The following is a 115,343-nucleotide window of genomic DNA, read 5'->3' on the forward strand; positions in this document are numbered from 1 at the left end:
TGATATGGATATTTATGATTTTACGCCGGTTTCTTATCCAGCCGATGATGTTAATGCGGCCTGGTTAATTACGCACTACGACTTCCATTCTATCCATGATAATATTTTAAAATTCGATATTTTAGGGCATGATGATCCAACGATGATTCGTCACCTGCAAGATCTATCGGGAATTGATCCATTAACTATTCCGCCAGATGATCCAGGGGTAATGTCACTTTTTTCAGGAACTAAGGCATTAGGCGTTACCCCTGAGCAAATTGGGTCGCAAACAGGAACCTTGGGGGTACCTGAGTTTGGTACTCGCTTTGTTCGTGGAATGCTTGAAGAAACGAAACCGACAACGTTTTCTGAATTATTGCAGATTTCCGGTTTGTCCCATGGTACCGATGTGTGGTTAGGAAATGCTGAAGACTTAGTCAATAATGGTACTTGTAAGTTAAAAGATGTAATTGGTTGTCGTGATAACATCATGATGGACTTAATTCACTGGGGCGTTAAGCCAGAAGTTTCATTTTCGACGATGGAGTCCGTTCGTCATGGTCGTGGAATTAGTGATGAAAATATGGCGATTTTGAAAAAGAATAAGAATATTCCTGACTGGTATATTCCATCATGCTTAAAGATTAAATACATGTTTCCTAAGGCTCATGCTACAGCATATATTTTAATGGCCTTACGAATTGCTTGGTTTAAAGTATATTATCCAGAAATCTATTACACTGCTTATTTCTCAGTTCGGGCTGATCTGTTTGATTTAGTTGCGATGAGCCATGGCAAAAATACTGTTAAGGCAGCGATAAAGGCAATTCAGGATAAAGGAAATGACGCTTCTGCTAAGGATAAGAGCTTGCTGACTGTTTTGGAAATCGCCAACGAATGTCTTGAACGTGGCATTAAAATTAAGATGGTTGATATTGATCAATCTGAAGCAACTGACTTCAAGATTTTGGATAAACATACTATTTTAGCGCCATTTAACGCGGTTCCGGGGTTAGGCGATAACGCTGCCAAGCAAATTGTAGCGGCTCGTGCTGAAAAGAAATTTTTATCCAAAGAAGATTTATCTAAGCGAGGCAAAGTATCTCAAACTATTATGAATTACTTTGAAGATAATGGTGTTTTAGATGGGATGCCGGATGAAAATCAGTTATCATTATTCTAACTATTTTACTTTTTAATTAAAAATATGTTATACTAATAGAGAAGTTTGAATAGGTAAATTCGAGTGAGCAGTGATGCTCACTCTTTTTATTACGGAGGAAAATTTTTGTCTAAAGTTATAGATCTTGTTCGTCCAGTTATTGAACCCCTTATTAATGAGCATGGCGACATGTTGGTTGATATGGAATACGTTACAGAAAAGGGCAAAAAGTATTTACGTATATATGTAGATCATGAGCCTGATAGAATTGATATTGATGAAATTGCAACGTTAAGCGAGTTGGTTTCTGAAAAACTCGATACGCTTAATCCTGATCCTTTCCCTGAACCATATGTTTTAGAATTATCTTCTCCAGGTGCTGAACGCCCAATTAAAACACCAGCAGATTGGAAGAGGGCTTTGAATGACTATGTTCATGTCGCTCTTTATCAAAAGATTAAAGATAAAAAAATGTATGAAGGTACTCTTAAGTCCTATAATGATGATGAGATTGTGTTAGAAATAAAGGATAAGACAAGGCGAAAAGCAATAACTGTTCCCCGTAAGTTAATTGCCAAGATTCGTTTTGCAATTGAATTTTAGAAAGGCTGATTAAAAACTTATGTCTAAAGAAATGCTAGAAGCGTTTGCTACCTTGGAAAAGACCAAGGGCATTAAACAAGATGTTATTGTTGATGCAATTAAGGCCGCTTTGGTAGCTGCATATAAAAGGAATTATAACCAGGCACAAAACGTTGAAGTTGATTTCGATGAAAGAAAAGGCAACTTTAAAGTAATGGCTGTTAAGACTGTTGTTGACGAAGTACAGGATGATCGTCTTGAAGTTAGTTTAGATGATGCTTTAGCAATTAATCGTGCTTATGAAGTTGGCGATGAAATTCGTTTTGAAGTAACACCTAAAAACTTTGGTCGAATTGCTGCACAAACTGCTAAGCAAGTTATTATGCAACGTCTTCGTGAGGCTGAAAGAAATCATATTATTGATGAATATTCTCAATATGAAGACGAATTAGTCACTGGCACAGTTGAAAGACGTGACAATAAATTTGTTTACGTTAAGATTGGTAATGTTGAAGCCGTGATGCCACATCGTGATCAAATGCCTAATGAAGTTTACAATCTACAAGATCAAGTTCGCGTATTAGTAACACATGTTGGCTCTGACTCTAATGGTGCACAAATTACTGTTTCGAGAACTGCTCCAGATATGATTAAGCGTTTATTTGAACAAGAAGTTCCAGAAATTTATGATGGAACTGTTGAAATCGTTTCAATTGCTCGTGAAGCTGGCGATCGTACTAAAATAGCAGTTAAGTCAAATGATCCTAATATTGATCCAGTTGGTACCTGCGTTGGACAAAAAGGTGCGCGTGTTCAAAACGTAGTTAATGAACTTGGTGGCGAAAATATTGATATCGTTAAATATGAAGAAGATCCTTCTGATTTTATTGCCAATGCTTTGAATCCAGCAGAAGTAATTGCAGTTCAATTTGGTGAAGATGAAGAAGAAAAGAGCGCATTAGTAATTGTGCCTGATTATCAATTGTCTCTTGCAATTGGTAAGAAGGGACAAAACGTTCGGTTGGCAGCTCGTTTAACAGGTTATAAGATTGATATTCGTCCTGAATCTGAAGTTGAATTTGTTGATGAAAAGCCAAAGGATTCTACGGATGATAGTGTTGAGGAAAACACTGAAGATTCAGTTGAAAACACTACTGATGATACTGCTACGGCAGATACTACTACTGATAATGGACCAGTAGATGAAACTGAAAATACAAATGAAGAAGATAATACTGAAGAATAGGTGATTTTTTGAAAAAAAGAAAAATCCCAATGCGGAAAGACTTATTGACTGATACCATGCAGCCTAAAAAAGAATTGGTTCGAATTGTAATTGACAAAGAAAAAAATGTCTCTGTTGATCCTACTGGCAAAAAAGCAGGGAGAGGGGCGTATGTGTCACTTGATCCAACTAAAATCGCGGTTGCTAAAGAAAAGCGAGTTTTAGATCGTAGTTTGGGCACAAAGATCCCTGATGGTTTTTATGATGAACTTTATTCTTATGTAGATCATCAAAAGGCTAGAAAAGAATTGTTTGGTGATAAATAAGATTGCAAGATAGACAAAAGGTAATTAATTTGTTAGGTTTAGCTCAGCGTGCTGGTAAATTAATCAGTGGAACTGAAACTATACTTGATGAACTTAAGCGAAAAAGAGTTAAGGCAGTTATTATGGCGAATGATATTCAAGATAATACTGCTGAAAAGGTAAACCTAGCTACTAAGAAAGATAATATTCCATTGATAACTGCGTTTTCTGCTGCAGAAATATCACATGCAATTGGTAAGAAACGTAAGGTTTTAGGATTAACTGATGTCGGTTTTGCTAAGACATTAATTAAAAGAGTAAATGAAGGAGTGTGATTGGATGGCAAAGAAAAGAATTTATGAAGTCGCAAAGGAAATTGGCGTCGATAATAAAGTTGTAGTCCAAAAAGCAAAGGATTTGGGCTTTGATGTGAAAAATCATATGTCATCGATAGATGATTCACAAGTTACAAAGTTAAAGGGTAGTTTCCAAAACTCCGCTCCCGCTAAAAAGAAAGCTGAAAAAACAACGTCTAAAAAGAATAATAAAATTAAGATCTCTGTTTCTTCTATTCGGAAAAATGAGAAGGGACAAGAAGAAAATTCAAATTCTAAAAAGTCTAGAAGACGTAATAGTAAACGTCGTCAGAATGATCATGGCCACCGGAACAGAAATGAAAATAATGGTCGTAATAGATCCGGTTCTGGTAAACCTAAAGCAGCAGCTTTGCTTGAGCAACTAAAGCATAAGCAACGTGCTGAAGAAGGACAACTTAATCGTGAGGCTAAGAAAGCCAAGAAAGAATATCACGAACAATTGAAGCATCCACAACCAGTGAAGAATAATAAGAAATCTGATAAAGATAATCACGGTACGAGTAAAAAATCCACTTCAATTGAAAAGAAAGTTATTGGCCCTAAAATTTTAAAACCATCTCCAGCTCGTTTGAAGAAAACCCAACCTTCTGCTAATGAAAGAGTGGCTGCTAAGATTAATATTCCTGAGGCTCCGAAGGAAAAAAAGAATAATAATCGTGGTAATGGACATGGCCGTAATATGGGGAAGCCAGGCCGTAAGGGTAGAAATCAAGTCTTTAATAATCATAATGAACATTCATATCGTTCAGAAAGAAATCGGCGTAAGAATAAGCGGCGTCAACAAGAGCAAAGACCAAAGAAGCAACCAACTAAGCGTAAGGAACGTCCATTACCAGATACTTTAGTTTATGAAGAGGGAATGAACGCTCAAGATATAGGTAAACTAATTCACCGTGAACCCGCTGAAATTGTTAAAAAATTATTTATGTTGGGTGTGATGACCAACCAAAACCAATCATTGGATAAAGATACTATTGAGCTTTTAGCCGCAGAATATGGTATAGATGCTAAACAAAAGGTTCATGAAGATATCTCTGATATTGATACTCTTTATAATAAGAGAATGAAGGCATCTAAGGAATCCAAGAATCAAGTTAAGCGCCCACCAGTAGTTACAATTATGGGTCACGTTGACCATGGTAAAACTACATTGCTTGACCGTTTACGTCATACTCATGTTTCAGCTCATGAAGCTGGTGGTATTACGCAAAAGATCGGTGCTTACCAAGTTAGATTAGATGATCGCTTGATCACTTTCTTAGATACTCCAGGACATGCAGCCTTTTCTAACATGCGTGCACGTGGTGCTGAAATTACTGATATTGTTGTTTTAGTTGTTGCTGCTGATGATGGTGTAATGCCACAGACAGTTGAAGCTATTGATCATGCCAGAAGTGCCAATGTTCCAATTATTGTTGCTATTAACAAGATGGATAAACCTGGTGCCAACCCACAACATGTAACTGAAGAATTGATGAAGTATAACTTAATTCCAGAAGATTACGGTGGTGACACTATTTTCGTTAATATTTCAGCTAAAACTGGTCAAAACGTTGAGGATTTATTGCAAATGATTTTGCTTCAAGCTGATGTGATGGAACTTAAGGCTAACCTAACTTCAATGGCTATTGGTACTGTTATTGAAGCACGTTTGTCTCGTGGTCGTGGCCCTGTTGCCGATGTTTTAATTCAACAAGGTACGCTTAATGTTGGTGATCCAATTGTTGTTGGTGATACCTTTGGCCGTGTACGTACGATGACTAACGATCGTGGTCGTCAAGTTAAGAGGGCAACACCATCAGAACCTGTTGAAATTACTGGATTAAATGATGTTCCTGAATCAGCTGATAAATTAGTTGAATTTAAAGACGAGAAGACAGCTAGAAGCGTTGGTGAATCTAGAGCACAACAAGCTTTGCAAAAATCTCGTGAAAACGTACAACATGTAACCCTTGATAACCTCTTCGATACTATGAAGAAGGAAAATATGAAGGAAGTAGACATCGTCTTAAAGGCCGACGTTCAAGGTTCAGTTGAAGCTTTACAACAATCACTTGAAAAGATTGAAGTTGAAGGTGTTCGAGTTAACATCATCCACTCAGGCGTAGGTGCTATTAATGAATCAGATGTTACTTTAGCAGGTGTCTCTAATGCATTCATTATTGGTTTCAATGTTCGTCCAACTGCAACTGCTAAGAGTCAAGCCGATACTGATGGTGTCGATATGCGCTTATATAGTGTTATTTATAAAGCAATTGATGATGTTACTGCCGCAATGAAGGGTATGTTGGAACCAACTTATGAAGAAAAAGTTATCGGTAACCTAACTGTTCGTGAAACTTGGAAGGTATCTAAAGTCGGTACTATTGCTGGTTCCTTTGTTGACAAAGGTATTGTTAAAAATGATTCTAAAATCAGAGTTATTCGTGATGGTATTGTAAAGTATGACGGTGAAATTGCATCACTTAAGAGATTTAAAGATGATATTAAAGAGGTTAAAGCCGGTAATGATTGTGGTTTGACTATTAAGGACTACAATGACATTAAAGTTGGCGACGAATTCGAAATTTATGAAATGCAGCAAGTTGAGCCTAAGTAATATTTTTAGGAGAGAAAAACATGAAGCATAGAATTGGTCGTGTTGAAGGAGAAATCCTTCGCGAATTAACCAAAATTTTGCAAAAAAAGATCCGCGATCCTCGTTTAAGCGAAGTAACAATTACTGCGGTTGAATGTACAAATGATCTTTCATATGCAACTGTTTATTACAGTCTTTTAACTGAAGATGCTGAGAAAGAAAAGGAAGTTAAAGAAGGCTTGGAGAAAGCAAAAGGCATGATGCGTCATTTGTTAGGGCAGACTTTAACGGTTTATAAGGTTCCTGAACTTATTTTTAAGAGAGACAATTCAGTTAAGTATGGTAGTAAAATTGACCGTTTAATTGCAGAAGTTAAAAAACAAGATGCAGAACGGACAAATAAGTAAAAAAGGCGCCGTTAAGGCGCTTTTTTTGTTAATTAGATTGGATTATATATGTTAAATGGAATTTTAGTAATTGATAAGGATGCAGGCATGACTAGTGCTGATGTCGTGTATCATTTGCGTAAGGCATTGCATATACGTAAGATTGGCCATGCGGGTACACTTGATCCTGAAGTAACTGGAGTCTTGCCAGTTGCTGTGGGTCAAGCTACAAAATTAATTGAAATGATGCATACTAGACCCAAGGAGTATGTTGGACAAGGTCTGTTTGGCTATTCGACGGATAGTTATGATGCTACAGGAAGCGTATTAGCACAACAGAAGTTAACCACTCCATTTTCAGTTGAAGAAATCAAACAAAAAATGGCTACTTTTAAAGGGCAGATTGAGCAAGTACCGCCAATTTATTCTGCAGTTAGAGTTAATGGAAAGCATCTTTATGAATATGCTCGTGAAGGAATCGCGGTAGAACGGCCTAAGCGTATGGTTGAGGTGTATGACTATGATTTAACCGAAAAGCCAGTTTTTGATCAGGAGAAGGGGCAAGAGAGCTTTAGTTTTAGAATTAAATGCAGTAAAGGTACTTATGTACGCTCCTTAGTTAATGATCTGGGCGAAAAGATGGCTTGCCCGGCAGTAATGACTTATTTAAGAAGAACCGCTAGTTCTGGCTTTGATATTTCGCAAGCTGTAAAATTAAGTAAAATAGAAGAAAATCCTGCAGAAGTTGATAAATTAATTCAACCAATTGATGCCTTTTTTAAAGATTATCCGCAGATTGATTTAGATGAGGGCAAGTGGTTAAAAGTAAAAAATGGTGCAGGTATTTCGTTAGAAATGGATGCTAAAAAAGTAGCTTTACGTTTCAATAAAAAAGTTAAAGCAATTTATGAAAGTAAAGGTAATTTATATCGTCCGAAATTAATGTTGCTGCAAAATGAATAATTGAAACGAAGGAATTAACTGTGAAAACCGTTCATTTAACTTATCCAGTTAAAGAAAATATTTTATCTTCAAAAGTTGTACTTGCATTAGGGTTCTTTGATGGAGTTCATCTAGGTCATCAGCGTTTAATTACGCGTGCTAAAAAAATAGCTCAGAAAAAGGACCTACCGCTAGTAGTACTTACTTTTAATCGTCATCCTAAAGAAATTTATGCTAATAAGAAAGATTTTAAATATTTAGAAACTTTAGAAGAACAAGCAGATAAAATGGCTGAATTAGGCGTAAACTATTTAGCTGTTTTGCCATTTACTAAAGACTTTAGTAAGATTAAACCACAAGATTTTGTAGATCAGGTAATTATTAAGCTAAATGCGGATACAGTGGTAGCAGGTTTTGACTATACATATGGTGATAAAAATATAGCTAATATGGCTACTTTGCCAAAATATGCTCAAGGTAGATTTGACATTGAAGTTATGCCTAAGCAAATTTTTGCGGGAAAAAAGATTGGTTCTACTGAAATTCGTCAAGCTATTAGAGATGGCAAGATGGAATTAGCTTACGAATTAATGGGGCATCATTATGTAATGAGCGGAATTATTGGACATGGTAAACGTAATGGACATAAGCTAGGCTTTCCAACTGCTAATTTAGTTTGGGCAGAGCACAAAGTGGTGCCTAAAATTGGAGTTTATGCAACTAAGACTATGGTTAATAATACTTGGTATGAGTCGATGACTAGTGTTGGTTATAACGTTACGATTAATCAAGCTAAAAAAATTTATATTGAGTCTAATATTTTTGATTTTGATGAAGATGTATATGGTAAACCAATGAAAATTGAGTGGTATAAATATACTCGCGGTGAAGTTAAATTTGCTAATTTGACTGAGTTAAAAAAGCAACTAGAAAAAGATCAAAGAGAAATAAAAGCTTATTTTGCTAAACAACATGATTAGATAGGAGAAAAGATCTGCATCAGATTAAGGGATGCAGATCTTTTTGTGCAAAATAACAGAAAAAATGAAAAATAATTAGCACTCTACTTGAAATGCTGCTAGTTTTTAGTATAATAGAATCTGTTAGCACCTGAGAGAAACGAGTGCTAAAAGTGAGGGCGATACTTATGTTGACCGAACGTCAAGAATTAATATTAAAAACAATTATTCAGGATTTTACTCATAAGCATGAGCCTGTTGGTTCTAAGACAGTGATGAAGCAACTTCCAATTAAGGTTTCAAGTGCTACTATTCGTAATGAGATGGCAGTACTTGAAGATCAAGGCTTAATTGAAAAGACACATTCTTCGAGTGGTCGTGTTCCTTCAAGTGAGGGATATCGTTATTACCTTGATAATTTGGTTGAGCCGCTTCAACTTCCTGAATCAGTTTATAATCAAATAGTTTATCAATTAGATCGACCATTTCATCAAGTTAATGAAATAGTTCAAGAAGCTGCCAAGATTCTTTCGGATTTAACTAATTATACAGCATTTGCGGAAGGACCTGAGAGTCATGATGTTACTGTAACTGGTTTTAGAATTGTTCCTTTGTCTAACAGACAAGTAATGGCAATTTTAGTAACGAGTGATGGAAACGTTAAGAATCAAGTCTATGCGTTACCACATAATATTCATGGGGATGAGATTGAAAAGGCAGTAAGGATGATTAATGATGAGCTAGTAGGCAAAAGCTTAAAAGATATTTCGCCAACTTTGCTCAAAAGTCTTACTTCACACCAGATTGGTGGAGAGCATTCAAGTGAACTGCTGGATTTAGTAGAAGATGTTTTAAAGGATGCAGCTAGTGAACAGATGTATGTTGATGGGCAAATTAATCTTTTAAACAATACTTCAGAAAAGGATATTAAAGATATTCGATCTCTCTATGAATTAGTTGATCAAAATGATCTAATCTCGGAATTAATGACAACTAGTCCAGTGACCAAGGATGCTAAGTTTCCGGTCAAGGTTACGTTGGGGTCGGAGTTGCCTAATGACTTACTGAAGAACTATAGCCTATTAACTGCAGAATATAGTGTTGGTAATCATGGAAAAGGAACAATTGCTTTACTTGGTCCAACTAACATGCCGTATTCACAAATGATCGGGCTACTTGAATATTTTAGAAACGAGCTAGCCAGGAAATTGCTCGATTATTATGGAAAATTTCAATAGATTAAAGGAGGTTAGCCGTGAGTAAAGAAGAATTTCCAAGTGAAAAGAATTTGGATGAAAAAGATGCTGCTCCTAAAAAGAAAAAGGCTAAGGCAAAAGCTAAAAAAGAAGAGACTAAAAAAGATGACAGTGCAAAGTTAACCACTGAAATCGAAAAGTTACAAAAGAATAATAAAGAACTAGAAGATAAGTATTTGCGTAGTGAAGCAGAAATTCAAAATATGCAAAACCGCTATTCGAAAGAGAGCGCGCAACTTATTAAGTATGAATCTCAAAGCTTAGCTAAAGATATTTTACCTGCAATGGATAATTTAGAAAGAGCTTTAAGCGTTAAGGCCGATGATGATGTATCCAAGCAATTAAAGAAGGGCGTACAAATGACCCTTGATTCACTTGTTAAGGCAATGAAAGATCACGGTGTAGTTGAGATTGATGCTGAAGGCGTTAAATTTGATCCGACATTGCATCAAGCAGTTCAAACTGTAGCTGCCAAAAATGATGATCAAAAAGACCACGTCGTTCAAGTTTTACAAAAAGGATATCAATATAAAGATCGTACATTAAGACCAGCAATGGTTGTTGTTGCTCAATAAGAGAGGAAGTTTATTATATGTCAAAAGTTATTGGGATTGACCTTGGGACTACTAACTCAGCAGTTGCGGTTCTTGAAGGTAAAGAACCAAAGATTATTACTAACCCAGAAGGTAATCGTACGACTCCATCAGTAGTTGCATTTAAAGATGGCGAAATTCAAGTAGGTGAAGTTGCTAAGCGTCAAGCTATTACTAACCCTAATACCATTGTTTCAATTAAGCGTCACATGGGTGAAGCTGATTACAAGGTAAAGGTTGGCGATAAGGAATACACACCACAAGAAATTTCAGCATTTATTTTGCAATACATCAAGAAGTTTTCAGAAGACTACTTGGGTGAAGAAGTTAAGGATGCAGTTATTACTGTTCCAGCTTACTTCAACGATGCTCAACGTCAAGCTACTAAGGATGCTGGTAAGATCGCTGGTCTTAATGTTCAAAGAATTATCAATGAACCAACTGCTTCTGCTTTAGCCTTTGGTTTAAACAAAGATCAAGACGAAAAGGTCTTAGTATACGACCTTGGTGGTGGTACTTTCGATGTTTCTGTTTTGCAATTAGGTGACGGTGTCTTCCAAGTATTATCAACTAACGGTGATACTCACCTTGGTGGTGATGACTTCGACAACCACATTATGGATTGGTTGATTAAGAACTTTAAAGAAGAAAATGGCGTTGACTTGTCTAAAGACAAGATGGCTATGCAACGTTTGAAGGATGCTTCAGAAAAGGCTAAGAAGGACTTATCTGGTGTATCATCAACTCACATTTCACTTCCATTCATTTCTGCTGGTGAATCAGGTCCATTACACCTTGAAGCTGACTTAACTCGTGCTAAATTTGATGAATTAACTAGTGACTTAGTTGAAAAGACTAAGGTACCATTTGATAACGCATTAAAGGATGCCGGTCTTACTGTTAATGATATTGACAAGGTTATCTTAAATGGTGGTTCAACTCGTATTCCTGCTGTTCAAAAAGCAGTTAAGGAATGGGCTGGCAAAGAACCTGATCACTCAATCAACCCTGATGAAGCTGTTGCCTTAGGTGCAGCTATTCAAGGTGGTGTTATTTCAGGGGATGTTAAAGATATCGTTTTGCTTGATGTTACCCCATTGTCACTTGGTATTGAAACCATGGGTGGTGTCTTCACTAAGCTAATCGACAGAAACACTACTATCCCAACTTCAAAGAGTCAAATCTTCTCAACTGCTGCAGATAACCAGCCAGCTGTAGATGTTCACGTCCTTCAAGGTGAACGTCCAATGGCTGCCGATGATAAGACTCTTGGTCGTTTTGAATTAACCGATATTCCACCAGCACCACGTGGTGTTCCTCAAATTCAAGTTACCTTTGATATCGACAAAAACGGTATTGTAAACGTATCTGCTAAGGATATGGGTACTGGCAAGGAACAAAAGATTACCATTAAGAGTTCATCCGGTTTGTCAGATGAAGAAATTAAGCGGATGCAAAAAGACGCTGAAGAACACGCTGAAGAAGACAAGAAGCGTAAAGAGGAAGTTGATCTTAGAAACGAAGTAGATCAATTAATATTCACTACTGAAAAGACCTTGAAGGAAACTAAGGGCAAGGTATCAGACGAAGATACTAAGAAGGTTCAAGCAGCTCTTGATGACTTAAAGAAGGCTCAAAAAGACAACAACTTGGACGAAATGAAGGAAAAGAAGGATGCTTTGTCTAAGGCAGCACAAGACTTAGCTGTTAAGCTTTACCAACAAAACGGTGGAGCAGCACAAGGTGCAGCTGGTCAAGCTGGCCCCCAAGCAGGTCCTCAAGGCCCACAAGGTGGCAACCCAAATAATGGTAACAACGGTGGTGCCCAAGATGGTGAATTCCATAAGGTAGATCCAAACAAGTAATGGGTTTATAATTAAACATAAAGAGAAGAGAACTACCCATTGAGTAGTTCTTTTCTTTTGAAAACTATAAGGAGTTCAATTGAATGGCACAAGAAGATTATTATAAAGTGCTTGGCGTGGATCGTAACGCCAGTGAACAAGAAATTAATAAAGCATATCGTAAGTTAGCCAAGAAGTATCACCCTGATTTAAATCATGCTCCAGGTGCAGAGGAAAAGTATAAGCAAGTTAATGAAGCTTATGAAGTTCTGCATGATAAGCAAAAACGAGCTCAATATGATCAATTTGGTTCAGCTGGCGTCAATGGTCAAGGTGGCTTTGGCGGTGGAGCTGGCCAAGGCTTTGGTGGTGCTGGTTTTGACACATCAGGTTTTGGTGACTTCAGTGATATTTTTGGCGATATCTTTGGCCAAGGAGCTCGCCAGCAGCGTGTAGATCCAACTGCACCTCAACGTGGGCAAGATTTAGATTATACTTTGACGATTGACTTCATGGATGCAGTTAAAGGCAAAAAGACTCAAGTCAGCTATACTCGCAGTGAAAAGTGTGAAACCTGTGGTGGTAATGGTTGTGAAAAGGGTACTCATCCAATTACATGTGATAAATGTCACGGTACTGGATATATGACTATTACTCAAAGATCAATGCTTGGTGTAATTCGTCGTCAGACAACTTGTGACAAGTGTAATGGTCGTGGTGTAATTATTGAACATCCATGTAAGAGTTGTGATGGTAAGGGTACCGTAGAGCGCAAGAATACAATTGAGGTTGATATTCCAGCAGGTATTGATAACGGTCAACAATTGCGCTATCAAGGACAAGGCGAAGCCGGTATCAATGGTGGTCCATATGGTGATTTATATATTAATTACCGAATTAAGCCATCTAAGATTTTCCAGCGTCGTGGACAAAATATTTATACTGATGTTCCAATTTCATTTGCTCAAGCCACATTAGGGGATGAGATTACTGTTAAAACTGTTCATGGTGATCAAAAGCTAAGTATTCCAGCAGGTACGCAACCTAATAAGAAATTTACTTTACGTGGTCAAGGTGTACCGTATCTTCGTGGCAATGGTAATGGTGATCAAATCGTTACAGTTAATATTGTGATTCCAAAACATATCAATGAAAAGCAAAAACAAGATTTGACTGATTTTGTTCATGATGGTGGCGGAGATATTACGCCAAAAGAAAAAGGCTTTTTCGAACGACTTAAGGATAAACTGAGCGGAGAATAGTTTATATAAAAGTAAAAATAGCAGATTGCTAAATTATGATGCAGTCCGCTATTTCTTTTGTATTAAGTAAATTAGATATTGTGATATTGTACTTTTTGCTTAGCATACAGGTCGTCTTGGTAACCCCAGAAGTGTTTCAAAACTCTTTTAACAATGCGATCTTCTTTTAAAATATCTGGGTTATCGTGAGCACGCATCTCTAAATAGTCAATTAATGGGCGTCCATCACCGTCTACGTATGCTTGAGCTACTTGACAAATGTGCTTCATGTGGTGAAGATCCTTTTCCATTTGATCAGGTAAAGCTTCTTCTTGGCGCCGTGTTCTAAGCAATTGCTCCATAAAGTAAAGATTTAATTGACGAGTCTTTTCAGCTACGCTCATAATTAAAACTGTTTGATCATTAGTGTTTGGCAGCCAGGAGTGACCAAAGTGAATATTCATTTCGTTTTCATCAAGATATTCACGTTTCCAATATTGCCAATAAACTTGCTGCATTGAACCACTCTCAGAAATGCTGAGGTAGTCATCAACTAGACTATCGGTTGAATTGCCTTGTAATTGCTCCGCAATTTTTTCTTTAATATTAGAGTCTAGTTCTTTTTGAAAATGGTACTCAGTGACTTCACCAATACCACAGTCAATTACCCGGTCTCCTCTTAATACAAAGATTGCCATGTGTTCTCTACCAAAAGGTAATGAATATTCTCTGGTTTGTAAGCTATGTTCTTCGTTCATTTTTATGCCTCTAGTTCTACAAACTAAATTTTTGCTTATGACATTAGAAGTTTAGATCTTCTATAAAACAGTATATACACTTTTTTAGCAAATAAGCAAGCGCTTACATAAAAATATAGTATTAGTTGTAAAATACTTAAAATATTTTTCTTGTTTTAGATATTTTATGAAATCTCCTGGCTTTGCTATAATAATTAAGATAGCAAAGGGTGAGAACAATTTTATGGATATAAATAAACTTAAAGATTATCAAAAACACATACGTAATTTTGCGATTGTAGCTCACATTGATCATGGTAAGTCTACGATTGCTGATAGAATTTTGGAATTAACCGATACAGTGAGTGAACGCCAACTCAAGAATCAAATGCTTGATGACATGCCGCTTGAGCGTCAGCGTGGGATCACCATTAAAATGAACTCGGTTGAAGTAAAATATCACGCTAAGAATGGTGAAGACTATATTTTTCACTTAATTGACACGCCGGGACACGTTGATTTTTCTTATGAAGTTTCACGTTCCTTAGCTGCCTGTGAAGGTGCATTAATGGTAGTAGATGCAACCCAGGGGGTACAAGCACAGACTTTAGCTAATACATACTTGGCAATTGATGATGATTTAGAGATTTTGCCCGTCATTAACAAGATTGACTTGGCTTCTGCTGATATTCCTAAGACTAAAGAAGAGATCGAAGAGATGCTGGGCTTAGATGCTTCTGAAGCTGCTGAAGTCTCTGGCAAAACTGGTGAAGGCATTCAGGATATGCTGGAAAAAGTCGTTACAGATATTCCAGCACCAACAGGAGATTTAACTGCTCCACTTAAGGCCTTGATCTTTGATTCAAAATACGATGATTACCGCGGAGTTGTCATGTCCGTAAAGATTGAAGACGGAACGGTTAAGGCTGGCGACAAGATAAAGATCATGAATACAGGTAAGGAATATGAAGTTACCGAAGTTGGTGTTTCAAGTCCACAGCCTGTTAAGAAAGATATTTTAGTCGCTGGGGATGTAGGCTATTTAACCGCCAATATTAAATCGGTTCGTGAAACTCGTGTAGGTGATACCATTACTTCTGCAGTCAATCCGACTGAAGCACCACTTTCAGGTTACCGTCAGATTCCACCAATGGTTTATTCTGGGATGTATCCAGTTGACAACCGTGATTATGACGATCTGAAAGAAGCTCTGCAAAAATTGCAGTTAAATGATGCAGCCTTGGAATTTGAACCTGAAACTTCGACTGCTTTAGGTTTTGGTTTCCGTTGTGGATTTTTAGGCTTATTACATATGGATGTCGTGCAAGAACGATTAGAGCAAGAGTTTGATCTTGATTTAATTATGACTGCTCCTTCTGTTGACTATCATGCGATTATGAATGATGGCTCTACTAAGGTTATTGATAACCCATCTGATTTGCCAGATGCTGGCGAATATAAAGAAGTACAAGAACCATATGTTAAAGCTGAAGTAATGGTTCCTAATGATTTTGTTGGACCAGTAATGGAACTCTGTCAGAAAAAGCGGGGCGAGTTTGTCACGATGGATTATCTTGATAAATATCGTGTAAATGTTATTTACAATATGCCATTAGCTGAAATTATTTTTGATTTCTTTGACGATTTAAAATCTTCAACTAAAGGCTATGCATCCCTTGATTATGAGATTACCGGTTATCGAGCAACTGATTTAGTTAAGATCGATATTTTGCTTAATAAAGAGCCAATCGATGCCCTGAGCTTCATCGCATATAGAAGTGAGGCACAAGACCGCGCTCGTCAAATGACTTCGATGCTTAAGAAATTAATTCCACGGCAAAACTTTGAAGTTGATATTCAGGGTGCTATTGGGGCAAAGATTATTTCTCGTGCAACCATCAAGCCATACCGTAAGGATGTTACCTGGAAGATCCATACCGGTGACCCTGATCGTCGGGCTAAGCTTTTGGAAAAGCAGAAGCGTGGTAAAAAACGGATGAAGGCTGTCGGCAAAGTTGATGTCCCTCAAGATGCCTTTATGGCTGTTCTTAAGATGAATGATGATGACATCAAGGGGAAATAGCTATGGCAACAAAAAAGAAGCAAAAGACTAGCCTTAGTACAATCCTCATCCGAGTTTTGGCCGTTATCTTGTTAATTGTGGGATTAGTACTCATCTTTAACAAGCAAATTAGCAATCAGATGATCAGCCATAACCAAAAATCAACGTTGACGACATTAACTAGAAAGAAAGTCGAACAGAATCAAAAGAAAAAAGGAATGTTTGATTTTAATAAGGTGAAGTCAATGGATGCCGCCCGAGCTACTAAGTCTCAGATTAGCAAGACTTCAGGTGCGATCGGAGCCTTGGCAATCCCTGATGTTAATATGCATTTACCAGTAATGTTGGGGATGTCCGATGATGCGATGTCCACTGGTGGTGGTACAATGCGAGCTGACCAGAAGATGGGACAAGGCAATTATCCTTTGGCTGGACACTATATGACGGCTAAAGGTATCCTGTTTTCACCGCTTGAGGATGTAAAAAAAGGTGAGTTAATTTATCTCACTAACCTGAAGAAAGTTTATACTTATCGGATTTACATGAAGAAAGTTGTTGATCCATCAGCAGTTTGGTTGGTTAACAATACAAAAAAGAAAATTGTAACTTTGATTACCTGTGCCGATGGTGGCGCTAACCGTTGGGCTATCCGTGGTAATTTGGTTAAAACCGAAAAGGCAACTAATCAAAATTTGAAAGTCTTTCAGCTAAAATAGCAGACATCAATCTTTTATGAAGATTCGATTTGCGTTAAAATGATAAATAGAATTTTTCAATTAAAGACACTCATTTGTGAGTGCCTTTTAATTTTTAGTAATGAATGCAGGGTGTTTTTTAGTAATGAAATGGCAACAAAGAACAGCAGAGCAATTGGCCCCAGACTTGATAGAGAAGTATCAATTAAGTCCATTGGCAGCTCAGCTTTTTGCATTGCGCGGGATCAATACGGATGAAAAGTTGGATTTTTGGTTTAACGCAACCGAAGAAAATTTAGCTGATCCTTTATTGATGCATGATATGGATAAAGCAACTGAGCGAATTAATCAGGCAATTGACAAGGGCGAAAAGATTACTATTTATGGTGATTACGATGCAGATGGTATCACTGCAACGACCATCATGACAGAGACGTTAGGGATCTTAGGTGCTGATGTTCATTACTTTATTCCTGATCGTTTTAGAGATGGCTATGGCCCTAACCTTGAACGCTACAAGGACATTATTGCAGACGGCACGAAGCTGATCATTACGGTTGATAATGGTGTAACTGGTATTGAAGAAGTTGAGTATGCCAAAAAACATGGTGTTGATGTGATTATAACTGATCACCATACTTTTCAAGAAAAAAAGCCAGCCGCAGCTGCAATCGTTCACTGTAATTATCCAGGACAGAAGTATCCGTTTGATGATTATTGTGGTGCAGGGGTTGCTTATACTATTTGTCGTAATTTAATGCAAGATACTATGCCAGAATTGCTTGATTTAGCGATGATTGGTACGATCGGCGACATGGTCAAAATTACTGGTGAAGGGCATATTATTGTTAAACGTGGTTTAGAAGTCTTGAATCAGACGTCACGACCTGGTTTACGAGCTTTAATCAAAAATGCTGGTTTAAGTTTAGGTTCAATTAATGAAACGGATGTTGGCTTCAATATTGCTCCACGCTTGAATGCAGTGGGGCGCCTAGCTAATGCTAACTTAGCAGTAGAATTATTGTTATCTGATGACGATATTGCCGCTCAAAAAATCGCGGATCAGATTGAGGAATTGAACAGTCAACGCAAAGAACTGACTGCGAAGGTTTATGATCAATGCATAAACCTGATTCGGGAAAATAGTTGGCAGCGGCAAAATACATTAGTTTTATATGATCCTGATTTTCATGAAGGCGTATTAGGATTAGTAGCTAATAAGATTGTTGAAAAGACGCATAAACCTACTATTGTGTTGACTAAAAATGAAGCAGGCGAAGTCAAGGGATCTGGACGTTCAATCATCGGTTTTAATTTGTTTGCTGCGCTTAATCCGCTAAAAGATAAACTGTTAACTAAATTTGGTGGACATGATTTTGCTTGTGGTTTGTCAATGAAAGAGGAGCAAATTAAGGCGTTGCGTAAACAGTTTGAAGAGAGTTTTCATGTTGAAAATGGATTAGAAACCAAAGATTATGACATGGAATTACCACTTAATGGATTGACGCTTCAGACGCTGGCACAGATTAATCAAGTTGGTCCATTTGGCACTGACGATCCGCAACCGATTTTTAGCATCTCGGATCCAACAATTACTCATTTCTTAAAAATTGGTAAAGACAAAAATCACGTTAAGCTAACAGTCAATAAAAAGGGCGGAAGTTTGTCGCTTATAGGTTTTGATAAAAGTTTTTTGAATAATAATTTATTGCCATTTATTAGTAAAATATTTATCCAATTATCCCTTAATACTTTTCGTAAACAGGTATCCTTACAAGGGATCATTGAAGGTGTCGATTTTGCTTCGCCTAAGCTGGCTGTACCAATACCAGTCATTGATTTGCGTCAAGAAAGATACGTGATGGGGTTTGCAGATAGATATTTATTGTTTGATAAGAAAAATATCCCGGTTGTCAAAAATAGATTACAGATTGATGATCATAAAATTAGCTTAGTTAAGGATTATGAGCAATCTGGTGAAACCGTAGCACTGCTTGACGTGCCGCGTAATCAAGTAGAATTTAATTCTGCACTTGAAAAGAATTATCAGCAAATTTATTTACGCTTTTTGCTTGATCAATTGCCAGTTGAACAGATTCCGGCTAAAAGCTACTTTGGCAAGGTATTAAAATATATTTATACTCATCCTTCTTTAGAGCCAGAGGACTATCGTACTGTAGCGCCATACTTAGGACTTGATTATGCCAATGTTTTATTTATTTTGCGAGTTTTCTTTGAACTAGGCTTTGTTAAAATGGATGGATCAAAGTTGGTAGGTGAAGCTAATCCACAAAAGCGGCCATTGACTGATTCCAAGTACTTGATGGCTACGGCCTCTCAAATTAAGTTTGTCAGACAGTTGAGAACCATGCCAACTCAGAAACTAATCACATATGTTAATAATATGGCAAATAATTAAGCCAAATATCAAGATTTCAGTGCTTTTGTTTTAAAAGTTTGGTAAAATAGACAGGTCAAAAGTGTTTGAATACAAACGCAAAGAGTTTTGGAGGTTTTTCTTCTTATGGCAGTTGATTTTAGTAAGTATATTGCAAGTGTTAAGGATTTTCCCAATAAGGGCATAGTTTTCCGTGACATTACGCCAATTCTGCAAGATGGTGAATTATATCGTCAAGCTACCCATGAATTAGCTGAATATGCTAAGAGTAGACATGCAGATGTAATTGTTGGGCCTGAAGCACGTGGTTTTATTGTAGGTTGCCCTGTAGCAATTGAGTTAGGCTTAGGTTTTGTACCTGCAAGAAAGCCTCATAAGTTACCACGAGAAGTTGAACGGGCTTCATATGATTTGGAATACGGTTCAAACAGCTTGGAAATGCATAAGGATGCAATTAAGCCAGGTCAACGAGTTGTTGTCTGTGATGACTTAATGGCTACTGCAGGTACTTTAAGAGCTTCTAAGGAATTAATTGAGAACTTAGGTGGTAAGCTGGTCGGTGCCGCATTTTATATTGAATTGCCTGATTTGAAGGGTAGAGAAAAGTTGCCAGATGTTGATATTTACTCACTTGTTCAATATCATGGTGCTTAATAAAGTAAATAGTTAAATTTAGCTAAATAAGTCAAAAGCTTTGGTGCAGTAAGCATTAAGGCTTTTTTATTTTGTTATCTTTTTTATCTATTAGTACTATTATTCTACTCAATCGAAAGAAAACGGACAAAAAATGAACAAAAAATAAATATTATTGTTTAATAAGCAGTATTTGTTGACATTAATTCAGAATTATACGATAGTAGGTGTGTAAAAAGAAAGCGCTTACTATAATTTTCAGAAAGTGTGAATTCTATGAAGGAAACTAATATTCCGAATATTGTTGTTAATGATGATGTTGGTCAGTTAACCGATGAAGATCGGAAGAAAGCATTTGTTCTGTGGTTTGATCAATTACGTCGTGAAGACGTTAACTTAGTAGGTGGCAAGTCATCTTCGTTAGGTGAATTAACTTCTGGTACGGATGTTCCAGTACCTTATGGTTATGCGACAACCTCAACCGCTTACCGCTACTTTATGAAAACTACGGGCTGTCGTGAAAAGGTTGATCAGCTTTTGGCTACTTTGAAAGATCCAGAAGATTCAGATGAATTACATCGTGTAGCATCAACAATCAGAAAAGTAATTAAGAGTGCTAAAATGCCAGAAATTTTGGCAACGATTATTGGTGATTCATATGATCAATTAGCTAAGAGAATGGGGCAAAATGAACCTTACGTAGCTGTTCGTTCTAGTGCGACTGCAGAAGATTTGCCAAATGCAAGTTTTGCCGGTGAACAAGATACTTACTTAAACGTTCATGGTCGGGACAATGTTATCCGTAAAGTGCAAGATTGTTATGCTTCACTGTATACTGATCGTGCAACTTATTATAGAATTAAGCAACACTTCCCTGAAGAAAAGGTTGCCTTATCTGCGGCTATTCAAATGATGGCCTTTTCAAAAGCTGCTGGTGTAATGTTCACAGTTAATGTAGCTACTGGTGATGACACTAAGGTAATGATCGAAGGTTCATGGGGCTTAGGTGAATATATTGTTCAAGGTACTGTAACGCCAGATAACTACGTTGTTGATAAAAAGACGATGACCATCTCAAGCAAGACAATTAACAATAAAAATATTGAGTTAATTCGCCTGCCAGGTGGTGGTGTCGAACAAAGAGATGTACCAGAAGATATTGCTAAGAAGCCAGCTTTAACTGATGAGCAAATAATTGAGCTTGCAGGCTATGCAGAGCAAATCGAAAAGCACTATGGCTGTTATATGGACATGGAGTGGTCACTAGATCAAAATGATAAGTTATGGTTAGTCCAAGCCCGTCCTGAGACTGTTTGGTCACAGCGTAAGAAGAATGAAAAAGATGAAAGCTCATCAACAAATGAAGTTGCTATTACTAAAGACCACAAAGTTTTATTAAAAGGTTTGCCAGCTAGCCCGGGTCTTGCTGCAGGCAAGGTTCACGTAATTGACGATCCAAAGGATATTAGCGAATTCAAGAAGGGCGAAATCTTAGTAACTCTGATGACTTCACCAGACTGGGTGCCTGCAATGAAGAAAGCCAGCGCAATCATTACTAATAATGGTGGCATGACTTGCCACGCTGCTATTGTATCTCGTGAAATGCAAATTCCTTGTTTGGTTGGTACTACAAGCCGTGGCACGGCAGCAACCAAAGCCTTGAAGACTGGTCAAATCGTAACTGTTGATGCTAAAGATGGTGTCGTTTATGAAGGCAAGACTGAAGAAGTGGCTAAGCCGAAGGCAACTACTCAAGCAGCACCACAAGTTGCAGAGTATTTTCCACCAACAGCAACCAAAGTTATGATGAATTTAGGTGATCCAGATTTAGCTGAAAAATACTCAAGCTTGCCAGCAGATGGTATTGGTTTGATGCGGGAAGAATTTTTATGGACTACTTATATTCACCAGCACCCACTATATTTAATTGAAACTGGACATCCAGAAAGAGTAGTAAATGAGTTAGCTAGTGGTATTAGCAAAGTCGCTCGTGCAATGGCACCGCGTCCAGTTGTTTTGAGATTTTCAGACTTTAAGTCAGGTGAATATCGCAACTTAAAGGGTGGAGAAAAGTATGAGCCACATGAACCAGCTGATCTATTAGGTTGGCGTGGAGCTTCACGTTATTATGATCCGAAGTACATTAATGCGTTCAAGCTAGAATTAGAAGCAGTTAAGAAGGTACGCAATGATTATGGTTTGAAGAACTTGAATGTCATGATTCCATTCTGCAGAACCGTTGATGAAGCACGTAAAGTTACTGATATTATGCGTGATCAAGGTTTGGTTAGAAATGCCGACTTTAAAGTCTACATGATGGCTGAAATTCCATCCAACATTATTTTGGCTGATCAATTTAACCAATATGTAGATGGATACTCAATTGGTTCAAATGACTTAACTATGTTGATCCTTGGCTGTGATCGTAATAATGATACGGTTTCTAGTTTATTTGATGAGCGTAATTTGGCAGTTAAGCGTGCAATTCGCCATTTGATTAAAGTTGCACACAAGGATGGCAAGACAGTTTCAATCTGTGGTCAAGCTCCATCAGAATATCCAGAATTTACTGAATTCTTAGTTAGAAGTGGGATCGACTATGTATCTGTCAACCCAGATATGGTGAAGGAAACCAAGTTGAATGTGGCCCATTATGAACAAAGAATTTTATTAGATCATGCAACTGGACTAGGTCGTCAAGATCCAACTGATTATGAATGGTAAAAGTAGTTGTCAATTATTTTAAGTTGGCTATTGATCTAATAATGAAAGATGGCTATACTAAAGGAAATATTATGTCACCGCTGGTGATATAAGATCAACAGAAATGAAAAAACTACCCCTAACAGGAATATCTTGCTAGGGGTAGTTATTTTTTTGCCATTTGCTAGTTAGTTTGAATTTGGTCCAAGGTTTGATAAAGTCAAGCAAGAATAATTCATCTGCTTGAATTGAACCAATTTTATTCTTTCTAGGTTCTTTATGTGGTTGAAGAATGATTTGCAGTTCATTTTTGTAAATGCCAAAATTATCATTGCCAATTACGATATCTCCACGCTGAAATTCTTCATTATTATCATGAGGAGTATTCGTGATATCCTTATAAGTTACTCGTGGAATGGTTGACCGGATAACAGCTTGGGTCATATCTCCGCGACGAAAATGCTGCGTTTCTTCTACAATCGTTTTTTCAATGTCAGAAATGTCTTTTACATAGTCAACATGTAGCATTAATTGGTAACGATTAACTTTTGCTAAGGCTTTAAGTTCAGTTTCACTTGCATAGGCATTACCAATAATTACGTCATCAATCATATTAGAAGCAAAAAGATGCATTGCTTGAACGTCGATAGGCAAATCTCGATCTTCTTCCAAGGTAGGTAATCCATCTTCCACATTCCAAGGTCCAATTTTTCCCGTTTGGCTAGAAACAAAGGCGGCAGTGTGAATACCGAATTTTTTAAAGCGCTGACTGCATTTTAGAAAAAAGTCATAGGGAAGAGCAGTACCTCGTTGAGGATAAAAATTATGGCAACCATAAATAAATGGGGTATTAGCTTGGTAAGAAATAATATTATTTAGGTAGTCAACATCATTACTCATATTAAGTTCAATGATTAAACCATATGGATTAAATGACAGCATTGCTTCAGTTGCACCGTCAAAAGCTTGATCCAAGCGAATTCCTGCTGCTCCAGTTTCTGCAAAAAATTTTAAGTCAGAATAGCTAATGTTTAACTGATCAAATAATTGTGGTGATACATCTAAAAAGGTTTGGTAGCCTAATTGATTACCGTATTTAATAATTTTTTTATATTTTGCTTGGGTCTCAGCAAGACTTCCTTGCACTTCTAGCATGCTCATAAAGATGCGACTAAAGCCATATTTGTGTCCTAATTCTAAGTAACGGGCATTGTCTTCAAAATTGCTGTGGTCTGGATAAATTGACAGACCTAAAGATCTCATTGTCATTAGGAATACCTCATTTCATATGTGTCTATACCAATTATAGCGAACATTTGAATAAAGGTCTAGTCCAATGGTCAAAAACAAAATGGATGAACTTAGCGTCCATCCATTTGCATTTACTTTTAAGCTTTGAATAAAGCAGTAGAAAGGTAACGATCTCCACCGTCAGGAACAACAGTAACCACGTTATGACCCTTACCCAATTCTTTAGCTAATTTGATTGCACCGTGAATATTTGCTCCAGCTGAAATGCCTGGTAAGAAGCCTTCATTTTTGGCAACTTCGCGTGCAGTATTCATTGCCTCATTTGTTGAGACTTCAATCACACCATCATAAACGTTTTTATCCAAATTCTGAGGAATAAAGCCAGCGGCAATACCTTGTATACCATGTTTGCCTGTTTTACCGTCTTTTAGAAGAGGCGATTCAGCGGGTTCTAAGGCGTAAACCTTGGTGTTAGCATCTTCACGTTTTAACGCACGACCAATGCCTGAGAGAGTACCACCAGTGCCTACTCCAGCTACAAAAGCATCAATAGGTTGCCCAATAGCATTCATTGCACTGATAATCTCAGGTCCAGTAGTTAATTCATGGATATTAGGATTTTCGGGATTATCAAATTGCATTGGCATGTAATAGCCTTTTTCTTTAACTAGTTCTTCTGCCTTAGCGATCGAGCCTTTCATGCCGTCACTACCAGGAGTTAGGATAAGTTCAGCACCATAGCCTTTCATTAATTTACGTCGTTCAACACTCATTGTCTCTGGCATAACGATAATGATATGATAGCCTTTAGCTGCGGCAACCATTGCTAAGCCAATACCAGTATTGCCTGAGGTTGGTTCAATGATCGTTTGATCTGGTTTTAAATTACCGTCACGTTCAGCTTTTTCAATCATAGCTAAGGCAATTCTGTCTTTGATAGAACCAGCAGGATTTTCAAATTCTAATTTAACATAAACATTAGCTGCGTCTTCTGGAACTACCTGGTTTAGTTTTAATAATGGCGTATTGCCCACTAACTCTGTAACTGAATTAAATACTGTATTCATAATTTTACCTCTTGTTTATTCTAAAACTAATTTGTTTTGTTTAACTTGTTTAAGCCCGTTAGTAAAAAATATTTGCTGTGTGTTCCGCCATTGAAAGAAGGGAGCAGCCATATTATAGTTTGCCGGCTTTTTGTAATTGCGCTCTGGGTGAGCAGCTACTTCTCGTTGATACTCATCTTTTAAGCCGTTTTGATCGTATTCGATATGAGAAAAAATAAAACTTTGCTCAGGCTTGTCAGGATTAGAAACCATAAACAAATGTCCATTATCGTCTACTGCATTGATTACTAAATGTGGATTTTGCAGGATTTGTTTTTTATCCATTTCTGCATAGCGTGCATGAGGAGCGATAAATCCTTGACTAAGTCTATCTAATAAAGGATGTGGTGCGATAATTAGATGTGGATAAATTCCAAAGATTTTTTCGGATAAGATTTGTTTTTGAATTCCATAAAAATGGTTAAGAGCAACCATTGCACCCCAACAGAAATACAACTGTGGGATTTTTAATTGATTAAGTTTATTAAGCAAACATCGAATTTCCTCGATATAGGTCACATCTTGAAATTTAATTTGATCGATAGGTGAACCTGTGATAATAAAACCATCTAGGGTATTAATTTGTTCTAAATTGAGTGGTTTGGAAGTTTGAGCAACTTCATTAGGTACTAATCGATTTAGATAATGCATGCGCGGATAGAAGAATATCAATTCGGTATTAGGTAAGACAGAAGCAAATCTTCTTTGCGTATCTAATTTATCATGCATTAGGTTCAAAATGCCTATTTTTAATTGCTTAGTCAAGTTTTAACCTCCTTACTTTTTATCAGTTATAAGTATTATATAGCTTATTTAAAATAAGTGAAGAAATTAAGCTTAAAAGAACTGGCAATTTTTGCCAGTCGGAAAAAGTTTTAGAAAATAGGTGAGAGCAAGCGAGAAAAGTATTGTTTGAACTTCAGCCACGATGATTGCTTGTCAAAATAGTCTGTGGTTAATAATGTACAATCAGCTAGATCTTTTTCAAAAATCTTCTTTAGTTGCACAGTTAATGCTTCATTATAATTAAATGAGTTAACTTCAAAATTAAGAGTATAGCTACGGAAGTTTTGATTAGCTGAACCAACTGAAGAAATATTAGAACCACTCACTACAGTCTTAGCATGGATAAAACCATTATTATATTTATAAATTTTTACACCGTGAGTTACTAAATACTTAGCATAGTATTCGGTTGCGCGGTAAACAAAGGGATGATCAGGCATGCAAGGGATCATGATTCTAACATCAACGCCACTATTGGCTGCAATGATTAAAGCCTCTAGCACTGAGTCTTCCGGAATTAAGTAAGGCGTTTGGATATAGACATATTTTTTTGCACTAGCGATAATTCCTTCATAGCCGCGCCGGATGCCATAATGTTCATTGTCTGGACCAGAAGATACGATTTGCATAGCGACATTGTTGTTTTGATTCATGCTATTACGATTGACTTTAAATTTTTCAATTCATCAAGTTTGAATTTAGGTAAATTTGTTCTTCTAGTAGAGGTGTTCCAGTCCATGGCGAAACGCACTTCCATTAAAATTGGAGCTTGACCAACAACCCGCAGATGTGTATCGCGCCAGTGTCCAAATTTTTCAGAACGATCAACATATTGATCTCCAATATTAAAACCACCAATGTAACCGACATTATGATCAATAATAACTAATTGCGGTGCAAGTGATAATTCATTCTAGGAGTAGTGAACCAATGCTTTTTAGAAGTAGATAAGAAAGGCTGAGCCTGTCCACCTAATTCTCTTAGATGATCAAAGAAAGCGGGCTTAGTGCCACGTGAGCCAGTACTATCATAAATTACTCTAACTTTGACACCATTTTTTGCGGCCTCTTCTAGCGCGGCTAATATTTGTTTACCTAATTGATCATCAAAAAAGGTATAAAATTCTAAGCTGATAGATTCTTTAGCATTCTTAATATCCTGAATCATGCGTTTGAACAATTCCGAGCCCTTGATAAAAACTTTTACTTGATTATCAAAGGTCATAATAGCATCGTCATTGTTTAAATTCAGTTCCGTTAGCATCCGAGCCCTTGTCATATGCTCTTCTTTAGGTAAAAGATCCTCGTCTTTAAGCATTTTTCGTTGCTGTCTTAAATAATGCTCGCGAACCTCTTTCTGTTCTGCTTGCAAAGCGAAGATTTCATCATGTGATAATTGTCTACCAAAGAAGAGATATAAGATAAATCCAACTCCTGGTAAGACACTTAACACCAACATCCACGCCCAGGTAGCCACAACACTGCGGCGACTTCTAAAGACTGTCCATACTGCAAAAAAGATGTTGATTAACCATAAAACTTCAATAGTGCGACGAATAACGTCCCAAGTTAAAACCATAATTACTCTTCCTTTCTTACTAAATAATTTTAGCAGATTTTGTATAGAAAATTTTATTAAAAAGTATCGCAAAAATAGGGTATTTTTTGTTAAAATAAAGCTGAAGACAGAATAAACATTGCGAGGGGGTAGATATTATGAAAAAGATTATCTATGTAGCAGGTGTAATGTTAGCTAGCATGACTTTGGCTAGCACAACAGCTCCAGTTGTTAGTGCTGTATCTTCCAATCCAATCAGACAGGGTAAAAAGTTAAACTTAACCCGCGGTGCCGGTGTTTATAACAGGAAAGGCATTAAGGTTGGTCATTTGAAAAAAGGCAAGGTTTATAAGGTTCGTGCCATTAAGATAATCAATGGTAATACCTATGTTAAAATTGCCAAGAATAGATTTGTGAAAAAAGAAGCTTTCTTACCATATTCTGAATCAACTATTAAGGTAATGAATAAAATTAAGAAACCATCATTTGTTTATGATGAAAAAGGTGAAAAAATTCCTGGTAAGTTTTTGAGAAGAGGTACTAAGGTTCATTACTTGGGACACAAAGAGATTGAAGAGAAGCCATTTGTAAAAATTGGTGCTGGTGAATATGTTAAGGCTATGAACGTTCTGACTACATTGATGAATTAAGTGTAAATAAATAACCTAGGATTGAGATTTTCCTAGGTTATTTTTCTGTATTTAGTTATCTATTTTTCATGATTGGTTGATAGACTAGATCGATCAATATAGCTGCAATTAAAGCAACAACAACAGTAATTAAAAGATTTTGCCAACTAATTTGCATCATTGCTAACCCGCAAAGAGCCAAAATAAAGGTTAGAATAACGTCAGCAATTTGAACGATACCAACTAACTTCGACGGATAATCCTGCCAGAAGAATTTACGAGTTCTAGTAATCAATACGATTAGCATGGCACTTAGGACTAAGTAAATATAAACCATTGTTGAAATGCTTCCATGACGCCAACTATTGGTATTTAAGTACCAAACGAAGGCAAAACCTATCAAGGTCCAGCCAGCTGCTAAAGAAAAGGCAATCTTAGCTAACTTAGCCATATTCCAATTCTCTGGTTTGTAGGTAATATGAGTTCGGTCGGTGCCGATCATCATTGTAACCATGTTGTTCATGATCGTGTAAATAACCATAGCATTGAGAGCCATTGGAATATAATTGAAAAATAAGTAGCCAAAGGTCAGTAACATAGTCAATTCGGCAGTTCTAGCTAGTTTAGTTAAAGACCAAGTAGTCATTCGTTGGTAGACGCGATGCCCAGCATCAAGAATCTTTACGATTGAGCTTAAGCCGTCATCCAGTAGAACCATCTTGCTGGAACGTTTAGCTACATCGGCTGCGTTAGAAACGGCGATTCCAACTTCAGCTTGTTTTAATGCAGGCGAGTCATTCACACCGTCACCAGTCATTCCTACAATGTAGCCTTTTTCTTGAAAGAACTTGACCATTTTGAGTTTATCTTCGGGTAAAACATCAGCGATTCCTGCTAATGAATCGATATCAGTATTTTCATTAAAGTCATGAATTGAGATGACTTCACCAGCTAATTCAACCTGTTTAGCTACTGCAGCAGCTGTACGCTGATTATCACCAGTTAACATGATTGGACGTACGCCACGTTTTTTGAGTTCTGCTAAGGCTGCTTTAGAATCATCTCTAACCTTATCTTGTAAAATAAAGACACCAGCTAGCCGATCATCGATTAATACGGCAACGGAACGACCGGCGCGGAAATTAATGCCCGCAATTTCATTATTGGCATTAGTATCAATGAGTGATAGCTGTTTAAATGAACCTAATTTGACATTGTGCCCATCTATTTCAGCCATTGAATAGCCTGTATCTGATGTAAATGGAGTAAATTTGGTGGCGTCGATCACAGGGATGCTATTTTGAGTTAAAAATCCAGTGATTGCAGTATCGATAATTCCTGGATTTCTCTTGTCAGTAGCTGCCCCTATTAAAGCTAGAACATCTTTGTCAGGCAGATTGCTTAAGTCGCTCCAGCTGGCCACTGCAGTTTTATTTTCGGTAATTGTTCCTGTTTTATCAAGTAAAAGCAGGTTTAGATTGGCTGCATCTTGAATTCCAGTTAAATCGGCTGTTAGAACGCCTTCTTTACTTAAGCGAGTTGCTTCAAATGAGTTAGATAAAGCAAATGTTGATGGCATGGCTACTGGAATCGAAGCGATAAACATCATTGCTAAAAATGGCAGCATATTGATCAAGGTATTGAAATTACCACCCTTGAAGAATGAAGCAATGATAATAATTAAAGTAAGCACACCGTCAAGCAAACAAAGATAGTAAATAATTTTGGTCAAAAGTTGCTGTAAATGACCAGGTGCAGCAGAATTATTGATCAAGTTAATGGTCTTACCACTTCTTGAATCTTTACCAGTGGCAGTAATAACAGCTAAACCATCGCCTTCGACAACTGTTGTACCTGCATAAGCAGTACTATCTATTTCTTTTTTGACGGGTTTGGATTCACCGGTAATTGAGCTTTCATCGCAAGCAATTTTACCATCAACTAGCTTAACATCAGCTGCAAGGACATCTCCACGTTGTAAAGAGACCAAGTCGCCTTTAACCAATTGCTTAGAATCGATTTTGATCCATTTGCCGTCACGCTCTACAGCGACTTTCGGCGTTAATTTATGCGAGATGCTGTTTAACACGCGTCGTGATTGTTTCTTCTTGGAAGCACCATTAAAGGCAGCGAAAAGCAGCATTAGTAAAACAAATAATGATTGAATCCATTTGCCTAAGATGCATTCGAGAATTAAGGCAGCCTCAAGGATCCAGGCAGATAGATTCCAAAGTTTTGATAAAAATTCCTTAAAGAAATTATATTCTGGCTCAGGGACTTCGTTTAAGCCATCTTCTTTAAGACGCTTGTCAGCCTCAGCTTGACTTAAGCCGTGAAATTTTTTAGACATATATTTCCCTCCAATTTCTACCTTATTAAAATAGCACATAAACCATTGAGATGAAAATACTAAATGTAAAAGATCGGAGACGCAGTTATACGTTCTTCAAAGAGAATGATTTCTTATAATCACATTGTAACTATTAGCTAATTGTTACATAATATATGTAAGCGATTGCATTAAGAAAGAAGTGATTAGATGGCTGATTTTATTCATGTTTATTCAGAAATTGGTAAATTAAAAACAGTGTTGCTTCATCGACCAGAAAAAGAATTGGAGAATTTATCTCCTGATATTTTGAATCGAATGTTAATTGATGATATTCCTTATTTAAAAATTGCTCAGGAAGAACATGATTATTTTGCCGATACTTTAAAAAAGCGGGGAATCCATGTAGTGTACTTAGAAGATTTATTGGCTGCTTCTTTAATTAATAAAGAAGTTCGAATAAAGTTCTTAGATCGATTACTTGAAGAATCAGGGATTAAGAATAATGATCCACTGCATCAACTGCTAATGGATTATTTGTTAGACTTGCCAGTCAAGCAAATGGTGAGCCAGATTATTGCAGGCGTTAAAAAAGCTGAAATTAAAAATGTTAGACCATCTTTAGCTGATTTAGCGGAAGATCCAAGTTATCCATTTTATCTTGATCCTATGCCTAATGTTTATTTTATGCGTGATCAGCAGGCCGCCATCGGCAATGGAATGACCATTAACCGGATGACTTTTAGAGCAAGAAGACGTGAATCATTATTTATGGAGAGCGTTTTGCAGAATCATCCTGATTTTAAAGATAAGCAAATTCCTGTTTGGCGTGATCGTTATACCCATGGTCGACTTGAAGGTGGCGATGAACTGGTATTAAATAAGCATGTTTTGGCTATTGGGATTTCACAACGAACATCGGCTGCCGCAATTACGGATTTAGCTCATAGCTTGTTCGGTCATTCTAGTTATGACACCATTTTAGCCATTAAAATTCCGCATAATCACGCGATGATGCATCTTGATACAGTGTTTACTATGATTAATTATGATCAGTTTACTGTTCATCCCTTTATTTTAGATAAAGCAGGAGAGATTGAGATCTATGTCTTACAATTAGGGAAAAATGGCAATATCACGATTACGCCAAGACATAATTTGGTCAAAACATTGAAGGAATATTTGAATTTATCGGAAATTGACTTAATTCCAACAGGTGGTGGTGATTCGATCGCTGCATCGCGAGAGCAGTGGAATGATGGCTCGAACACTTTAGCCATTGCTCCGGGTGAAGTAGTGACCTATGACCGTAATTATGTGTCTAATGATTTATTGAGAAAGCATGGCATTTTAGTTCATGAAATCCGTTCTAGTGAATTGTCGCGTGGGCGTGGTGGCCCAAGATGCATGTCCTGTCCTCTTGTTCGGGAAGATTTATGATAGAGGTATAAAAATGAAATATTTGCAAAACGTTTTTCAAGGCAGAAGTTTCTTAGATTGTAAAGATTATACTCCAACAGAGATCAATTACTTGATTGATTTTGCCTTACATTTAAAGGAATTAAAAAAGGAGCATATTCCGCATGAATATTTAAAGGGTAAGAATATTGCTCTACTATTTGAAAAATCATCGACTAGAACGCGTTCAGCTTTTGTAGTTGCCTGCAATGATTTAGGTGCTAATCCAGAGTATATGGGTGCAGGTGAGATTCATTTAGGAAAAAAGGAAAGCGTTAAGGATACAGCCAAGGTTTTAGGTAGCATGTTTGACGGAATTGAATATCGCGGTTTTGCTCAAAAAGATGTAGAAGATTTGGCTAAGTATTCCGGCGTTCCCGTTTGGAATGGATTAACAGATAAGTGGCATCCAACCCAAATGCTAGCAGACTTTATGACTATTAAAGAAAAGTTCGGACATTTAAAGGGACTTACCTTAGCCTATATAGGTGATGGTCGTGATAATGTTGCCGACAGCTTGCTGGTAGCAGGCAGCATGCTGGGCGTAAATATTCACATTGTTACTCCACAACCTTTATTTACTCATCCTGACGTTCAAGCAATTGCGGATAAATTTGCTAAAGATTCAAGTTCCAAAAATTTAATTACCGCAGATATTGAAGAAGGCGTTAAAGGCGCTAATATCATTTATACTGATGTTTGGGTATCAATGGGTGAAAATGACTGGAGTGAGCGAATTAAGCTTCTAAAGCCATACACGGTGACTATGGAAATAATGAGAAAAACGGGTACGCCGGATGATCAATTGATTTTCATGCACTGTCTGCCAGCCTTTCATGATCGTAGTACCAATGTTGGTGAACAAATTTATGAAAAATATGGCTTAAGTGAGATGGAAGTTACTGATGAAGTTTTTAATTCAAAGTATGCTTGGCAATTCACGGAGGCAGAAAATAGGTTGCATTCAATTAAGGCTATTATGGCTGCTACTTTAGGTAATTTGTTCATTCCATCAGTTGATGAAAGAAGTGAATAAAATGAAAAAGATAGTTGTAGCTTTGGGTGGTAACGCAATTCAAGCTAAAGATAATAGCGCAGCTGCCCAGCAAGAAGCTGTTAGCAAGACGACGAAAGTAATCGCGCAAATGATTGAAAACGGCGATCAAGTGGCAATTACTCATGGCAATGGTCCCCAAGTAGGCAATCTCTTGCTACAGCAATATCAAGACTCAAGCAAGTCTAATCCTGCTATGCCGCTGGATACGATTAGTGCCATGACCCAAGGCAGTATCGGCTATTGGATGCAGAAAGCTTTGGATGATCAATTGCACCATGATCATTTTCCTAGTCAAGCGGTCACGCTGATAACGCAGACAATTGTTGACGCTAATGATCCTGCTTTTGAGAATCCAACCAAGCCAATTGGCCCATTTTATAACTTTAATGAGATGCAAAAGCAAAAAATCTATCATCCTGATTATGTTTATAAGCAAGATGCTGGTCGCGGTTATCGCCAGGTCGTTGCTTCACCTGAGCCGCAGGAAATTGTAAATGCTCCAATTATTAAACATTTGCTGGAACAAGACTTTGTACCGATTGCAGCCGGCGGTGGTGGCATCCCTGTAATTGTGCGAGATAATCATTTGCAAGGCGTAAGCGGGGTGATTGATAAGGATTATAGTGCCACAAAGCTAGCTGAGGATATTGAAGCGGATCAGCTAGTCATTTTGACTACGGTAGATAATGCCTATTTGAACTATAATCAGAATAATCAAAAAGCAATTGGCAAAGTTAAAGTAGATGAGTTAAGAGAATATCTTGATCAAGGTCATTTTGCAGCCGGCAGTATGAAACCAAAAATTGAAGCTGCAATTGAATTTGTAGAAAAAACAGGCAATTCTGCGATTATCACTTCACTAAAAAATGCTGATGAATTAGATACTGGTGTAGGTACAATCGTTTATAATTAATTACGGTGATTAGATGAATATTTTTAATGAAGGTAATTCTCAAACTATTAATCAGGTTTTAGCTGCTAAGGATCAACGAGTAGCTTTGCAACAGGCAATTTTCAAAAAATATCCAGCAGATACGTTAGTAGATGTTAATTTAAATATTCCTGGACCAATTAAAAATAATCAGTATTTAGAAAAATTGTTTCAAACAGGGATTAAGCAATTAGAAAATGAATGGCAAGAATTAGGATATCCTTATAAACTGGTTTCAGCGCTAGATCAAGATACGGGCAGTGAGAATTTTTATATTCTTGCTTTACCAATTAAAAAAGTTAAATTGTCAACGGTTGAATTTGAAGATCAAACTCAATTGGGGCGTTTATTTGATGCAGATGTGTTAGTTAAAGATCAAGCAAGAGCAATTTCGCGCAAAGATTTGAGACGAAAAGCGCGGCAATGCTTTTTGTGTTCACGTCCGGCTAAAGAATGTGCACGTTCACGACGTCATTCAGTTAGCGAGATGCAAGAATATATTTCTAATTTATATACTAAATACGTAAAATGAAAATTAAATGATCAAAATTCTATAATTGGGATAAAATGATAATGAATGAATTAATAGATATATATATTTTTAATATAGGGAAAAGTATGAAATTAGAAAAGAATTCAGACAATCTTAAGCAAATTGCCGCATTAATTAAATATGCTTTTTTGAAAAAGAAAGATCTAACTAAAGATGCTAACTTCATGAGTCGTTATCAACATAGCGAGGGTTATGGCTATTTTGATCAAAAACTGACTAGCTACATTATGGTAAATAAGTTTAAGAGTGAGGTCTTTGGACATCATTTAAAGATGGCAGGAATTGGCTATGTTGCTTCTTATCCGGAATATCGCGGACAAGGTCACATTTCTCATTTAGTGCAAGAAGTACTGCAAGACCTGCATCAACAGCAGGTACCATTTGCTAATCTAGCACCGTTTTCTGAGAGCTTTTATCGTCATTATGGCTTTAGCAATAGTATTTATCAAAAAGAGTATCGTTTTGCAAGTAATGTTTTGCAAAGTTTCTGTTTACCTAAGACGGGAAGAATTATTCGGGGTAAATGGAATGATCTGAATGTGCAAAATGGTGTCATTCAGTTATATGAACGTCAACTTCATACTGATGATGAACGTAATACGGTAATCCGTGAAGCATGGTGGTGGAATCGACTTGATTCTTATTATGCTCATAGAAATTTTGCCGTTTATTTTGATGCTGATGGACGACCGATGAGTTATCTCATCTATCGAATTGAGAACGACCGCTTTTTAGCGGATGAACTTTATTCGATTACGCCAGCTGGAATTTTAAGTATGTTAGGGTTTATGGGTTCGCACGCCGGTTCAGTTAAAGAATATCGAATAATTTTACCAGAAGATTCTTTGTTAGCTGAGCTTTTTCCAGAGCAGCATCAATTAGATATTCGCTTGCATCCTTATATGATGAGTCGGATTATTGATTTTCAAAAAGTTCTGTCTTGTATGCGACCTATGCAAGAAGGGATATTTAACTTAGAAGTAATTGCTGATGATCTTTGTCCCTGGAATATTGGTGTTTGGCAGTTAAAGCGTAAAAATAAAGAAGTAACCGTGACTAGAAAAGAAGATGAATTGGTTGATTTTTCCGGTTCGATTACTGCTTGGACACAGGTGCTTTTAGGTCGCTTAAGTCTAAAAGAAGCGGTTAAATTAGGGTTAATAACTGATTATCGCATTAAGAAACTGGACTTTGTTAAAGGCAGAGTTTCGTTTTATGACTATTTCTAGAAAGGTAGGCATTAAGATGAGCAGACAAAAGAAACTGAACTTATTGAAAGCAATCAGTATCGTAATTAGTGGTATTAATGCAATTGTCTCTTTAATGATTATGCTTAATAAATATCAGATTAAAAAAGACAAAAAGAGAATAGCTGCCGAGGGTCACGCACCGCTAAATGAATAAGATGAATGAATTAAAGGTGGCTTATTTTAACCAGTTAGGTCAAATAGAATTGAAACAAGCCAAAAGAAAATTTGAACGGAAATATCCTGACTGTACAATAAAACTAATTGCAACAGGCTATGACGCAGTGTTTGAAAAATTGGCTGATCAAGAAGTAGATCTAGGGATTTGCGATTTGCGTGATGAACAAAATGACTATCACCAAACTAAGCTTGCTCGTTTAGGAATTAAAGCGGTTTTGCCTAAGGACAGTTTTCCTAATGGCATGCAGATGATTGATAAAGCTGAATTAGCTGATTTACCTTGCTTTATTGTTGCTAAACCAGAAGAAGAAGTTGTGGAACTGCATTTGTTCAAGGATTTATATCGTCTTCCTAGTCATTTTATTGCTGCTAATTCAGTAGCAGAAGCTGCACTGCTGGTAGCATCAGGATCAGGGTACTTTTTGCTGAATGAAAATACGGTCAAATCAATCCGTAGTGAAGACCTACAAAGTTTATTTTTGTTGGACCATCAGCAACAATTATGGCAGACAATTATGGCATTTTATCCAAAAGAAAGTACATTAATCTATAATTTTTTAGCCATTTTACAAAAAGAATATTAAGATTTGCCTTTGGTTGTGAAATTATTGTAAAATTAACCGTGAAAGCGAATACAATGACGCTATAATCTGGAGATGATTAAAATGCTGAAGAGAAAATTATTACCATTGACTTCTATGGTCTTTGTTCTTGGACTGAGCGGACTTCTTAGTCAGGCTGGCACGGTTCAAGCTGCGTATGGCAATGATGGGGTAGTTACTATTCCTAAGCAAATGCGTGGCGTTTGGTATTCATATGACCGTGACGCGCATAATGGACGTAAGCTTATTTTTACTGCACATAGTTTTAATGGCAAGCCAGTTTATTCTCAAAAAAGTAGTATAGTTAGTGATTACTTTAATGGAAAGGTTAAGAAACAACAAGCATTTGATCAAGTTACTAAGAACTGGATGTCGGGTAAGACTACGAAGCTTAAGGGCGATGTTTTCTATGAGATTGACCCATGGATTAGTTTTGAAAATTGGAGCCTGTATCAGGTGGTGTTCCAGATAATTAATGGCAAGAAGCATTATATCTTAATTTATTCTAGTAGATATGATGGTGGTAACTATTATAGAAGTAAAAAGCTAGCTAAAAAAATGAAAAATTATAAATTTGCAAAAGTAAATTATACGATGTAAAAAGATGCATTCGTCAGGGATGCATTTTTATTACTTTTAATATTATAAATTATGTTAAATAAATATTTTGATTTAAATTTTCAAAGAATCAATTATAATTAATGTAAAAATTATTCGTGAGGATTTGAAAATGAGATTAGAAAAAGTACCTATTTTACGTTTAGCTAAATTAGAAATTAATCCAGAAGACCATATTAAATTCGCTCAAGCAAGTGAACAGTATATGTCAGCCTCGGTTAAACAAGAAGAAAGTACTCTGTTTTTGCTGACTGGTCATGAAGATGAAGCGGGCTACAAGAATTATGCGATTTCTTGCTTCCAAGATAGAGCTGGATATAAGAAGCACAATGAATCTAATTCAACTAAAAAATTTAAGGATATAGCAATGCAATTATTGACTAATCATGTAGAAGTGGAGTTGCAACCAGAGTTTATCTCGACTAAGCCGGATAAGTTAATGGTCGGCAACCAAAACGATTATGTTGTTTACTTCACTGAAATTGGCGTACAGTTAGGCAAAGGCGATGAATTTGCTAACGGTGTGTTACGTGAAATGAAAACGGCTGTAGAAAAAGAAGAAGGTATTATAGCCATGATTGCGGGGACGATTCTGAATCAACCTAATGAATGGCTGTCGATTGAAGTTTATCAAAATGATGTTGCTTATCAGCAACACCTGAAGACTAAGCATTTTAAACGTTATCTGGAAGCAACTAAATACTGTGTAGAAAGCAAGGGGCTTCATTTGTTAAAACCAGATTGCATTGCAGATCAGAGCGAAATTTTTTATCGTCCATAAGAAAGAAAATCCAAACTATTCTAACTATTGAATAGCTTGGATTTTTTGTGCGAGAAAAGTTTTAAACGTCGTTATTAATTATGATAATTATGAGATCTTCTTATTTTTACAGGAATTGGCTTAATTGTAGGAAGCTTGCTTAAAGCTAAAGTAATGGCTACTAAGCCGGTAATTAGTAAAGCGATTAAGAGTAGAATGATCATCGATATACATATCCTTTCCATTGAATGTTTAAACTATAACAAGCAATTATTAAGAATTTTTAGATAAATGTTTAGGGATTGATTAAGAAAATAAAGCTAGGCAAAGTAGAATTAAGCAAGTAAAATATAGTTAGAGTCAAGTCTAATGTTGAAGACATTGGTTGATAGTAAATAATCAATAAATTAATTCAATCTAAAAAAGCTCATTTTTGAGCTTTTTTGTTTTATGTGCAATTGATTCATATAATAATTATTATGTTAAATTATGCTTATGCATTGAAATTATCATAGATAGTTTTAATCACTGCTTCTTCATCTTGGCGTCTTGTGCCGATCATAATTGAGATTTGTGATGCCCCTTGATTGATCATCTGAATGGAGATGTTCTTTTTACCCAAAGGGTAGAGGATACTAGCACAGAGCGTCAGTTTGTCCTTCATTCCTTCACCTACTACCATGGTAATAGCATAATCATCGATCCATTGCATTTGATCTGGATTAAGACTAGTTTGAATCTCATTACAGATTACATCAATTAGTTGATCACTTAAGGCATCTTTTTTGAAGATAATCGTTAAGTCGTCAATTCCAGAAGGCATATGTTCATATGAGACGTGATGCTTATTGAAGATTTCCATTAACTTTAATGTGAAACCAGATCCCTTGTTAAGCATGTATTTTCTCAAGTACAAGGCGGCAAAATTCTTTCCGCCAGCAATACCGGTAATTGTTCTTTGAGGAACAAAGTTATCTTCAGGGACAATTAAGGTACCAGGCTTTTCAGGAGCGTTCGTATTTTTAACATTAACTGGAATTTCACCTTGAATTGCAGGAATTAACGCCTCATCATGAAAAACGGAGAAGCCAGCATAAGATAATTCTCGCATTTCTTGATAGGTCATCTTTTTGATTGGTTTAGGGTGATCGATAATGCTGGGATTGGCGGAGAAGATCGCGTCAACATCCGTAAAATTTTCATATAAATCCACATTGAAGCCGCGAGCCAAAATTGCACCTGTAATATCAGATCCACCACGCGAGAAGGTAGCGATATGTCCGGATGGAGTGATACCGTAGAAGCCAGGGAAAATGATTCGCTCATCCGTTTGGAGCTGAATCCGCTTTAAATTAATATAAGTTTCTGGATTGACCTCTGCATTGTTAGGCGTGCCGGTGACGATTAAGCCAACATCTTTAGGCTCTAAAAAGCGCGCTTTGATTCCTTGATGTTGTAGAATCTTTGCTGTTAGCATTGCGTTAAGTCTTTCACCATGAGCTTTAAAGGTAGCCATGCGATAGTCCGCGTTAGGATAGTCAAGCTTAGGTAAAGCAAATAAAAGTCGCTTAATCTCCGCCAATTCTTTTTCGGGTAGATCGAAATATTGTGCGATTAATTCATAGCGCTTAAAAATTTTGTTAGCAATATTGTCATAGTTGTTGCTTCTTAAGCTAGTGTAGGCATAAGTAATTAATAAATCAGTTACCTTAATATCAGCGGCATTTCTTTTCCCAGGAGCGGAAACCACAATAATTTTACGGTCTGGATCACTTTTAATAATATTGAGTGCCTTATCAACATTATTGCCACTAGCTAAGGAAGATCCACCAAATTTTACAACTTTCATATTTATCCCCTTTTAAATTATTTCAAATTTAAAATAGTACTAATCATCTTTTCCATATCGGCTGGTTCGATTATCTTTTCCGCATGAGGTTCGCGGTCAGACAAAGCACGTACGCCGATTGCTAATTGACCCCCAAGTTTCTCATGTAATTTCTTAATAGCTGGGATGCCAGTTTGAGGACATTCACGACCAGTAATAGCCTCATAGACGGTTTCAGGAAACTTATAAGGACTAGCAGTAGAGATGATTATCATTTTAGTGGTGTCACTAGTTTGTTTTTGATATTGGTGAGCAACATAAGAGCCGACTGCGGTATGTGGATCGATGACATAGCGATCATAATTATAAATCCGTTTAATTTCTGCTTGGACTTGCTTTTGAGTGGCGAAGCCAGCAGAAAAGATATGCTTTAATTGGGTGAAGATCTGCTTATCTATTTGATAATGACCGCGCTGGGTTAATTGATTCATTAGACTAGCAATTTGCTGGTTGTTTTCATCATAAAGATCAAACAATAATCTTTCCAGGTTGCTGGAAACCAAAATATCCATTGCAGGTGCATTAGTCACATGGAATTTACGCCGCTTGTCATAAACGCCGTTCTCGAAGAAATCGGTTAGGACATTGTTTTCATTAGAGGCGCAAATTAGTTTTTTTATTGGCAAACCCAATTTTTTGGCATAGTAGCCAGCTAAAATATCACCAAAGTTGCCAGTGGGGACTGTAAAGTTTACCTCGTCGCCTAATTTAATTTCTTGCCGACGAACTAATTGCCCGTAAGTGTAGAGATAATAAGAGATTTGTGGCACTAAACGACCAATATTCATGGAATTGGCAGAAGAGAATTGAAAATCATTTTGAATAAGTCGCATTTTGAAGTGCTCATCATTAAAGATTTTTTTGACTTCGGTTTGAGCATCATCGAAGTTGCCTTTAATAGCAATAGCCTGCAAATTTTTGCCACGTTGGCTGAGCATTTGCTTTAATTGAACTGGACTAACACCGCCTTCAGGATAGAAGACAATCACATCTGTTCCTGCTTGGTTAGCAAAACCACGCATTGAAGCAGTTCCGGTGTCTCCAGAAGTAGCCGTCAAGATAATAATTTTATGATCAGTCTGTTCAATTTGGACAGCACGTGTCATTAACTGTGGCAGCATTTGCAAGGCGATGTCTTTAAAAGCTAATGTAGGACCATGAAAGAGCTCCATGTAGAAGTTATGGTCATGCTTTTCAATTGGCACAATACTACGATCATCCCATTGTTCACTGTAAGCATTAATAACTGCGGATTTAATTTGCTCTTTTGAAAAATCATCGAAAAATAAACTAATAATCATAGCGGCAATTTGTTTATAAGAAAGTTTAGGTAAGTCTTCTAATTTAAAATCAGCTTTTGGAAACTTTACCGGTACGTATAAACCGCCGTCTGGGGCCAATCCTTGAATAATTGCAGCGGGTGAATTTAAAGTCTGATTTTTGGAACCGCGAGTACTACGATATTGCATAAATAATCTTCCTATCTTATTTGAAATATAAATATATTAACTATTGTAACTTGTTTTGTCCCTGTGGTACAATCATAAAAATAAGAAAATCATTAAAAAGAGGAATAGTACAATGGCAATCAAAATCGCATTACTTGGTTTAGGAACCGTAGGCTCCGGTGTTTTAAAAATTATTAAAAATAATCAGAAAAAAATTAAACAAACAAGCGGAGAAGAGATTGTAATTAAGAAGGCCTTAGTACGTAATCCCGCTAAGCATCAGAATTTAGCTAATGAAGTTGAATTAACTACGAGTTTTGATGAGATTCTGCATGATTCTGAGATTAAGATTGTGGTTGAATTAATGGGTGGGTTGCATCCAGCTAAGGAATACATTACCGCAGCTCTGAAAGCTGGTAAGAATGTGGTTACAGCTAATAAGGATTTAATGGCAACTTTTGGTTCAGAATTAATTTCTTTAGCGGCTAACCAGCAGTGCGATTTAATGTATGATGCTAGTGTAGCTGGCGGGATCCCCATTTTACGTACGTTGAGCACCTCTTATGCTAGCGACATTATTTCCGAGATTCAGGGAATTATCAATGGTACGACTAACTATATTTTGTCGCAGATGAGTGAGAAAGGCTTAAGCTATGAGGCTGCATTGAAGATGGCACAGCAGTTAGGTTTTGCTGAAGCTGATCCCACTAATGATGTTACAGGTAAAGATGCAGCTTATAAGATTGTTATTTTAAGTAAATTTGCTTTTGGTACCAAGATCGGCATTAATGATTTTACTATTGAGGGTATCAATAACTTGCAAGATTTTGATATTAGACAAGCTAGCCGGATGGGCTACGTAATTAAGTTAATCGGTATCGCCAAGAATATTGCTGGTAAATTGTTTGTAGAAGTAGCTCCTTGTCTTTTACCTGAGAACGCCATTATGGCTCATATTAAAAATGAGCTTAATGCATTGCAGATTAAGAGTCAGAGCTTGGGAACAGCAATTTTTACTGGTCCAGGAGCAGGTAGTTCTGCTACTGCTAATTCAGTTATGAGCGATGTGATTGCCGAAACTAGCAATTTTGTCAAACAGATTAATGGTAGACCCTTTAGTAACTTCTCCAGAATAATGAAGCTCACTTCTTCAGAGGATGTAAAATATCCTTATTATTTATCTTTTGAGGCTGAAGAGACTTTATTCGCGCTGAGTAAGTTACTATCTAAGTTAGAAATTCCAATTAGAGAGATTAAGCGAATAGACAAGAAGACAGTAGTTGTAACGGAAGATATTAGTCGACGGCAATTACAGGATTTGGCTATTCAAGATTCATACTTACGGGCTAACTATAAGATTTTGCAGTAAAGAAGGAATAATATGATTATTAAAGTACCGGCTTCAACGGCAAATTTAGGACCAGGTTTTGATTCGGTGGGGATGGCAGTTTCTCTATATTTGGAAGTAGAGGTTATGGGCGTAGCAGACCGCTTCCAAGTTGATCACGTTATGAAGGGTATTCCTCATGATGAAAATAATTTAATTATTCAAACGGCTCTACAGGTTTATCCTGGATTAAAGCCATTGCACATTAATGTTAAAAGCGATATTCCATTAGCTCATGGCTTAGGAAGCAGTTCTAGTGCAATTGCTGCAGGGATTGAGCTAGCTGATTATTTTGGCAAATTAGGGTTATCTAATGAGGAAAAAGTTCAAATTGGGGCAAAAATTGAAGGTCACCCAGATAATATGGCCCCAACAATCTTGGGCGGTTTAGTCGTAGGAACAGAAGTAGGGCATCATTTTGATGCAGTTAGCGCACCATTGCCACCGTATACATTAGTTGCATATGTACCTAACTATAATTTGCCAACTAAAAAGGCTCGTGCAGTTTTACCAAAGGAGTTAAACTTTAAAACGGCAACTCACGGTTCAGCGATTGCTAATACTTTTGTTGCAAGCTTGTTTGCTCAAAAATATAATCTTGCAGGTGAGTTAATGGAGCAAGATGCGTTTCATGAACCATATCGAGAAAGGCTAGTACCAGAATTGTTACAAGTACGTGAAGTTGCTCATCAAAAGCATGGTCTAGCAACTTACCTTAGTGGTGCGGGCTCGACAATCATGACTTGGATTGAATCAGAACATGTGAATGGATTTTTATCCGGGCTTAAGAAACATGACTTGAAAGACAAAACGGTTATCCTGCAGCCTGATGAGTATGGTGTACAAATTATAGATTAAGAAAACGACTCTGTTTTGAGTCGTTTTTGAATTTATTCATCAAATGCTTCAGCGAATGAATCGCCATCAACTAATACTCTTTTAGCATTCACAGCATACCAGTAAGGAATAATTTCTTTATCATCGTCTGTTTCAAGTTCACAATTAGCAATATCTAAAATTTTGTCTAGTTCTTTAGACTTAATCTTGGGATATAGTTTTAAAAAAGCCACTTTAGTTATGCCGTTTTGTGTAAAGCCACTATTAGCATAATTTTCAGTATTAATATCCTGAAAATCAGTCAGATCATAACGTGGCTTTAATTCATCGTCAAAGTATTTGATCTCAATGTCTTCGATCTCCATAAAGGCACCTAGTTGATTAGCCATATAGGGTAACTTATTTGCTAATTGTTCAGCAGTGTAACCAGCTTGGTTAATATTTTGCTGGTGATGCTTTTTCAGCCAAATTTTACGAACGGCATGTGCATCATGACGCGTGCTAATTATATTTTTAACTTTTTTAATAGTCGCTTGATGATGATTGACAGCTTTTTGCCATTCAATACGGTTAGGGTAAAATTGACGATATCTAACTGGGAAGGGATGGTTAATTGTGTTAAAAATATAGTTAAGCTTATCAGTTGAATAAGACTTTAATTCATTCTCACGCCAAACTAATGTGTAATATGAACTCATGTAGATTCACCTTTCTTTTTATGCATTATAGCGTTTATTGAGGTCAAAGGATACTTTACATAATTTTTATTATTAAACATTTAAGTTATATTATTAGAAATTTATGAGATACGTTGTATAATATCGATAAGCAGGAAAATTCAAAGAAAATGGAGGATTTACCAAGAATGACAGAGAATAACAAGCAAGTTAAAGCCATTGATACCAAGGCAAAAGCCCAATATGATACGGCTATCTTTGCCGGCGGTTGTTTTTGGTGCATGGTGGAACCATTTGATACAGTAGACGGCGTGGAAAAAGTGATTTCAGGTTATACTGGTGGACACGTTGCTAATCCTACTTATCAAGAAGTATGTACTGGTAAAACCGGTCATACTGAAGCAGTAGAAATTATCTATGATCCAAATAAAATTTCCTATGAAAAGCTATTAGACTATTATTGGCAAGTAACGGATCCAACTGATGCAATGGGACAATTTCAAGATCGTGGTGACAATTACCGTCCTGTAATCTTCTATAACTCTGAAGCTCAAAAGAAAGCAGCAGAAAAATCTAAAGCGGATTTAGCTAATAGTGGTCGTTTTGATCAACCGATTGTTACCAAAATTGAAAAAGCACAGCCATTTTATCCAGCAGAGGAATATCATCAAGAGTTTTATAAAAAAGATCCAGCAAGATATGCTCTTGAAGAAGCAGGGGGTCGCACTGACTTTATTAAAAAACACTGGAAGAAATAGACTTTTTCTATTGGTCCTGCTCTTAACTTTTGTTAAACTTAACATGTTCACAAAAGTGTATTTGATTGAGGATTGATATATTATGGATCAATTAGACAAATTCAACAGGCGTTATAATTTTATTTCTAAATTGTCTGCCGCATTCTTCTATTCGATTGCAGTCGCTATTGCCTTGAACTTCTTTTGGACGCCAGGGCACATGTATTCATCAGGAATTACAGGGTTTGCGCAGTTGATTAACACTGTCAGTGAGAGATTTTTGCCTTTTACTTTATCAACTTCATTGATGTATTTTGCCTTGAATTTTCCTCTGTTTATTTTGGCATGGTTTAAAATTGGTCATAAGTTTACATTCTTTACCATTGTTGCCGTTGCCTTGGGTTCGATTATGATGCATGCAATTCAGCCATGGCAGATGCATCTTGATCCGGTAGTTTGTGCAATCTTTGGTGCATCAATTAACGGGATCGGAACTGGCCTAGCTTTAAAAAATGGTATTTCGACTGGTGGACTTGATATTTTAGGAATTGTAATTAGACAGAAAACTGGCATTAGTTATGCTAAGTTTAATATCTTTATTAACTTAATTATCATTGCTGCCGCTGGATTTATGTTCGGTTGGACACGTGCCCTTTATTCAGCCTTAACTATTTTTATTAACGGGCGTGTGATCGATGCAGTTTACACGCAACATCAAAAAATGCAGGTAATGATTGTAACGCAACATCCGCAACATATTATCGACGGCATTCAAAATCGAATGCACCGTGGAATTACGATTCTACATGATGCTGAGGGTGCATACAGTCACATTGAAAAAACTGTGTTAATTACGATTATCGATAGATACGATATGTATGACATTAGGCAAATCGTTCAACAAGCTGATCCTTACGCTTTCATGAGTGTTGGTGAAGTTGAAAAAGTATACGGGCGGTTTAAAGAACAAGAAATTGTATAATCCAAAAAACGCGCTGGTTAATCCAACGCGTTTTTGTTTACTATTGAAAATACAATTTAATTACTTTTTATAATGCTTTTTAATGACATTAATTGGGTTTAACCACGTGCCGTTATTAACGTTCCAGTTATTGCAAGGAAAGCCATGTTTGTTGATGTACTTTTTGGTAGTCTTAGTGACGCCTAAGTGAAGGTGAGAACCAGTTAAACGACCAATTTTTTGACCAGCCTTGATCTTTTAGCCCTTTTTAACGTAGATGTCACTCTTTTTATTAAAACCCTCTTGATAAATTTCTACATATTTATCTGGGCTAATTACCCAAATGAACCAGCCTAGTCCGCTACCATAAGCAACTTTTTTAACTTTACCGGCATGAATAGCGTATACAGGTGAGTAGCCAACTTCCGAATGACCAAAATCCCAGCCATCATGAAAATAAGAAGGCGGATTAACTGAACGTAAATAGTCGGTCATTCCAAAAGTTTGAGCATTGGACATTGGTCGGACACCGTATTTGTCACACGCCTTAAATGGGTAAACCCATTTGTTGTCCTTAATTTTTTCAGTAATTAGTGTAGTTGCTTCGTCAATGGTATCGGCTGAGGCGACTGCACTAGTCATGTTTAAGCTTGAACCTACTAAAACTGCACTTAATAAAGCAATAATTGGTTTGCATAATTTCATATATCTATATTAATCAGGATGTGCCTGATATATCTTCTCTCTATCAATTGACCTAGACCATTGTAACGCACTTATTTTACGAGACAGTTACAAAAACGTTTCTACTAACAAAAAGTCAGCAAAAAAGGACTAAATAACAAAAAGTCAGCAAAAAAGGACTAAAATTTTATTTTTTAGTCCTTCGTATGATTGATTAATTATTTTACTTTAGATTAGTTAGCTTGATTGTCGATTCCTAGGTGTTCTAGAATAAGAGCAGCGGTTTCTTCAATTGAACGGTGAGCTACGTTGATGACATAGCAGCCAAGTTCCTTATACAATTTTTGTGCTGATTCAAGCTCTTTGTTAATTGAATCCATATTGGAGTAGGCAGTATCTGGATTTAGTCCATAAGAAATCATTCTTTGACGTCTAATTTCGTTTAAAACAGATGGGTCATTAGTCAAACCGATAATCTTCTTAGGATCAATTTCATAAATTTCCTTTGGAATATGGGTTTCTGGAACAAGTGGTAAGTTGGCCACCTTCAAGTTCTTGTTAGCTAAGAATAACGAAAGTGGTGTCTTAGAAGTTCTTGATACACCTAACAAAACAACGTCTGCTTCAAGGAAGCCTTTAGGATCTTTACCATCATCGTACATTACGGCGAATTCCATTGCAGAAATTCGGTCAAAGTATTTTTTATTCAAACTGTGTTGTGCACCAATCTTTTGGTTAGGTTTTAAATGAGTTATTTGTTGAATTGCTTCTACTATTGGTGAAAGTATATCAACACATTGGATTTGATGCTCGCGTGCAAATTTTATAATGGGCATTTGCATTTCATCTTTGACTAAACTGTAAATAATTACGAGGTTAGGGTATTTTTCAATTTCCTGGAAAACTTCGTTTAATTTCTTTTGATCAGTAATAAATGGATAACGACGATAGTTGATCTTTGCATCAGGAAATTGTGCAGCAGCTGCAGCAGCATCGGAAATGATGATAATATTTAATTCTTTGTTATTTGTTTCTGCCATATGTTAGTACCTCTTTCTTTTAGATAAATTATACTATTAATGAAAGCGGATTAACAACTAAAACATAATCAATCTAAAAGTGGGAAAAATCTAGAAACTTTTTTAAAAAATATTAGAAAATGCATTGACCCAAAAGATTAGTTTGGTATAATTTAAATAAATGTATGGCGTAACGCCAAGAAATGGAAGGAGGGATCACACATGGCTAAGACAATCGTTCACGAAAACGAGTCTATTGATGATGCTCTTCGTCGTTTCAAGCGTTCCGTTTCTAGAAGTGGTACTTTACAAGAATACCGCAAGCGCGAATTCTACGAAAAACCTAGTGTTCGTAGAAAGTTGAAGTCAGAAGCTGCACGTAAGCGTAGACATTATTAATAATGTCTGCAAGGAGCTTGCCCAGAAATGGGTAGGCTTTTTGTTTTCTACCCAAAGTCAAGGGTTATCAGTAGTTTAAAAAGAATTTTTTGCTTGTTATAGTGGTGCGAATAAGGCCAGATAAAAACATAACAAGATGTGATAGGAAACACAAGTATCACAAAGAAGCCTATGATGTCTTGTAGTTTTTTCATAGACTGTTATACTGAAACTGATCATTTGATTTCAACTAAAGTCTTTGATTATCTGTGGCTATGTTGTAATCATACAATTGATCATGTTTGATAAGAGCAAACATTGTGCGTATCAGTTTGTGGACTGATGCAATGGCGATCTTCTTATAGCCTTGGCTATTTGAAGATCGTTTTTTCTTATCATAGTAATCAGTGATATGACAAGGCTGGGTAGTCTTTGTCGTCTCCATTTGAGTAATCGTTCGATAAAGAATTTTTCTGGCAATATGATTGCCATGCTTAGTGATGCCTAAATGACTGTCTTTTTCACCTGATTGATATCTTCCTGGATCAATACCAACGAAAGCATCAATTTGAGCTGAGGTATCAAAGCGTCTTAAGTTTCCCAATTCTGCTACTAATCTAACTGCAGTAGTTTTGGCGATACCAGGAATACTTTCATAGATAGTTAAAGACCGTGCGTTTAGCTGTAAGACTAATTTCTCCATGTAATTAATCACATTATTTCTTTCCGTACTTAAAGAAAGCAGATTGGCAATGTTACGCTGAATTGCGCGAATAGTAATACTTTTTTCAGTGTCGTACGGATATGCTTGTCTGGCTAAAGCATAGAGTCTAGTCGTTAAGTATTGTGCTCTTTGTCTGCCAATGCTTGAAATGGCTAACAGACTTTGAAAGACTTGAGTTTCATTGCGATTCAAGACATATTGAGCATGTGGAAACAGACTGGCAATTGTCCAGTAAACTCTGCCAGACGGGACTGAAAGCAGACTTTCTAGCTGAGGAAAGGTTGACTGCAAATTGCGATGAAGCTGGTTCTTATTAACCACTAAGGCTCGGGTAAGTTCTTCATAATAGCGACTTGCATTTTGTAGTTCATGGTACTCTCTAGATTGCGGCTGACGCAGCTTCTGTGGCGCATTAAATTGAATTAAAGCTAAGCGATAAGCATCCACCTTATCGGTTTTATTATGGCGTAAATTGTTGTCCATCAGCTTTTTAGCTTTTAAAGGATTAAGCTTCAAGTACTTAATATGATAATCCTCTAAAAAAGCCTGCAGACTAAGCGAATAAACACCCGTAGCTTCAAAAACAACTAAAGGCGTGATCAAGTATTGATTTAAATGATCCAGCAGCTCCTGATAGCCGAATGAATCATTAGTAATCTTAAAAGTTTTGCCTTGCTTAACACGATCGATTACTACACAAACTGTAGAAGATTTACTGCTAACATCAATGCCAAAGATAATATTTTGTTTCATCATTCTAACCTCCAAGTGAAGATAAATAGTTTTATCAACCTACTAGTTCTCATTTTCTGAACTCGGCATCAAGTGCCCACAGACTTCGAAGAGACTTATAAATAGGCGGTAAAGCAGTCCGTTTTGCTTACGACATCAAGTGTTGAAAAAAGCGAAGACTTTATTTGCTTTATTTTCACTTTCTATTTTAAACAAAAAGTGCCAGATCATGAATCCGTCGATTCACGATCCAACACTAGGTTAGTATGTTTTGCTTGATTATCAATTAAGAATACTAATCATAAGTTTTTTATTTCGGTTTAAATAAAACAAATAACGGATTGTTTGCTATAATATGATTGGATTTCTAATGGAAGGAAGGATGCACAAAGTGAGTTTGTCAGATAAAATCATGGCTGATATGAAATCAGCTATGAAGAATCACGATAAGACTACTCTTAATACTGTTCGGATGATTAAGTCGGCTTTGATGAATGAAAAAATCAAGGCAGGTCACGACTTAACACCGGATGAAGAATTAACAGTTCTTAATCGTGAGAAGAAGCAAAGAGAAGAATCAATCGCTGAGTTTGCTAAAGCTAAACGCGATGATTTGGCTGAGGAAACTAAGAAAGAATTAGCAGTAGTTGAAAAGTACATGCCTAAGCAAATGAGCAAGGATGAACTTGAATCTGCCGTTAAGGAAACGATTGATGAAGTTGGTGCCAAAGGCAAGTCCGATTTCGGTAAGGTGATGAAAGCCCTAATGCCTAAAATTAAGGGACGTGCTGATGGTAAAGCTGCTTCACAAGCAGTGCGTGATCAGCTGAATTAGTAACAAGAAGGAGCGGGTCTTTTTGGCTCAAACAACTTTTATACCTCAAAAGCCAGATAATATTCAAAAATTAGTTGGAGTTAATGATGAAAATCTAAAGCTTCTTTCTGAAGGCTACGATTTGTCTGTATCAGATACCGGTAATGAAATTGTTATTGCAGGTGATGATGAGGCAAAGATCAAGAAAACTGTTGCTGTTTTAAAAGCATTAGACAGTGTTGTGAATACCGGCGTTAACGTTGGTGCGCCCGACACTGTCAGCGCAATGAAAATGGCAGACAAGGGTACGACTGAATACTTTGCAGATCTGTATAAGAAGGTTTTGATTCGGGATGCTAAAGGTAGACCGATCAGAGTGAAAAATATGGGTCAAAAGCGTTACGTTGAAGCCATTAATAAATCAGACGTTGTTTTTGGAATAGGACCAGCTGGTACTGGTAAGACTTTCTTGGCAGTTGTCTGTGCAATTGCGGCTTTCAAAAAAGGTGAGGTTTCTAGAATTATTTTAACTAGACCGGCTGTAGAGGCTGGTGAGTCACTTGGATTTTTACCTGGAGATTTGAAGGAAAAAGTTGATCCATATTTGAGACCAATTTATGATTCTTTATACGCTATTCTTGGCAACAATACGACTGATCGTTTAATGGAACGAGGTGTAATTGAAGTCGCTCCGTTGGCTTATATGCGTGGACGGACATTAGATGATGCTTTTGTAATTCTAGATGAAGCTCAAAATACTACAGATTCGCAGATGAAGATGTTTTTGACTCGTCTTGGCTTTAATTCCAAGATGGTCGTGAATGGAGATATGACTCAAGTCGATTTACCGGGACGACAGCATAGCGGTTTAATTGATGTTAGACATATTTTGAAAAATATCGATCAAATCAAATTCATTAATTTTTCTGCTCAAGACGTTGTACGTCATCCTGTAGTTGCTAAGATTATTACTGCTTATGAAAAAAGAGGACATTAAACACTAAAGATGGATCCAATTGAGATTACTTATAATGATGAAGTTGGCTTTTTAGATGATAAGAAGCGTAACTGGCAAGACTGGATTATGAAGCTTTTGCTTTTAGCAAAAAAAGAAATTGGCAAAGAAAATAACTTAGAAATGAGTATTAATTTTGTCGATGAAGATCGCAGTCATGAGATTAACTTGAAATATCGTGATAAAGATCGTCCGACAGACGTTATTTCTTTTGCAATTGAAGATGGTGAGGATTCAATTGATATGGCGTCTTTCGAAAATGATCCCGATTTTCAAGAAGATATTGGAGACTTGTTCATGTGTCCTAGCGTAATTAAGCGTCATAGCAAGGAGTATGGTACGGGCTTTAATCGAGAGTTTGGATATACGGTTGTCCATGGCTTCTTACACCTGAATGGATACGATCACATTGATCCTAAGGAAGCAAAGGAAATGTTTGGTATTCAAGGTAAGGTGCTTGAGGATTATGGCTTGCCGCTTTATCCTGATCAATTAGATGAAGGCAGAGGTAAATAATGAAAGAAAATAAATTTAAATCTGGCTTTGTAGCCTTGGTTGGTCGACCAAATGTAGGAAAGTCAACCTTGATGAATTATTTAGTTGGTCAAAAAGTAGCAATTACTTCGAGTAAGCCTCAGACCACGCGCAATCGCATTTCAGGCATATATACTTCCGATCAAATGCAAGTAGTGTTTGTTGATACACCTGGTATTTTTAAACCACATTCTAAGCTTGATGATTACATGGATAAAGCTAGTCTTTCTAGTTTAAATGATGTTGATTTAGTTTTATTCATGGTTGAGCCAGAAGATATTGGCAAGGGTGATCAATATATTGCTAGCTTGCTCAAAGAAGTCACAGTTCCTGTATTTCTAGTAATTAATAAGGTTGATCAAATTCATCCTAATAAGCTTCTGCCAATTATAGATTCTTATAACAAGTTGGATGGCTTTAAGGAGATACTACCAATCTCGGCCACTCAAGGAATTGGTATTGAGGATCTGCTCAAAACGATTAAGCAATATTTGCCAGAGGGACCACAATATTATGGGGCTGATCAGATCACAGATCGTCCAGAATATTTTGTAGTTGCAGAACTAATTCGTGAACAGATTTTACGGCTTACTTCGCAAGAAGTACCACATGCTACTGCAGTTGCCGTTGATCAAATGAATAAACACCAAAATGGTAAATTATTGATTGAAGCGACCATCTATGTTGAAAAAGATGGTCAAAAGGGCATTATCATTGGAAAAGCTGGTAAAATGCTAAAACAAATTGGCATTAATTCTCGTAAAGAAATAGAACATTTACTAGGTGAAAAAGTCAATTTGCGGCTCTGGGTTAAAGTTCAACATAACTGGCGCTCAGATCCAAGCTTTTTGAAATTAATTGGCTACGATCAGAAGGAACTTAATTAGATGGTACGTGAACTTAAAGAAGTTCAGGGTATTATTTTTAAAAGGCAAAAATATAAAGAAGCAGATTTATTAGCTAAAATCATGACTAAAAATGATGGCATTATCACGTTAATTGTCAAGGGCGCGCTTCGACCCAAGTCACGCCTAAGTGCAGCAACGATAAATTTTTCGGCAGGAACCTATGTCATTTATACTAACGGTCATGGTTTAAGCAATCTGCGTACGTATAAAGAAGTAAAGCAATTCGATGGTTTATATCAAGATTTAACTAAGAATGCTTATGCTTCTTTTATTTTTGATTTAATTGATCATGCGTTTGTCGAATACCAACCATTAGGTAGATATTACGACTTAGCCATGTTTGCCCTGAAGAAAATAAATGATGGCGTTGATAGCGAAATGATTACTCAAATTGTACAAATGAAACTATTAAGCGCGTATGGAGTAGAACCGCAATTAGCTCATTGTGTTATTTGCGGCAAAGAAAAAGGAATCTTTGATTATTCTATTAAAATGGGTGGCGTTATTTGCAATGATCATTTTGGTGTGATAACTAGCAGGATGCATTTGAAGCCTAAAGAAACAGCGGTCCTAAGGACAATTGGATTATTGCCAATTGAACGATTAGGAACTATTAAAATAAGTGAAGAAACTAAAAAAGCTACTCGTAAGGCAATTGATCGAATATATGGTGCGACAATTGATTTGAATCTTAAAACGAAAAAGTTTTTAGATGAATTAAAGCTATTTTAGTTGAGTAAAAATCTGGTTTATCCCTAATTCCTGTGTTAAAATAAAAAGCGTATTTGGCAGTGATGAGGATTTAGAAAAGTACTAGTTCAGCGAGTGTCGTTTGATGAGAGGACACCTAGGAAAAGGCCCCTCTAGCCATGTTCAATTAAGGTGCAGGAAGAACACTTCCTGAATTAGGGTGGAACCGCGAGATATTTCGTCCCTATGCAAAATTTTGCATAGGCTTTTTTTATGGCCTAGCGCAGGAGGAGAATTAAGGAAAATGGCAGATAAGAAATTAAACATTCAAAATATGATCTTTAAGCTGGAACAATTCTGGTCCTCCAAAGGTTGTATGATTATGCCTTCATATGATGTGGAGAAGGGTGCAGGTACGATGAGTCCTTACACATTTCTTCGTGCAGTTGGTCCAGAACCATGGGCAGCTTGCTATGTAGAGCCTTCAAGAAGACCTGCAGATGGACGTTATGGTAAAAACCCTAACCGGTTATTCCAACACCACCAATTCCAAGTTGTTATTAAGCCAGCTCCTAAGGATATTCAACAATATTACTTAGATAGTTTGAAGGTATTAGGTATCGATCCTTTGGAACACGATATTCGTTTCGTAGAAGATAACTGGGCTAATCCATCAATGGGTTGTGCCGGTGTTGGTTGGGAAGTATGGCTTGACGGTATGGAAGTCAGCCAGTTTACCTACTTCCAAGTTGTCGGTGAATTGGACGTTAAGCCAACTATGAGTGAAATTACTTATGGTGTTGAAAGACTTGCTTCTTACATTCAAGATGTCAACTCAGTTTTTGATCTTGAATGGGGTAACGGTGTTTTATACCGCGATATATTTAAGCAACCTGAATATGAACACTCTAAATATGCCTTTGAAGAATCTGATCAAGAGCAATTGCTTAAGTTCTTTGACATTTATGAATCAACTGCTAAGCGTCTATTAGATAAGAATCTTGTTCATCCAGCATATGACTACATTTTAAAATGCTCTCATACATTTAATTTGCTTGATGCACGTGGCGCTGTATCAGTAACGGAACGTGCAGGTTACTTGTCAAGAATTAGAAACCTGGCCCATGAAGTTGCTGTTAAGTTTGTTGAAGAACGTGAAAAGCGTGGCTTTCCATTGCTTAAAAGCGCAGAAGATAAGAAGGCGGGGGTAGAAAATGGCTAAAGATTATTTATTTGAAATTGGTACTGAAGAAATGCCAGCTCACGTTGTGCCACGCAGCGTTAAGCAATTAGCTGACAGAACTAGAAAATTTTTAAAAGAAAATGGCTTGAAGTTTAAAGATATCAAGACCTTTTCAACTCCACGTCGTTTAACTATCTTAGTTGAAGACTTAGCAGAAAAGCAAGATGACATCGATGAAGTTAAAAAAGGTCCTGCTAAGAAGATTGCTCAAGATAAAGATGGTAATTGGACTAAAGCTGCACAAGGTTTTGCTCGCGGCCAAGGAATGACTACTGATGATATTTATTTTGAAGAGCTTAAAGGCACCGAATATGCTTATGTTCATGTGCAAAAAGAAGGTAAAAAGGCTAGCGATATTTTACTTGGCATGAGTGACATCGTTAAGGCAATGACCTTCCCAACTAAGATGCGCTGGGATTCTAATGATTTTGAGTTTGTTCGCCCAATTCATTGGCTTGTTTCATTATTTGGCAATGATGTAATTCCAGTTAAGATTTTGGATATTACTGCAGGTCGTAAGACTGAGGGACATCGCTTTTTAGGTGATTCAGTTGTTTTGGCTAACGCTGATGATTATGAAGATGCATTGAAGGATCAATACGTTATTGCGGACGCTGAAGAGCGTAAAGATATGATCGTTAACCAAATGAATGAATTGGTTAAGCAAAATAATTGGGAAATTAAGCCAGACCGTGACTTACTTGAAGAAGTAACCTACTTGGTTGAATATCCAACTGTTTTTGCTGGCTCATTTGATAAAAAGTACTTAAATATTCCTGATGAAGTATTAATTACTTCAATGAAAGATAATCAACGATATTTTGAAGTTTACGATGAAAATGGCAAGTTAATCAATCACTTTATTGCTGTTCGTAATGGTAACAAGGATTATCTTGATAATGTTATTTCTGGTAACGAAAAAGTCTTGGTTGCACGTCTAGATGATGCTCAATTCTTCTATGATGAAGATCGTAAGTATCCATTAAGTCATTTTGTTGATCGTTTAAAGAATGTTTCATTCCATGATAAGATTGGGTCAATGGCTGAAAAGATGCAACGTGTACGTATGATCGGTGATTACCTTGCTAAGCGTTGGAATTTGCCTGAAAGTGTAATTACTGACTTTGATCGTGCAAGTGAACTTTACAAGTTTGACTTAGTTACACAAATGGTTGGTGAATTTGCGGAACTCCAAGGTGTGATGGGGATGCATTATGCACGTCTTGCAGGGGAAAATGAAGATGTAGCAGTAGCTATTAAGGAACATTACATGCCAACGACTGCTGAAGGCGAATTGCCAACGACTACGGTTGGCTCACTTTTGTCAATTGCTGATAAGATTGACACAATTGTCACTTTCTTTGGTGCAGGAATGATTCCTACTTCATCTAATGATCCATATGCACTTCGTCGTTATGCTTACGGTATTGTTAGAATTTTGCTTAATGAAAAGTGGTCATTGCCATTTAATGAAGTGTTACCAGAAATTATTAAGATGCTTAATGGCGTAACCCCAGCTAAGTTGCCTAAGGGTGATGCCGACCAAGAAATTGCGGACTTTATTCGTGATCGTGTAAAGCAATACTTACAAAAGAATAAATTCAAATATGATATTATTGATGCTGTTCTTGCTTCAAGTCAACAAGATCCAAGTCAAATCTTAGCTGCAGCCAATGTATTGCAACTTCATCATGATGATGATGAATTTAAGCCAGTCGTTGAAAGCTTGACTAGAATTGATAATATTTTAAAGAAAGCTAAATTCAAGGGTGGCATTGAAGTTGATGAAAGTCTATTTGATGACAACAGTGAAAAAGAACTCTATGTTGGAGTACAAAACTTGCAGGATATTGAAGATCTAGCAGATTTGTACCAAGGCTTCGTTCAATTACAACCAGTAATTGATCAATACTTCGATACTAATATGATTATGGCTAAAGATGAGAATGTTAAAAATAATCGTTTAGCTCAGTTATCTGTTGTTAGTGAATTAGCTGATCGTTTAGGTGATTTGAGTAAACTAGTTATTAAGTAATTTAGATAGAAAAGGTGATTCATGTGGCTGGACGAATTCCGGAGGATTTTATTTCTGAAGTTCGCAGTAACGTCAATATTGTCGATGTGATCAGCCAATACGTTTCACTTGAAAAGAAAGGCAAAGACTATATTGGTCTTTGCCCTTTTCATCAAGAAAAAACGCCATCGTTTACTGTAAATGAAGACCGGCAATTTTTTAAATGCTTTGGTTGTGGTAAAGGCGGCAATGTTTTTAAATTCCTAATGTATAAGGATGGGTTAACTTTTCCTGAGAGCGTTCAACGAGTTGCAGAATTCGCACATATTCCAATGCCAGCAGGATTTGGTGATAATCCAGTTAGTGGCAAGCTTAGCCCTTTGTTGAAAATTCAGCAAGAAGCGGTTGATTTTTATCACCGAGTATTACTAACTACTAAAGCTGGAGAAAGAGGAATGCAATATGCTCAAAAACGTGAATTAAATAATGACATTTTAGAGCATTTTAAAATAGGTTACGCTCCTAAGGAAGACAACGTTTTAATCACCTACTTGCGTGGAAAAGGTTATCAAGATGATGATTTGGCGGAAAGTGGTTTGTTTGTTCAAGCTAAAGATGGTCGCCTGTTTGATCGTTTTCGCGATCGATTGATGTTTCCATTGGACAATGAGCATGGTAGAACCATTGGTTTTTCTGGACGTCGAATTTCAAATGATAAATCTGAAGCTAAGTATATGAATAGTCCTGAGACCCCTATTTTTACTAAATCTAAGGTATTATTTCATTTTGCGGAAGCTCGAAAGGCAGCGCGTAGTGAAGGACACCTTGTTCTTTATGAAGGTTATATGGACGTTATTGCTGCATATAAAGCGGGTATTAAAGCAGGTATTGCATCCATGGGTACAAGTTTAACTGATGATCAAGTTTATATGCTTAGAAGAATTACGCCTAATATTATTGTTAATTATGATGGTGATGACCCAGGTGTCCATGCAGAAGAGCGTGCGGCTAGAATGTTCAATAAGGATGGTAATTTCAATTTAGGAATTGTTGTTTTACCAGAAAATCTTGACCCTGATGAATATGTTAAAAAGTACGGGACTAAGAAATATCAAGAAGAAGTAAGTGGTGCCTTAACACCGACTGACTTTTTCTTAAAGAGGTTAGCACAAAAATATAATCTCGATAATGATCGTGAAAAAATTACTTATTTGGCTGAAGCGATTAAAGAAATTAGTCAGGTACGAAATCCTGTTGAACAGGATATGTATGTTGAAAGGTTAGCTAGATCTGCTGGCGTTTCAATTGATTCATTAAAGGCGAATTTAGCGCGTGAGCGAAGACGTAATAATCGAGCGCGTAATCATATAAGACGTAACTATTCAGATGAGTTAGTCGATAATACACCACCTATTTCTGAAAAATTAACTACACCGCAAACTGAAGCAAATAAACATCCAAGTCAAACTCGTTTATTATATTTTTTTATTCATTCAACAAGCGCACAAAAGTATTTATTAGAGCATGATTTTCATTTCCCTAATGATAATTTTGAAAGTTTAGCTCAACTTTGGTTAAAATATCAAGAAACTCATGATAATTTACAAATTGCCGGTTTCTTAGATTTTATTCCAGACCAACTTCAAGGTATAATAGTAGATGCTGAAGCAACACATATACCAAAAGATTGTACAGTTCAAGAAATCAATGAGTATATCAGAGCTATTCAAACACGCAGCATTTATTCCAAGCTGAATGAGCTCCAAAATCAATTACAGGATGCCAAGCGCAAACAGGATGGACTTGAAATAATAAAGATTACTCAAAAGATTATTGAGTTGAAGAGAATCTTAGGTTAATAAGGAGGCTTTTTAGTGGCAGAAAAGGGAACTACACAAAAACTATCTTTGAATAAGATGGTTAAAAAAGTTGTAAAAGACGTTAAAAAGGACAAGTCAATTACTGAAAAGGATTTCACTGCTCGTCTGATTAAGCCGTATAACTTACAAGGTAAGGCTGTTGATCAACTGGTTCAAGAGTTTGAAGATAACAGAATCAGTATTGTTGACGAGAAAGGTGAACCTTCGAAGTTAGCCTTAAAGAAACAAAAAGATGTTGAAAAAGAAGAATTAAAGGATATGTCTGCTCCTTCAAGCGTTCGAATGAATGATCCCGTTCGGATGTACTTGAAGGAAATTGGACGTGTACCTCTACTTACAGCTGATCAAGAAATTTCGCTTGCTAAAAGAATTGAAAACGGAGATGAAGAAGCTAAGCAAGAATTAGCTGAAGCTAACCTTCGTTTAGTAGTTTCTATTGCTAAGCGTTATGTAGGTCGTGGGATGTCTTTTCTTGATTTAATTCAAGAAGGTAACATGGGGTTGATGAAGGCGGTAGATAAATTTGACTATCGTCTTGGCTTTAAATTCTCAACTTATGCAACTTGGTGGATTAGACAGGCTATTACTCGTGCAATTGCCGATCAAGCTCGTACGATTAGAATCCCTGTTCACATGGTAGAAACCATTAATAAGTTGATCAGAATTCAACGTCAATTGTTGCAAGATTTGGGTCGTGAACCAACTCCAGAGGAAATTGGTGCTGAAATGAATATGCCAACTAATAAAGTGCGGGATATTTTAAAGATTGCACAAGAACCTGTTTCCTTGGAGACCCCTATTGGTGAAGAAGATGATTCTCACTTAGGAGACTTTATCGAAGATAAGGAAGCAACTAGTCCAGAGCAACATGCTTCTTATGAGATGTTGAAAGAGCAACTAGAGCAAGTACTTGAGACTTTAACTGACCGTGAAGAAAATGTCTTACGTTTGCGTTTTGGTCTAGATGATGGTCGTACTCGTACTTTGGAAGAAGTGGGTAAGGTATTTGGCGTAACGCGTGAACGTATTCGTCAGATTGAAGCTAAGGCATTACGTAAATTGCGTCATCCGAGTCGTTCGAGTCAATTACATGATTTTATGGATTAATTTTCAATATACTAAAAGAGCTAAGCATAAGTTTGCCTAGCTCTTTTTCTTATTGAATTGGGTCTTTACCAGCTTTACGCAAATCATTTTCAATAATCTTCATTGGATTAAGCCAAGTGCCATTATCTTTCCAATAATATTTGCATGGAGTATGATCGTGTTTCTTATCAATGTAGTCTTTATCAGTTTTGGTAATCCCTAGATGAATGTGTGAGCCTGTAAGTTTACCAATCTTTTGACCTAACTTAACTTTTTGACCTTTTTTAACATAAATATCCGTAATACTCAGAAAGCCTTCTTGATAAATTTCAACGTAGCCATCATCAGAAATTACCCAAACGTATAGGCCTAAACTGGGAGCGTATTTTACTCGGTGGACTGTCCCAGCGTGAACGGCATAAACTGTAGAGTGGCCAACTTCACTAAAACCGAGGTCATAGCCGTCATGAAAATAGCTCTTGGTGGGATAGTAACGTCTAATAACGTCTGTTTGACCAAATTTTTGTCCAGATTTAAATTTGATCTTTTTTTCATATAAACGTTTGAAAGGATAGCCCCAAGTCACCTGGTGGATTTCCCTTTTCTTAGTTTTTTTCTTTTTGACTACATGCGTCTGTGTTCTGGCAGAATTTAAATCAATGTGCCATAAGGGAATTGACGCAAAGAGGATAATGGCAATTAATGCAATACATAGTGATAGTTTGCTTTCTGCTTTTTTCATTAAAATAATTCATCTCGTTTTCCGTCAAGCATGTGCTCACTAATACTAGAATTAAAAAAGACAGGTAAATCATGATCAAAATTATATGCTAATTGATGATGCTTTAATTCATCTTGCGTCATCCAATTTAGTTTACCTTCGTTCGATTCTTTTATTTTACCAGTAAAATGAGTTGCAATATAAAAGAAAACTAGATAGCGTTGATCATTTCGATCATAGAATTGTTTAATTCCTACAAGTTTAGGTTTAGTAATATCTAATCCAGTTTCCTCTTTAACTTCTCGAATGACTGAATCATTGAAAGATTCGTAGGCTTCTACATGCCCGCCAGGGAAGGTAAGTCCTGGCCAAATCGGATCAGTTCGATTGAGAACTAAGATTTTATCCCTTTTTTTAATCATACACATATTAGTTAAAGTTACAGGTTCAGTTCTACTCATAAAAATAAAAACCTACTTTCTGTGACGATTATAGCAAATAGTGACCAAATAAACCTGAAAAAATGCTAAAATTTGATTAAACCTACTCTTATTTGGAGGCAAAATGAACTTAAGATTAAATACTTTGGCAAAGATGGTTGATCCTAACAGTCGTCTGGCGGATATTGGAACAGACCATGCTTATTTGCCGATTGAATTAGTTAAAAATGGTAAAATTCAGTATGCGATTGCGAGTGATATCGCGCCTGGACCACTTGAAAATGCTAAGACAGACATAGCTGAAGCGGGTTTAACTAGTCAAATTGAAACGCGTTTAGGTAGCGGGTTAGAAACGGTTAAGCATGTTGATCAAATTGATACTGTTGTAATTGCTGGCATGGGTGGTAAACTAATGACTAATATTCTTGATGCTGCATGGAATCGGGATTATCATTTTAAGACCCTGGTGTTAGAGCCCAATATTGGGGAAGCAGGTGTACGTAATTGGCTGATGATGCACAATTATCAGATAGTTGATGAAAAACTAATCGCTGAAGCCGGCCATACCTATGAATTAATCAAAGCCAGATTAACTGAGGATAGACATAACTTGACTGAAAAGGAAATTTTCTTTGGCCCGTTAATTTTACGAGCAAAGAATCCTGTTTTTTATCAAAAATGGCAGGGTCAATTGGCTTATAATCAAAAATTATTGCAAAATTTGAATAAAGCTAGAAAAAAAGATGAAAACCGTATTAATGAGGTTGAGCATCATATTGAATTAATTCAAGAGGAAATTAATAATGACTAAAGTAAAAGATATCGTAACACGTTTAAGAGAAGACTTCCCTGAGGAGATTGCTTCACAAGGTGATCCTGTAGGGATGCAAATTGGCTCAATGGAAGCAGATGTAGCTAAGGTTATGACAACTTTGGATGTTCGCCCACAAGTAGTCGATGAGGCAGTAGAAAAAGGAGTTAACTTCATTGTTAGTCATCATCCCGTAATGTTTCGTCCAGCTCATAATTTAGACTTTGCTAATCCGCAAAATGCAATGTATGGCGCTATTATTAAAAATGGCATTACTGTTTATTCTATCCATACCAATTCTGACAAAGCACAAGACGGTTCTGCCGATTGGCAAGCCGAAGAATTAGGTTTACAAGATGTTGAACCATTTTGCTTAGATGATGATGGCATTGCGATGGGACGAAAGGGCAAGTTGCCTAAGACAATGTCCGCATATGATTTTGCTTATTATGTTAAAGAAAAGATGGGCATTAGGATGGCACGTTTAATTACAGCAGATAATGATAAGCAAATTTCTACTGTTGGTTTTATCTGCGGTGATGGCGGCAAGTATTGGACTAGAGCCTTAGATGATAAGCTTGATGCCTTTATTACAGGCGATGTTTATTACCATGTTGGTCATGACATGATTTCTTCAGGACTTACAGTAGTTGATCCAGGTCACTATACTGAAAAGTTATTTAAATATAAGGTTTATGACCGTCTTAAAAAATGGAATAAAGAGAATAACTGGAATGTTGGGGTTGAATTATCAGAGGTTTCAACTAATCCATTTCAAGATTTGTCCTAAATTAGAAAGGAAAAATATCCATGGAATACCCAAATTTATTACCAAGATTTCTAAAATACGTTAAGGTCAACTCACGTTCAGATGAACATTCAGATCGTTTTCCGTCTACTGAAAGAGAAGAAAACTTTCAAAAGAATATCATTATGAAAGATTTGGAAGAACTAAGTTTAAGTGATATTCACTACAATCAAAAAGCTGGTAGCTTGATTGCTGAAATTCCTGCTAACGTTGATTATGATGTGCCCGTAATGGGCTTTTTAGCACATTGTGATACTGCTGATTTTAATTCAGAGAATGTTAAGCCACAAGTTCATGAAAATTATGATGGTGAAAGCAAGATTCAATTAGGTGATTCAGAATTTTATTTAGATCCCGCAGTCTTTCCAAATTTGAAGAATTACAAAGGCCAAACAATTATTACTGCTTCAGGTGATACTTTGCTTAGTGGGGATGACAAATGTGGCATTTCAGAGTTAATGACTTTTGCGGAATATTTGATGAATCATCCAGAAGTTAAGCATGGTAAGATTCGTTTAGCTTTTACGCCTGATGAAGAAATCGGTACCGGTGCAGAACACTTTGACGTTAAAGACTTTGGCGCTGACTTTGCCTTTACTGTAGACGGCGAAGCTCCAGGAAAACTTGATTGGGGGACTTTCTCTGCTGCCCAATTTAATCTTGATATTCAGGGGGTTAACGTTCACCCAGCTGTTGCTAAAGGCCAAATGATCAATGCCATTCAAGTTGGGATCGATTTTCATAATCAATTGCCTGAACATGATCGTCCAGAGCATACTGAAGGACGTGAAGGTTTCTCCCATCTGTCACACTTTGATGGTACAGTTGATCATGCGCACTTGGATTATATCATTCGTGATTTTGAAAGAGATGGCTTAGAAGAGCGGAAGAATTTAGTTAAATCAATCGTTAAAAAGATGAACGATGAGTTCGGCACTGAACGCATTACCCTTAAGATGAATGACCAATACTACAATATGGCCGATGAATTAAAGAAGCATATGGATATTGTCGACTTGGCTAGGGAATGCATATAAGGCTGAAGGGCTTAAAGTTAATGAAGATCCTGTTCGTGGTGGTACAGATGGTTCACAATTGACTTATATGGGACTTCCTTGTCCAAATATTTTTGCTGGTGAAGAAAATATGCATGGACGCTATGAATATGCTGTACTGGAATCGATGTGGAAAACCGTTGATGTCATGCTTAAAATGGCTGAATTAAATGCTGAAAGAGCCAAGTAGTGAAACAAAATTTTAAAATACTATAAAAATATAGAGTTTTATCATTAGTCAAGAAGCTTTAATATCAGTATCTTAATCTTGCTTTTTAGTCAACTCAAAGTTATACACTAATACTATTTCTACTAATAAATAAGCGATAGATCTTGTTATAAAAAGATTCATCGCTTATTTTTTATTTAAATTAATTGATTTTCATAAGTGTGAAACAAATTATTTTTAATAAGACTTGAAAAACGATTTAAAACTAGGTAATATTATTAGTGTAATAGAGAAATAATACAGTATTAAATACAGAAGGTGAGTAAATGGAATTTAAGGACAACATTCCCATTTATTTTCAAATTGAGCAATATCTTTACCGTCAGATTGCCATGGGCAAATTAAAGGCAGGCGAGAAGATACCCTCAGTTAGAAAACTAGCTTTAGAGTTAACTGTGAATGTCAATACAGTTCAGCGGGCTTTGCAGGAAATGAATGCGCAGCAGATTTTGTACACAAAACGTGGTGAGGGTAATTTTGTTACTGAAGATACAGAACTGTTAGCTAAGACGAAGCAATCGCTGATTGATAATGAGCTGGATGAATTTGTACAAAATATGGAGAAGTTAGGAGTTAAAAGACAGAATTTAGCTTCCACTCTCGAGGATTATTTAAAACGGAGTAAGGATCATGAGTAAATTACTAACTGTTAAGGATTTAACTTATAAGAAAAATCAAAAGACAATTTTAAAAGATGTGAATTTGAACCTGACTTCTGGCAAAATTGTTGCTTTGCTCGGTGAAAACGGAGCAGGTAAGACTACACTGATGCGAATTATCGCCGGTGTAGCTAAAAATTATAAGGGTACCGTTAACTTAGAAGGTGCTACTAAAGAGGACGAGAGAAAGGCAAAATTGTCCTTTACAGATGGGTTAACAGGCTTTAGTGACTCAACTAAAATTAAAGAAGTAGACAGATTTTATGCTACTATTTTCCAAGATTTCGATGAAAATGAATTTACAGAATTACGTAAATTCATGCATCTTGATCCTGAAATGAAACTTAGTCAGTTGTCACGTGGGATGCGAGAAAAGCTGATTATTGCCTTGACCTTTGCTCGTAAAACCGATTTGTATTTGCTTGATGAGCCGTTTGGCGGTATTGATGCAATGGCCCGCAAGAAGATTATTAATTCAATTATTTTATGGAAAGATGAAAAATCTACAATTTTGATTTCAGACCACTTTGTTAACGAAATTTCATCTTTGCTTGATGAAGTAGTAATTGTTAAAGACCATACAGTTTTAGAGCATAAATCCGCTGAAGATGTTCGTCAAAATCACAAGACCATTGAAGAATACTACGAAAGTTTTTATACAGATGAGGATGATGAATAATGACTAGTTTCAATACATTGTTCAATCGGATGTTTCAAGAAAAAAGCAGGACGGTTTATTTAATTTTCTTGATTCAGGTTTTTGCTAGTTTCTGTTTTACAATCTTTGCTGCTTTTTCTCTTCATGGTGACTTTAATGTTGTTAATGATACAGCTAAAGAAGCAATTAACCCCATCATCGGTTCTCTAGCAATTTTTGCGTCAATAGTCTTGGTAACATCGTTTCCTGCTAATTTCATCTATTGGATTGTTTCATCAATCAGAAATGAAAAAATCAATCGCAGTCAAACTTGGCGTTTAATTCCAATTAGCGATACCAAGTTCTTACTAAGCAATTTTGGTACAGCTTTCTTGTCATATATTTGGCTTGAAATTCTGGAATTTGTGATTGTTGCAATTACGGCTCTACCGCTATTCTTATCTAGTGGTGAGATAAAGACTGCCTTAGGACACGCAAATTGGAAAATTGATGCTCAGAGTTGTTGGCAAATGCTGGGTGCATTAGTGCTAATTATTTTGTTAGGCTATGCCTGGTATGCAATTGTTAGTTTACTCAATTTAAGCAGCCGCAGCATTATTGATTTTTTGCCTAATGGTTCCAACAAGTTTTTAATCTTTGTGGTTAGAGTAATTACCATCGTTGTAGTTATTTGGCTTTTAGGCTATGCAGGTAATGCACTTATCGGTGCTACTAATCAAATTTTATCACTTAATATTAGTGAAAATATGGGAATGGGCCCGGTATTAATTCAATTCTTAGTGTTTGATGCAGTGCTAACTTTAATTGATATCTTTTTATTAAATAAATTTGTAGAAGCTAAGCAGAATTAGGAGGTTTATATGACAGGTTTTAAGCCTTTATTTAAGCAAATGTTTTTACAAAAAGTTCGCTATGCTCACCTAGTTTTACTAGTACAGACTTTTGCCGTTTTGTTCATGACGATCATTAGCTGGTTAACCAACGATGAAGGAAATATTTTTATCTTTTTCTATAATCCACGAGATTATAATCTTTTTGATCTTATTCTGGGATTAGGCTGGGTAACAACAATTTTTGCGGATATTGTTTTTGTAGCCTTATTGTGTTGGCAAAATGAGAAGATTAATCTAAGTCAGACTTGGCGGTTAGTTCCAGTTTCTAGCATTAAAATGTGGTTAATTAATATCTTTTCTAGCTTAATCCAATGTGTTTATATTTTTGTAATTCAATTAGCTATTGGCTTTGTTGTTTTATTATTAGATTTTCTCAGTTCACATGAGAATTTAGCTCCAGAAATTAAAAGCTTTTTCGGACTCTCAAGAGGCTATTCTTGGTCCGATTTTTGGCCATTTTTAGAGTTTCTCTTATATCTAGTTGGAATTTGTTTGATTATCTTTACTTTTGTCAGCTTTGCCGATTTATTAACTAGAACAATTACCGATCAGTTACCTGGTAAGAATACTACAGGAATAAAGATCTTAGTAATGGCAATCTTAGTAATCGTTGCTGTAATTATTGCTTTCAGATTTAATGATCAAATGACCGTGATGTATATTCGTCACGCTATGAAAAACGGCAATGAGGGATATGTAGATATTATTGCAATCGCAATTGCGGAATTCTTCGGTGGATCAGTTTTATTAGGGATCATCGATTCATATTTAATGCATAAATTTGTTGAACCGAGAATGGTTAACCGTTAAAAAGGGGATGATAATTTGACTAACTTTGGACAGTTATTTAAGCAAATGTGGAGTCAAAAGTGGAAGTATTTATATCTAATTTTTTTGATTAATCTTTTCGCAGTAGTTTTTATTTCTGTATTTGCTTTAATTACTAAGAATTATAATTTATTTTTCTTTTATTCTACTGATCATGATTTAGGTCATTTTTGGCAAAGCAACTTCATCAATCTGACAATGCTATTTGATCTGGCTTTTTGTGCAACGATGTGTTGGCAAAATGAGAAGATTAACACTAGTCAGACTCGGCATTTAATTCCGGTTGATGATCGTAAGATTTATATAGCCAATATTACCAGTAGCTTAATAGCTTGTGGGGTTTTCTTTTTCTTGCAGCAAGTAGTAAACACTATCTTGCTTATTCCGACTCAAGGGATGCAAAGTTTAGCCTATGTTTTCCAAGGATTTGGCTTGTATCCTAGAACGTTTCCTGGCATAACTAATTCTTCTCAGACTTCGTTTATTTTCTATTGGTTCTTCATCGTCTTGATAATCCTATCAATTTATTTCTTTGTGAGCTTGATTAATTTTGTTTCCAAGATCATTTCTGATGAACTGCCGTTCAAAAGTACTTTATGGATTAGATTATTGATCATTGCGGTTTTAGTTATTACTGGTGTTTATCTCGCTTCAATTATTTTGCCTCATTTAGAGAATTTTATTGATGCAAAGCAACGAACTTTACAGATATATGATCCGGTCTGGCTAGATGATATTTTCCTTGTAGGAATTAATATCATAGTCGGCTTGCTTGATCTATGGCTAGTTAAAAAATGGATTGAACCTAAAATTGTGAATAGATAATACAAAAGGCTTCATCCCAATTAAGGGATGAAGCCTTTTTCAAAACTAAATTATCAATTAAGCATTAGTTGACATGTAATCGTAAAGTTGGTTGACCTCTTCATTAGTGAATTCACCTTCACCAGTTTTCATTGCATGAACCTTTTCAACTGAAAGGTGACTAGCGAAAGCCAAGTTGGTATCATTTACATGATGCTTAACTTGAAAATCAATAATTGCATCAGACAATTCTTCTTGCTCATTCATAATAATTTCTCCTTACACTTTAATTTTAAATCAAAACAGTGCCAAAAATAAAATTTTTAACTGTTTAATTTGTTAAAATGTTTTCCATTGATTGAATGGCCAATAACGGAAGACAACTCGTCCAATTAACGCCTTACGCTTAACAAAGCCAAAGTAGCGAGAATCCTTAGATACGTCTCTATGGTCACCCATGACAAAGTATTCATTCTTGGGTACTCGCTCTTTTAGGGTGAAATTATTAGTGTAAAGTTCGCCTAATTTATGTGCTTGTTTTTCGTAGCGATTGTTCAAATAAGGTTCTGCGATTTGTTTATCATTAATGTAAAGCTTATCATCTTTAGAAGTAACCATATCGCCTGGGGTGCCGATTACTCGTTTAATATAGAGGGCACCTTTTTGATCTGGTGCTTTTAAAATTACGATATCATTTCGTTTAGGATCGAAATGGCGCACGGTAATTAAACGATCACCATTTTCAAAAGTTGGCTGCATCGAAGGACCTGAAACTGTTTCATTTGAAAGGAAAAAGCTAAAGACAAAATAGTAAATCCCCATCAAAACTGCAAACATAATAATGATATCAAGAACGAAGCGGCCTACGCTTTCTTCGTCTTCATTTTTCTTCTTGGTTTTTTCTGCCATAAAAAATCTCCTTTACTTGCTGTTTTTATTATAACTGATTTATCCGTCTTTGAATGGTAAAATCATTAGTAAGGTATCAAGATATGACAAAATTTTTAACAAAATTAACCAATTTAGACAAAAAAATTAGTGACCCATTGGTTCATAAACAAGTTGAAGAGATAACAAGGATAGATAATTATGTACAACAGGGTCGGCCGTTGCCTAGAGCACCACGCAGGCTAGGCTTATTACCAGATGAATTTGAAAACATTTTGGTTAAAACTGACGCCGCAAAAAAAGAAGAATTAACGGTTATGAATAATTTACTCAATAATTTTAGACAGTATTTATCCCTAAAGTATGGTATTTGGTCTGTAGCTAACTTAAAAACTGCTAAGTTGATTAAAGAAAAGCTAGAGGTAAATTCTGCTTTAGAGATTATGGCGGGTAATGCTTATTGGTCAAAGGCCTTAGCAGAGGTTGGCATTAACGTAATTAGTACTGATTCGCTAGAGTGGGCTAAAACTTCCACTACGGGAGCTCAACCATTTTATCCAGTAATTGATCTGCCAGCCCAAAATGCTGTTCAGCGTTATGCTAAGGTTGACTTGATTATTTGCTCCTGGTCGCCAAATTTTGGACATAGTGACTTGGATGCAATTCAGGCATGGAAAAAGTATAACCCTAGTAGTCATTTGCTTTTTATTGGCGAAAAGAATGGGGCTACTAATTCGCCGGCTTTTTGGCAGCGAAACCATTTTATTAAGAATGCTGCGTTAGCTGAAATTAATCAGTCTTTTCAAAGTTTTGATTTTATAAATGAACAGGTATTTGAAATAGATAATGAATTATAAAAAGATTTTATTATTGCTTTTACCCTTAATTGCCTTTTTAGGGATGGGAACGATGCTTTCTAATATTGAGTCTGGTTATGCTGACGAATTATTGGAAGCACATGGCTTAACCAACAATACACGTTTTTTTAGAACTGATAGTAGTCAGAGTATTAGTTCTTTTTTGCAATATTTGAATAAAAAATATCGCCATCATCAAATTCAATTACACTTTGATAATAATTATGAAAAAGATCAAGTTTTAGTATGGGCTAATCATTCAGTAAGAAGTTTGCCGACGGAAACTGGACGCTATTTCTCACCAGATGATTTTGAAGGGCATATATCTTTTGCCGTATTAGGACCGGCCACTAAGGTGGATTTGTTAAATGTTCAAAATAATAAATATATTGTTTTAGGCCAGAATTATTATTCAGTAATTGGCGAATTTAAGAATTATCCGCAAGTGAAAATGAATAAGTACTATCTAAGTACAGGAATTGATCAGCCTACAGCTAAAGGGCAATTAAAAGATTATCGCATTGTAGTCGATGGTACGCCTAATGTCATTAATAAGATTGCTAGACATTACAGAGCTAAAGTTCATATTCCTTCTTTTGTTCAAAAGCATCATAAAGCACGTTGGTCAGTTTTACCAGATATTTTGCTTTGCCTAGCTTGTTTATTATTTGGTGTAGTGGGGAACGTTTTACTAGCTATTGTAATTAAGCGTCAAGCCACTTTAACTCGCTTACACGGAGATTTATTACGCAATTGGGTAATTAATCGCAGCGTACGTTTAATAATGATAGAAGGCTTGTTAGCCTTATTAACGTATCTATTTTTTAGATGGCATGCCTTCTACTCAACTTATGGTTCATTAATTGCTGTGCTTATTTTGGGTTGGATTATTTGCGTGATTATGTTTGGGATTACGCTGTGGCACTCATTTAGAAAGGATAAAAAAGTTGTTGAAATTACCGACTAGTTTTAAGGATAAATATAATAAATTATTGGGAACTGAAAAAGCCCAGGACTTATTTAAAGCAATGAACGAGGACAGTAAAAAAGCATTTAGAGTTAATTCTTTAAAAGCTGAACAAGAGATTTCATATAATTTGACTCAACCTGTTCCTGATATTAGCAATGCATATTACGGTGAAGTTGCAGGTGAGGATCCCGAATGGGTAAGTGGCTATGTTTATTCTCAAGATCCGGCAGCAATGTTCCCGGCAGCAATTAGCGGCGTGAAACCAGGAGATAAAGTACTAGATCTGTGTGCGGCTCCAGGTGGTAAGACTACTGCGTTGGGAGAACAATTAAAAAATGAGGGTTTATTGGTTGCAAATGAGATTTCTGCTACGCGAAGCAAGGCATTAAGAGAAAATATTGAGCGTTGGGGTATTAGTAACACCTTAATTACTAATGAAAGTCTAGAACGCTTAGCGCCTGTTTTTCCAGAATTTTTTGATGTAATCTTGGTAGATGCACCATGTAGTGGTGAAGGAATGTTTAGAAAGAATCCTGACGCAATTGATTATTGGTCGCTAAATTATTTATTAACTTGTCAGCAACGCCAAAAAGATATCTTAGCAGAAGCGGTAAAAATGCTTATGCCGGGAGGCCGATTGGTTTATTCGACCTGTACTTTTTCGCCTGAAGAAGATGAACAAATTGTAAGTTGGCTGGTTGGTCAATATCATTTTTCTATTTTAAAGACAGGGATTAAAGACGAACGGATTAGTTTAGGTCATCCTGAATGGGCTGATGATAATCCAGAGTTAGTTAATACTTTGCGTTTTTGGCCTCAAGACGGGATAGGTGAGGGGCAGTTTGCGGCCGTTTTACAAAAATCAAATACAGCTAGTGTACCAAAAATTAAGAAAAAGCATCGCAAAAAGAAAGGAAACAGGGCTGCCACATGTTTAAGTCAAAATGAACAAGAATTGATAGCTAAAGTGCTAGATCATTATAGTTTACCAGTCGGATTAATTGATTGGCGTAAAAAAGCGTTGGTTAGAAAAGATCACGTTTTTGTCCCTGTCATTAGTTTACCGGTAAGAAGTGACCTTCATATTTTAAATAATGGAGTAGAGTTAGGGATTTTAAAGAAAAAGCGCTTTGAACCTAGTCATCAATTAGCGGAGGTGTTAGGCCAAATAAAACAGGAGCGAGTTGTAGACTTGTCAATAGAAGATTATCGAAAGTATCTACATGGCGAAACGGTTAAAGTTAAAAGTAAATTGCGGGGCTTTATTTTAGTTAGCTGTCAGCGGCTAATTTTTAGTTTTGGCAAAGTGGCTAACAACGAAGTTCTAAAGAATTTTTATCCTAAGGGGTTGAGAAAATGATTAAATTAATTGCTACAGATATGGATGGTACTTGGCTGACAGATGAAAAGCAGTATGATCGACAACTATTTTTGCGTGAATTTGAAGAAATGCAAAAACGCAATATTAAATTTGTTGTAGCTAGTGGAAATCAGTACGCCAATTTAATGACTCGTTTTCCCGAAGTATTAAACAAAATATATTTTATTGCGGAAAATGGAGCTCTGGTAGCAAAGGGTAAACAGATTTTGCATATTGATGCTTTAAGCCGAGAACTTTATCAAACGTTAATAAAGATCGCGTCGAATTATCATTATCCCGCAATTGTAATGGGTTTAGTTAGTGCTTATGTTAAAGATACCAATTCTAAAGCTTATATCAAAGAAATGAGAAAGTATGTTGAACATTTGGAATTAGTTAAATCTTTTGCCGAAATTAATGATCAGATTTTTAAGGTTAGCTTGACCGTACCCGAAAATAAAATGCTAACTATCTTGCAGGAACTACAAGAGAAATATCCTAATATTGGTTTTGTCTCTGGTGCCGCTGATTCGATTGATATGCAAACTAAAGGAATGAATAAGGCAGTAGGACTGGAATACTTAAGTAAAAAACTGGGTATTAAATCTACCGAAATGGTTGCTTTTGGTGATAGTGGCAATGATGTAGGGATGCTGAAGTATGCAGGTCGGAGTTTTGCAACCGGGACAGCTCTGGTTGAAGCAAAAAAAGCCGCAGATCAGATTATTGGTTCAAGCAATGAAAGTGCTGTTCAAAAAGAAATATTAAAGTTGTTAAATATCTAAAATTATGTAAAATAAAAAGCACTTTAAGTGCTTTTTAAATGTTAAATTAGTTGATCAATTTGATTCTTTAAAGAAAAATCATAATATTTTTTTATTTCAGTTAGGGAAGCTAAATCATGCTTCCCATAGATGGCAATTAAACCTGCTAAATCCTCTTTCCATGCTCTAATTAATTGTTGTAATCCAATTAGGCCGTGAAGGTTGAATTGCTGTAAAAAGACATTAGAAATTCCTACGTATTGTCCACCTAAGGTTAAAGCTTTTAAGATATCTAAGGGATTTCTTATTCCACCTGAGACGATAAAATTGACGTTTTCTTTTTTAGCCATTAATGCTGAAATGACAGTAGGTAAGCCTAAATTTTCGAGATAGGAAACATCGTGTTGATTGCGAGCATTTTCAATTTTGGCAAAATTAGTTCCACCGCTACCCGCAACATCAAAATAATCGATTCCTTCTCGTTTTAATAAATGAATGCTGTTTTGATCTAATCCCATTCCTACTTCTTTGATAATGATTGGCAGATCAACTGCTTGGCGGATTTCTTTAATATTATTTAACCAATAAAAATCACGATCACCTTCAGGCATAGCGATTTCTTGTACTGTGTTAAGATGGATTTGAAGTGCATCAACAGCCAAATCAGTAATAATCTTTTTAACTTCTGTAGCTGGTGTTTCTGGGTTAACATTAGCAATTAATATGCCGTCGGGATCTTCATTTCTAGCAATCGAAAAGCTGTCTAACTGCTCGCTTTCTTTAGTGAGAATGCTAGCTGAACCAAGTGCTAATGCAATTTGCTCTTTATTAGCGATTTGGGCCAAGGCTTGATTAATTGTCTTAGATTTTTTAGAACCACCGGTCATAGCATTGATAAAAAACGGTGCTGCAATGCTTTTGCTAAACATTTTGGTTTTTAGAACTCCTAAGTCAACTTTTTCTTCTGGTAAAGCAGGACGCAGTAAATGAAGTTGATCGAAGCTATTAAAATTTGATTTATTAAAAAACATCTGAGCTAAGTTCAGATGTTCTTCTTTTCTCTTAGATCTAATTGACATGCAAATGCTCCATTTAGTGGGTTAGGCTAATTTGGTGAATTTTGAAATTAAGAGGCAAGATATTGTTGTGACGCCACTCATTTCCTAAAGCATCCAAATCGGTTTCAGAATCAGTAATTACAATCCCACAATCGCCATTTCCAGCACCTGATGTCTTAGCAGCGCCACCATAGCTTTCGGCGATCTTGATTAATTTAGTCAAGCGAGGAATTTCGATGGCAATTTGATTAATTTTAGCAAAGTGTTGCAATAACTTGCGGTTAGCTCGAATTTGCTCTTTAATCATAGCAATATCATTCGCTTCAAAACCTGCGATCATTTTTAACACGCATGCTCTTGAAGCGGAGAGGAAATTCTTGTATTCTATATTTAATGCTGCCTTATTAGCATTGGTCTCATCAACTAAACGAGAAGTAGAAGCTGGTTTTTGGCTCCAGCCAATCATTAATTTCATATCTTTTGGCGGAGTGAGTAATTCGACTTTTAAGCCAGGCCATGCTTCGTTGACTACGTCAGATAAATTGTTAGTTTCTAACTGCAATTTGAGCCATTTTTTATCAAAGGTTTGGTAAGCTAGCCAACCACCATACACACTAGCTGCAACATCACCAGCTGAGCCATTACCTTGTACGGAGTAATGAGAGATGGCTGAAAGCTTATAGACTAATTCATTGCTCATCTTAACGCCATAAAAATGCAAGATTGCCTTAACTGTAGCAACCGTGACTGCGGCACTTGAGCCTAAGCCGAATTTTTTACCATCAGCTGAATCTAAGTCGGAGTTAACATGTAGGTCATAGACCTTCATCTTGATGCCTTGCTCAATACAATATTGTTCTGTAAAAGAAATTGCTGCCAAAATGTATTCAAAGGGATTATCACGATTATCGATTACCATCTTTGAGCCTTGACGAACCCAGTGAATAGAATCTTGCGAATACTGTCTAGAGTGAATTAAACCAGTTGACGTCTTACTTTTAGTAATAGAAACACGTACAAATTGATTAACTGCCACCAAAATAGCAGGACAATCCTGCTCTAAGACTGCATATTCTCCAGCAATGTATAATTTTCCAGGTGCTTTTTCTGTTATCAAAAGAACTAAATCCTCGAATCTAAATAACTTTCTTATTACAATTTAGTCCAAATAAGTAATTCCAGGACCAAAACTTGCATTCACTATCTTAACATTATTGAATTCTGACGAAAAGCGTTGAATAATATCTTTGACATTTCTTAATTGACTAAGTACTTTCAAATTAGGCCCAGCGTCAATAGTATAATAGCATTCGATACCTTCTTGTCGCAATTGCTCTACTAGTTTAATTGCTCGGATAGTTTCAGGTTCAAAATAAGTAAATTCTGGCTGAGCAGTTAAGTTAATGGCATGCATTTCGTTGGCGTTAAGTTCTGCTAATTCACCTAAAGTAGTAAAATCATTGTTTTTAATAGCATTAATCATTTGATTTAATTCGAATTCATTGCGTTTAAGCCAAGGCTTAAAGAAAGGCGATGATTGCGCATCTTGCATTCCACGAGTAGACGAAATTTTCTTCTGTTGAGTATTTAATTCAATTGCTAGAAGGCGTAAATCCATTTGAGGATGTTCATCGAGAGGATAAGCATAGGAACTTTCATCAGAGTTTCCTTTTTGCCAAATAGCAAAGCCACCGAAAATAGACCGGCTGGCTGATCCTGATCCTATTCTGGCTAAACGAGATAATTCTGTTGGATTTGCATTAATATCATAATATTTACAAAAAGCCGCAGCCAAAGCCGCAAAAGCTGAACTAGAGGAAGCAAGACCAGCGGCAGTAGGTACATGATTAATTGATTCAACAATTAGATGATCATTGATATCAAACTTTTGTTTGAGCAAACTCAGATAATTAAGAACCCTTCTGCTTTGCTGAGCGGTCTGTCGCTTTTTATTTAAATAAAAAATATCTTTGTCAATAGCCTTGGAAATAGAAGTATCAGTATAAAAGGCATTGAGAGTCATCGATAGACTAGACATTAAGGGCAGTCGTAGTTTAGCATCTGCTTTACCCCAATATTTGATTAAAGCAATATTCGTATGTGCACGTACTGTTTTTTTCATTGCCTTTATATCTCCTCTGTCCAAAAGTCACTAAATAAATCTTGACACGTAGTGGCAATTTTATTAGCAATATTTTTGTTTTTGCATAAAGCAATAGTAATGCCACCAAGACCGCCACCTGATAATTTAAAGCCCATAGCACCATTATTTAATGCGATTTTTTGTAATTGATCAATCTTAGCAGTTGAAAGGTTAAAGGAATGCAAAATAGTTTGAACTTCATTAAATATTTCCCCTACAGTTTTTACGTCATGCTTAATCCAAGCGCTTTTAGTAAGGTCGGCTAGTTTGCCAAGTCGTTGCATATCTTTTTTAGCTTTCTCAGAGCTATTGAATAACTCACGGACTTGAGTGACGGCTTCTTTAGTGTTACCCAACTGCCCCGTATCCATAATTAAAAGAGTAGCACCTAATTTAGCTTGTAAAGTTTTAGGTCCCATTTTTTTATTAAAAAATACTAGATAGTCAGAATGGACAGTAGCTGCATCCAGGCCAGAAGCTTTGCCATGATTAATCATTTCTGCATGATTAGTAATGTCCATAATTTCAGCTTCACTCAATTTTAGATCAAAAAATTGATTTAAGGCTTCAGTAGTACCTAATGCTACCGTAGCGCTTGAGCCAAAACCACGTTCCATTGGGATCTCACCTGTGTAGGTAATTTTTAGAGGCTGCTCATTATGAGCTTTTTCGCGCATAGTTTTTACAACATACTTAAGCCCATTATACTCATCTGGAGCAGCAAAATATGGGCCATGATAACGTGCTGTATCCATCCACATTTGGTCGTTATTTTCTACTGTCGTTTTGATATGCAGTGCTTTAATTGGCATAGCTAAGGCATCATAGCCATAAACAACGGAGTGTTCACCAACTAGAATAACTTTTCCATGAGCTAAATAACTACTTTTCATTTCTTTATTCATCCTTAATAAACATTAGTTAAATAATTTATCTTGCTATGATAAAATAATAAGCAAGGAGTGCGAACAAATGATCAAAATTTTAACAGGTCGACAAACTGATCCATTACAAGAAAAAATTCTGGAAGAAGCAATAGAAAATTATAAGCAACATCCAGAAAACGAAACTTTTATCATCGTTCCTAATCATATTAAGTTTACCACAGAAGTTAGGGCGATTAACAAACTAGCTATTAGTAAAAATCAAACTGAAACTGCGGTTAAAAATTTATACATTTTATCTTTTTCCCGTCTTGCTTGGTTCTTTTTAAAAGACGCAGAACAAGGGTTGCTTACTCAACTTGATGATGCAGCTAGTGCTATGCTTTTAACGCATATTATTGAGCAAAAGAAAGCAGAAGGCGAGTTAACTATTTTTGAGAGCTCTAACTCTGGTGTAGTTGATCAATTATACAGAACAATTTTGCAGGTATATGATAGCAATTTAAATTTGGATGATATTGATGAAACCAATCTAGATGAAGAGACTAAACATAAAATCCATGACTTACGTATTATTTACAATGCTTTTATTAAAGAAATTGCTGGTAAATTCTCAACCAAAAATGAAGTGCAGATAAAATTAAACGATTTGCTAGCCAAGAGTCAAAAACTAAAACATGCTAGTTTTTATTTTTGTGATTTCTCTCATTTTTCGTTACAAGAGGGTTTAACGATTAAATTATTAATGCGCAAAGCACAAAATGTTACTTTAGCTTTTAAGACGCGGCTGGGGGATATCAATCCCAAAACAGAGGAAGGTGACTATGATTATGTAATTCAGCAAACAATTAATCGGTTAGTCATTTTTTTGCAAGAAAGAAATATGAATTATGTCACTAAGAGCTTTCCACTATCATCTAAGCCATCTAGTAGAGAGCTTCTAAATAGTTTATGGAATGAAGCTATCCCTAAAGTGGATAATCTAAAACAAGTTCAATTAGTTAGGGCCGATTCACGTTATGCAGAAGCTTATTTTGTAGCGCGGACTATTTATCAGCAAGTGGCATTAAATAATTATCGCTACCGAGATTTTTTGATTTTAGCACCTAATTTGCAAGAATATGAGACGTATTTAACGCCTATTTTAAGGCAAAATAACATTCCATTTTTCAATGATCTGCAGCAGGAGATGAAGTACCATCCATTAGTAGTATTAATTGAAAATCTTTTTGCATTGCGAGATTTGGCTACGAATGCTTTTTCAACTCAAAGTATGATTGCTATTCTAAAAACACACTTGCTGATTCCTTCTTGGTATAAAGAAGAAGCAGAATATATTTATGATGTTGATGAACTAGAGAATTTTGTGTTAGCTCATGGAATTAATCATAATTTATGGAAAAAGCCATTCATAAATTTTGTTGATGCAGAGGTGATTCGACTCGATAAGATGGATGAAGAAGTAGCAAAAATTGATCGTCTGCGGGCTTTTTTAGTAAATAAAGTAACAAACTTGTTTAAAAAACTAGAAAATGAACCAGAAAGTACGAAAGCTTTAACTATTTTCTTTGATTTTTTAGTAAAAAATGGAATTGCTGCACGGTTAGAGAAGTGGCGTGATGAGGCAAATGAAAATGGTGACTTGCAACAAGCAGAGCAACCTGAGCAGTTATGGGATTTGCTGATTCAGCTTTTGAAGGATTATTTAACGATTAATCCTGAAAAATTCGATCTGGATGAATTCTTTAATATGTTAATCAATGCCTTTCGTGAAGCTAATTTCTCCCAAATTCCTTCTACTTTAGATGCGGTTAATTTATCTGAAATGGGAATGGTACAGGTCAGCGGATATAAGCAAGTCTTTATAATTGGCGCAACGGCTGGTAATTTGCCTGCTATTCAAAAGACACCAGGATTTTTAACTACCGAAAACTTAGATCAATTACAGCAGAGTTTTAGTTCAGATTCATATTTAGAGGATAATCAGCAGCTGAATAATTTAGATCAGAATTATCAGTTTGGTTTATCTTTGTCGCTTGCCCAAGATCGGGTTTATCTATCTTATCCTGTGCTAAATGCATCAAATGAGCGATTGGAGCCATCAATTTATTATAAACGCTTAGCTGAGGATGGTGCTCCAGAATTAGCGCAACATGATTTGCCAGATGAAGCTGAGAGATTGTTAGCCTTTATTACTAATCCAAATGCCAGTCTAGGCTATTTAGCTTATATGAATTCACTGACTTCATCTAAGATGGTCAGTGAATTATTGCAACTTACACAGAAGTACTTGCCAGAAAAAGTAAAAATGGTTGTAGCAGCTAGCGATTTTGATAATCAGCCAGAAGATATTGGTCCAGATTTAGCTGCTAAACTATATGGACAAAATTTGAATTCTTCTGTTTCGCAATTAGAAACCTTTTACGAAAATTCTTATGAATATTTCTTAACTTATGGTTTAAAATTACGACGACGTTTTGAAAATGAATTTGATGTTATCCAAGCTGGGAATTACTTCCATGAAACCTTTGATCGTTTAGTCAAACGGCTTAATCAGCAGAAAATAGATTTAGCTGACTTGAGTAGTATTGAGCTTGAGCAAATGCTTAACTCTGTTCGTGATGTAATGAAAGACGAAGGTAAATATGCTCAATTAATGAATGATCCTTTTAATAAGTATTTATTTAAATGTCTAGATCATACTACTTCTAAGGTTGATGGTAATTGGCGTCGTTCCTTAGAAAAGACACCGCTTCGAGCAGGATACTCTGAATTAAGTTTTGGCTTAGGTGCAAAAATTAAAGGACTAAGTTTAACTGTACCTGACTTGTCGGGACAACATTATGTTGACCTGCGCGGTAAAATGGATCGAGTAGATTTAGCTAATTTTGCGGATAAGGATCAAGTGATTGCGCAAGTAATTGATTATAAGTCTTCTGCTAAAAAGTTTGATTTAGGAATGTTTTATAACGGTATTGCTTTGCAAATGGTTTCTTACCTGGATGTTTTAACTAAAAATGGACAATTCTTCGCTGGTGATGATCAATTGTCTCTGTTAGGTGCTTTTTATCAAACTGTAACTAGACAGCTTGATCGTTTGAATAATAAAAAATTAATTGATGCTAATTTTAATTTGCGTGAAGACGCAATTGATAGTAAGCCTAAATTAATGTACAACGGTTTAATCAGCAATAATCCGGAGCTTTTAACCGAAGCAGAGCCGCTTTTAGCTAAACAAGCAGGCTATGCATCACAATTATATTCAGGAGTTAAAACTAAGAAAAATGGCGGTTTTATATTGCCGCGTCAACATAATTTTAACGAAGATGAAATTGAGTTGTTGCTCCAATATGATGAATATTTGATTAAGCAAGCAGCTAGTCAGATTTTATCAGGTCAGATTAAACTTAATCCGTATCGTTATGGTAAAACTCACAGTGCCTTAACGTATTCGGACTTTAAGGATATTTTCTTCTTTGATGCTATGTTAAGACAAAATCAGTATCATGAAATTAATAGTTTAGATAAGAAAGATTTAATTAGTAAAATTAAAGAGAAGTTGAGAAAGGAGAACTAGCGTGCCACAATTTACTACAGAACAGCAAAAGGCAATTAATGATCGTGGACAAGACATTTTGGTTTCCGCTTCGGCCGGTAGTGGTAAGACAACGGTTTTAGTTGAACGCGTATTAAAAGAAGTATTAGCAGGTACGCAGGTTGATGAACTATTGGTTGTTACTTTTACCAAGGCTGCCGCTGAAGAAATGAAAACGAGAATTAAGACAGCATTGACTAAAGAATTGGTTAAGCCCGATAGTAATCATCGTTATTTACGCCAACAATTAAATAAAGTGGATACAGCCAATATTTCAACAATTGATGCTTTCTGTTTAGAAGTAATTCATCGTTTTTATTACTTGATTAATTTAGATCCTAGTTTCAGTATCTTAACTGATGAAACTCAAGCTGCTCTTTTGAAGGAGCGTGCTCTGCGTGAAGTAGAAGGAAAATATTTAGAAGAAAAAGATTCTGACTTTCGCCGCTTTTATGATAATTTTGCAGGTGATCGTGATGCGGAGAGTCCGCGTGATTTGTTGTTAGATTTATATAATTTTGCAATGGCTAAGCCTGAATATGAAAATTGGTTGCATCAGTTGCCTCAGGCATATGAAATTAAAAATAACTTAGTTGAGTCTGCAATTTGGCAAAAGCAAATTAAATCATATCTTTTAACCAGCTTTACGGATTTAGAAACTAAAATTAGTTCTTATTTGGACAATCCAATTATTGAAACTGAACAATTGGCTAAAGTGAAGAAGGATTTTAGCTTGTTTTTACAGAATCTGGGCAATTTTATTAAAGCTTTGAAAGAAGACAAATCATATGATCAACAGAAAGCGTTGTTGCGGTTATGTAAGTTTACGCTAAGGTATCAAAAATCTAAGAAATGGGATGAGGATCTTTTAGTCTTTTATGCAGAAATGCAAAAACTTAAAGACGAGGCTAAAGATCAGGTCTTTACTACCTATACTTCATTTTTTGCGTTGGATGAGGAAAGTCAAAGCAAAGTTATGCAAAATGGGCAAAAAATTGTAACGGCAATTGCTAGTGCTGAGCAAAAGTTGATTAGTAGTTTTAATACTTTAAAAAGGCAAGAGAATCTATTAGATTATAGCGATATGGAACAGTTTGCCTACCAGATTCTTAATGGTAAAACGACTAATTCGCAGATGGCGCGTGATTTTTATCAAAATAGGTTCAAGGAAATTCTGATTGATGAATATCAGGATATTAATGAACTGCAAGAACGAATTCTGCAACAGATTCGTTGCCCTGGAAGGAATACCATGTTTATGGTAGGGGATGTAAAGCAGTCGATTTATGGCTTTAGGCAAGCTGAACCTAGTTTATTTTTAAAGAAATATCATGATTTTGCAAATAGTGAAAATGCTCATGAAGAACGTATTTTATTATCTGATAATTTTCGTTCTACTAAGCCTGTGACGGAGATAGTTAATCGTTTATTTAACACTATTCTGAGTTCTGACTTTGGTGGAATTGATTATGCCAAGGAAGGACAGCTAATTTATGGAGCTGCATATTACCCTGAATCATTGCCCCAAGCTAGTGAAGTAATTATTCATCAAAAGCAAAATAATACAAATGATGAAGAAGGGGTTGATTTTTCAGAAATTCAAATGGTTTTAGCCCGAATCAAGCAATTAAAAGAAGAACATACGCAAATTTTTGATAGCGAAATTGGTCAAAGGCGTGAAATGAAGTATAGCGATATTGCTATTCTGACTAGAAGTCGTAGTGATAATCTGCAAATTATGCAGGAGTTTGCTAAAAGAAATGTACCGCTATTTGTTACCGATGCAGAAAACTACTTCCAGACGTTTGAATTAACTGTTATCATGAATTATCTAAAAATTATTGATAATCCAGATCAAGATATTCCATTAGTTGCAGTTTTACGTTCACCATTGTTTAATTTTGATGAGAAAGACTTAGCTAAAATTAGGATTAAGAGTAAAAATAGCAGTTTTTATGGAGCATTAACTTCCTATGTGGGAATGGGTGATAAATTAAGTGATAAGTGCAAAAACTTCTTGAATCAGCTAGCAGACTTGCGTGGGTTCGCCACGACTCATCGTATTTCAGAATTAATCTGGAGCATTTATGCTAGGACTAATTTACTAGAAATTATGACTGCTTTACCTAATGGAGAACAGCGTCGGGTTAATCTAGAGGCTTTATATGAACGCGCGTCGTCTTATGAAAGTGCAGGCTTTAAAGGTTTGTATCAGTTTATCAATTTTATTAATCGAATGCGCCGTAGTCAAAAAGATTTAGCTCAGCCTTTACTTACTAAGGAAGTAGGTAATGCAGTGCGCTTAATGACGATTCATGGTTCTAAAGGGCTGGAGTTTCCGATTGTTTTTTATGTGGGGATGCAGCATCGCTATCAAATGCGTGATTTAAATGGCAATTATGTTATTAATTCAAGTAGTTTAGGTATTACAGTGCGCGAAGAACATTATCGGGTTGACTCACTAGTTAAAGCTATGGGTAACGTAAATAAAAAACGTCAATTACTTGAAGAAGAAGCGCGAATTTTGTACGTTGCTCTAACTAGAGCAAAACAAAAGCTGATCTTAGTAGGCGATATTCCTAATTTCTCTAAAAAGGTTAAGGATTGGGCAATGGAACTAAATCAGGCGGGAAAATTACCTTTAGCTAGGAAACTGTCTGCTACTAGTTCTTTAAGCTTTATGGGGCCGGTATTAGCTTTTGATCGTCATATTGCGATTAAAATGAATGACATTACTAAATCACTTGATCAAAGCCAATCTATTTTATTCGTTGATTATCAAGATGAAAGCTTGCTGCCTGATCAAAAAAAGGTGGAGCAAGTTGAAAAAAACAATTATGACAATTTATTAGAGAAAATGGCATCGACCACTAAAAAGCTCTATCAATTTAAATATCCTTTTAAAGATGCCAGTGAAACTACAGCTTATCAAGCGGTATCTGAAATCAAAAAGGCATTTAATGATCCGATTGACACAGAGCTAGAAAATTCGCATTTATTAAAATCGACTAATCGCTATTTGCAACCAATTGATACTAAGCCTAACTTTTTATATCAAACCACTTTTACCGGGGCGGAGATTGGTACAGCAATGCATTTAATTTTGCAGTATTATGATTATGAGCAGAATTATTCTGAGAAGCAATTGAATCAAGAGATTGATGAGTTGATTGAGCAAAAGAAATTAAACCCTGATATTGTCTCTAGTCTTAAAAAAGACCAAATTAATTGGTTTGTACATAGTGATTTTGCCAAGGATTTTTGGAAAAAGCCGGAAAATCTTAAGCGAGAGGTAGATTTTTCTAGTTTGCTTTCGGCTAAGACTCTATTTAAAAAATTTAGTGATCCAAATGCTAAAATTTTGGTTCATGGGACAATTGATGGTTATTTTGTTACGAATAATGGTATTATCTTGTTTGACTACAAGACTGATCATGTTAATAAGTCTCATTTGAAAGAATCGATTGAGCTTATTAAAGGAAAATATACTGGTCAGTTGCGCTTGTATGAACAAGCATTAAATGAATTTAGTAAGAAGAAAGTTATTGGCAAGTATTTGATTTTATTAGATGCTAAGCAAGTAGTTGAAGTTAAATAGAAAGGAGGAAAAAGATGGCAAAGATTTTTGCAAAAGATACCTTTGCGGTGGTTGACTTAGAAACGACAGGAACGCAACGGGAAAAAGGACATCATATTATTCAGTTTGGCTGTGCGATTATCAAAAATTTGCAAGTGGTTAAAACCTATTCTTTCATGATTAACCCACACAGGGAAATTCCGCAAGCTGTAATTAATCTAACTGGTATTCATAATGAAGATGTGCAAAAACAGAAAGATTTTGATTTTTATGCGCCTAAAATTATTAAGATATTGCAAAATACAATTTTTGTTGCTCACAATGTCGATTTTGATTTGCCATTTTTAAATTATGAATTAATGCAGCGTGGCTATGATGCATTAACTAACAAGGCAATTGATACGGTAGAATTAGCTAAAATTGCTTTTCCAACTTTGCCGTCATATAAGCTGAGCGATTTAACATCACAGTTAAAAATTAAGCACTTAAATCCACATAAGGCGGATTCAGATGCTTATGGGACAGCTATTTTGTTAATTAAAATTATTCATCAATTTGAAGAACTGCCTCAAGCTACGCTTAATACATTAAGTTCATTATCTCATGGCTTAATTCGTGATACTTCATGGGTAATCACTACAATTGCGGACGCATTGCGCCAAGAAAAATGCCCTCTTGGTTCACAATATATGCAGGTGCGTAATATTGTTTTACAAAAACAAAGTAATAGTTTTAGTGGTCATGGGGAGAACAGAAAGTTCCCTCAAAGTGATGAACAAAAGAAGAAGCTATTTAAAGGCAAACTTCATTTTCGGCGTGCACAAGTTGATTTAATTAATCATTTGCATCAGTTTATTAATAACCCTGAGCAAAGAGCAATGTTAGTGGAAGCACCAAACGGCACGGGAAAGACATTTTCGTATTTATTTGCATATGCTTATCAGCTTTATTCAGGCAGAAAATTAATTATTGCAACGCCAACTAAAGTATTGCAGCAACAAGTGATTGAACGTGAAATACCACAATTATTGCGTGTAAGCAAATTAGATCTTACCGCTGATGTAGTAAAGTCCAGTAGTCGTTATTTGGATTTAGATGGATTTGTGCAGACTCTTTTTCAGGGGACGCCCAATAAGCCAACGTTAATTTTGCAGATGCAGATTTTGGTTTGGCTGACAATGACTAAAACAGGCGATCTAGATGAATTAAATCTGACTAATTATGAAGCACCATTGTTTGCGCAAATCCAACATCCTGGGGATGCGAGGGTTGGTAGTCGCTTTGCTAGTGTCGACTTCTGGAATTTGGCCCGTGAACGGCAAGAGCAAGCTGATATTTTAGTTACTAACCATGCTTATTTAGCTAATCACTACATGGATACTATTTGGGGACAGAATCCATATTTAGTTATTGATGAAGCACATTGTTTTACAGATAATGTAATTAGTTCTCGCAATGATTCGCTTCGTTTTGAAGCGCTTTGGGGTGTAATTAGTCACTTGCGTAATTTGCTTTATTATTCTAATGAGAGTGTAGAGAGCCAGTTTACCGATGATGTACAGCTTAATTTTTTATTGCAAAAACTAGATCCTGAATCTTTAGAATTAATTCAGATAATTAATCAGTTGCAAAAAGAACTTTATGCGCAGCATAGTCATGCAGTAAATCATTCTTTATTACCTAATGGCACTTTAGAACTCAGTTTTCAAGGCAAGGGCTTGTTTGGTAATAATAGTAAATTTAGATTAACTTTAGGCAAGTTTCAACAAAAATTGGAGCAAGTCAGAGACTTAACTAATCAAGTTTTATTTGAACTTTATCATGAACAAGAACGAGTTCTTACTAATACTGAAGCTTTATTAAGTGAGATTACTGAACAAATTGATAGTTTAGATTATTATTCTGAAAAGGGTTATCAATTAGCAGATTTGTTATCTGATACTAATAATTTGGCTCAAAATGGCTTTGTTTTAATGATTACCAATCCTGAAGATCCGCTTAGTACAAATTTAAATTGGTTAATGCTTGATGCTACAGAGATTCTTCAACAAATTTATAGTCGTTTTGATCATCTGGCCTTTATTAGTGCAACGTTGACTAGTGATCATAATTTTGATTATGTGATTAATCAATTAGCTTTAGGTAATTTACACCCATTAGAATACATTGGTAAGAGCACATTTAATATGGCAAAGCATCTTAAAGTGTTAGCTGTTAAAGATATGCCTTCTCCTGATAGTGAGGCTTATGAAGAAGCAATTGACCAAATCTTGATCAATGATTTAAAGAGCAAGCAACACGTTTTAGTTTTGATGACTAATTTAGAAAAAATTCATGATGTTTTTGTAGCGATTATGAATACACCTGAATTAAAAGACTTTGAAATTTTAGCTCAAGGCCTATCAGGGTCCAATAATCGAATAGCTAAAAGATTTGTGATTGCTAAAAAAGCAATCATTATTGGAGCTGATAGTTTTTGGGAGGGCATCGACTTTCATGATTGCCGAATTGATGCAGTATTCGCAGCTCGATTGCCATTTGAGGCGCCAGAACAGCCTGAAGTACGCTTGCGACAAAGGCGTCTTGAAGATCGAGGTATCGATGTTTTTACTAAAGATACTTTACCTAGGGCAGTTATTCGCTTCCGGCAAGGAATGGGGCGTTTAATTAGAGGTGAACAAGATCATGGGCAATTTGTGATTTTGGATCCTAGATTATGGACTAAAAATTATGGAGATGCCTTTTTACAAATAATTCCAGTTAAGATTGAAAAAATAAGTAAAAAAGAATTGAAAAAGAAGTTAAAAGACGAATAGTAATGATACAAGACGATACAAAACAAACAATTAAATTTGTGACCTGGGTAATTAGTTTGATAATTATTGCTTTTTTTGTAAGTATTGCGATTTTTTACTATGCTGGTTCAAAAAGTAGGGGCAATAATCAACGAGTAGTTCAATTAGCAGCTTCTAAGACTCCGATTACTAATATTGAACAGTATTACCATTTAGATCGCGGCACTAGTAGTTATTCTATTACGGGAACTAATAAAAAAGGTCGACGTTATTATTTTATTTACCTGCCTAATTCTAAGAAGGCATACTTATACCCCGCTAAAAGGGGAGTAAGTGAGACAACTATTAAAAATAATTTTAAATCTTCACATTCTAATGCTACAATTAATCATATTAATCTAGGCTGGTATAAAGGTGAAGCAGTCTGGGAGGTTGCCTATAAGAAGTCAAATGGCAATTTAGGCTATACTTTGTATGAATTTAAAAATGGAAATGATATCTCAGAAGTCGATAATTTGTAAAAACTTTGGTATTATGGACATTGTATAATTGATAAAAAGGTGGATAGGAAATTTATGACAGAATTGATTTCAATTAAGGATTCTTCTAAACATGTTGATGAAGAAGTTAAGATGCATGTTTGGCTAACAGACAAAAGATCAAGCGGAAAGATTATCTTTTTGCAATTACGTGACGGTACAGCATTTTTCCAAGGAGTAGTTCGTAAGAATGACGTATCAGAAGAAGTATTTGAAGCTGCTAAGTCATTAAGACAGGAAGCTAGTTTTTACATTACTGGTACTGTCCATGAAGACGCACGTTCCCACTTTGGTTATGAAATTCAAATTACAGATTTACAGGTAGTTTCTAACAATGAAGGCTACCCAATTGGTAATAAGGAACATGGGATTGATTTTCTTCTTGACCACCGTCACTTATGGTTAAGATCAAAGAAGCCATTTGCTATTATGCAAATTAGAAATACTATGTTTAAAGCAACTGTGGACTTCTTTGAAAAAGAAGGTTTCATTAAGTTTGATGCACCAATTTTTATGCATTCCGCTCCAGAAGGTACTACTCAATTATTCCACGTTGAATACTTTGATCATGATGCTTACTTATCACAATCAGGCCAGTTATATGGTGAAGCAGGTGCCATGGCTTATGGTAAGATTTTTACTTTTGGTCCAACTTTTAGAGCTGAAGAATCAAAGGGTCGTCGTCATATGACTGAGTTCTGGATGATGGAACCAGAGATGGCTTGGATGCATCAAGATGAATCATTAGACTTGCAAGAAAGATATCTAGCTTATATGACTAAGCAAGTTTTGGAACATAACCAATATGAACTTAAGATTTTAGGTAGAGATCCTGAAAAACTTCGTCCAACTACTGAAGGTAATTTTACCCGTCTTTCATACGATGATGCTGTGAAAATGCTACAGGATGCGGGCAGAGATTTCAAATGGGGCGATGATTTTGGTGCACCGGATGAAGGATATATTTCAGAGCAATATGATCGTCCTGTCTTTATTGTTAACTATCCAACCTCAATTAAACCGTTCTATATGAAGAAGAATCCAGATAATCCGAAGGAATATTTATGTGCAGATGTAATTGCTCCAGAAGGTTATGGTGAAATCTTTGGTGGATCTGAACGTGAAGGTAATTATGAAACTTTAAAGCAACAAATTTTAGATGCCGGACTGAATCTTGAGGACTATCAATGGTATCTTGACTTGCGTCAATTCGGTGGCGTACCACACTCAGGTTTTGGCATGGGCTTCGAACGTACTATTGCATGGATGTGTCACTTAGATCATATTCGTGAAGCTATTCCATTCCCAAGATTGATTAACAGAATGCAACCGTAATAAATGTTGTATTTGAAATTTTTAATATTTTAACAAAAGTTGGACTAGATATTAGTTCAACTTTTATTTTTGAAAGGAATTGTATTTTGCAGTTTAATGATTATCGTGCATTGGGTTTTACTACTCTACAGAATGGTCTGATCGCTTATTATCCACAATTACAAATTAGTGATGCAGAATTATTGCTGATCATTCAATTAGAAGCTTTTGGACAGCGTGGAGAACTATTTCCATCAAATGAAAAAATTGCTGCCAACACTAATTTGACTGTAACAGATGTTGGTAATTTAATTCAGCACTTGATAGATCAAAATTATTTAACCATAGAGCAAACGACAGATAGCCAAGATAAAATCGGTAATCAATATAGTTTAAATAAGTTATATGAAGCTCTAGATCATTATATTGATCAAAATATTTTAATTAAGAATAAACAAAATAAAACAACTAGGGTAACAGATAATTTAGAAAATAATCCAATTAATTATCTTTCGCGAAAAGTAGAAATAGAGTTTGGGCGCTATTTAAGTCCAATTGAACGGGAAGAAATTTCACAATGGTTAAGTGTTGATCATTACAGTCCGGATATTATCGAATTAGCATTACGTGAAGCTGTTTTATCACAAGCTTATTCTTTAAAATATATTGACCGAGTGTTGCTTAACTGGCAGAGGCATAATCTTAAAACAACTGCAGAAGTTAAAAGATTCTTAAAGAGGAATAGATAGTATGGTAGAAAAATTATTGAGTGATGATGAAGCACGTGCTGTTTTAAAAAGAATTTTAGCTCTTTATCCTGATGCTAAAGGAGAATTGCAATGGGATAGTAAGTTTCATTTATTATGTGCTGTGGTAATGAGTGCACAGACGACTGACAAAATGGTTAACCGAGTAATGCCAAGTTTTAGTCGAAAATTTCCCACACCTGAAAGTTTGGCCACTGCGCCAATTGAAGAAATTGAACATGAAATTAAAACCATAGGTTTATATCGTTCTAAAGCAAAGCATTTAAAAGCTACTGCTGAAATTTTAGTGGATCAATATCATAGTAAAATTCCACGAGATAAAAAGAAATTAATGACTTTGCCTGGTGTTGGAGAAAAGACTGCTAATGTTGTCTTGGCTGAAGGGTATGGTATTCCGGCCATTGCAGTTGATACGCATGTATCAAGAATCTCTAAGAAGTTTCATATTGTTGATCAAAAAGCAACACCGCATGAAGTTGAGAAAAGATTAGAAGCTATTTTACCTAAAAAAGAATGGATAAAAACACATCATGCGATGATCTTGTTTGGTCGTTATACAATGCCAGCGAGAGCTAAAGGTGATCCATATTCATATTTGGATATGCAGAATTAGAATTTTAAAAAGTGGCAAAACCACTTTTTTTATTTTTATATCTGTTCAAAGTATATTGTTACTAAATTGTTTATAAAACAAAAAGCTTGAACAAAGTTCAAGCCAATAAAAAATAGTAAACAAAAAAGAAGCCAGAGCAAATAATATACTCTGGTTTCTAAATTATTCTTTATCTGAATCATGATCACTGCTTTGAGATGATTTCTGACTCTGAGCACTTGATGATGAAGATTGAGCTTTACTTGAAGAAGAGGATGATGCTTTTTCACTATTATTTGATTGATGAACAGAACCATTATCTGAACGAGCAGAAGATCGACTAACAGTAGTATTAACAGTATTTGTATTATCATTATCGGTTGAAGAATTAGTATCAGTTTCTTCGTCGTCCTCATCATAACTAGCAGCGCTGTTTCCTACACCAGCTGTGGCATGACCACGAACAAATAACTGCCAAGTGCCACCGCTAGAAGCTACTTGTGGTGGATTAGAATTGTTGACTATTTTAGCACGAACAACAGACTTAGGTTGTTCCCAATTTAAGTTAGGTTTATTTCTCATTAAGTAGGTCATCATACTCTTGTAAATTAACTGAGCAGATTGTTGACCAATACCAGCAATTGTACCATCTTTCAAATTATCATAACCGGTCCAAACACCCATGACATATGAGCGAGTATAACCAACGAACCAAGAATCCTTTGGAGTTGAATTATAACTAGGATATTTAGCTAAATCTTCGTCTGAATATTTAACTGTCCCGGTTTTACCAGCTTGATATAAATCAGCAATTTTAGCACTAGTTCCAGATCCTCGTTTAATGACGCCTTTAAGCATATCTGTAATCATATAAGCAGTAGATTTTTTCATTACACGAACGCCATTAGAATCATAGTTTCTAGTTAAACCATCTGGGGTCTCGATTTTTGAAACGAATTGCGGCTTATGATAGATTCCCATTGTAGCAAAAGCACTGTAAGCGCCGGTCATTTGTAAACTGGATGCGTTAGCACCAATAGCTACTGATAGACCAGACTTAGGCGAAACGTTAACTCCCATTCTACGAGCAAATGCAGAAGCACGTTTAACTCCAACTTCAGCTAGAGTTTTAACCGCAGGCACATTACGAGATTGCTCTAAAGCTTTACGCATAGTCATCATACCGTCATATTTATTATCCCAGTCATAAAGTTGAATATTAGTTCCTGGATAAACATACTTACTATCATCGATCATCTTCGCAGTTGACCAGTTTAAGTATTGAATTGCTGGGCCATAATCAAGTACTGGTTTAATTGATGAACCTGTAGAACGACCAGTTTGAACAGCACGGTCAAGCCCCAGCTGAACAGAAGGTAAGTGACGTCCACCTAAGATAGCGACGACATGACCATTAGTTGGATCAACTACCGTCGCACCGATTTGCATCTTATTATTGGTGAATGGTACCGAACCATTATTAGCTAATTCATAAAGCTTATTCTGGGCTCTTTGATCAATGTTAACAGTAATTTTTAAATTATTATTATAAGGATCAAAACCCTTGCTTTTGACTTCGGATATTACTTCTTTAACATATGGATCATCGATCTTTCTAATTTTAGATTCATTTTGAGTTCGCCGAGGTTTTAGTCCTCGATTAATTGGTTCATTAGCTGCTTGACTGTACTGAGCTTTAGTAATCTTATTGTTTTGTAACATTGTTTTTAATACAATGTTGCGTCGATATTTAGCTTTTTGTGGGTAAAGATATGGATCGTAAGCTACAGGAGCATTTGGCATCCCTGCAATTAGAGCTGTTTGGACCAAATCCAAATTTTTCAATGGTTTATTGTAGTAGTAATTAGCTGCTGTTTCCATTCCATAATTACCATAATTCATGAATACCTTATTAATATAGAACTCTAGAATTTGATCTTTGCTAAACTCATGTTGCACCTTCATTGCTAACCAAGCTTCTTGAGCTTTTCTTTTTAACGTACGTTGAGAAGCTGCAGTTGAAAAAACAGTTAACTTAACAAGTTGTTGAGTGATGGTTGAACCACCGGCAGCAATACTGTTACTTTGGGCATTAGTTAGCATTGAACCAACGATTCTGATTGGATCAACTCCAAGTTTATCATTATAGAATCTCTTATCTTCAACAGAGACAACTGCATCTTTTAATTGCTGAGGAATGTCTTTATTTTTAACATAAATTCTTTTTTCTGACCCCAGTGAAAGCAAGAACTTACCATTATTAGTGTAAAGGCTTGATGTACCACCACTTTGTAATTGATCTTGACTAATATTGGGAGCATCTTTTACATAAAAAGCAAAAAGACCAATTCCAGAAACTACTACTAGCAAAACTATCAATAAAAACCATTTAATAATTTTGCCAAAAATATGCCCTTGATTTGACCTTCGGAGGTGATAATCTCTACGTGATTCACGTCTTATATTCTTATCTGCCATTATTCTCTTTCCCTATCTGCAATAAAGTCATCAACCGCCCTAAGATAGGGCAAGGTTGGACGAAAGCTGCTTTTAATTTCATAAGAATGAGCTTCAATTTCTTTTAGAGTCATTGAGCTTTTATCTTTTTCCCGCCAAGCGTGAATTACAAAACTAGCAGGAGTAACAAAATAACGTTCTAGACTCGCAAATCTAATAATTGCGAAACAGATCCCTTGTTGCTTTAAACATTCATCCAAGTGAAAAATCTGATGTTCATGAAAATTTTTCAGTGGGAAATTAGTTTTATTTCGTGTTTCCTTCGCTTCAAAATCAAGGTAATATCCCTTATAAACACCGTTATAATCAGTAGTCGAAGCTTGTCTAAAATAAGCTTCTCGAATAACTGCTCTAGATCGTTTAGGATAATCGACCTTAACTATCTGAACTGGGGTTGGTTTCTTATGAACAACAGCAATCTCTTCACTTAAATAATATTTATTTGATTCATTAATCTGTTGTTCAAGAGTCATCCCACGATCAGAAAAATTAACGCCTTTTCTATGGGTATATGAGCGTCTTACTTTGTGTTCTTCTTTTTTTGTGACTGGTTTTCTAAATGCGGCTAAACTGCCGCTTGGATATTTGACCATTAACCTCACTCCTGTTAGCATTATAGCAATAAAGAACGAATTTTTGAATATTAGGAAGGGCTGGATGTAATGCAGCGATTATGGGTAACGGGGTATCGAAGTTATGAACTAAATGTTTTTAATGATCATGATCCCAAAATTACTATCATTAAATATGCCCTCAAAAATTATTTCATTAGTTTACTTGAGGAAGGACAATTAGATTGGATTATTACCGGTGCTAATCTGGGAGTTGAACAATGGGCAGCAGAAGTCGGCGTTGAACTTAATAAAAAATACCCAGTAAGAACTTCCATGATGATTCCTTATGAGGAATTTGCTAATCGCTGGAACGAAAACAATCAAGCAAAGTTTATCAACTTAAGAGAAAAAGTTGATTTTTTTGCTTCAACGTCTAGCACCCCGTATCAAGGTCCATTGCAATTACGTAACTATCAAAACTTTATGATTCAACATACCGATCGTGCACTAATGATTTATGATACTGATCATCCTGGTAAACCGAAATATGATTATAATTTAATCCAAAAATATCAAGAAACCAAAGAATATCCTTTAGATTTAATTGATTTTTATGATTTACAGGATGCTGCAGAAGAGTATCAGGAAAATCATTCTAAAGATGATTTTTTAGAATAGTAAAATTTTTATTAAAAGACGTTTCTTGGTTTTATCTAAGTCCGCTTTTTGCTAAAATAGGGTGGAATGTAAAGGAGTTGTCAGTAAGATGGCAAATTTAAATGATGTAAAATTATCAGCACAAGATATATTAAAAAAACAATTTAGAAGTAAAGTGAAAGGTTATGACCCAGATGAGGTTGATTCTTATTTGGATCAAGTAATCTCAGACTATGAAACTTTTCAACAAATTATTGAAGACTTATATGGCCAAATTGGGACGCTTCAACGTCAATTAATGGATGAAAAGACAAAAGAAAAGAAAACCGTTCAAGCAGAAGAAGCAGAGGAAGAGAAGGTTAAAACTTATACGCCAACGCATCGAAGAAATACTACAGCGTCTAGCTTTGCTCAAGAAGATGACGATCAAGGTGAAATTTCTACTAATATGGCAATTATCCAAAGAATATCAACTTTAGAGCGAAAAGTTTATAATTTGGAACAACACGTTTATGGCCTAAAGCAATAATTTTTGTTATAATAATTAACAGTGTGAATTTTGAGTAGGCGCGGTTGATTTTAGATCAACTGAGGAAAGTCCACGCACGCACAGACTGCGATGTCTGTAGTGATCGTATTCAGCCCAATAAGCTGGAGGAGAATCTTTGATTTTCACGGCGGAAAAAGTGCTAAATCTGCGGACATGCATTACTATCCTGAAAAGTGCCACAGTGACGAAGCAAGATCAGAAATGATCTTGGTGGAACGAGGTAAACCCTGCGAGTGTGAAACCCAAATTTGGTGGGGGAGTTTCGGTCAAAGGAAATGAACTAAAGACCGGATTATTGTGACTAGCAATAAAGATAGATGACTACTGAAGGTGATTCTGCCAAAATCACTGGAACAAAACGTGGCTTATAGAAATTCACATTGGCAGAGTTGGGCTTTTTAGCTCAGCTCTTTTTTATTTTTAAAGGATGAATGAATATAAATGATGAAAAAATACCAACTTTATGCAACAATGGGTGCCGGTTTTGAAAGCGTAGTTAATAAAGAGCTACAAGGCATGGGATATAAGACACGTGTCGAAAATGGACGAGTTTTTTTTAAAGGCAGTCAAGCCGATATTGTTAAGACTAATTTATGGCTTAGGACTGCTGATCGAATCAAGATTTTACTCAAGGAATTTAAAGCAACAGATTTTGATACTTTATTTAATGAAGTCTATGATTATGACTGGGCCGAATTATTACCAGTTGATGCAAAATTTCCTGTACAAGGACGAGCAGTCAAATCTAAATTGCACTCAGAACCAGACGTTCAATCAATCGTTAAAAAAGCAATTGTTAATAAAATGATTGATCAATATCATCGCCGTGGCTTTTTACCTGAAACGGGCAATGAATATCCATTAGATATTCATATTTATAAGAATATTGCTCGAATTTCTTTGGATACTACAGGAGCAAGTTTATTTAAGCGTGGCTATCGAGTAGAACATGGTGGTGCCCCATTGAAGGAAAATTTTGCAGCTGGGCTATTAAAATTAACACCTTATGACGGTACGCATCCCTTAATTGATCCTATGACTGGCTCTGGAACCCTGGCTATAGAAGCAGCTTTAATTGCTAAGAATATTGCCCCAGGAACTTGGCGTAAGTTTGCTTTTGACGGTTTTGATTGGTTTAACGCTGACTTGCATCAAAAAGCAGTGGCTGAAGCTAAAACTCAGGTAAAGCCTTTAGCAGCTCCAATTTGGGCAAGTGATATTGACCAATCGGTGTTAGAAATTGCTAAATTGAATGCTCATAATGCAGGTGTTTTACAAGATATTCGTTTTAAGCAGGTTGCCGTAAAGGACTTTACAACTGATTTAGAAAACGGCGTTATAATTGCTAATCCTCCCTATGGTAAACGATTGAAGGATCGTGAGTCAGCTGAAGCCTTGTATAAACAAATGGGAGAAGTTTTACGACCATTAGATTCCTTTAGTCAGTATTATTTAACTGCTGATCCTAATTTTGAAAAGTGCTTTGGTGCTCGAGCTACTAAAAAGCGTAAATTATTTAATGGTAATTTACGAGTAGATTTCTATCAATACTGGGCTAATAGAAGGTAAATTATGATTACAAAAGAGCTGAATACGGAATTTTGGGTAATTTCTGATACGCATCTAATTGCAGATAGTTTACATGATGAAGGTCAAGCTTTTGCTCGAATGCAAAAAACAAGTCAAGGTAAAGATCTTTACTATCAAGAAACTGTTTTGACTGCTTTTAGACGAATGGCACAACAGAAAAAGCCTGCCGCAATCATTGTTACAGGAGATTTGACCTTTAATGGAGAACGAGTTTCCGCAGAAAAATTTGCAGAGATTTTTAAACCCTTGAAAGATACTAAGGTTTTAGTTATTCCTGGAAATCACGATATTTTTGATGGTTGGGCTAGAGAATTTCGGGGAAAGAAACAATTTTATGCTGGTGAAATTAGTCCGATGTTTTGGCGTTCAATTTTTGATCGTTCGTATCGTCAGGCTACAGATGAAGATAGCAGTTCTTTAGCTTATAGCGTACAACTTAACCCGCAGTACTTTTTAGTTTTAGCCGATTCAAATATATATGGTAAAGAGGAAACTACAGAAGCCCCGCATACTAGAGGAATGATTGGTAAAGAGCAACTTAAATGGATTGAAAAGCAGTTTCGGTATGCTCAAGAAAATAATTTACGTCCGATATTATTTATGCACCATAACCTCTATGTTCATAATCCAGCGGTAAATAAGGGCTATGTAGTTGACGATGCAGTTGAATTGCGTCGCATTTGTGCTAGATATAATGTTAAACTTGCTTTTTCGGGTCATATTCATGCTCAAAATATTATGGGACCACATGATATGACACCAACAACTGAAGTTGTTACCTCTAGTTTTTGTTCAAACGATCAGGGATATGGTGTAGTACGTGTTCATTCGCGTCATATTACTTATGTCCGACGTAAATTTAACATGACACGCTATCTTACAAAGCAAGAGAAACAAAATTATACTTTAGAACATTTTCATAAGTATTTAAAAGACTTACAATTAGGAAGTATTTCAGCAGATATGATGCAAAGCGAATTAAATACTTACCATGATGATATTGATTTAGTTCAGAGGATGGGTAGATTATTTGGTTGGATGAATTACCACTTTTTTACCGGTCATAATCATATTAAGGCAAGTGAGTTGGCCAAAATCCATGCGTCTGAAGAATATCAGATTTTGGTTAAGCATCATCCTGAATACCGAATCTATTTAAAAACTCTTTATGACACAAGTTCGCACACTAACTTACAAGTGAAAATTAAATATTGATAAATAGAGAGAATGTTGAAGAAACATTCTCTCTTATTTTTATGATTTTTGATACAATGGAATAAATGACTAAGTAGGGCGTGATCTAAATTCTAAAATCTAAACGACATCTTATATTTTTAGGAACTACAGGAATAATTTATTATTCTTGGCTCCTAATTGTCCTTTTAATAGCTATGATCTTAGGCTATGAAGGGAATAAGGCAATCAGTATTCCAGGAATAATAGTAGGACTCATTTTTATTGCTTTAGCAGGTTATACTTGGTATTTTTCATACTTACAAAAAACAGAAAAAGATTATTTATTTAAATTGCCATATCGCAATCAAGTACATGCGAAGAAAGTATTTTTATTGAAAAAATGGCACAATTTTGAAATTTATCAAGTAAGAAGCGAGTTTCAAAATTATTCTATTTTAGTTATTTCTAGAAAGAAGAAGTAGTTAATGAAATCAGATATCAAAATCGCACAAGGGACTAAGGAATTATCAATTGAGGAAGTGGCCGCAAAAGTTAACTTAGCAGCAAAAGATTTAGAACCATATGGTCATGATAAGGCTAAGATTAATTGGGCTGCCATTAATCAGATTCGTAAAAATAAAAAATTAGGGAAATTGATTCTAGTTACATCAATTTCGCCTACACCTGCGGGTGAAGGCAAGTCAACCATTACCATCGGTTTGGGGGATGCTATCCATAATCAATTGCATCAGAATACCATGATTGCTTTGCGTGAACCTTCAATGGGTCCCGTTTTTGGTTTGAAAGGTGGTGCTACTGGTGGTGGCATGGCTCAAATTATTCCGATGGAAGATATTAACTTGCACTTTACGGGTGATATGCATGCTTTAACTGCCGCTATTGATACTTTGGCTGCTTTAGTTGATAACTATATTTACCAAGATAATAGTCTGAATATTGATCCTGAAAGAATATTAATTAAACGGGGACTAGATGTTAATGACCGTGTTTTAAGAAAAATCACGGTAGGACAAGGTTCTAAATTCAATGGAATTGAGCATCAAGCCAGTTTTGCGATTACGGTAGCGAATGAATTGATGGCAATTTTATGTTTGGCTAATAATATTGCTGATTTAAAATCTAGGATTGGCGATATCCTTGTTGGATACACTAAAGATGATCAACCAGTTTATGTTAAGCAATTAGGCTTTGAAGGTGCAATTGCCGCTTTGCTTTCTAATGCGTTAAAACCCAACTTAGTTCAAACATTAGAACATACACCTGCATTAGTTCATGGGGGGCCATTTGCTAACATTGCACATGGCGCCAACTCAGTAATTGCAACTAATTTAGCCTTGCATTTGAGTGATTATGTCTTAACAGAAGCCGGCTTTGGTAGTGATCTAGGTGGTCAGAAGTTTATGGATTTCGTATCTAAGCACTTGGACAAAAAACCAGACGCTACAGTTATTGTAGCAACGGTACGTGCACTGAAGTATCAGTCATTGGGCTCTACTGAAAAATTAGATCAGGAAAATTTATCTGCTTTGAAGGCAGGTTTTAGTAATCTTGAACGACACATGAATAATATGCGTTCATATAATATTCCAGTAATTGTTTTGATTAATCGCTTTGACTCGGATACCGACAAAGAAATTTCATTATTGCAACAATTATCATTATTGCAACAATTAGTTGAAGATCAAGGAATTAAAGCTGAAGTTGTGACTTATCATGATGATGGATCTAAAGGTGGAGTTCAGGCAGCTCAAGCTGTAATTGATTTAGCTAATTCTGGTAAAGCTGAATTAACGTCAACTTACAACGATAATGATGATGTTAAAACAAAAATTGAGAAGATCGCGACTAAGATCTATCATGCTGATGGAGTAGAGTATACTGATAAAGCTGAGAGACAAATTACTGAGCTAGCTAAATTAAGCAAAGACAAATTGCCAGTAATCATTGCTAAGACGCAATATTCATTTAGTGATGACAAAAATAAATTAGGTGCGCCAACGGGATTTAAACTTCACGTTAAAGGCGTTAGTTTAAAGAATGGCGCTCGCTTTATAGTAGTAACTACTGGTCATGTTTTAGATATGCCAGGTTTGCCTAAGCATCCCGTAGCTTTAGATATTGATGTTGATAATGATGGCAAGATTAGCGGTTTATTCTAAAATGCAATTTTTATATTTAATTATTTCTTTATTAGTTGTCGTAGCTGATCAAGGTTTGAAAGCCTACATTATAAATAATTATGTTGTAGGCGAGACGCATGAGATTATTCCAGGATTATTATCCTTTAATTACTTACAGAATAATGGTGCTGCCTGGAATATTTTAACGGGTCAGATGTGGTTGTTTTATTTTATTAGTATTATTGCAATTGGCGTTTGTTTGTATTTTCTTTTTAATAAAAAATACAAGAATGCTTTGTTTGATACTGGTTTAGCTTTGGTACTTGGGGGAATTATCGGTAATTTTATTGATCGGATTCACTTAAAGTACGTAGTAGATATGCTTCAATTGGATTTTGTCCATTTTAATATCTTTAATATTGCTGATTCCGCTATTACTGTGGGCGTAATCTTAGTTTTTATTTATTTAATTCTTATTGCAGATAAGGATGATCAGAATGCCTAAGAAGTACACATTACTTGTTGAAAATGAACAAGGCCGATTAGACAAATACATTTCAGAACGAATTTCTGATCTTTCAAGAACGCGTATCAAAGAATTAATCAAGGATAAAAACATTTTAGTTAATCAAAAATCAGAAAAAGTATCTTACAAAATTCAAGCTGGCGATAAAATTGAGATTAATGTTCCAGCGGTTAAGCCATTAGATGTTGTTCCAGAAAATATCCCACTTGATATCATTTATGAAGATAATGATGTAATTGTAGTCAATAAGCCTCAGGGAATGGTAGTGCATCCTGCACCTGGACACCCTGATCATACTTTGGTTAATGCATTGCTTTATCATACTAAGGATCTAGCACAATCCCCGGAGGGCTTTAGACCAGGAATTGTGCATCGAATTGATAAAGATACATCTGGTTTATTAATGATTGCTAAGAATGCTAAAGCACGAGAATCTCTTGAAGATCAGTTAGCTCATAAAACAAATAAGCGAATTTATTGGGCAATTGTTCACGGCAATTTTAACGAAGAGAATGGGACGATTGATGCACCGATTGGCCGTGATCCTTATAATCGTAAGAAAATGGCAGTTGTCGAAAATGGGAAAAAAGCCATTACTCATTTTAAAGTTTTAGAGCAATTTAAAAATTATAGTTTGATTGAATGTCAATTAGAAACTGGTAGAACACATCAAATTCGGGTTCATCTTGATTATATTGGTCATGCTGTAGCTGGGGATCCTTTATATGGACCTAGAAAAACTATAAAAGGTCATGGACAGTTTTTGCATGCTAAGGTTTTAGGCTTTAAGCATCCTAGAACGGGTAAATGGTTAGAATTTAGTGTTGAGCCACCAGAAATTTTTCAAAGAACATTAGCTGAATTAGAAAAAAGCAAGTGATAAAAATGAAACGTTATTTGATTTTAGAAGATGGCAGTTCTTTCCCAGGAGAAGGAATTGGAGCTAGTATTATTTCTACAGGTGAATTAGCTATTCAAACAACTAATTTTGGATATCAGGAGGCTCTGACAGATCCTACTAATGCTGGCAAGATTTTGGTCTTCACCTCGCCAATGATTGGTAATAATGGAATTAATGCCATTGACTATGAGAGTATTGATCCAACAGTTAAAGGTATTATTGCCAATGACGTCGCAATGAATATTTCTGATAGTGAAAATTTTGAAGATCTGAGCTCATTTTTGAAAGAAAAAAATATTCCAGCAATTTTTAAGGTCGATACTCGAGCTCTAGTTTATCGCTTAATGGAAGAGGGAACAATTAAAGCCTCGATTATGGATACCAATGATGAACATGCTTTCGATCAAATTAAAGCTTTAGTTTTGCCTAAGAATAAATCAGCAATGGTTTCAACTAAAAATGCTTATGCTTCGCCTAATGTAGGCAAAACTGTAGCTGTGCTTGATTTGGGTCTTAAGCACTCAATGTTAAGAGCATTATCTCTTAGAAAAGTAAATGCGACCGTTTTACCCTATGATGCTAGTCCAGTAGATGTAGAGAATCTACGTCCTGAAGGAATTATAATTTCTAATGGACCGGGTAAGCCTGAAGAAATTATTAATAAGATAGCACTAGTTTTAGATCATTTTTATGGTAAATATCCTATTTTAGGAATTGGCTTGGGATTTCTCGTGTTAAGTGAGTATTTAGATTTCGAGTTGGTAAAATTACCACAAGAATTTGACGGAACTAATTATCCTGTAATTGAACAAAATAGCAATGTTATTTGGCAGACTTCAATGAATATTGATCAGTTAGTTTTGCCCGATAGTGTAAAGATGAATATGAATCGTGAGTATTTTGATTTGCATAGTGAATTGATGGCAGGTTTTTGGAATACTAAAGATAAGTTAATAGCAACTGCTTTTAATCCTGAGGGCGCACCAGGTACACATGATGCAGATGAAGTTTTTGATTATTTTGTACAAATGATGGAGTAAATTTATGCCATTAGAGAATGATTTGGATAAAGTATTAATAATCGGTTCAGGCCCAACTTTAATTGGTAGTGTAGCTGAAATGGACTTAATGGCAACTGAAGCAATTAATGCATTGACTGAAGAAGGTATTGATGTTGTGTTGGTCAATCCTAATCCAGCTACAATTTCTACTGATAAAAAGCCTAATGTAACAGTATATTTAGAGCCAATGACACTAGATTTTCTTAAACGAATTCTTAGAATGGAAGAACCAGATGCCATTATTACGGCTTACGGTTCGACTAATGGATTGAAGGTCGCTCATAAATTGCTGCAAGATGGAATTTTGGAACAAATGGGAATCCAATTGTTAACCCTGAATTCTCGCATGTTGCAAATGGGTAATCAACAAAAGCGAACAGAATTATTAGGAAAGCTACATATCGATACTGCACGAAGCTGGGAATTGAATCAGGGTATACAAGCTATTTTAGATACTTCAGCAGAAGATATTAAAGATAAAGTCTCATTTCCAGTTTTAGTAACCAAGTATAATCGTTTTGTTCACAATGAGCATTTATGCTTTAATACAGCAGCTGACTTAGTAAACTATTTTAAGAAGGAAAAACAAAACGATAATTTTATCTGGAAGAATTATCGTTTAACAGAGGATTTGTCCGCCTGGGAAGAAGTTATCGTTGATGTAATCAGAGATAAAGATGGTAATCTAGTCTTTATTAACTTCGCTGGATCAATTGAACCAGTAGCAATTAATTCTGGTGATTCTGCCGTAGTCATGCCATCTCTGACATTGAATAACGATCACATTCAAGAGCTGCGTGAAGCCGTTAAAAAAATAGTCGATAATCTAGAAATTGTAGGCTTCACTAGCTTTCATTTTGCTGTTAAGCATCATGGTACACAAATTAGATCGAAATTGCTAACAATGCGTCCCCGACTAACTAGGAGTTCAGTTTGGGCACAAAGAATTGCTCTATATGATGTAGGCTATGTGGTAAGTAAAGTAGCTATTGGTTATCGTTTAAACGAGATTACGGATCCTTTGTCTGGACTTAATGCTGCAATTGAACCAGTGTTAGATGCAGTTGCTATTAAAATGCCATATTGGTCATTTGCAGACTCTGGTTACAATCATTATCGTTTAAATAATACGATGCAAGCTAGTGGGGAAGCTATGGGAGTAGGTCGCAACTTTGAAACTGCTTTCTTAAAAGGGCTTGATGCCACAGTTAGTTTAGATGTGGCTTGGTTAGCCTTTATGAGTGAAACTAAAAAAAGTGACGAAGATATTTTAATAGATTTGCATCAACCAGATGAGTTGCATTTAGTAAAACTGCTAGCTGCGATTGCGCATGACTTATCGTTTGTTCAATTGCAATCTATTACTCATTTGCATCCCATTTATTATCAAAAATTACTTCACATTGTTAATATTGGTAAAAAGCTGGTGCAAAATAAGGATAATATTTCTGCAGAATTAATGGAAGAAGCTAAAATATATGGTTTCTTTAATCCTTTATTAGCTAGAGTGTTAAACATTCCTTTAAATCAGGTAAGGAAAATAATTGACAGGTTTGATCTTAACCCGTCGTATTTAAAGATTGATGGTGCTGCGGGTGTTTATAAGCCTAATGTTTGTGCGTACTATAGTGCTTATAATGCTCAAAATGAAGCTCAAACTTTAGAATCAACTAAGAAAATTTTGATTGTTGGTATGTTACCACTACAAGTGTCTGTTACTAGTGAATTTGATTATATGATTGCACATGCTGCAGAGACTTTACATAATAATGGCTATGTTACAGTTCTACTTTCAAATAATGACGAATCTGTTTCTTCGAGATATAAAGATATTGATCGTGTATATTTTGATCCAATTACCGTAGAAAATATTTTGACAGTTGCCAAGCGCGAACATATTCAAGATGTATTATTGCAATTTTCTGGTAAGAGAATTAGTGCTTTGAGTAAACAACTAGAAGAGTCAGGGCTACATATAATTGGTCAAAAAGCCGAGGAAGATCCCCATGATAAAATAGTTCAACTTTTGAGTAAACAATATCCTGAACTAAATCGAGTACCGGCTTTGAAAACTAAAGATTCAGCTCAAGTTTTTGATTTTGCAAATCAGAATGGATTTCCGATTTTAATTGGAGGAACCAATAAAGAAACCAAACAAAAATCCGCTGTAGTATATGACATCCCAGCAATTAAAAAATATCTAGCAGAAAATCAGTTAGATCAAATTACTGTTTCTCGTTTTATTGAAGGTAATAAATATGAAGTGACTGCAATTTCTGATGGAGAAAGTGTCACTTTACCAGGAATTGTTGAGCATTTAGAACAGACGGGATCACATGCCTCTGATTCTATTGCAGTTATTCAACCACAAAATCTGACCTTAGAACAACAAAAAATGATTGAGCAAGAATCAATTAAGTTAATTAGAGAATTAAAAACTAGAGGGATCTTTAATTTACATTATTTATTTGTTGGACATGATTTGTATTTGTTGCAGATTAAGCCATACGCTGGTCATAATGTAGCATTTTTATCTAAATCATTAGATCGTGATATTACTGCTTGTGCCACTGAAGCTTTGATTGGGAAAAATTTACTTGAGCTCGGTTATCCTAATGGATTATGGAAGACTAGCAATTTTATTCATATTAAAATGCCTGTCTTTTCATACTTAAACTATAGTAGTGGCAATACTTTTGACTCAAATATGAAATCATCTGGTTCTGTAATGGGTAGAGATAATCATTTAGCTAAGGCGTTATATAAAGGATATGAGGCAAGTGATTTACATATCCCTAGTTATGGCACAATTTTTATTTCAGTTAGAGACGAAGATAAAAATCGAGTAACAGAATTAGCTCGGCGCTTTGATCGACTAGGATTTAAATTAATCGCAACAGAAGGTACTGCCAATATGTTTGCGGAAGCTGGAATTACTACAGGTGTAGTAGAAAAGGTTCATAATGATCCACGTAACTTATTAGAGAAGATCAGGCAACATAAGATAGTAATGGTAGTTAATATTACTAATCTATCTGATGCAGCTAGTGAAGATGCATTGCGGATCAGAGATGAGGCTTTGAACACGCATATTCCCGTGTTTTCAAGTATTGAAACTGCTGAATTAATTTTAGATGTTTTAGAATCACTAGCACTAACTACACAACCAATTTAATAAAAAATAAAGTTATCCATTAAGATGACTTTATTTAGATAATAGCATGTCTGCTGGTCAGGCATGCTATTTATTTTTCAATTTTCTTTGGCATAATTTCTTCTTCTTCTGGCGTAACTTCAATCGAGTTTTGTCCTGTATAAATTACAAAACCAGGTTTCGCACCATTAGGCTTTTTCACGCGTTTATCCTGAACGTAATCTACTTGAACATGAGCAGAATTTTTACCTTTGGAGAAGAAAGCAGCGATTTCGGCAGCTTCCTTAATATCTTTTTCGCTTGGTTGATTATCACGTAAAATAACGTGAGAACCGGGCATATTTTTAACATGGAACCAATAATCAGATTTGTTCGCCTTTTTCAAAGTAAGCCAATCATTTTGATAATTATTTTTACCTACTAAGACATGCTTACCTGAAGAAAGCTTAAACTCATTTAAATTACGCTCAGTGACCTTTTTACGACGTCTAGTCTTCTTTTGTTTATGAATGTAGCCTTGATTAATCAGTTCATCAGTGATTTGATCAATATCTTGCGGATCTGCATTATCAATTGCTGTTTGAATGGAATCGAAGTAACGCAAGTTGTCCTGTGCGATTTTAATTTGCTCATTAATGTGTTTAATTGAGTCACGCAATTTTTTGTAGCGAGTAAAATATTTTTGAGCGTTTCGTGCAGGGGAGAGTGCAGGATTAAGCTTTATTTCAATAGGTGCATTATTATCATAATAGTTAGGTAATGAAATTTTATTTACCCCTGGTTTTATTTGTGGTAAGTGAGCATTTAGAATTTCTCCCTTAATACGATAGCCTTCTGAGTTTTCGGCTAGATTTAATTGTTTTTCAAGCTTTTTAATTTTCTTGCTTAGCTTTTTCTGTTCATTTTTAACAACACGTTCGACTTGACTAGCTCGTTGTTTTACCCAATCACGGTTAGCTTGATATTCATAAAAATCATCTAATCCCATGTTTAGATCAGGATCAGAACTTTCTTTTTCCAAATCTAAGTGGTAAGGGAGATAGCAGAAAATTTTGCGTTTATTTCTAGGAGTTTTTAAAACGAAAGCTCGCGGATTGTCAAATTGATTGAAGAAAGTTTTAAAAGAAGAAAAACTGTAATCATCTTCAAGATAACCTAACAGTTCATTACGATCATCCCGATCTAAACCATCTAATTTTTGAACTAACGTGGAAGCATCAATATCATGACTTAGATTTTTAAAATCATTTTCAGATATGTTTAAACCATTAATTCCTGGTTTTAGTGGAGGTAATTCGTATTTTGCTTTTGGTAGTAAGATACGAGCTCTATTTTCATCGGGATTAATTCGTTTAAGTAAGTCGATGATATGGTTATCCTGTTTGTTATATAGAATTACATTACTATGTCTGCCCATTAATTCAACGGAAAGGATTAGCTTGACTTGATCACCCAGTTCATTTCGATTGCTGAAATGAAAGTTAATAATTCGATCTAAACCAACTTGTTCAATAGACTGTAAAACCGACCCCTCTAAATATTTTCTTAGTACCATAACAAAGATTGGTGCTTTATCTGGATTAGCAATGGTTTGTTTAGTCAGGTATGTTCTTGGATATTGTGCATTAGCCGAAATCAATAATTGATAATTTCTTCTGTTTTTTCGAAAAATTAAGATTAGATCTTGGTTAAATGGCTGATAAATTTTCGATAACCTACTGTCTACTAGAGTAGGGGTTAAATCATGTAATAAACTATGGATAAATAATCCATCAAATGCCATATGTATCACCTCAAAATACTCTAAATATTATAACAGGAATTCTATCAATTCTAAAATGAAAGTACTCATAGTATATATAAGCATGTTCTTATGCATAAGCTTAAATTAATAGATTCTCTGTTTCACAAAGAGCCTTAATTCTAATAGGCGATAATGTTTCACAACAAAGAAATACTGCTAAGTCTTTTAAATGTCACGAAGTAGTATTATCAAATCCTTTATTAAATGATAAAATACAACTATAGCAAATCTACTTTGGAGAAAAAGGACGGTATATATGGATGTATTATTTTTTAGCACAATTGCTGATCAAATTAAAAAGGAAATAAATCACAAATGTGGTCTGAATATTTCACAAACTAGAATACTCTTATTTTTTGATCAAAATGATAATAGGGCTCTAACAATGGGGAAACTAGCTGGGGCACTTAATATTTCACTTTCTACCTTAAGCCGTCAGTTGCAGCAAAAGAAAACCAAAAGCTTTATTAAAATTATACGTTCTGAAAAGGATTCAAGCAAAATTGTAAAATTAAGCTCTGAAGGACTTAATAAAGCAAGTGAATTAAAAAAAGCACTTAATCAAATTGAACGCTCTTTGTTTGTATACCTAGATCAAGATGCTTCAGCTTTGTTTATTAAGCAGTTAGAAAAAATAGCGCATAGCTCTACTAGTGAAAGAATGTAATAGGGTGCGAAAGCAGATACTTTTATGCTATAATTTTCTTATATTATATAAACTTTAAATTAAGAAGGGTTAATTAAATTGAAAATCGCATTAGTTACCGACAGTACTAGTGTCTTAACCGAGCAAGAAGCTAAGGAGAATAATATTAATATCGTTCCTATCCCCGTTATTATTGGAGATAAAGAATATATGGAAGGCATAAATATTACTTCAACACAGCTTTTTGAAATGCAAAGACAAGGTGCTGCTTTTCCTAAAACTTCCCAACCCAGCATGGGAGAAATGATTGAATTATTTAATAAACTTCATAGTGAAGACTATGAGGCCATTATTGTTATCACTTTGTCTAGTGGCATTTCTGGTTTTTATCAAAATCTAGTTAATATGAAGCATAATAATCCTGAGTATAATTTATACCCATATGATTCTAAGATGACGGTAAGGTTACAGGGGTATTTGGTATTAGCAGCTGCTAAGATGATTAAAAGTGGCATGGAGCCAGAAGTTATTCTGAAGAAATTGGATGAAATTCGTAAAACAATCGATGAATTCTTTGTGGTAGATGATCTTAAGAACCTTAGTCGTGGCGGACGATTAAGTAATGCTGGAGCATTTATTGGGACGATGTTGCAGATTAAGCCACTTCTTACTTTTAATGAAGATGGTAAGATTGTTGCATTTGATAAGATTAGATCATTAAAGCGAGCTGTATCAAAAGTCGAAAAACTTACGTTAGAAAAGACAGCACAATTGTCGTATAAAGATAAACTACGATTATTTGTTTTCCATTCTAATGATCTTAAACAAGCTGAAGAGATTAAAGAATTTATTAATACTAATTTTCCAGGTAAACCTGTTGATGTAGCTGAGTTTAGTCCAGTGATTGCTACTCACTTAGGTGAAAAATCGATTGCTATTGCTTGGATGATAGACATTGAGAAATTAGATTTAACTAAATAGAGTCAAAGAGATTAGGATTAAAGTCCTATTCTTTTTTATTTAAAATTATAATAGCATATTTATTATGGCTATTAAAGCCACTAGTGATAATAAATATGCTATCAAGATCTTAAAAGTATTGAGACTTTACAATAGTAAAAATATTATGGCAAATCAAAAAAGTGTTGATATTTCAACACTAGTCTTTATTTAGCTTAGAAATTTCATTTAATGCATCACGTTGCTTTTCTTGATCAACATGTGTATATAGGTCAGTCGCTGTTGTTCCTTTTTGTCCCAACTGTTGGGCAACTAAAACTTGGTCCTTAGTCACACTATATAATTCTGAAGCTAACGTGTGACGTAACTTATGCGGTGTAAGAGGGTGTCCAAAGGCGGTGGAATATTTACTGACCATTCTTTCAATTGCATTAGAAGTCATTCTCCGTGTTTGACTATGCCAGCGCGTAAGAAAGAATGCTGTTTGTCTCGAATCAGCCGCGTAGCGCTTGTCTCGAATATTTTTATAAGCATTAATATAATTCAGCGTCCATTCCGCAATTGGCACGCTGTCTTTTTGTCCGCCTTTTCGAGTAACATCTAGGACTGCATCTTTTAAATTCAGATCTTGTAGATCAACGCCTGCACATTCAGACACTCGGATACCGGTTCCTAAAATTAAAGCGATAATTGCCATATCACGTTCTTTATTTCTTTTGAAGCCTGGTTTAGCTTGCTGATTACATGTAGTCTCATAATCATGGGCAATAAAATCTAAAAATTCAAACTTAAGCTTGCCTGTATACATGTGAGATTCTAAGACGTGTGCACGATAATTTAAAGTTTTCGTATCATTTAATGAGTGAATGCGAAGCATTACGTTATGTTCAAAATAAGGTTGCCCATCATTATTTTCAGCAACTGTAATGGTTAAAAATTTAAACAGGGAACGAAGAGCATTAATTGAACGATTAATCGTAGTAGGAGAGCTTAGGTGTCCCTGTTTATTTTTAGTATGACCAAGATAATCGATATAAAGCATAATGTCATTGCGAGTTAAATGAGCTAAGGTATCGGTTGTAACGTGTAAATTATTGGAAGCGTTAGAAATACCTTCTTGACGTAACCAGTCAAAAAAACGCCGAAACTCTGCTAAATATTGATAGGTAGTCGTAAGTGAATGCTGCGTTTCAAAATTGTATTGCTTGACATAATCTGGCGCTTTTTTGAGTTCAATTTTGATTAATTCTAAGCATTTGGCAGTTTCCATAAATCATTCTCCTTCAAACTGATGTTCAAATTATATCATAGGGCATCCCACAAAAACAAAAAACACCTATCTAATCCAGATAGGTGGCAAAATAGCTAAATTAAATTAAGTACTCCTGTTGAAAACAATAATATCTATAGTAATATTGTAAAGCAACATTTATAAATAACATGACCTAGCAAACCATGTCACTATAACTGGGATACCAGCAACGCTGTAAAAACTCTCCGCATTCCAGTTATAGCAACTCTGATTGAATATTTATCAAGATTGGCGTTTAACAAAACAATTCTGACAAATAAAGCTAATTGTATGGTACAAGAAGCCTTCACCTGCTTATTTTAAGCTGTTTATAAATAATGATCAAGCAAAAAACAACAATTAGCCTAAATATTTTTATTTCTGAATTAGTTTATAGATTAACTTGTGTCTAATTGTCGTATTTTAGGCATAAAAATTGTACAATAAAATAAGTATAATACAGTGAGATGAGGGAAATACGATGACAGAAGAAATCGAAGTAAATTTTCAGGCTAAAAATCCTAGTGGAATTAAGTTATTAAATCGTTTATATGATGGGCACTTGGTATTAAATGATCTTGGCGTTCGGCTTGATGAACAGCTAAATAATGAAGATGAAGAACTAACAGTGCCAACTCAAGAAGATGTAGATAATTTGAGCGATACCTTTGGCAAAACGGTTGAAGCCTTCAGCGATATTACCGATGCTTATGGTGATGTTAATAGCTTCGCGGACAATTTTGCGGGTTCAACCAAAAATTTTGCAGAGAAATTGATTACTGAGATGGTTGACTTTAATAACGGGATCGCAGATATTGGCGATACCGAAGGTGGACTTGAGAACTATGATAATGATAAGCTCAATGAATGGGTTAACCAATTAATGAGTGATATTGTTAAAACCAATGATGCTTTTCATATTTTAGTTAACGAATAAGAACAAATTTTTATAATAAGAGCCCCATTCAAAAAATGAGGCTTTTATTATGCTATTTCAGACTAGCAACTGGATAAACTGTATAGTCTGCACGATAAGCAAATAATCTGTGTCCATCAATTACAAACTGAGTTGAATTTTTCATATCACTCTTATGAATGGAAACACTTTTACCAGCAAACACAGCGATTGGCATCCCTAATTGACTTCTGATCATTACGATTTTAGATTGACCATTCCAATCATTTTTGAAGTTCTGGTACATAGTGTTTAAAAGAGGAACAGCACGATTTTGATCATCAATCTTAACATGTTTATTGAATGCGTCTTCATAATTCTTCAAACCCTCATAGGCGATTAAAGTAGAACCAACATGAGTCATACGCTGATGACCATAATCAACATCAATTACACTAGAATTTTCTTTTCCTTTATCGTCTTTTTGGGACATCTTTTTATCAGTATGGATGTTAACTGATTTGGCCTTAATTTGATCAATTTTTTGACCATTGGAATCGTAAGTTGAAACAGTCAATGGCAGTGCACCAATCTTAGAACGCATCGATAGTTCCCAGTTTTGAAAATTACTACAACCAGAAAGAGTAAACAGTAGTATTCCTAAACTGAAAAATAAAGTGATTTTCTTTTTTATGTTCATTTTAAGCTTCCTCGTATTAATACTAATTTATTACAAGCTAATTTTATCATTGTAGGAATGCAAAAAGCACTGAAAAATTCAGTGCTTAGTTGTTCTTAATTAAGTTAAAAATTGCTTGCCTTAACATAGGCATTTTTGCCAACTCGATAGTAGGCTTCATTATTGATGTAATGCTTAGGACCATAGGTTTTGACTGGAGCTCCTTTTCGATAACCTTTCCAGCTAGAATTGAGTGATCCATCATTTTTATAAACGTTTATATCAGATTTAGCTTTACGTGCATTACCAAGAACATTGCTTGACATTACATACTTGTTTTCATCAATTCTAACAACTGATTTGCCATTTTTTAATTTGGTTTTGCCACCATAGTAAGTAATTGTGCTATACGCTTTATAAACTTCACCCGTACGTTGTCCATCACTGCTATAGACATAAGCTTTGTACATTACTTTGCCAGTGTGCTTAGTATTCTTATTAGTCGGCGCTTGAGAAACTGCAGTATTCGAGATGGATAAAGGTAGAATAGTTACGTTACCGTCAGTTGACATCCCTTTCCAATTATCTGTATATTGCCAGATTGCAACGCCTTCCATTGAAGGGAAGTACTTAAAGTTGGGTTTATCAACTCGTCCTGAAATTGCATAAGCAGCTACCCATAAGGAATTAGGATATTTTTCGACGATTGAAGGGGTATTGATGTTGTTTTGTAAAACAGATGAACTTGCGTAGAGCAGAGGTTGATAACCAGCCGATTTGATTTCGTCCATAAAAGCAATAATCGCCTTAGCTGTTACATTTTTACCGTTAGTGATTACATTCCCTTGGCCGGTCTCATAGTCACAGGCTAAATATGAACCTTTAGGTAACCCTAATGCTTGGGCAGAAGAAATTGCATACTTGGCTTCTTTTTTTGCAAGGGATGCATTAGAACTAAACGTAGCAAAATGATAGCCCATTGGCATCATATCATTAGCAATTGCTGATTTAATTTGACTAGCTCCTTTAGGATTACGATAATTAGTGCCTTCACTTACTTTTACAATAGCAAATTGTGAACCAGCTTTAGCGTGAGCGGTTAAATCTGCGCTTTGATAACTAGCTACGTCAATACCTAATTCTTTAGCAGCTACAGAAATTGCAGAGGCTTGAACAAATTGGTGAGTGGAAATAAGATTAGGGATAATATTCATTCCGGTAGTAGTTAACATAGCAGCACAGGCTAATTTGATGATAGTTTTCTTTTTAAACAAATTAATTCCTCCATTATTGGTGGAGAGAGTTAATAGTATCTCTCACTTATAATATCTAAATCTTATATATTATAGGTTACAGTGGTAAGTACCAAAAGACAATAGTAGAGATTGATTATTAATCAATTAGTAATAAGATAGAAATAATTGCAATCAATTTGAGACATATAATGAATTTTAATAAGTATTATTATGTAAAACAAAATATAAAGATTTAAAATATAACTAGATGGACAGAGATGTTAACAGCAAGATATACGAGGAAAAAATATGAAACTAAGTACAAAAATAATGATTAGTTCATTAGCAGTTTTATTGATCAGTACTCCAGCCTTCAATACGTTATTGAATAGCACACCTGCTGACCAGGTAGTACATGCATCTAGTAGTACAGATATTAAATTAAGCTCTACTGGTAAGGTGCCTATCTTTAACAGTAAGGGTAATCAACTTAATGGACAATTTTTAAAAGGCGGCGAAGTAATCACTTCTTATGGCAAACCAGTGATAATAAGACATAAATATCAAAGAAGTGGCATCTTTCCAACTGTAAAAATCGATGGAAAAAGTTATACTTCTTTAGGTGATGGAGGCTATATTCTTGTTAACCATACTGGTGGCTATACTGCTAAAGGAATGCGTATTGTAAGTAATGCGACAGTTTATAATGAAAAAGGAAAGAAATTATCTACATATCGTGGCAAGCATGCCGTTTTACTTAAAGGATCAACGATTAAATATGGTGGAGCAAAAAACTATAGTATTGCAAGTTCCTACTTCAAAGTTGGTCAAGGACGGTATGTTAGAGACGGTTATGTTCAAAAAATGAGTGGTAAACCGCTATTAATCTTGAATCATAATACCTACGTATATGATAAACAAGGAAAACGCGTAAGCTATGAAGGAAAAAGAAAACTTCTTAATAATAGTGTAGTAACGACTAGTAGCAAAATTAGAGCTGCAAAGAGTGTAGATAAAAATTATTTTTATCAGAGTACTAATATTAAGAATAAAAATAAATTGACTTTTACTACTACTAAAATTAGGAGGCAAAATTGTGTAGCAATTGGCCGAAATAAGTATATTAAGATTAATAATCTTCGAACAGCTAATGGTATGATTTTGTTTACAAAGGGGCCAATTACCGTTACTTTAACTAATTCCAGAGCTGTATATGATGCAAATTTTAAGAAGACTGAATAAATTATGTCAATCAATAAAAAGTGAAACTGGATAAAGTAGTAATTAATAGTAGTTTAAGCGATTCACAACTGTATTTTAAAATTAAAGGAAGCGATAAGTTACTTTATTGGAGTGATTATGGTGAATATCCAGGTGCAATTCGAGCAGCTAATTTTAATCCTAACTACAATGAGGGTAATTATTCATTTTGGTTTAGACAGTTTATGGAATAAATTAGCATTGCTCATAGCTTTGAGGGATGCGTACGTGAGTTACTAGTTTATTGTTATAAGATACAATGATAATATAAAAGCGAGACAGCAACTGCTATCTCGCTATATTTTAATGTAAACTAGTAAAAAAGGTAATTAACCCAAAGATTATTCCTGGAAGGTTAGCTATAAATAATGGCCAATCTTTCTTTTCACCTAGTACAGCATATAATACCCAAATCGTACAGTTGATTGCTGCAACTAGAGGCTGAATTGGATTGCCGTAATTTCCATTCAAATTATTGATAATCTGCGGAATATAGGAAACGTACATCAATACAGATAGTACTGATCCAATCCGTCCAATTCGTAAAACAGTTCGTCGATCTAATCCTTTAAATTTCTTCAACAAATCTCTCCTTCATAATTTCATGTTAATAAAGATAGAGAATAATTGCAAAAGTTAGACATCAAAAGGAGAGCTGCCTCGATTGAAAAACTCTCTTTTAAATCACTTATTTTTCTTTATTAAAAACTAATAAATATAATGCAGCGGTAACTAGTTCAGCTAATCCCTGCATTAGAATAGCAACAGTGGAACCAAATTGTTGCACTATGATGCCACCTAAAAAGGAGCCGATTGGAATCATACAATTGATAATGCTGCTATTAATCGTTTCTATTCGTCCTAAAATGCTCTTGTATTAATATTTGGAAATTGACATTCATGATGCTAATCCAAAAAGCACTGCTCAATGCAAATATTAAAGTCATCACAGGCATACTGCTGGTGATTAGTGCTTCAAGTATTACTGATAATCCTGCTAAAAAAGACAAAGGGTAACTATTTTCTCAAGTTTATTTTTGCCTAATGAAAAATTACTAACTACAGCACTGCCTAGTAATCCACCGATTGAAGAAATAAATTCTAAACTACCGTAACTAAGTGCTGATCTACTTAGATAATGACTTGCAAAATAAGACATCCCTACAGAGGAAATACCATAAAATAAATTAGTTACAGCAAAGGGAATTATCAACGCTAAGATTCTACCTTCATACCTCAAAACCTGCCATCCTTTGATTAAGTCTTTTAGGTAACTATCACTAAAATACTCTTCTTTTTTTAGTTAATAGCACTTTAGGTAAGTACAACTTAGCATAGAAAGCCAAAGCAATTGCAAAAAATAATGCACTAATGATCATTGTCTTATTTAATGATAAATAGGTAATAAGGACAGTAGCTAAGGCATCTAGAAACAAGTCAAGGGCCCTATAGGTCATTTGAAAGAGACCATTAACTCTAGCTAATTCCGTTTTACTAATTATTGCTGGTAGGATTTTCTCTTCTGTCGGATAAATTAGGGTAGAACCAATAGCCGAAAGGATATATACCAATAATATTAGGATAATTACTTGCTGTTTAAAGAAAAATAAGCATACTGTCAAAATACTGAGTATGATTTGACTAAACGTTACGTACTTAAGTAGCTTCTTTACGTGAACTCGATCAATTAACGGTCCAAAAATAAAGGCAAGCATGTCGATCGTTGAATCAGCAATAAAAACTAGTGATAAGATCATTGGTGAATGATACGTCACTTTAAAATACCAAAGGATCGTCATATAAAAAAGCGAATCTGCGATATTAGTAGAAATTCGGCCAATTAGTAATTTCTTTACATTACTGTTTTCTATGTGAATTAAGTTTTTGAACATTTTCCCGTTCCTTTTTTAAAAATATCTTGATAGAACAAGTACTTCTGAAAGTCAGGGAAAAGTTATCTATTTAATTTTAGTTAACAAACCCCAAACTTTCAGAAAAGTTGGGGTTGAGCCTTAAGTAGCGCTTGACGGTTAAAAGAAAATAATTTTCCCGTAAGCTTAAACCTAAGTGGTAGCTAATGAACACTTAGAATTTCATCTCCTGTGTAAAAGATAAGAGCATAATTGCTGGGATACTTAAAATTGCATCTTAGTTAAATAATTCGACCACTTAACTAGAATAGGTTGAGAATTTGGTAAAAGCAAGGCATAAATTATCTTTATTGCACACAACTTCAATGAAGGGATGCGTAAGTTGTTTGATAGAGAGATCAATCTAGTGAAGAGATAGAAATAAACGATGTCAGATAATTCTGGCATCGTTTTTGTTTAGCAGCTGTTGTTAGAATTGTTTAATTA

Annotated in this window: 99 protein-coding genes, 1 other RNA gene and 6 pseudogenes (1 of these 106 only partly in view); 78 read left to right on the plus strand and 28 right to left on the minus strand. The window is 35.6% G+C overall.

The annotated features are described in order from the left end of the window. The 13 genes from BLP58_RS00600 to dnaJ all read left to right on the plus strand — a co-directional run. Positions 1 to 1,165: the final stretch of a PolC-type DNA polymerase III gene (locus tag BLP58_RS00600; protein ID WP_013853928.1), read on the plus strand. Its footprint begins 3,143 nt before the window's first position; only the last 1,165 of its 4,308 coding nucleotides appear in the window; its start codon lies off the left edge, out of view; the stop codon is at positions 1,163 to 1,165. A gap of 105 nt (positions 1,166 to 1,270) precedes the next feature. Then, entirely contained in the window at positions 1,271 to 1,747 is a 477-nt protein-coding gene (gene rimP / locus BLP58_RS00605; RefSeq protein ID WP_013853929.1) for a ribosome maturation factor RimP, read from the plus strand. Positions 1,748 to 1,766: 19 nt separating this feature from the next. After that, the gene (nusA, locus tag BLP58_RS00610) at positions 1,767 to 2,972 is read left to right on the plus strand and encodes a transcription termination factor NusA (RefSeq protein ID WP_013853930.1); all 1,206 of its coding nucleotides are present in this window, start codon (positions 1,767 to 1,769) and stop codon (positions 2,970 to 2,972) included. An 8-nt stretch (positions 2,973 to 2,980) separates the two neighbouring features. Next, entirely contained in the window at positions 2,981 to 3,277 is a 297-nt protein-coding gene (gene rnpM, locus BLP58_RS00615) for an RNase P modulator RnpM (protein WP_013853931.1), read from the plus strand. Positions 3,278 to 3,279: 2 nt separating this feature from the next. Continuing rightward, a complete protein-coding gene (locus tag BLP58_RS00620; RefSeq protein WP_013853932.1) occupies positions 3,280 to 3,591 on the plus strand; it encodes a L7Ae/L30e/S12e/Gadd45 family ribosomal protein in 312 nt (103 codons plus the stop codon). 4 nt (positions 3,592 to 3,595) lie between these two features. Then, positions 3,596 to 6,232: a translation initiation factor IF-2 gene (gene infB / locus BLP58_RS00625; protein WP_013853933.1), complete on the plus strand. Its 2,637-nt coding sequence runs from the start codon at positions 3,596 to 3,598 to the stop codon at positions 6,230 to 6,232. 20 nt (positions 6,233 to 6,252) lie between these two features. Then, positions 6,253 to 6,618 carry a ribosome-binding factor A gene (locus BLP58_RS00630; protein WP_013853934.1) on the plus strand — a complete coding sequence of 122 codons (366 nt, stop codon included), beginning with the start codon at positions 6,253 to 6,255 and terminating at the stop codon, positions 6,616 to 6,618. A gap of 48 nt (positions 6,619 to 6,666) precedes the next feature. Further along, entirely contained in the window at positions 6,667 to 7,560 is an 894-nt protein-coding gene (truB, locus tag BLP58_RS00635; protein ID WP_013853935.1) for a tRNA pseudouridine(55) synthase TruB, read from the plus strand. 20 nt (positions 7,561 to 7,580) lie between these two features. Continuing rightward, complete coding sequence (gene ribF, locus BLP58_RS00640; RefSeq protein ID WP_013853936.1) at positions 7,581 to 8,519, plus strand: riboflavin biosynthesis protein RibF; 939 nt, start codon at positions 7,581 to 7,583, stop codon at positions 8,517 to 8,519. 167 nt (positions 8,520 to 8,686) lie between these two features. Continuing rightward, positions 8,687 to 9,736 (plus strand): heat-inducible transcriptional repressor HrcA, encoded by a 1,050-nt coding sequence (gene hrcA / locus BLP58_RS00645; protein ID WP_013853937.1) that lies wholly within the window; start codon positions 8,687 to 8,689, stop codon positions 9,734 to 9,736. A 17-nt stretch (positions 9,737 to 9,753) separates the two neighbouring features. After that, complete coding sequence (gene grpE, locus BLP58_RS00650) at positions 9,754 to 10,329, plus strand: nucleotide exchange factor GrpE (RefSeq protein WP_013853938.1); 576 nt, start codon at positions 9,754 to 9,756, stop codon at positions 10,327 to 10,329. Positions 10,330 to 10,346: 17 nt separating this feature from the next. Beyond that, positions 10,347 to 12,212 (plus strand): molecular chaperone DnaK, encoded by a 1,866-nt coding sequence (gene dnaK / locus BLP58_RS00655; protein WP_013853939.1) that lies wholly within the window; start codon positions 10,347 to 10,349, stop codon positions 12,210 to 12,212. A gap of 83 nt (positions 12,213 to 12,295) precedes the next feature. Continuing rightward, positions 12,296 to 13,453 carry a molecular chaperone DnaJ gene (gene dnaJ, locus BLP58_RS00660; protein ID WP_013853940.1) on the plus strand — a complete coding sequence of 386 codons (1,158 nt, stop codon included), beginning with the start codon at positions 12,296 to 12,298 and terminating at the stop codon, positions 13,451 to 13,453. A 71-nt stretch (positions 13,454 to 13,524) separates the two neighbouring features. Here the strand turns inward: dnaJ and BLP58_RS00665 are convergent, their stop codons facing one another. Continuing rightward, positions 13,525 to 14,190 carry a hypothetical protein gene (locus BLP58_RS00665; RefSeq protein ID WP_013853941.1) on the minus strand — a complete coding sequence of 222 codons (666 nt, stop codon included), beginning with the start codon at positions 14,188 to 14,190 and terminating at the stop codon, positions 13,525 to 13,527. Positions 14,191 to 14,413: 223 nt separating this feature from the next. Here BLP58_RS00665 and lepA point away from each other — a divergent pair, with 223 nt between their 5' ends. From lepA to ppsA, 6 genes and pseudogenes are all read left to right on the plus strand, one after another. Next, positions 14,414 to 16,252 carry a translation elongation factor 4 gene (gene lepA, locus BLP58_RS00670; RefSeq protein ID WP_013853942.1) on the plus strand — a complete coding sequence of 613 codons (1,839 nt, stop codon included), beginning with the start codon at positions 14,414 to 14,416 and terminating at the stop codon, positions 16,250 to 16,252. Between the two features lie 2 nt (positions 16,253 to 16,254). Next, positions 16,255 to 16,947, plus strand: coding sequence for a class A sortase (locus tag BLP58_RS00675; protein WP_013853943.1), 693 nt, complete (start codon positions 16,255 to 16,257; stop codon positions 16,945 to 16,947). Between the two features lie 124 nt (positions 16,948 to 17,071). Then, entirely contained in the window at positions 17,072 to 19,345 is a 2,274-nt protein-coding gene (gene recJ / locus BLP58_RS00680; RefSeq protein ID WP_013853944.1) for a single-stranded-DNA-specific exonuclease RecJ, read from the plus strand. Positions 19,346 to 19,450: 105 nt separating this feature from the next. Next, positions 19,451 to 19,978 (plus strand): adenine phosphoribosyltransferase, encoded by a 528-nt coding sequence (locus BLP58_RS00685; RefSeq protein WP_013853945.1) that lies wholly within the window; start codon positions 19,451 to 19,453, stop codon positions 19,976 to 19,978. Between the two features lie 65 nt (positions 19,979 to 20,043). Next, positions 20,044 to 20,115 (plus strand): annotated as a pseudogene (locus BLP58_RS12805) (Loki-CTERM sorting domain-containing protein); the annotation flags it as partial. A 118-nt stretch (positions 20,116 to 20,233) separates the two neighbouring features. Beyond that, a complete protein-coding gene (gene ppsA, locus BLP58_RS00690) occupies positions 20,234 to 22,681 on the plus strand; it encodes a phosphoenolpyruvate synthase (protein ID WP_013853946.1) in 2,448 nt (815 codons plus the stop codon). A 135-nt stretch (positions 22,682 to 22,816) separates the two neighbouring features. Here ppsA and BLP58_RS00695 read toward each other — a convergent pair whose 3' ends face one another. The 4 genes and pseudogenes from BLP58_RS00695 to cls form a co-directional block, all read right to left on the minus strand. Continuing rightward, entirely contained in the window at positions 22,817 to 23,929 is a 1,113-nt protein-coding gene (locus BLP58_RS00695) for a DUF871 domain-containing protein (protein ID WP_013853947.1), read from the minus strand. A gap of 119 nt (positions 23,930 to 24,048) precedes the next feature. Next, positions 24,049 to 24,978, minus strand: coding sequence for a cysteine synthase A (cysK, locus tag BLP58_RS00700; protein ID WP_013853948.1), 930 nt, complete (start codon positions 24,976 to 24,978; stop codon positions 24,049 to 24,051). A 15-nt stretch (positions 24,979 to 24,993) separates the two neighbouring features. Next, positions 24,994 to 25,782: a homoserine O-acetyltransferase/O-succinyltransferase family protein gene (locus tag BLP58_RS00705; protein ID WP_013853949.1), complete on the minus strand. Its 789-nt coding sequence runs from the start codon at positions 25,780 to 25,782 to the stop codon at positions 24,994 to 24,996. A gap of 110 nt (positions 25,783 to 25,892) precedes the next feature. Next, positions 25,893 to 27,381, minus strand: a pseudogene (gene cls / locus BLP58_RS00710) (cardiolipin synthase). 137 nt (positions 27,382 to 27,518) lie between these two features. Between cls and BLP58_RS00715 the strand changes: the two are divergent. Then, positions 27,519 to 28,010 (plus strand): SLAP domain-containing protein, encoded by a 492-nt coding sequence (locus tag BLP58_RS00715; RefSeq protein ID WP_013853950.1) that lies wholly within the window; start codon positions 27,519 to 27,521, stop codon positions 28,008 to 28,010. Positions 28,011 to 28,065: 55 nt separating this feature from the next. Here BLP58_RS00715 and BLP58_RS00720 read toward each other — a convergent pair whose 3' ends face one another. Continuing rightward, entirely contained in the window at positions 28,066 to 30,339 is a 2,274-nt protein-coding gene (locus BLP58_RS00720) for an HAD-IC family P-type ATPase (RefSeq protein ID WP_013853951.1), read from the minus strand. A 189-nt stretch (positions 30,340 to 30,528) separates the two neighbouring features. On the opposite strand from BLP58_RS00720, the gene arcA reads away from it, so the two are divergent. The 9 genes from arcA to BLP58_RS00765 all read left to right on the plus strand — a co-directional run bounded on the left by arcA (position 30,529) and on the right by BLP58_RS00765 (position 37,745). After that, a complete protein-coding gene (gene arcA, locus BLP58_RS00725; RefSeq protein WP_013853952.1) occupies positions 30,529 to 31,758 on the plus strand; it encodes an arginine deiminase in 1,230 nt (409 codons plus the stop codon). 13 nt (positions 31,759 to 31,771) lie between these two features. Further along, complete coding sequence (gene argF / locus BLP58_RS00730) at positions 31,772 to 32,812, plus strand: ornithine carbamoyltransferase (protein WP_013853953.1); 1,041 nt, start codon at positions 31,772 to 31,774, stop codon at positions 32,810 to 32,812. Position 32,813: 1 nt separating this feature from the next. Then, the gene (arcC, locus tag BLP58_RS00735) at positions 32,814 to 33,746 is read left to right on the plus strand and encodes a carbamate kinase (protein ID WP_013853954.1); all 933 of its coding nucleotides are present in this window, start codon (positions 32,814 to 32,816) and stop codon (positions 33,744 to 33,746) included. A 13-nt stretch (positions 33,747 to 33,759) separates the two neighbouring features. Then, positions 33,760 to 34,296, plus strand: a complete 537-nt coding sequence (gene citX, locus BLP58_RS00740; protein WP_013853955.1) for a citrate lyase holo-[acyl-carrier protein] synthase — start codon at positions 33,760 to 33,762, stop codon at positions 34,294 to 34,296. A gap of 86 nt (positions 34,297 to 34,382) precedes the next feature. Continuing rightward, complete coding sequence (locus tag BLP58_RS00745) at positions 34,383 to 35,546, plus strand: GNAT family N-acetyltransferase (protein WP_013853956.1); 1,164 nt, start codon at positions 34,383 to 34,385, stop codon at positions 35,544 to 35,546. Next, positions 35,533 to 35,721 (plus strand): hypothetical protein, encoded by a 189-nt coding sequence (locus tag BLP58_RS00750; protein WP_013853957.1) that lies wholly within the window; start codon positions 35,533 to 35,535, stop codon positions 35,719 to 35,721. The genes BLP58_RS00745 and BLP58_RS00750 overlap by 14 nt, the downstream gene beginning before the upstream one ends. Position 35,722: 1 nt before the next feature. Beyond that, a complete protein-coding gene (locus BLP58_RS00755; RefSeq protein WP_034536134.1) occupies positions 35,723 to 36,328 on the plus strand; it encodes a LysR family transcriptional regulator substrate-binding protein in 606 nt (201 codons plus the stop codon). A 72-nt stretch (positions 36,329 to 36,400) separates the two neighbouring features. After that, a complete protein-coding gene (locus tag BLP58_RS00760; RefSeq protein WP_025084064.1) occupies positions 36,401 to 36,946 on the plus strand; it encodes a hypothetical protein in 546 nt (181 codons plus the stop codon). Between the two features lie 130 nt (positions 36,947 to 37,076). Beyond that, the gene (locus tag BLP58_RS00765; RefSeq protein WP_013853960.1) at positions 37,077 to 37,745 is read left to right on the plus strand and encodes a putative quinol monooxygenase; all 669 of its coding nucleotides are present in this window, start codon (positions 37,077 to 37,079) and stop codon (positions 37,743 to 37,745) included. Positions 37,746 to 38,217: 472 nt separating this feature from the next. Here the strand turns inward: BLP58_RS00765 and BLP58_RS00770 are convergent, their stop codons facing one another. Together BLP58_RS00770 and thrC are read right to left on the minus strand one after the other, a co-directional pair. Then, positions 38,218 to 39,573 (minus strand): aspartate kinase, encoded by a 1,356-nt coding sequence (locus BLP58_RS00770; protein WP_013853962.1) that lies wholly within the window; start codon positions 39,571 to 39,573, stop codon positions 38,218 to 38,220. A gap of 17 nt (positions 39,574 to 39,590) precedes the next feature. Beyond that, positions 39,591 to 41,081 carry a threonine synthase gene (gene thrC, locus BLP58_RS00775; RefSeq protein ID WP_013853963.1) on the minus strand — a complete coding sequence of 497 codons (1,491 nt, stop codon included), beginning with the start codon at positions 41,079 to 41,081 and terminating at the stop codon, positions 39,591 to 39,593. Positions 41,082 to 41,193: 112 nt separating this feature from the next. Here thrC and BLP58_RS00780 point away from each other — a divergent pair, with 112 nt between their 5' ends. After that, a complete protein-coding gene (locus BLP58_RS00780) occupies positions 41,194 to 42,429 on the plus strand; it encodes a homoserine dehydrogenase (RefSeq protein WP_013853964.1) in 1,236 nt (411 codons plus the stop codon). Between the two features lie 12 nt (positions 42,430 to 42,441). Further along, complete coding sequence (gene thrB, locus BLP58_RS00785) at positions 42,442 to 43,305, plus strand: homoserine kinase (protein ID WP_013853965.1); 864 nt, start codon at positions 42,442 to 42,444, stop codon at positions 43,303 to 43,305. Positions 43,306 to 43,337: 32 nt separating this feature from the next. Here the strand turns inward: thrB and BLP58_RS00790 are convergent, their stop codons facing one another. Continuing rightward, a complete protein-coding gene (locus BLP58_RS00790; RefSeq protein ID WP_013853966.1) occupies positions 43,338 to 43,982 on the minus strand; it encodes a hypothetical protein in 645 nt (214 codons plus the stop codon). Between the two features lie 167 nt (positions 43,983 to 44,149). Between BLP58_RS00790 and msrA the strand changes: the two genes are divergently transcribed. Both msrA and BLP58_RS00800 read left to right on the plus strand, forming a co-directional pair. Beyond that, positions 44,150 to 44,719, plus strand: coding sequence for a peptide-methionine (S)-S-oxide reductase MsrA (gene msrA / locus BLP58_RS00795; RefSeq protein ID WP_041817213.1), 570 nt, complete (start codon positions 44,150 to 44,152; stop codon positions 44,717 to 44,719). 82 nt (positions 44,720 to 44,801) lie between these two features. Beyond that, a complete protein-coding gene (locus BLP58_RS00800; RefSeq protein ID WP_025084065.1) occupies positions 44,802 to 45,680 on the plus strand; it encodes a YitT family protein in 879 nt (292 codons plus the stop codon). Between the two features lie 60 nt (positions 45,681 to 45,740). Here BLP58_RS00800 and BLP58_RS00805 read toward each other — a convergent pair. After that, positions 45,741 to 46,364: pseudogene (locus BLP58_RS00805) on the minus strand (M23 family metallopeptidase). A gap of 212 nt (positions 46,365 to 46,576) precedes the next feature. Continuing rightward, positions 46,577 to 47,383 (minus strand): pyruvate, water dikinase regulatory protein, encoded by an 807-nt coding sequence (locus BLP58_RS00810; RefSeq protein WP_025084066.1) that lies wholly within the window; start codon positions 47,381 to 47,383, stop codon positions 46,577 to 46,579. A 201-nt stretch (positions 47,384 to 47,584) separates the two neighbouring features. Here BLP58_RS00810 and rpsU point away from each other — a divergent pair, with 201 nt between their 5' ends. Continuing rightward, the gene (gene rpsU, locus BLP58_RS00815) at positions 47,585 to 47,761 is read left to right on the plus strand and encodes a 30S ribosomal protein S21 (RefSeq protein WP_002880182.1); all 177 of its coding nucleotides are present in this window, start codon (positions 47,585 to 47,587) and stop codon (positions 47,759 to 47,761) included. Between the two features lie 229 nt (positions 47,762 to 47,990). Here the strand turns inward: rpsU and BLP58_RS00820 are convergent, their stop codons facing one another. Continuing rightward, positions 47,991 to 49,220: an IS110 family RNA-guided transposase gene (locus BLP58_RS00820; RefSeq protein ID WP_013853971.1), complete on the minus strand. Its 1,230-nt coding sequence runs from the start codon at positions 49,218 to 49,220 to the stop codon at positions 47,991 to 47,993. Positions 49,221 to 49,587: 367 nt separating this feature from the next. On the opposite strand from BLP58_RS00820, the gene BLP58_RS00825 reads away from it, so the two are divergent. The 9 genes from BLP58_RS00825 to rpoD all read left to right on the plus strand — a co-directional run bounded on the left by BLP58_RS00825 (position 49,588) and on the right by rpoD (position 59,401). Next, positions 49,588 to 50,031 (plus strand): GatB/YqeY domain-containing protein, encoded by a 444-nt coding sequence (locus tag BLP58_RS00825; protein WP_013853972.1) that lies wholly within the window; start codon positions 49,588 to 49,590, stop codon positions 50,029 to 50,031. 22 nt (positions 50,032 to 50,053) lie between these two features. After that, positions 50,054 to 51,007: a PhoH family protein gene (locus BLP58_RS00830; RefSeq protein ID WP_013853973.1), complete on the plus strand. Its 954-nt coding sequence runs from the start codon at positions 50,054 to 50,056 to the stop codon at positions 51,005 to 51,007. 9 nt (positions 51,008 to 51,016) lie between these two features. Then, on the plus strand, positions 51,017 to 51,541 hold the full coding sequence (gene ybeY, locus BLP58_RS00835; RefSeq protein WP_013853974.1) for an rRNA maturation RNase YbeY: 525 nt from the start codon (positions 51,017 to 51,019) through the stop codon (positions 51,539 to 51,541). Then, complete coding sequence (gene era, locus BLP58_RS00840) at positions 51,541 to 52,446, plus strand: GTPase Era (protein ID WP_013853975.1); 906 nt, start codon at positions 51,541 to 51,543, stop codon at positions 52,444 to 52,446. Before ybeY ends, era begins: the two co-directional genes overlap by 1 nt. Continuing rightward, the gene (recO, locus tag BLP58_RS00845; RefSeq protein ID WP_013853976.1) at positions 52,447 to 53,199 is read left to right on the plus strand and encodes a DNA repair protein RecO; all 753 of its coding nucleotides are present in this window, start codon (positions 52,447 to 52,449) and stop codon (positions 53,197 to 53,199) included. A 262-nt stretch (positions 53,200 to 53,461) separates the two neighbouring features. Further along, entirely contained in the window at positions 53,462 to 54,379 is a 918-nt protein-coding gene (gene glyQ, locus BLP58_RS00850; protein WP_013853977.1) for a glycine--tRNA ligase subunit alpha, read from the plus strand. After that, complete coding sequence (gene glyS, locus BLP58_RS00855; protein WP_025084068.1) at positions 54,372 to 56,435, plus strand: glycine--tRNA ligase subunit beta; 2,064 nt, start codon at positions 54,372 to 54,374, stop codon at positions 56,433 to 56,435. Before glyQ ends, glyS begins: the two co-directional genes overlap by 8 nt. A gap of 23 nt (positions 56,436 to 56,458) precedes the next feature. Continuing rightward, a complete protein-coding gene (dnaG, locus tag BLP58_RS00860) occupies positions 56,459 to 58,273 on the plus strand; it encodes a DNA primase (RefSeq protein ID WP_013853979.1) in 1,815 nt (604 codons plus the stop codon). A 15-nt stretch (positions 58,274 to 58,288) separates the two neighbouring features. Then, positions 58,289 to 59,401: an RNA polymerase sigma factor RpoD gene (gene rpoD / locus BLP58_RS00865; protein ID WP_013853980.1), complete on the plus strand. Its 1,113-nt coding sequence runs from the start codon at positions 58,289 to 58,291 to the stop codon at positions 59,399 to 59,401. A gap of 49 nt (positions 59,402 to 59,450) precedes the next feature. Here rpoD and BLP58_RS00870 read toward each other — a convergent pair whose 3' ends face one another. Beyond that, entirely contained in the window at positions 59,451 to 60,122 is a 672-nt protein-coding gene (locus tag BLP58_RS00870; protein WP_013853981.1) for a M23 family metallopeptidase, read from the minus strand. Next, positions 60,122 to 60,562 (minus strand): 8-oxo-dGTP diphosphatase, encoded by a 441-nt coding sequence (locus BLP58_RS00875; protein ID WP_013853982.1) that lies wholly within the window; start codon positions 60,560 to 60,562, stop codon positions 60,122 to 60,124. Before BLP58_RS00875 ends, BLP58_RS00870 begins: the two co-directional genes overlap by 1 nt. A 103-nt stretch (positions 60,563 to 60,665) precedes the next feature. Here BLP58_RS00875 and BLP58_RS00880 point away from each other — a divergent pair, with 103 nt between their 5' ends. The 8 genes and pseudogenes from BLP58_RS00880 to BLP58_RS00915 all read left to right on the plus strand — a co-directional run bounded on the left by BLP58_RS00880 (position 60,666) and on the right by BLP58_RS00915 (position 67,307). Beyond that, on the plus strand, positions 60,666 to 61,352 hold the full coding sequence (locus BLP58_RS00880) for a tRNA (adenine(22)-N(1))-methyltransferase (RefSeq protein WP_013853983.1): 687 nt from the start codon (positions 60,666 to 60,668) through the stop codon (positions 61,350 to 61,352). Beyond that, a complete protein-coding gene (locus BLP58_RS00885; RefSeq protein WP_013853984.1) occupies positions 61,345 to 62,142 on the plus strand; it encodes a Nif3-like dinuclear metal center hexameric protein in 798 nt (265 codons plus the stop codon). The genes BLP58_RS00880 and BLP58_RS00885 overlap by 8 nt, the downstream gene beginning before the upstream one ends. A 20-nt stretch (positions 62,143 to 62,162) precedes the next feature. Further along, a pseudogene (gene pepT / locus BLP58_RS00890) lies at positions 62,163 to 63,405 on the plus strand (peptidase T). Between the two features lie 305 nt (positions 63,406 to 63,710). Continuing rightward, positions 63,711 to 64,082, plus strand: a complete 372-nt coding sequence (locus tag BLP58_RS00895; RefSeq protein WP_013853985.1) for a GntR family transcriptional regulator — start codon at positions 63,711 to 63,713, stop codon at positions 64,080 to 64,082. Further along, complete coding sequence (locus BLP58_RS00900; protein WP_013853986.1) at positions 64,075 to 64,782, plus strand: ABC transporter ATP-binding protein; 708 nt, start codon at positions 64,075 to 64,077, stop codon at positions 64,780 to 64,782. The genes BLP58_RS00895 and BLP58_RS00900 overlap by 8 nt, the downstream gene beginning before the upstream one ends. Further along, positions 64,782 to 65,612, plus strand: coding sequence for a hypothetical protein (locus BLP58_RS00905; protein WP_013853987.1), 831 nt, complete (start codon positions 64,782 to 64,784; stop codon positions 65,610 to 65,612). The genes BLP58_RS00900 and BLP58_RS00905 overlap by 1 nt, the downstream gene beginning before the upstream one ends. Positions 65,613 to 65,621: 9 nt before the next feature. Next, entirely contained in the window at positions 65,622 to 66,464 is an 843-nt protein-coding gene (locus BLP58_RS00910) for a hypothetical protein (RefSeq protein ID WP_013853988.1), read from the plus strand. Positions 66,465 to 66,479: 15 nt separating this feature from the next. Further along, positions 66,480 to 67,307: a hypothetical protein gene (locus BLP58_RS00915; RefSeq protein WP_013853989.1), complete on the plus strand. Its 828-nt coding sequence runs from the start codon at positions 66,480 to 66,482 to the stop codon at positions 67,305 to 67,307. 57 nt (positions 67,308 to 67,364) lie between these two features. On the opposite strand, the gene BLP58_RS00920 is transcribed toward BLP58_RS00915, so the two are convergent. Both BLP58_RS00920 and lepB read right to left on the minus strand, forming a co-directional pair. Next, positions 67,365 to 67,553, minus strand: a complete 189-nt coding sequence (locus BLP58_RS00920) for an LBP_cg2779 family protein (protein ID WP_013853990.1) — start codon at positions 67,551 to 67,553, stop codon at positions 67,365 to 67,367. A 72-nt stretch (positions 67,554 to 67,625) separates the two neighbouring features. Then, a complete protein-coding gene (gene lepB / locus BLP58_RS00925; protein WP_013853991.1) occupies positions 67,626 to 68,195 on the minus strand; it encodes a signal peptidase I in 570 nt (189 codons plus the stop codon). Between the two features lie 83 nt (positions 68,196 to 68,278). Between lepB and BLP58_RS00930 the strand changes: the two genes are divergently transcribed. Genes BLP58_RS00930 through BLP58_RS00945 form a run of 4 tightly spaced genes read left to right on the plus strand, consistent with a single transcriptional unit; the run spans position 68,279 to position 72,146 of the window. Further along, on the plus strand, positions 68,279 to 69,031 hold the full coding sequence (locus BLP58_RS00930; RefSeq protein WP_013853992.1) for an SAM-dependent methyltransferase: 753 nt from the start codon (positions 68,279 to 68,281) through the stop codon (positions 69,029 to 69,031). Next, complete coding sequence (locus tag BLP58_RS00935) at positions 69,021 to 69,998, plus strand: ABC transporter permease (RefSeq protein ID WP_056941203.1); 978 nt, start codon at positions 69,021 to 69,023, stop codon at positions 69,996 to 69,998. The genes BLP58_RS00930 and BLP58_RS00935 overlap by 11 nt, the downstream gene beginning before the upstream one ends. Further along, positions 69,979 to 71,361: an RsmB/NOP family class I SAM-dependent RNA methyltransferase gene (locus tag BLP58_RS00940; protein ID WP_013853994.1), complete on the plus strand. Its 1,383-nt coding sequence runs from the start codon at positions 69,979 to 69,981 to the stop codon at positions 71,359 to 71,361. Before BLP58_RS00935 ends, BLP58_RS00940 begins: the two co-directional genes overlap by 20 nt. After that, the gene (locus tag BLP58_RS00945; protein WP_013853995.1) at positions 71,358 to 72,146 is read left to right on the plus strand and encodes a Cof-type HAD-IIB family hydrolase; all 789 of its coding nucleotides are present in this window, start codon (positions 71,358 to 71,360) and stop codon (positions 72,144 to 72,146) included. Before BLP58_RS00940 ends, BLP58_RS00945 begins: the two co-directional genes overlap by 4 nt. Positions 72,147 to 72,187: 41 nt before the next feature. On the opposite strand, the gene fni is transcribed toward BLP58_RS00945, so the two are convergent. From fni to mvk, 4 genes are read right to left on the minus strand one after another with little or no spacing between them, the layout of a single operon-like run. Beyond that, complete coding sequence (fni, locus tag BLP58_RS00950) at positions 72,188 to 73,204, minus strand: type 2 isopentenyl-diphosphate Delta-isomerase (protein ID WP_013853996.1); 1,017 nt, start codon at positions 73,202 to 73,204, stop codon at positions 72,188 to 72,190. A gap of 13 nt (positions 73,205 to 73,217) precedes the next feature. Beyond that, a complete protein-coding gene (locus BLP58_RS00955) occupies positions 73,218 to 74,300 on the minus strand; it encodes a phosphomevalonate kinase (protein WP_013853997.1) in 1,083 nt (360 codons plus the stop codon). 42 nt (positions 74,301 to 74,342) lie between these two features. Then, positions 74,343 to 75,305, minus strand: a complete 963-nt coding sequence (gene mvaD / locus BLP58_RS00960; RefSeq protein WP_013853998.1) for a diphosphomevalonate decarboxylase — start codon at positions 75,303 to 75,305, stop codon at positions 74,343 to 74,345. A 5-nt stretch (positions 75,306 to 75,310) separates the two neighbouring features. Further along, positions 75,311 to 76,219: a mevalonate kinase gene (mvk, locus tag BLP58_RS00965; RefSeq protein WP_013853999.1), complete on the minus strand. Its 909-nt coding sequence runs from the start codon at positions 76,217 to 76,219 to the stop codon at positions 75,311 to 75,313. A 79-nt stretch (positions 76,220 to 76,298) separates the two neighbouring features. On the opposite strand from mvk, the gene BLP58_RS00970 reads away from it, so the two are divergent. From BLP58_RS00970 to nth, 7 genes are all read left to right on the plus strand, one after another. Next, positions 76,299 to 79,787, plus strand: coding sequence for a PD-(D/E)XK nuclease family protein (locus tag BLP58_RS00970; protein WP_013854000.1), 3,489 nt, complete (start codon positions 76,299 to 76,301; stop codon positions 79,785 to 79,787). 1 nt (position 79,788) lies between these two features. Then, positions 79,789 to 83,403: a helicase-exonuclease AddAB subunit AddA gene (gene addA, locus BLP58_RS00975; protein ID WP_013854001.1), complete on the plus strand. Its 3,615-nt coding sequence runs from the start codon at positions 79,789 to 79,791 to the stop codon at positions 83,401 to 83,403. A 14-nt stretch (positions 83,404 to 83,417) separates the two neighbouring features. After that, positions 83,418 to 86,198, plus strand: coding sequence for a helicase C-terminal domain-containing protein (locus BLP58_RS00980; RefSeq protein ID WP_013854002.1), 2,781 nt, complete (start codon positions 83,418 to 83,420; stop codon positions 86,196 to 86,198). Between the two features lie 2 nt (positions 86,199 to 86,200). Next, positions 86,201 to 86,698 (plus strand): hypothetical protein, encoded by a 498-nt coding sequence (locus BLP58_RS00985; RefSeq protein WP_013854003.1) that lies wholly within the window; start codon positions 86,201 to 86,203, stop codon positions 86,696 to 86,698. Between the two features lie 54 nt (positions 86,699 to 86,752). Then, positions 86,753 to 88,051, plus strand: a complete 1,299-nt coding sequence (gene asnS, locus BLP58_RS00990; protein ID WP_013854004.1) for an asparagine--tRNA ligase — start codon at positions 86,753 to 86,755, stop codon at positions 88,049 to 88,051. A gap of 86 nt (positions 88,052 to 88,137) precedes the next feature. Further along, positions 88,138 to 88,779, plus strand: a complete 642-nt coding sequence (locus BLP58_RS00995; RefSeq protein ID WP_013854005.1) for a DnaD domain protein — start codon at positions 88,138 to 88,140, stop codon at positions 88,777 to 88,779. 1 nt (position 88,780) lies between these two features. Beyond that, positions 88,781 to 89,410 (plus strand): endonuclease III, encoded by a 630-nt coding sequence (gene nth / locus BLP58_RS01000; RefSeq protein WP_013854006.1) that lies wholly within the window; start codon positions 88,781 to 88,783, stop codon positions 89,408 to 89,410. A gap of 162 nt (positions 89,411 to 89,572) precedes the next feature. Here nth and BLP58_RS01005 read toward each other — a convergent pair whose 3' ends face one another. Both BLP58_RS01005 and recU read right to left on the minus strand, forming a co-directional pair. Further along, on the minus strand, positions 89,573 to 91,867 hold the full coding sequence (locus BLP58_RS01005) for a PBP1A family penicillin-binding protein (protein WP_025084069.1): 2,295 nt from the start codon (positions 91,865 to 91,867) through the stop codon (positions 89,573 to 89,575). Beyond that, positions 91,867 to 92,499: a Holliday junction resolvase RecU gene (gene recU, locus BLP58_RS01010; protein ID WP_013854008.1), complete on the minus strand. Its 633-nt coding sequence runs from the start codon at positions 92,497 to 92,499 to the stop codon at positions 91,867 to 91,869. The genes BLP58_RS01005 and recU overlap by 1 nt, the downstream gene beginning before the upstream one ends. Before the next feature lie 69 nt (positions 92,500 to 92,568). Here recU and BLP58_RS01015 point away from each other — a divergent pair, with 69 nt between their 5' ends. The 11 genes from BLP58_RS01015 (at position 92,569) to carB (ending at position 104,237) form a co-directional block, all read left to right on the plus strand. Next, positions 92,569 to 93,138: an SLOG family protein gene (locus tag BLP58_RS01015; RefSeq protein WP_013854009.1), complete on the plus strand. Its 570-nt coding sequence runs from the start codon at positions 92,569 to 92,571 to the stop codon at positions 93,136 to 93,138. 88 nt (positions 93,139 to 93,226) lie between these two features. After that, positions 93,227 to 93,646 (plus strand): DivIVA domain-containing protein, encoded by a 420-nt coding sequence (locus BLP58_RS01020; protein ID WP_013854010.1) that lies wholly within the window; start codon positions 93,227 to 93,229, stop codon positions 93,644 to 93,646. 26 nt (positions 93,647 to 93,672) lie between these two features. Further along, positions 93,673 to 94,040: RNase P RNA component class B (gene rnpB, locus BLP58_RS01025), an RNA gene on the plus strand. A 71-nt stretch (positions 94,041 to 94,111) separates the two neighbouring features. After that, on the plus strand, positions 94,112 to 95,236 hold the full coding sequence (locus tag BLP58_RS01030) for a THUMP domain-containing class I SAM-dependent RNA methyltransferase (RefSeq protein WP_025084070.1): 1,125 nt from the start codon (positions 94,112 to 94,114) through the stop codon (positions 95,234 to 95,236). A 3-nt stretch (positions 95,237 to 95,239) separates the two neighbouring features. Further along, positions 95,240 to 96,472, plus strand: coding sequence for a metallophosphoesterase family protein (locus BLP58_RS01035; RefSeq protein WP_013854012.1), 1,233 nt, complete (start codon positions 95,240 to 95,242; stop codon positions 96,470 to 96,472). A 113-nt stretch (positions 96,473 to 96,585) separates the two neighbouring features. Next, positions 96,586 to 96,915 carry a hypothetical protein gene (locus tag BLP58_RS01040; RefSeq protein ID WP_025084071.1) on the plus strand — a complete coding sequence of 110 codons (330 nt, stop codon included), beginning with the start codon at positions 96,586 to 96,588 and terminating at the stop codon, positions 96,913 to 96,915. 3 nt (positions 96,916 to 96,918) lie between these two features. After that, positions 96,919 to 98,613, plus strand: coding sequence for a formate--tetrahydrofolate ligase (locus BLP58_RS01045; RefSeq protein ID WP_013854014.1), 1,695 nt, complete (start codon positions 96,919 to 96,921; stop codon positions 98,611 to 98,613). Position 98,614: 1 nt separating this feature from the next. Next, positions 98,615 to 99,079: a signal peptidase II gene (lspA, locus tag BLP58_RS01050; protein ID WP_013854015.1), complete on the plus strand. Its 465-nt coding sequence runs from the start codon at positions 98,615 to 98,617 to the stop codon at positions 99,077 to 99,079. Then, the gene (locus BLP58_RS01055; RefSeq protein ID WP_013854016.1) at positions 99,072 to 99,980 is read left to right on the plus strand and encodes an RluA family pseudouridine synthase; all 909 of its coding nucleotides are present in this window, start codon (positions 99,072 to 99,074) and stop codon (positions 99,978 to 99,980) included. The genes lspA and BLP58_RS01055 overlap by 8 nt, the downstream gene beginning before the upstream one ends. Before the next feature lie 5 nt (positions 99,981 to 99,985). After that, the gene (locus BLP58_RS01060) at positions 99,986 to 101,041 is read left to right on the plus strand and encodes a carbamoyl phosphate synthase small subunit (RefSeq protein WP_013854017.1); all 1,056 of its coding nucleotides are present in this window, start codon (positions 99,986 to 99,988) and stop codon (positions 101,039 to 101,041) included. Between the two features lie 4 nt (positions 101,042 to 101,045). Beyond that, on the plus strand, positions 101,046 to 104,237 hold the full coding sequence (gene carB / locus BLP58_RS01065) for a carbamoyl-phosphate synthase large subunit (RefSeq protein WP_013854018.1): 3,192 nt from the start codon (positions 101,046 to 101,048) through the stop codon (positions 104,235 to 104,237). 70 nt (positions 104,238 to 104,307) lie between these two features. Here carB and BLP58_RS01070 read toward each other — a convergent pair whose 3' ends face one another. Continuing rightward, positions 104,308 to 105,999 carry an Rqc2 family fibronectin-binding protein gene (locus BLP58_RS01070; protein ID WP_013854019.1) on the minus strand — a complete coding sequence of 564 codons (1,692 nt, stop codon included), beginning with the start codon at positions 105,997 to 105,999 and terminating at the stop codon, positions 104,308 to 104,310. Positions 106,000 to 106,276: 277 nt separating this feature from the next. On the opposite strand from BLP58_RS01070, the gene BLP58_RS01075 reads away from it, so the two are divergent. Both BLP58_RS01075 and BLP58_RS01080 read left to right on the plus strand, forming a co-directional pair. Further along, on the plus strand, positions 106,277 to 106,687 hold the full coding sequence (locus BLP58_RS01075) for a MarR family winged helix-turn-helix transcriptional regulator (RefSeq protein WP_013854020.1): 411 nt from the start codon (positions 106,277 to 106,279) through the stop codon (positions 106,685 to 106,687). Between the two features lie 78 nt (positions 106,688 to 106,765). Further along, entirely contained in the window at positions 106,766 to 107,647 is an 882-nt protein-coding gene (locus tag BLP58_RS01080) for a DegV family protein (RefSeq protein ID WP_013854021.1), read from the plus strand. Between the two features lie 178 nt (positions 107,648 to 107,825). On the opposite strand, the gene xerS is transcribed toward BLP58_RS01080, so the two are convergent. Further along, complete coding sequence (gene xerS / locus BLP58_RS01085; protein ID WP_013854023.1) at positions 107,826 to 108,896, minus strand: tyrosine recombinase XerS; 1,071 nt, start codon at positions 108,894 to 108,896, stop codon at positions 107,826 to 107,828. Positions 108,897 to 109,398: 502 nt separating this feature from the next. Between xerS and BLP58_RS01090 the strand changes: the two genes are divergently transcribed. Beyond that, positions 109,399 to 109,854, plus strand: coding sequence for a hypothetical protein (locus BLP58_RS01090; RefSeq protein ID WP_013854024.1), 456 nt, complete (start codon positions 109,399 to 109,401; stop codon positions 109,852 to 109,854). Between the two features lie 52 nt (positions 109,855 to 109,906). On the opposite strand, the gene BLP58_RS01095 is transcribed toward BLP58_RS01090, so the two are convergent. Together BLP58_RS01095 and BLP58_RS01100 are read right to left on the minus strand one after the other, a co-directional pair. Then, on the minus strand, positions 109,907 to 110,512 hold the full coding sequence (locus BLP58_RS01095) for a DUF5052 family protein (protein ID WP_025084072.1): 606 nt from the start codon (positions 110,510 to 110,512) through the stop codon (positions 109,907 to 109,909). Positions 110,513 to 110,616: 104 nt separating this feature from the next. Continuing rightward, positions 110,617 to 111,765, minus strand: coding sequence for a GH25 family lysozyme (locus BLP58_RS01100; protein ID WP_013854026.1), 1,149 nt, complete (start codon positions 111,763 to 111,765; stop codon positions 110,617 to 110,619). A gap of 270 nt (positions 111,766 to 112,035) precedes the next feature. Here BLP58_RS01100 and BLP58_RS01105 point away from each other — a divergent pair, with 270 nt between their 5' ends. After that, positions 112,036 to 112,968 (plus strand): SLAP domain-containing protein, encoded by a 933-nt coding sequence (locus BLP58_RS01105; protein WP_013854027.1) that lies wholly within the window; start codon positions 112,036 to 112,038, stop codon positions 112,966 to 112,968. A 321-nt stretch (positions 112,969 to 113,289) separates the two neighbouring features. Here BLP58_RS01105 and BLP58_RS01110 read toward each other — a convergent pair whose 3' ends face one another. Both BLP58_RS01110 and BLP58_RS12715 read right to left on the minus strand, forming a co-directional pair. Further along, entirely contained in the window at positions 113,290 to 113,571 is a 282-nt protein-coding gene (locus tag BLP58_RS01110) for a SemiSWEET family transporter (protein ID WP_081462945.1), read from the minus strand. A 103-nt stretch (positions 113,572 to 113,674) separates the two neighbouring features. Continuing rightward, positions 113,675 to 114,878: pseudogene (locus tag BLP58_RS12715) on the minus strand (MFS transporter). A gap of 319 nt (positions 114,879 to 115,197) precedes the next feature. Here BLP58_RS12715 and BLP58_RS12720 point away from each other — a divergent pair. Next, positions 115,198 to 115,275 (plus strand): annotated as a pseudogene (locus BLP58_RS12720) (ABC transporter permease); the annotation flags it as partial. Positions 115,276 to 115,343: the final 68 nt, after the last annotated feature.

The sequence above is a fragment of the Lactobacillus kefiranofaciens genome (assembly GCF_900103655.1).
Taxonomy (GTDB): domain Bacteria; phylum Bacillota; class Bacilli; order Lactobacillales; family Lactobacillaceae; genus Lactobacillus; species Lactobacillus kefiranofaciens.

Excerpts from the sequence above, each read along its gene's own strand:
- mvk (WP_013853999.1), bottom strand. The coding sequence starts at position 76,219 with ATGAAAAGTAGTTATTTAGCTCATGGAAAAGTTATTCTAGTTGGTGAA.
- nusA (WP_013853930.1), top strand. The coding sequence starts at position 1,767 with ATGTCTAAAGAAATGCTAGAAGCGTTTGCTACCTTGGAAAAGACCAAG.
- hrcA (WP_013853937.1), top strand. The coding sequence starts at position 8,687 with ATGTTGACCGAACGTCAAGAATTAATATTAAAAACAATTATTCAGGAT.
- truB (WP_013853935.1), top strand. The coding sequence starts at position 6,667 with ATGTTAAATGGAATTTTAGTAATTGATAAGGATGCAGGCATGACTAGT.
- BLP58_RS00870 (WP_013853981.1), bottom strand. The coding sequence starts at position 60,122 with ATGAAAAAAGCAGAAAGCAAACTATCACTATGTATTGCATTAATTGCC.
- argF (WP_013853953.1), top strand. The coding sequence starts at position 31,772 with ATGAAATATTTGCAAAACGTTTTTCAAGGCAGAAGTTTCTTAGATTGT.
- BLP58_RS00945 (WP_013853995.1), top strand. The coding sequence starts at position 71,358 with ATGATTAAATTAATTGCTACAGATATGGATGGTACTTGGCTGACAGAT.
- recO (WP_013853976.1), top strand. The coding sequence starts at position 52,447 with ATGGTACGTGAACTTAAAGAAGTTCAGGGTATTATTTTTAAAAGGCAA.
- BLP58_RS01005 (WP_025084069.1), bottom strand. The coding sequence starts at position 91,867 with ATGGCAGATAAGAATATAAGACGTGAATCACGTAGAGATTATCACCTC.
- asnS (WP_013854004.1), top strand. The coding sequence starts at position 86,753 with ATGACAGAATTGATTTCAATTAAGGATTCTTCTAAACATGTTGATGAA.
- thrC (WP_013853963.1), bottom strand. The coding sequence starts at position 41,081 with ATGCAATATCGTAGTACTCGCGGTTCCAAAAATCAGACTTTAAATTCA.
- arcA (WP_013853952.1), top strand. The coding sequence starts at position 30,529 with ATGGCTGATTTTATTCATGTTTATTCAGAAATTGGTAAATTAAAAACA.
- BLP58_RS00685 (WP_013853945.1), top strand. The coding sequence starts at position 19,451 with ATGGCAGTTGATTTTAGTAAGTATATTGCAAGTGTTAAGGATTTTCCC.
- BLP58_RS00905 (WP_013853987.1), top strand. The coding sequence starts at position 64,782 with ATGACTAGTTTCAATACATTGTTCAATCGGATGTTTCAAGAAAAAAGC.
- BLP58_RS01095 (WP_025084072.1), bottom strand. The coding sequence starts at position 110,512 with ATGAACATAAAAAAGAAAATCACTTTATTTTTCAGTTTAGGAATACTA.
- BLP58_RS00765 (WP_013853960.1), top strand. The coding sequence starts at position 37,077 with ATGAGATTAGAAAAAGTACCTATTTTACGTTTAGCTAAATTAGAAATT.
- BLP58_RS00720 (WP_013853951.1), bottom strand. The coding sequence starts at position 30,339 with ATGTCTAAAAAATTTCACGGCTTAAGTCAAGCTGAGGCTGACAAGCGT.
- BLP58_RS01015 (WP_013854009.1), top strand. The coding sequence starts at position 92,569 with ATGCAGCGATTATGGGTAACGGGGTATCGAAGTTATGAACTAAATGTT.
- infB (WP_013853933.1), top strand. The coding sequence starts at position 3,596 with ATGGCAAAGAAAAGAATTTATGAAGTCGCAAAGGAAATTGGCGTCGAT.
- BLP58_RS01075 (WP_013854020.1), top strand. The coding sequence starts at position 106,277 with ATGGATGTATTATTTTTTAGCACAATTGCTGATCAAATTAAAAAGGAA.
- BLP58_RS01020 (WP_013854010.1), top strand. The coding sequence starts at position 93,227 with ATGGCAAATTTAAATGATGTAAAATTATCAGCACAAGATATATTAAAA.
- BLP58_RS00970 (WP_013854000.1), top strand. The coding sequence starts at position 76,299 with ATGATCAAAATTTTAACAGGTCGACAAACTGATCCATTACAAGAAAAA.
- BLP58_RS00875 (WP_013853982.1), bottom strand. The coding sequence starts at position 60,562 with ATGAGTAGAACTGAACCTGTAACTTTAACTAATATGTGTATGATTAAA.
- BLP58_RS00750 (WP_013853957.1), top strand. The coding sequence starts at position 35,533 with ATGACTATTTCTAGAAAGGTAGGCATTAAGATGAGCAGACAAAAGAAA.
- BLP58_RS00980 (WP_013854002.1), top strand. The coding sequence starts at position 83,418 with ATGGCAAAGATTTTTGCAAAAGATACCTTTGCGGTGGTTGACTTAGAA.
- BLP58_RS00755 (WP_034536134.1), top strand. The coding sequence starts at position 35,723 with ATGAATGAATTAAAGGTGGCTTATTTTAACCAGTTAGGTCAAATAGAA.
- rpsU (WP_002880182.1), top strand. The coding sequence starts at position 47,585 with ATGGCTAAGACAATCGTTCACGAAAACGAGTCTATTGATGATGCTCTT.
- era (WP_013853975.1), top strand. The coding sequence starts at position 51,541 with ATGAAAGAAAATAAATTTAAATCTGGCTTTGTAGCCTTGGTTGGTCGA.
- recJ (WP_013853944.1), top strand. The coding sequence starts at position 17,072 with ATGAAATGGCAACAAAGAACAGCAGAGCAATTGGCCCCAGACTTGATA.
- BLP58_RS01030 (WP_025084070.1), top strand. The coding sequence starts at position 94,112 with ATGAAAAAATACCAACTTTATGCAACAATGGGTGCCGGTTTTGAAAGC.
- fni (WP_013853996.1), bottom strand. The coding sequence starts at position 73,204 with ATGTCAATTAGATCTAAGAGAAAAGAAGAACATCTGAACTTAGCTCAG.
- nth (WP_013854006.1), top strand. The coding sequence starts at position 88,781 with ATGGTAGAAAAATTATTGAGTGATGATGAAGCACGTGCTGTTTTAAAA.
- msrA (WP_041817213.1), top strand. The coding sequence starts at position 44,150 with ATGACAGAGAATAACAAGCAAGTTAAAGCCATTGATACCAAGGCAAAA.
- BLP58_RS00790 (WP_013853966.1), bottom strand. The coding sequence starts at position 43,982 with ATGAGTTCATATTACACATTAGTTTGGCGTGAGAATGAATTAAAGTCT.
- BLP58_RS00630 (WP_013853934.1), top strand. The coding sequence starts at position 6,253 with ATGAAGCATAGAATTGGTCGTGTTGAAGGAGAAATCCTTCGCGAATTA.
- dnaJ (WP_013853940.1), top strand. The coding sequence starts at position 12,296 with ATGGCACAAGAAGATTATTATAAAGTGCTTGGCGTGGATCGTAACGCC.
- BLP58_RS00770 (WP_013853962.1), bottom strand. The coding sequence starts at position 39,573 with ATGAAAGTTGTAAAATTTGGTGGATCTTCCTTAGCTAGTGGCAATAAT.
- BLP58_RS00985 (WP_013854003.1), top strand. The coding sequence starts at position 86,201 with ATGATACAAGACGATACAAAACAAACAATTAAATTTGTGACCTGGGTA.
- ppsA (WP_013853946.1), top strand. The coding sequence starts at position 20,234 with ATGAAGGAAACTAATATTCCGAATATTGTTGTTAATGATGATGTTGGT.
- BLP58_RS00810 (WP_025084066.1), bottom strand. The coding sequence starts at position 47,383 with ATGGCAGAAACAAATAACAAAGAATTAAATATTATCATCATTTCCGAT.
- BLP58_RS00675 (WP_013853943.1), top strand. The coding sequence starts at position 16,255 with ATGGCAACAAAAAAGAAGCAAAAGACTAGCCTTAGTACAATCCTCATC.
- BLP58_RS00880 (WP_013853983.1), top strand. The coding sequence starts at position 60,666 with ATGAACTTAAGATTAAATACTTTGGCAAAGATGGTTGATCCTAACAGT.
- BLP58_RS00760 (WP_025084064.1), top strand. The coding sequence starts at position 36,401 with ATGATTAAAATGCTGAAGAGAAAATTATTACCATTGACTTCTATGGTC.
- BLP58_RS00935 (WP_056941203.1), top strand. The coding sequence starts at position 69,021 with ATGAATTATAAAAAGATTTTATTATTGCTTTTACCCTTAATTGCCTTT.
- lepB (WP_013853991.1), bottom strand. The coding sequence starts at position 68,195 with ATGGCAGAAAAAACCAAGAAGAAAAATGAAGACGAAGAAAGCGTAGGC.
- recU (WP_013854008.1), bottom strand. The coding sequence starts at position 92,499 with ATGGTCAAATATCCAAGCGGCAGTTTAGCCGCATTTAGAAAACCAGTC.
- thrB (WP_013853965.1), top strand. The coding sequence starts at position 42,442 with ATGATTATTAAAGTACCGGCTTCAACGGCAAATTTAGGACCAGGTTTT.
- BLP58_RS01045 (WP_013854014.1), top strand. The coding sequence starts at position 96,919 with ATGAAATCAGATATCAAAATCGCACAAGGGACTAAGGAATTATCAATT.
- glyS (WP_025084068.1), top strand. The coding sequence starts at position 54,372 with ATGGCTAAAGATTATTTATTTGAAATTGGTACTGAAGAAATGCCAGCT.
- lepA (WP_013853942.1), top strand. The coding sequence starts at position 14,414 with ATGGATATAAATAAACTTAAAGATTATCAAAAACACATACGTAATTTT.
- BLP58_RS00930 (WP_013853992.1), top strand. The coding sequence starts at position 68,279 with ATGACAAAATTTTTAACAAAATTAACCAATTTAGACAAAAAAATTAGT.
- lspA (WP_013854015.1), top strand. The coding sequence starts at position 98,615 with ATGCAATTTTTATATTTAATTATTTCTTTATTAGTTGTCGTAGCTGAT.
- BLP58_RS00715 (WP_013853950.1), top strand. The coding sequence starts at position 27,519 with ATGAAAAAGATTATCTATGTAGCAGGTGTAATGTTAGCTAGCATGACT.
- BLP58_RS01035 (WP_013854012.1), top strand. The coding sequence starts at position 95,240 with ATGATTACAAAAGAGCTGAATACGGAATTTTGGGTAATTTCTGATACG.
- glyQ (WP_013853977.1), top strand. The coding sequence starts at position 53,462 with ATGGCAGATAAGAAATTAAACATTCAAAATATGATCTTTAAGCTGGAA.
- BLP58_RS00780 (WP_013853964.1), top strand. The coding sequence starts at position 41,194 with ATGGCAATCAAAATCGCATTACTTGGTTTAGGAACCGTAGGCTCCGGT.
- dnaK (WP_013853939.1), top strand. The coding sequence starts at position 10,347 with ATGTCAAAAGTTATTGGGATTGACCTTGGGACTACTAACTCAGCAGTT.
- cysK (WP_013853948.1), bottom strand. The coding sequence starts at position 24,978 with ATGAATACAGTATTTAATTCAGTTACAGAGTTAGTGGGCAATACGCCA.
- mvaD (WP_013853998.1), bottom strand. The coding sequence starts at position 75,305 with ATGAAAAAAACAGTACGTGCACATACGAATATTGCTTTAATCAAATAT.
- ybeY (WP_013853974.1), top strand. The coding sequence starts at position 51,017 with ATGGATCCAATTGAGATTACTTATAATGATGAAGTTGGCTTTTTAGAT.
- BLP58_RS00900 (WP_013853986.1), top strand. The coding sequence starts at position 64,075 with ATGAGTAAATTACTAACTGTTAAGGATTTAACTTATAAGAAAAATCAA.
- BLP58_RS00820 (WP_013853971.1), bottom strand. The coding sequence starts at position 49,220 with ATGATGAAACAAAATATTATCTTTGGCATTGATGTTAGCAGTAAATCT.
- BLP58_RS00910 (WP_013853988.1), top strand. The coding sequence starts at position 65,622 with ATGACAGGTTTTAAGCCTTTATTTAAGCAAATGTTTTTACAAAAAGTT.
- BLP58_RS00895 (WP_013853985.1), top strand. The coding sequence starts at position 63,711 with ATGGAATTTAAGGACAACATTCCCATTTATTTTCAAATTGAGCAATAT.
- BLP58_RS00920 (WP_013853990.1), bottom strand. The coding sequence starts at position 67,553 with ATGAATGAGCAAGAAGAATTGTCTGATGCAATTATTGATTTTCAAGTT.
- BLP58_RS00885 (WP_013853984.1), top strand. The coding sequence starts at position 61,345 with ATGACTAAAGTAAAAGATATCGTAACACGTTTAAGAGAAGACTTCCCT.
- citX (WP_013853955.1), top strand. The coding sequence starts at position 33,760 with ATGAATATTTTTAATGAAGGTAATTCTCAAACTATTAATCAGGTTTTA.
- BLP58_RS00800 (WP_025084065.1), top strand. The coding sequence starts at position 44,802 with ATGGATCAATTAGACAAATTCAACAGGCGTTATAATTTTATTTCTAAA.
- BLP58_RS01105 (WP_013854027.1), top strand. The coding sequence starts at position 112,036 with ATGAAACTAAGTACAAAAATAATGATTAGTTCATTAGCAGTTTTATTG.
- arcC (WP_013853954.1), top strand. The coding sequence starts at position 32,814 with ATGAAAAAGATAGTTGTAGCTTTGGGTGGTAACGCAATTCAAGCTAAA.
- BLP58_RS01090 (WP_013854024.1), top strand. The coding sequence starts at position 109,399 with ATGACAGAAGAAATCGAAGTAAATTTTCAGGCTAAAAATCCTAGTGGA.
- xerS (WP_013854023.1), bottom strand. The coding sequence starts at position 108,896 with ATGGAAACTGCCAAATGCTTAGAATTAATCAAAATTGAACTCAAAAAA.
- BLP58_RS01060 (WP_013854017.1), top strand. The coding sequence starts at position 99,986 with ATGAAACGTTATTTGATTTTAGAAGATGGCAGTTCTTTCCCAGGAGAA.
- carB (WP_013854018.1), top strand. The coding sequence starts at position 101,046 with ATGCCATTAGAGAATGATTTGGATAAAGTATTAATAATCGGTTCAGGC.
- BLP58_RS01055 (WP_013854016.1), top strand. The coding sequence starts at position 99,072 with ATGCCTAAGAAGTACACATTACTTGTTGAAAATGAACAAGGCCGATTA.
- BLP58_RS00745 (WP_013853956.1), top strand. The coding sequence starts at position 34,383 with ATGAAATTAGAAAAGAATTCAGACAATCTTAAGCAAATTGCCGCATTA.
- BLP58_RS00695 (WP_013853947.1), bottom strand. The coding sequence starts at position 23,929 with ATGACAATGAGATCTTTAGGTCTGTCAATTTATCCAGACCACAGCAAT.
- BLP58_RS01070 (WP_013854019.1), bottom strand. The coding sequence starts at position 105,999 with ATGGCATTTGATGGATTATTTATCCATAGTTTATTACATGATTTAACC.
- BLP58_RS00665 (WP_013853941.1), bottom strand. The coding sequence starts at position 14,190 with ATGAACGAAGAACATAGCTTACAAACCAGAGAATATTCATTACCTTTT.